We start from the raw sequence: 115,343 nt of genomic DNA, 5'->3' as shown, positions 1-115,343 counted from the left end.
AATGATTGCTTCGGAAGTCGCATCGGTCGGTCCTGTGGGAAGACGGGTTCCAGCCTTGGAGAGCCGGTCCGCGCGGAAATGATGCACGAGGCACGGCGTCCCCTGTGCATCATGACAGGACCATGACCATGAAATGGGGCTCGCATGGCCCTGGTCCGTCAAGGCCAAGCGTCGGCCTTGCCAGAGCGGCAGCGCTCGCCGGCGCCGTAGTTCGGAAGAGGGGCCCACGGCTGCATCGCATTGGTCCGCTGTCGCGCTCCGGGCGCTTCTCTTCCGATTCGGTCGCTCGCCCAGCACCCTCGCGCGCCGTATCCGTGAACGCGGTCAGCGCGAGCGACGTCCACCGCCCCTCGTTCCATGCAAGGTGCATCGTGACGTCGAGGTCCCACCGTCCCGTGGGAGCTCGACGAGCTGGCCGGATGCGAACGCGTTGGCTGCGGCCGCCGCCGATAGCGTCGCCACTCCGAGCCCGGCGGCCACATCGCGCTTGATGGCCTCGATGCTCTGGAGCGCATAGGGCGAATAGGAGGCCGGTTGGGGGGGAGCGCTGGAGCACAGGAGCCGAGGAGGGTCGCTGACGGGTGGAGCCTGGGCTGAATGCCAGGTCGGTGGACGGACCGTGCAGCCCCTTGGCGCACACCCTTGGCCAGGCGGTCCTCCCAGGAGGGGATGGCAGGGGGGCGGGCCTGTGAGCACCTGTTGCTTGGGGCTCTGACACCACGCCAACCGCGGTGCTCCCTGTGCCGGGCCCGCTTCGCGGGCCGCCATGACAACTCCAAGTGCTCCACAATGGCACGTACCCTACCGGGAACCGTCAGGTACGACGGTACTCGCCGCCTGACCCAATCCTGGCGAACGCGAACACGTCCAGAGCGAACGTCCTGCGCAGCAGCCCGGCCCCATCCCCTTGCGGCATCCGTTCCTTCATCGGGGATGGAAGCTGGCACGCAGGTCTCGGTTCATGCCTCGGGGCTCGGTTTCCATTCCATGGGAACGTCAGGGATGGAAGGGGGCGCATTTTGGAGTTTGGACCGCCTACCCGGAAGAGGCTCCAGGGACAAGAGACACGGTCCATGAAGAGATGTATGTTCTATCCTAGGCGGTTGTCGAGGCCAAAGGACTGACAAGGCACTTCATGGAGACTGCCGAGTTGCTCATTCCTTGCGTGCCGGCGCTTCTGGTGCGCCGCGCGGTGCTCCAGCCGGTTCCCCCAAGCCGCCCCGAGTCAGAATGCTTTCCTGCCGCCGTGCTGCTAGCGGACGTGTCTGGCTTCACTCCTCTCACTGAGCGCCTGTCCCAGCAGGGCTCCGCGGGCGCGGAGGAGTTGTCGCGGCTGCTTGAAAAGCTGTTCGCCCCCCTGGTGGAGGTCGTCGCAGCCCACGGTGGGGATCTCCTCCACTTTCCCGGGGATGCCCTGCTGGCGCTGTGGCCTGCCCGGGAGGACGAGGCATCGCTCGGGGTGAGCGTGCGGCGCGCGGCCGAGTGCGGCCTTGCGTTGCAACAGGCGATGCGTGTCCCTGCCCTCCAGAAGCTTGCGCTCTCGCTGCGCGTCGCGGTGGGCGCGGGCGAGGTGCAGGCGGTGGTGGTGGGCGGTGTGCACGGACGGTGGCAGGTACTGGTGCGGGGCGAACCCTTCACCCAGTTGCGCGACGTGGAGCGCATCACCGCGCCGGGGGACGTAGTGCTATCCGCGTCTGCTTGGCTCCACGTGGGAGCGAACCTCGTAGGCGATGCCCTGTCCGCAGGCGGTGTCCGTCTAGCGTCGGTCCAGGCGCGTGTGCCGGTCATCCCTCTGGCCCCACCGCCGCTGCCGGCAGGGGCTGAGGCGGCGCTGCGGCCCTTTGTGTCCAGGGCGATGCGGGCAGCGCAGGAGGTGGGGGAGCGGTGGCTCGCGGAACTGCGCCGGGCCACGGTGCTCTTCCTTCGGCTGGACGGCCTGCCTGAGGCGGCCTCGGAAGGACTGCTGCCTCGGCTCGCGGACGCGGTGTGCGCGATGCAGGAGGCCATTTATGCCTTCGGAGGGAGTGTCAACCAGTTGCTGGTGGACGACAAGGGACTGGTGCTGGTGGCGGCCTTCGGACTGCCCACGTGCGCGCACGTGGATGATGCGGCGCGGGCGGTGAAGGCGGCGCTCCGGGCGCGCGAGGCGCTGCGGTCTCTAGGACTGCGTACGTCCACGGGCATCGCTACCGGACGGGTTTGTTGCGGTCTGCGCGGGGGTGTCCTCCGGCATGAGTACGCGGTGATGGGGCGCACGGTGAACCTCGCCGCCCGGCTGATGCAGGAGGCTCGGGATGGCATCCTGTTCGACGAGGCCACCGCTCAATCCATGGGCGAGCGCATCCGCGCCGAACGCCTCCCTCCCGTGAAGGTCAAAGGGGTGACAGAGCCGCTCGCCCTCTTCCGGCCCGGGGGCACCACGGAGACTCGCGCTGACCGCATGGCGGAGTCCCTGGTGGGACGGGCCGAGGAGCGCGCTGTCGTGGATGCGGCGCTGGACGGCTTCTGTCGGGGGCAGGGATGCACCCTGGTCGTGGAGGGCGAGGCAGGCATCGGCAAGTCTCGGCTCCTCTCGTACGTGGCGGAGGGTGCGCGCACGCGTGGGCTTCGCTTGCTGTCAGGCAGAGGAGACGCGGCGGAGAGCGCCACCGTCTACTACGCTTGGCGTTCCGTTTTCACTGCGTGGCTTGGCCTCGCCCCCTCCACGCCTCCAGATGTGCGCCGCGCTGCGTTGCTGGCCCGACTGGCCGAGACTCCAGATGCGTTGGAACTCGCGCCGCTGCTGAACCCCGTCTTCCTGCTGTCGTTGCAGGAGTCGGAGCGCACCGCCCAACTGCGTGACGAGGCGCGCGCGTCCACCACGATGTCGCTGATGGCGCGGTTGCTCGGCGCGGCGGGGCCCTCGGTGCTGCTTCTCGAGGATGGCCACTGGTTCGATTCGTCCTCGTGGGAGTTGCTCCGGCGCCTGGCGCGCGACGTTCCGGGATGGTTGCTGGTGCTGTCCACACGGCCCCTCCAGGATGGCCCGTCGCCAAGCTTCGAGGCCTTCTGTCGACTGCCCTCCACGCGTCGGCTGCGGCTGTCGGCGATGTCGCGCGAAGACGTCCTCGCGCTGGTGTGCGCGAGGCTCGGGGTGACTCGGTTACAGGAGGACGTGGCCGCCTTCATCCAGCAGAAAGCCGAGGGCCACCCTTTCTACTGCGAGGAACTCGCGCACGCGCTGCGTGACAACGGGTTGCTCCTGATGGAGCGCGGTGAGTGTCGTCTGGCATCCGGCGCCGGGAGTCTGGAGGCGCTGGGGTTGCCCGCGACGCTGGAAGGCCTCATTACCAGTCGCATCGACCGGTTGACGACGGTGCAACAACTCACCTTGAAGGCGGCGAGTGTCATTGGCCGCACCTTCGGCCGGGGCCTGCTCGAGGGCGTCCACCCGCTGCCCGAGGAACGGAACCGGTTGGAGGCGCACCTGCTGCGCTTGCACGCTCAGGATCTGGCCCTGCCGCTGGGGACCACGCCCGAGCAGAGCTACCTCTTCAAACACGTCATCACGCAGGAGGTGGCGTACAACCTGCTGCTCTTCTCCCAGCGTCGGCAACTCCATGAAGAGGTCGCACGCTGGTACGAGCGCACCCATGGGGAGGATCTGACGGCCTTCCATCCGCTGCTGGCCTATCACTGGATTCGCGCCAACGTGCGGCTCAAGGCGTTGGAGGCGCTGGAGAAGGCGGGGGACCATGCCCTGGCGGTGCAGGCGTCACGCGAAGCAGTGGGCTTCTTCTCCAAGGCGCTGGAGTTGGAAGCGGAGGGCCCGGAACGGGTGGAACCCCTGCGGCTTGCTCGCTGGGAGCGGAAGTTGGGGCGTGCGCTGCGGTGCTTGGGCAGACGGGACGAGGCGCAGTGCCACTTGTCTCGGGCAATGAGTTTGATGGGTTTCCCGGTGGCCGTGGGCCGAGGAGCGCTGGTCCTGGGGACGCTGCTCGGAGTGGTGCGACAGTTCGTGGGATGGCTGCCAGGACTGCGGAACCGCAGATCGAGGCGCGGGGGCTCCGAGTCCCTGGTAGATGCTGCGGAGGCGTGCTCGGATCTGGCACTGCTTGCGTACTACGCGCTGGACATGCCGATGCTAGGCTTTCTCCTGTTCCAAATGGCCAACCTTGCGGATCGGTCGGGCGTGGCCAGCCTCCGGGCTCGGGCCTACTCCGCGCTGACGGTGGTGGTGGGCTCGGTGCCACTGCACGGTGTGGCCAATGCCTACCACGAGGCCAGTCTGGCGCTCGCGCGGGAGGCTGACGATCAGGAGGGGCTGTTCGAGGCCCGGTTGTCATTTTCGCTCTACCTGCTGGGGGCGGGCCGCTTCATCGAGGCGGAGCCCACGCTGATGGAGGGGATCGCGGGCTTTGGTGGCCTAGGGCACCTGCGGCTGGCCGATGAGACGCGCTTCCTGTTGCTCAACCTGTTCATCTTCCAGCGGCGATTGGCGGAGGCAATGACGTTGGTGGAGTCGCTGGCGGTCTCGGCACGTCAGCGCGAAGACGAGCAGATGATTCGGTGGGCGAAGGAGGACATGGGGCGAGTGCTCATCCGCAAGGGGTGCGTCGCCGAAGCGGTGGACCTTCTGGGCTCGTTGCCCCGGGACATGGATGCACTGGCTGACACGTCGCTCGCAGGCTCGCTGTCCCTGGCATGGCTGCGGCGGGGCAATCTCGTACAGGCGCGGGGGATTGCCGAAGCGCAGGCGGAGCAGGTGCTGCGGATGCCCCTCAGCATCACGGTGTTGGATGGCTACACGGGCATGGCGGAAACGTTCCTTGAACTGTGGCTTGCGACCAGGGCGAGGGGGGAACCGAACGCCGCGAGTCTAGAGCGCTTTGCCCAACGCTTCTGCCAGGCTCTGGAGCGCGGTGCGGGAGCCTGTGCGGTGGCGCTGCCGACGGCGCGTCTGCTCCGGGGCCGGCTGCTTCTGGCTGCCGGACGACCTCGGGCCGCGCGTCGGAAATTCGAGGCCGCCGTGCGGGCGGCCAATGCCCTAGGGATGCCGCTGGAAGCGGCGACCGCCCACCGCCTGCTCGCCGGGTTGGGGGCCTCGGACCGGGACTGGCACCTGGCCGAGGCGCGGCGACTCGTGCCTGACGCCGAGGAATCGCCCCCGGGAAGAGAGCCCGCGTCCTTTGCCGAGAGCATCTGAACGCCAACGTGCCGAGAGCATCTGAACGCCAACGCGGTCATCGCCACACTGCCCCGCCCGGGCCTGCGCACCGGGCGGGCACCCTGTCTCAACCTACGCTTGGCCGCCCTGCAGCTTGAGTCTGGAGAAGATGACGCGGCCGGCCAGCCACGGAGGTGGAGGGAGTCCCACCGAGCCCTGGATTGCCGCGGCAGAACAAGACGTGAGTGTTCGCCGTGCCCCGTCGTGACGGGTGCTGTCTGATGTGAAACAAACGCTACCGGAGTCGCTTCGCTCGGCCCTGGGTCCGAAGAAGGCGTGGCTTCGGTGGAGCTGACGGCCTCGGAATTGGTGCTCTTCCTGGAGGGTTGCGTGCTGGCGGGGCGGCGGACGCTGCTCCACGGGCATCACCGGAGCCGGTGCGCACCCGCCATCAGGCCTGGGCGCCCCGCGCCGCGATGGGCTTCGTCGCGGGCTGCTCCGGGAGCTCGATGATGAAGCGGGCGCCCACTCCGCTCTGCCCTTCGGCCCGGATGCTCCCACCGTGCCGCTGGATGACGTTGAACACCGTCGCGAGCCCCAACCCGGTGCCGGCATAGCCCGAGGCCGAGGGGAGCCGGACGAAGGGCTCGAAGAGCTTCGGCGCGGTATGGGGGTCGAAGCCGATGCCATTGTCCTCGACGACGAGCGAGGTTGGCGTCGGGCCACGCGTCACGGTGATGCGAGCACCAGGGCGGCCCGCGACGAACTTCCACGCGTTCTCGAGCAGGTTCGTCAACGCGACGCGCATCAGCCCTTCGTCGGCGGTGAAGACCAGCCCCGGCTCGACGTAGGTCTCCACGGGAGACGCGGCATGCCGCGCCCGGAGGGAACGGATGATGTCTTCGCTGACGGCGGACAGGTTGGTCGGGCGCGGAGCGAGCCCTCCCATCTTGGCGAAATGGAGGCGGATGAGGCTCTCCGTGATGTCGTTCATGCGGTCAGCAGCGCCCCGGATGTCCTGGGCGGCCTCGCTGTGCGCGTCGGGAAGCGGCTCGCTGACCAGCCAGTTCGCGCTGCTCCGCACGACCTGGATGAGGTTTCGAAGGTCGTGGGCCACCGTCGCGGCAAAGGCCTGGAGCTGGGTATTGGCCGCGCGCAGCTCGACGGTGCGCTCCGCCACCTGGCGCTCTAGCGAGCGGCGCAGGGCGATGTTCTGGAGGCAGGAGGCGACCACGGTGGCGAGCGAGTCGAGCCGGGCGAGCTGGTCGGACGTGGGCTCGAAGCGCAGCTGCCAGTAGGCGCCGATGGCCGCCGACACCTCTCCCTGTCCTACCGGCACCATCGCCATGCTCTTCACGAAGGTCGGGGCGTAGGCCTCCACGGGCACGCGCGGGTCGTCGAACACGTCGGGGATGACGGTCCGCTTGCCATTCAGCATGCACCAGCCGCTGACGCACGACGTCAGTGGAAAGCGGCGTCCCTTGAACAGCGGACCAATCGCATCCTCGTCGACGTAGAAGCACTCATTGCCGTCCCGAATGACGAAGGTGACGCCGTCGCAGCCCACCCACTTCCGGGCGGCGCGCCGGATGACAGCGATGACGTCCGCGTCGGTCTCGGCGTCGCCCAGCTCACGTGCGATATGCGCAAACTCCATACACTCCCTCGCGTGCCAGGGATTCTGGCATCAGGGCTCTCGGGTGTCATGCCAGATGCCTGCTAGGTGTAGCGCGGATGTATCCGGAATGACTCGGGGTGCGTGCCCGAGAAGCGGAACGCCGAGACTCCCTCGGGACGGGAGGGCCGGGGGTAGGACTTACCCCACCCTTCCGACGGGCAATCGCGCACGCGCTCGAAGCGGGAGCACACCGCGATGGACGAGGGGTTGTGCGCCTACTTCCACAGCAGTGTACCCGCGAAGAAGAATGCGAGGCACGCGGCGAGAATCAGCCACGTTCACAGTGGCACAACCGGCTTGTCCGCTTCCCCGCCGGACGCCTTCACCATGTCCTCACCAAAGTACGCGCCCGGCCCCGCCACCAGCGAGCCGTTCGGCTGGGAAGGAAGTAGACCGCATCGGCGAGTTCCACCAGCGGTACTTCCGCAAGCTCTTAAAAGTGTGGCGGTACTCTCTCTGTCGACACGCCCCACGCTGAACATACCCAGGCCTTCGAGCTCGGCGCGGAAGTGCTTCGGATACACAAGAACGAGATATAGAGGGGGAAGAGCCTGCCCTGTCCCTTCAGCGCCGGAATCGGCCCTCCGGGCGCGAGCATTCGAGTGTCACGCAATCCAGTTGCTGCCAAAGCGAGTCACTGCCGAACCTGTCAATCGCCTCGTCCAGTCTCCCTCCACTGAGAAGAAAGAGCCCGTGGCGCCGCAGGGTAGCACGGGGTTCTTCTTATGCGGCCGAGCGCGTCCGTGTCCTTCACCAGCCCTTTGTAGGATTGGTGAGCGGTCCGCATCCCGCCGAACGCCGTGCAGGGACCACGGTGTGGCGGCCGGGCCGCGGCCCATCATCGCGGCCACGCCCACTCCACACCTCCTGACATGAGAACTCTCTCTAGAAGGCTATTTACTTGTCAGCCATCTCACGCATCCGCCCGGGACCCCGCACCACTAGGTTCTTCCCGTTGACCCCGACAGATACAGGGTGAAATGGTGGCGCGGTTGCTTGGGGTTGACCTGCCTGCGATTACATGCGCCGGGCCACTGCCGGCGACTCGCCTTTGGCGGCTGTTCTTCGGGAGCTTCCCGCCCTGATGCTCGCGGTCTTTCAATGAAGATTGGGAGTTCGCCTGAGAAGGGAGTCCAATCTACCGGACACGCCCTTGCTGTATCGCGCAGCAACGCTTACACGCAGCACTGCACAGGGGGGTACGAAGATGTTTCGAAAGCCTATCGAGTCCATCCAGCAGGACACTGAGCTGCATCAAGAGATTGGTAACCGAATCCGGTCTGGACGTAACCTGCCACGCGCGAGGGAGAACCTCGTGCTGCCCGAGAGCGTGTCGAAAATGCTCGCCCACTCCGGTCGCGGAGCGGACCGGTTTGTTTCCGAGGCATTCACCGAGGCCATTGTCTTGGTCTTCGGGCGGCCGGCGCTCTTGGTGAAAAACGGGTGGGTGGAGTTGTCTGACTCGGACACCTGGAACGACCGACTTGTCGCAGCCCGCGGTGTGCTTCAACCCCTCATCCGTGCCGTCGGGCGGATCGAACTCCAGCACCATCCCACCTACGACTGGGTGGGGACTGGATGGTTGGTCGATGAGGACATTCTCGTCACCAATCGTCACGTCGCGCTGGAGTTCGCAGAGCGGCGGGATAGCAAATTCCTCTTCAAGAAGGATCCGCTCGGCACCCACTCCATGCAGGTGAGCGTCGACTTCCAAGAGGAGTTCGGCACTTCCGGAGAGCAGACGGTACGGGTCGAGCAGGTTCTCTTCATCGAGGAGGATCGCAGCGACCGTCCGGATATCGCTCTGCTCAGGATCTCCCGTGACCGTCCACGGAGCATGGTGCCCCTCCAGTTGTCCTCGCGTCCCGCGCGGCTGAATGAGCGCATCGCAACCATCGGCTACCCCGCTCGCGACAGCCGTAACAGTCGTGACGCCATGTTCAACGTGTTCGGGGACATCTTCGACGTGAAACGTCTCGCTCCAGGTGAGGTCACCGGGGTCATAGACAACCACGTTTTCGCCCATGACTGCTCGACCATGGGCGGATGCTCGGGCTCCCCGGTGGTAAGCCTGGAGTCAGGGGATGCGCTGGGCTTGCATTTCGCTGGAGTCTTCCGGAAGGCCAACTATGCCGTCCAATCAGCGGCCATCCAGGACGCCCTGCGGAAGGTCCGGCCAGTGTTCCCAATGCGCGGCCCTCGTCGGGAAGAAGCCGAACCGAATGCGGCGAGGGGGCGTGCCCAGGTCCGCCAGATGGATGCCTCGCAGACCTGGGAAGACGAGACCAGGCCGAGCAGCAACTACGAGGAGCGCAAGGGCTATGACTCCCAATTCCTTCCCGCGGAGGAAGTCGCTCTGCCGACCCTCGGTGGCAAGCTGCGCTCGGACGCGGCCACGCTCCAGGGAAGCGATAACTGCATCCTGAACTACACCCACTTTTCCGTGGTCATGTCCCGCTCCCGCCGCATCGCGCTCTACACGGCGGTCAACATCGATGGCTCTTCGCTGCGGCGCATCCGTCGGAGCGGGCAGGATCGGTGGTGGTTCGATCCGCGCATCGACAAGCACGCCCAGATTGGCAATGAACTCTACAGCGGCAACAAGCTGGATCGCGGTCACCTGGTGCGCCGGCTCGACCCGGCTTGGGGGAGCCCACAGGAAGCCACCCAGGCCGAGCAGGATACGTTCCACTTCACCAATTGCAGTCCACAGCACGCGGCGCTCAACCAGCAGACTTGGCTTTCGCTGGAGGACTACATCCTCGATAGCGCGGAGGCGCATGATCTCCGGGTCTCTGTATTCACGGGCCCTATCTTCCGCGACGGCGATCCAGAGTACCGAGGCGTACAACTCCCCCGCGAATTCTGGAAGGTCGTCGTCATGGTGAAGGAGAACGGGCAGTTGTCCGCGACCGGCTACATGCTGAGCCAGACCGACCTGCTCGATGAGTTGGAGTTCGCCTTCGGCCCGTTCCGCACCTACCAGGTTCCGCTCAGCCGTATCGAGACGCTCACGCAGCTTGGCTTTGGGGAGTTGGGCAACTTCGATCCACTCTCCCGGAACGAAGGCAGGGCAGTCCGACGCATTGATGGTCGTGACGACATCCTGCTCTGAGCGTCGTCCACCCGCAGGGCCCCGGCAAATCAGGTGCCGGGGCCTCACGGGAGCGGAAGTTGGATGGGGCCACCCCGAGCCGCTCGCATCCGGCCTTCAGGCGCACGCCCCTTTATCCGAACTCGCCGGAGTAGCAGTCCTGCATGGCTGCACGTATGAAGCACCCGGGTGCGCCCGACTTCGCTACTTCCGCAGCAGTGTGCCCTCGAAGAAGAACGCGAGGCACGCGGCGAGAATCAGCCACGTCCACAGCGGCACGGCCGGCTTGTCCGCGTCCCCGCTCGACGCCTTCACCGTGTCCTCGCCGAAGTACGCGGTGAGCGTGTCCTGCGGCACGCGGCCCAAGTCACTCTCCGACGGGTCCAGCGTCGCGGCGAAGGACAGGGCCGGCATCATCTTGCCGTCCGCGCCCAGCACCGAGTACGCGCCCGGCTCCGTCACCGGCCCCGCCACCAGCGAGCCGTCCGGCTGCTCCTTCACCGGGACTTCACTGCCGTCCGGCGCGCGCACGGCGGACACCTTCTGCGTCCCTTCCGGCCGCAGCGTCGCGCCCTCGCCCACGCGCACGCGAATCTCCTCGCGCTCCTCCAGCGAGCCGGTGAGGTACGCGGCGAAGCGCTGCATCAGCGGCAGGAACGAGGTGCGAATCGCGAAGTCACTCCAGTCGCGGTCCACCGTGCTGGTGAGCAGCGCCACGCGCCCCTTGCCCTTGCGCATCACCGCCACCGCCGGAGCGCCGTCCTCGTACGTGGCCAGCACCTGGCTGGCGCCCGGCGAGCCCGGGTTGTCCGCCTCCAGCAGCATGTACTTGAAGAAGCGCGCCCCGATGAGGCCCTCCTCCGCGCGCCCCGTGAAGGGCGAGAAGAGGACGTGCTCCACGGACACCTTCGCCAGCCGCGCCGTCTTCGTGTCCGCTTCCGGGTCCTCGCGCTCGGCACTGGTGCGGACGAGGCGCAGCGGGCGCGGCAGCACGCTGCTCAGCCGCTCGTTGTACTCCTCCGTGTTCACCCGGTCGCCCATGCTGATGAAGAGGCCACCGCCGTTCTCCACGAAGTCCGCCAGCCGCTTCGCATCGTCCGCACTCGGAGCCGCCACGTTGAGCAGCAGCACCAGGTCATACGTGGAGAAGTCCTCGCGCAGCCCCACCTCCGCGTCGCGCGTGGCCACCTCCACCGGCGAGCCCGGCGCGGTGAGCGCCGCGTCCACGAAGAAGGCCTCGTCGCGGTAGCGCGTCGCATGCGGCGCCCCGTTCACCACCAGCGCCTTCAGCGCGCGCGGCACCGGCAGCACGAAGGCCCGCTTGTCATCCTCCGCCAGCGCGTCCGGCGCCAGCGACACCTGTCCCACCACCGTCCCGCCCTGAGGGAAGCGCACCGTCAGCGCCTTCTGCGTGGTGCCGCCCGCGGGCACGTCCACGAAGCCCTTGGCCAGCGTCGTCTCGCCCACGCGTACCGTGGCCTCCAGGTCCTTCACCGCCTCCGCGCCGTAGTTGCGCACCGTGAAGGTGAACTGGAACGAGCGCGGCCCCGCCTGCAGCGCGGGCTCCACCTTGAGGTCCACAATCGCGCGGTTGTTCAGCACGTCCCGGCCGCCGGCCGCGTCGCGCAGCACCACCTCGGGCTTCACCGGCGTCCCCGCGGGGCCCTTCACCGTGGGCGGCGGCGCTTCCAGCCGGAACGCGCCCACCGTCATGTCGGAGACCACCACCAGCCGCTTGGCCGGCATGGGGTTCTCCTCCAGCGCCCGCGCCGCCATGTCCATGCAGCGCGACAGGTCCGCCGTCCCGTAGGTCGGCTTCGCCTCGTCCACCAGCCCGCGCAGCCGGCCCCGGTCGAAGCCGGGCGGCGGCGGCGCGGCCGGAGACTCCGTGCACACCAGCACCGTGGCGGGCTCCTCCGCGAGCAGGTCCTTCAGCGCGTCGCGCGCCTCGTCCCGGCCACGCTCGAACAGCGACGTGCCGTCCGACCAGCGCATGGACAGCGACGCGTCCAGGATGATGGCCGTGGCGGCGGGGCCCTTCACCACCTCCGCGGCCGCCGCGTCCGAGCGCAATTCCGGCCGGGCCAGCGCCACGGGAATGGCCAGGAGGATGAGCGTGCGCAGCACGTACAGGAGCAGGCGCTTGAGCTTGAGGCGGCTGGCGGTGCGCTTCTGGCTGCGCAGCACGAAGGCCAGCGGACCGAAGGGATGCGGCCGGGGACGGCGCCGGTCGAACAGGTGCACCAGCAGGGGGATGAGGGCACCGAGCGCGCCCAACAGCATCCACGGATTGCCGAACGTCACCCACGCCTCCCGCGCCGCGCGAGGTAGCGCAGCAGCACGTCGTCCAGCTTCTCGTCGGTGCGCACCAGCTCGTAGTCCACGTCCGCCTCGGCGCACGCGGCCTTCGTGCTGGCGAGGAAGGCGTTGAACTCCTCCAGGTAGCTCTCCTTGATTTCGCGCGGATTCACCTCGATGCGGCCCTCGCCCTCCATGTCGAGGAACAGCGTGGGGTCATCGAAGGGGAACGTCAGCTCCGCCGGGTCCACCAGGTGGAACACGGAGACGTCATTCTTGCGCTGCCGCAGCGCGAGGATGCGCTTGAGCGCGTCCTGGTTCTCATCCAGCAGGTCGGACAGGACGATGACGGTGGAGCGGCGCGGCAGCACCTCCACCAGGTGGTCCGCGGCGCTGCCCAGGTCCGTGGCGCCTTGGGCTTGAGTGGACTCCAGCGTGTCGAGCAGCACGTTGAGGTGGCCCGCGGACGCGCGCGGCGGCACGTCCCGCCACTTGCCGCCCGTCATCAGCGCGAGCCCCGCCGCGTCCTGCTGGCGCACCAGCAGGTAGCAGAGCGCGCCGGCCAGCGTGTTGGCCACGTCCAGCTTGCTCAGCGCGCCGCTGCGGTAGCCCATGGAGGCGGACGCATCCACCACCATGACGGCGCGCAGGTTCGTCTCATGCTCGAAGCGCTTGACGTAGTACTTGTCGAACTTGCCGTACGCCTTCCAGTCCAGGTGGCGCAGCTCGTCGCCGGGGGCGTACTCCTTGTGCTCGGCGAACTCCACGCTCTGCCCCTGATGGGGGCTCTTGTGGAGGCCGGACAGCACGCCCTCCATCACCGCGCGGGCGCGCAGCTTCACACCGCGGAGGCGGGCCAGCGTCTGGGCGTCGAGCAGCATGCGTGGGCGCGCCTAGCCCTTCACCACCGCGAGGAGCTGGTCGATGAGCTTCACCGAGGTGATGCCCTCGCTCTCCGCGGTGAAGTTGGGCAGCACGCGGTGGCGCAGCACGGGCCGCGCCAGCGCGCGCACGTCCTCGACGGTGGCCACGAAGCGGCCGTTGAGGATGGCGCGCGCCTTGGCGGCGACCACCAGGTACTGGCTCGCGCGAGGCCCCGCGCCCCAGGACGCGTTCTTCGCGATGAAGTCCGGTGCGCCCGGCTCCTTGGGGCGCGTGTGGCGCACCAGGTCCACCGCGTAGCGCACCACGTGGTCCGGCACGGGCACCCGGCGCACCAATTCCTGCAGGGCGAGGATGCGCTCGGGCGACAGAATCTTCTCCAGCTTCGGCTGCGGGCCGCCGGTGGTGCTCTTCACAATCTGCACCTCCTCCTCGGCGGTGGGGTAGCCCACGTCCACCAGGAACATGAACCGGTCCAGCTGCGCCTCGGGCAGCGGGTACGTGCCCTCCTGCTCGATGGGGTTCTGCGTGGCGAAGACGAGGAAGGGCAGGTCGAGCGGGTAGGTGCGGCCGCCGGCGGTGACGCGGTACTCCTGCATGGCCTGGAGCAGCGCGGCCTGCGTCTTGGGCGGGGTGCGGTTCACCTCGTCCGCGAGGATGATGTTCGCGAACAGGGGCCCCTGGAGGAAGCGGAAGGTGCGCCGGCCGGTGGTGCGGTCCTCTTCGAGGATGTCCGTGCCGGTGATGTCCGACGGCATCAGGTCCGGGGTGAACTGGATGCGGTTGAAGGAGAGGTTGAGGACGTCCGCCAGGGTGGAGATGAGCAGCGTCTTGGCGAGGCCGGGCACGCCCACGAAGAGGCAGTGGCCGCGGCTGAAGAGCGAGATGAGCAGGTGCTCCACCACTTCGCGCTGGCCGACGACGCGCTTCTCGATTTGAGCGACGATTTCGTTCCGGGCCTGGGAGAGCTCCTCGACGGCGCGGAGGTCGTCGCTCGAGGCGTCGGGCACGGGGCGTGGGGCAGGGGCGGCGCTTTCCATGGAAGGGTTCTCTTAATTCGCGGGCGGCGCAGGGACCAACGGTTTCCGTCACGAGAGCGGCCGAGGCGTGCGCTGGCAACCGTTGGGGCGCAGACCTATTCCGCTGCCGTACATTCCGGCACGTCCGGGTACAGGAGGGCGCCGGCTCCGGCCGCCTGCATGCCCCCCGGCCATGTCCGGCCCTACCCGGGGGCGGGGGAATGCCGTCCCCAGGACACGCTGCTTACGTTCCCGAGGCCCTGCTGCCAGTGACGGCAGCGCGGGTTCCTTGGAGCGCGCATGCGGTCAGAGCGAGTTGGCAACCGTTGGCTGGGACTGCTTCCCGTCGCCCTGCTGTGGCTGGGCTCGGGGTGCGGCGGGAGCGCGGAGGCGACCCCCTCGGACGACGGGCCGCCGGCCTCGGACGCGCTGGCGCCCTCGCTTCCGGAGGGGGCCGGTGAGTCCACGCAGACGCCCCCGGAGCGGCCCGCGCCGTCCCCGGAGTTGGCGTGGAGCCAGGTCGTGGGCGGTCCCCAGGACGACAGCGCCACCGGGGTGGCGGTGGGGCGGGATGGGGACGTGCTGGTCGTGGTGTCGAGCACCCCGCGCTCGGACGAGGACCGCGAGTCGGTGGAGGGGGAGAAGCTGGCGCTGACGCTGGCGCGGCATGCGCCGGATGGGACGGTGCGCTGGTCTCGCGAGTTCGTCCGCAACCGCCTGTCCGGGACGCGCGTGGCGGCGTCCACGGGGAGGGAGGGGGCGGTGTTCCTCACGGGCAATGCGTTCCTGTACACGGCGGACTTCGGGCTGGGCGAGGCGCAGGACGGCTTCCTGGTGAAGTTCTCCTCTGAAGGCACGGCGGTGTGGCAGCAGCGCGTGGGGCAGAAGGCGCACGCGGTGGCGGCGGACGCGGCGGGCGGCGTGCTGGCGGCGGGGGAGGAATGGACGGCACAGGCGCATGACCCGGTGCTCACGCGCTACGGGGCGGACGGCGCCGTGCGGTGGACTCGGCGCTTCGCGGGGGCGGGGGAGGGCACGTTGCTGGATGCGGTGGCGGTGACGCCGGCCGGACTGTCGGTGCTCGCGGGGCAGCTCGTGGGCACGCTGGAGGTGGAGGGCCGGACGTTCGGGACGGCGAATGTGCGGAGCCTGGTGGTGCTCGCGTTCGACGCGGACGGGCGGCTGGTGTGGGGGCGCGAGGTGCCGGGAGCGAAGGGGCGTGTCACGTCGGTGGCGGTGGGGCCGGATGGCGCGGTGGCGGTGGTGGGGGACTTCACGGGGCTGATGGTGTGGGGCGAGGCGTCGCTGGGCACCTCGGGGACGTATGTGTTCACCATGGGGGCGGACGGGAGCGAGCGCTGGCTGAAGCAGCCGGCGTGTGGTGCGGTGACGGAGGTGGGGCCGGCGGTCGCGGTGGACGGTGAGGGCACGGTGGCGGTGGCGTGCGGCGACGTGCTCACGCGGTACGGCGCGGACGGGGCGTGGCGGGACGAGCAGCGGCTGACCGTGGCTCCGTGCCGGAGCGGCGAGTGCTCGCTCGCGGCGGCGGGGATGGCGGTGGTGCCCGGGAAGGGGCTCGCCGTCACGGGGTGGCAGCGCGATGGCGCGGGCAACGCGTGGAACCAGGATGCGTTCCTGCGGGTCGTGGTGCCGTAGTCGAGCACGGGCCGCTACAGTGCGCGCCCATGTCCGCTCCTGCCGCTGCCGCCGACGTCCTGCTCGAGGTGGAGGGTGCCATCGCCACCCTCACGCTGAATGACACCGCCCGCCGCAACGTGATGACCCCCGAGCTGGGAGCCGCGCTGCGCTCCCACGTGGAATCGCTGCGCGGGCGCACCGACGTGCGCGCCGTCATCCTCACCGGCGCGGGGGGCGCGTTCTCCGCGGGCGGCGACTTGAAGATGCTGGAGCGGTTGCGCAAGGCCTCCTTCGAGGAGGCTCGCGTCTTCATGCTCGACTTCTACGCGCGCTACCTGAGCGTGCTCGATTTGCCCATGCCCACCGTGGCCGCGGTGGAGGGGCCGGCCATCGGCGCGGGCCTGTGCGTGGCGCTCGCGTGTGACGTGTGCATCGTGGGCGAGGACGCGAAGCTCGCGCTCAACTTCGTGCAGCTCGGCCTGCACCCCGGCATGGGCGCGACGTACTTCGTGCCCCGGCGCGCAGGAGCCCAGGCCGCGGCGGAGTTGCTCCTCACCGGCCGCCGCTTCGACGGGAAGGAGGCGGCGCGCCTCGGGCTCGCGCTGGAGGCCGCGCCCCCGGGTACCGCGCTCTCGCGCGCCCGGGCCCTGGCGATGCAACTGGCCGGCAATGCGCCCCTGGCCATGCGCGCCCTCAAGCAGCGGCTGGCTCCGGACCGTGCGGCGCTGCGGGTCGCGCTGGAGGAGGAGGCGCGCTTCCAGGCGGAGAGCTACGGCAGCGCGGACCTGGGCGAGGGGCTCGCGGCCGCGGCGGCGCGCAGGCCCCCTCTGTTCGAGGGGCGCTGACTCCCGCCGCGTGGGGCCGCGCCTCGAATCAGTACACGTTGTACTTGCGGCGGAGCGCCTCGTGCTCGTCCGCGTTGCGCGACGGGTGCAGCTTCCGCTGGGCGTCGTGCAGGTAGTACCAGAAGTCGCTCGGCTTCGGCGCCATGGCCGCCTGGAGTGACGCGACGGTGGGCGCGCCGATGGGGCTGGGCGGCAGGCCCTTGCGGTGCCGGGTGTTGTACGGGTCCTGCGTGTCGCGCAGGCGCTTGAGGAAGGCGACGCGGTCATTCCACTGCGCCAGCTCGTAGCGAGACGTCGCGTCCACGCCGAGCGGGAAGCCCTTGTCCACGCGCTTCCAGAGGATGCCGGCCACCAGCGGGCGCTGCTCGGGGAGGGGCTCCTCGCGCTCCAGCATGGAGGCCATGATGACCACCTCGTGCAGCGTGCGGCCGCTCTTGGCGAGCGCGTCGCGGTTGGGCGCGAAGAAGCGCGCGGCGAACATGTCGAGCTGGCGCTGGATGAGCCCGTGCACGTCCAGCTTGCCCGGGATGATTCCGTAGGTCTCCGGGTAGAGGTAGCCCTCCAGCGTGCCCGTGGTGGGCAGGGGGAACGAGGCGGTGAACTTGCCGGGGTTGCTGGCCTCGGCGATGTACGCGCCGGCGGTGATGAGGCCCGCCGCGGTGAGCGCCGCGTCGGTGTCGCGCAGGCGCCAGCCCTCCACGACGACGAAGGGAACGTCCTCGGGGATGGGGTTGCCCTCCAGCGCGGTGGCCAGCTCCGCCACCGTCATCGAGGGGCTGACCTCATGGCGCCCGGCCTTGGGCGAGAAGGCGCCTCGGCGGAACAGGTGCCAGCGCCAGATGCGCGCGTCGCGGATGAGTCCCTGGTCGGCGAGCAGCGCGCCCAGGCCGCGCCCGGACGTGCCCTTGGGGACGGTGAACTCCACGGGGGCTGCCCCGGGGGCGGCCATGGTGCTCCGCACCTGACCTTCGGCCCACAGGAAGGCACCGGTGCCACCCATGGCCAGCAGTACGACGACCACGCACAGGAAGAGGACGAAACGCTTCATCGCGGCGCAGGGTAGCACCGGACTTCCGCTTCGCATCGGTTCGTGTCGCGGGATGTCCGGTCCCGGGCGCTGGCCTGGCGGGAGGGCAGGCGGTGTGCGGCCTACGCCTTCGCGGGCGTGCCGAGCTTCAGGTCCTTGTTCAGCCCCGCGTCCCGGCTCACGCGCCAGATTCTCTGGTCCAGGTAGTAGTGGTGGAGGGCGAAGCCCCAGATGAAGGCCCCCATCAAGTCCCGCAGGGTCAGCCCCGCCGCCAGCGGCACCCGCAGGTCGAACCCGCCGCAGCCCGGGTGCGCGCCGAAGCCGCATCCCAGTCCCCGGTACAGCAGCGTGAAGACCACGCCGCACACCGCGTAGATGGCGAAGCGCCGGCTCACCTTCGGCGCCCAGCCGAACGCCTTCGGGTCCACTCCGGCCGAGTGGTAGCGGTTGCGGTGATAGAACCAGACCACGCCGTGGTACTGCACGTTGTGGAACGCCGTCACGGCCACGGCGAACATGATGAAGTCCATCCGCGCCGACACCGACGGCCAGAACACCACCGCCGTCAGCCCCAGCGCCGCGCCCATCATCAGCATCTTCGGCCCGTTCACCCGCTGGCCCGCCTGCCACCGCAGCACCTGGCGCACGGCGTAGAGCACCACCAGCGCCCCCACCAGCGCGAAGCACGCCCCCGCGACCATCGGCTCCCAGGTGGGCTCGCCCGTCAGCCCCAGCTGCTTGCGTGCCGTCGGGTGCGTCACCGCGAAGGCGACGAAGGGCGCCAAAAGCCCCGTGTACAGCGTCACGCTGTCCAGCTTCCGGTCCACCGGCGACGACTCGCCGCCCTTGCGCTGGTACAGCACCATGATGCCGTAGTGCTGCCGCACCACGTGCCAGTACGCCCACAGCGACGCGAGCGTCAGGAACACCACGAACGGCACCTTCGTCCCCAGCAGCGCCGACGCCCCGAAGCACAGCGGCCCCGACGCGAACCACCCCAGGCTGCCCAGCAAGAGCCCGCGCCGCGTCTGCCACTCGCGCGCGTCCAGGTACGTGCGCGACACCGTGGCGAACAGGTGCGGCCCGTCCAGCGCCAGCACCCACGCCCACCACAGCACCAGGCTGCTGACGCCACCCCAGACATGCAGCCCGACCAACGCGAAGCTCGCGGCGGCCCCGCCCACCGTGGAAATCAGGTCGTGCCGCCGGTCCACGAGCCAGCCCGAGCGGACCGGCGCGGAGGTGGGGAGGGTGACGGCGCTCATGAAAGGCTCCTCGAAGAGGTCATCAAGATACAGGAAGGTGCAGGTAGGAAACTGCGCACCTGTTGTCGTCCAATCGCCGGGCGGCCAGCCGAGGGGTCAAAACCCTCTTGAGCGCGGCGTCATGTACCGCGATTGTCGGGCGCTATGGATCAAGGCAGGCGCACCACGGACCGCAAAGCAGTGGGTCTGCTGGTGAAGCTCAAGCATGAAACGGTGGGGAGCTTCGCGGAGGAGTTCGCCACCAACCTGAGCCCGGGTGGGATGTTCATCCGCTCGCGCACCCCACAGTCCGTGGGGACACCCGTCAAGTTCGAGGTGCAGATCGCCGGAGGCGTGCGCGTGCTGCGCGGCGCCGCCGTGGTGCGCTGGGTCCGCGACGTCGGAGACCCGGCCGGGCCTCCCGGCATGGGACTCCAGTTCGAGGAGCTCGACACCGCCAGCCGCGCGCTCGTGGACATGATGCTCCAGCGGAAGCCGGACGCGTCCGCCGTCACGCCGCTGCCCACCATCGCACCCTCGGTGGCGCCCGCCGTTGCCCCCGCGGTGGCGCCCGCCGTGGCCCCCCGCGCCGCCCCCGTGCAGGCGCGGCCCGCCCCCGCGCCCGTGCCTCCCGCTCCCGTGCGTCCACCGGCGCCGGCCCCGGCGCCTGCTTCGCGCGCCTCGGGGGGCATGGCGCTCGACTCGCTCTTCGATGACCTGGAGTCGTCGGACGGGCCCGCCGCGTCCATGGCGGACGAGACGTTCGACTTCTCGCCCCCGCCGGCCGCGCCGGCCCCCGTCGCGTACACGCCTCCGCCCGTCGCGGAGGATGACGTGGACATCCCGCTCGACGAGCTCATCGCGAGCACGCCGCCGCCGCCCGTGCCGCTGGATGGCGACGAGCCGCTGCCCGGGTTCGAATTCGAGATGGATGCCCCCGTCATGGGCACGCCCGTGGCCATGGGCCTGCCGCTCGACGAGCCGCCCATCGAGGTCGGCATCACGATGGAGCTCGAGCCGTCCTCCACCGGCCCTTCGCCTTCGAGCGGCGCCCTGGAGTTCGAGCTGGACCTCGGTGATGCCGTGGAAGAGGCGCCCCGTGCCGCGCCGCCTCCGCCGCGCCGCGCCGCGCCGCCGCCTCCGCCGCCCCCCGCTCAGACGTCGCCCAGCGCCGGCATCGAGTTCGAGCTGGATTTCGGCGACGCCGTGGAAGAGGCGCCGCCGCCTCGCGCCGCGCCTCCGCCCCCTCGCGCGGCGGCCGCTCCGCCTCCGCAGCCTCGCGCCGCACCGGCGCCCGTGGCACCGCCTCCGCCGCCCGCGGCAGCCCGCTCGTCGGGTGGCAGCTTCGAGTTCGACCTGGACCTGTCCGACGCCATGGAGGAGGCCCCTGCCGTGGCGCCTCCGCCTCCGCCCCGCGCGGCCATGTCGGCTCCGGCTCCGGTGACGCCGCCTCCGGCCCCTGCGGCGGCCCGCTCCACGGGCGGCAGCATCGAGTTCGACCTGGACCTGTCGGACGGCGACGGCTTCGGGCCCGCCAGCTCTACGCCCGCTCCCGTCGCGAAGGCCGCTCCGGCGCCTGCCCGGCCCGTGGCGCCTCCGCCCGCGCCCCAGGTGGCCGCCCCGGCGGTCCGGCCTCCGCCTCCACCCGTGGCGGCTCCGCCACCCGCGCCGTCGCTGCCCAACGTGCGCCGCGAGGCCCCGCGCGCCCCCGAGGTCGTGGGCACGCCCACGCTGCTCTCTCCCGCCGCGGCGAAGCAGGCGCCCGTCGCGCCCGCGCTGGACGAGCGCGGCCTGCCGAAGACCCTCTTCCTGCCGCCGCCTCCGCAGCTCAGCGGCACGGGCCCGGTCATCGGCATCGACCTGGGCACCACCAACTCGTGCGTGGCGCTGCTCACCAACGGCCGGCCGCTCGTGCTGCGCTCGCGCGAGGGCTACAACACGATTCCGTCGGTCATCTCGCTCAACGCGCAGAACAAGCTGCTCGTCAGCCACCGCGCGAAGAACCAGCTCGTGCTGCGCCCGCAGCAGACCATCTACGGCGCGAAGCGACTGGTGGGCCGTCCCTACGACAGCGCCGTGGTGAACCAGGTCCGCGAGCGCTTCCACTACGAAATCGTCCCCGACGCCGCGGGCCGCGCCGCCGTGCGCCTGGGCGACAACGTGCTGTCGCTCGAGGAGGTGCAGGCCATCATCCTCCGCGAGTGCAAGGAGATGGCGGAGGCCCACCTCAACCAGAAGGTGGAGCGCGCGGTGGTGACGGTGCCCGCGTACTACTCCGAGCCGCAGCGTGAGGCCGTCCGCAAGTCCGGCATCCTCGCCGGGCTCAAGGTGGAGCGCATCCTCAACGAGCCCACCTCCGCGGCGCTCGCCTACGGCCTCAACCGCGAGCTGAACAAGAAGGTCCTCGTCTACGACCTGGGCGGCGGTACCTTCGACGCCACCATCCTCAAAATCGAGAAGAACGTCTTCGAGGTGCTCGGCACCGGCGGCGACATCTTCCTGGGCGGTATCGACTTCGACAACCTCATCGTCGACTTCCTCCTGGCGCGCTTCCAGGAGAAGGAGGGCATCGCCTTCTCGGGTGACGGCATCGCCCTGTCTCGCGTGAGTGACGCGGCCGAGCGCGCGAAGATGGCCCTCTCCGAGCGCGCCACCTTCGAGGTCCACATCCCCATGTTGATGATGGACGACGCGGGGCGGCCCCGGGATTTGCGCGTCGTGATGACGCGGCAGGAGCTGGAGAAGATCTGCGACCCGCTGCTCAGCCGCACCGTGGACGTGGTGCGGGACGTGCTGCTGGACGCGAAGCTCAAGGCCTCCGAGGTGGACGACATCATCCTCGTGGGCGGCATGAGCCGCATGCCCCTGGTGCGCGAAAAGCTCAAGGGGCTGTTCGGCAAGGGGCCGCAGGCCAGCGTCAACGCCGACGAGGCGGTGGCCCTGGGCGCGGCGCTCTACTCGGGCTCGGTGGACAAGGTGAGCAGCGTGGTGCTCATCGACGTGCTGCCCATGACGGTGGGCGTGGCCATGCCCGGCGGCGCCTTCAAGCGCGTCATCGAGCGCAACAGCCCGCTGCCGGCGCAGCGCTCCTTCGCCATCAACACGACGAAGGACAACGAGGAGTTCCTCGAGCTGTCCATCTTCCAGGGCGAGGACAACCACATCTCCGCCAACGAGTACCTGGGCACGGTGCGAATCGAGGGCCTGCCGAAGGGGCCCAAGGGCGCGGTGCGCGTCGCCGTCACCATCAAGCTCGACTCCGAGTGCGTGCTGCACGTGGAGGCGCGCGAGTACTCCACGCGCAAGGAAGTGAAGGCCACGCTGGCCACGCGCTACACGCCGGAGGAGCTGCAGAAGCAGCTCCAGGTGACCAAGGAGTCGGTGAAGGCGGCGGAGGACCGGCGCGGCGCCGACCTCAAGGAGCGCGCGGGCGGCTTCTGGGGCTTCGTGAAGAAGGCGCTGGGCCGCAAGTAGCGCTGCTGCCATGACGGCCACCGCGCCCCGGTACATGTCGCGGTTCAGGTGCCTCGCGGATGCGTGCGAGGACACCTGCTGCGCGGGGCTCGTCGTCACCGTGAGCGAGGCGCGCTGGAAGCGCCTGCGCGACGCGGTGGCGGGCGGCCCGGACGCGGCGCGGGTGGAGGCGTTCATCCGGCCGGACGAAGGCAGCGGCCCCGGCGCGGAGGCCGCGGTCATCGCCAAGCGCGAGGACGGGCACTGCGTGTTCCTGGATGAGCGCAAGCTGTGCTCGCTGCACCGGGCGCATGGTGAGGCGGTGCTGCCGGACGCGTGCGCCACGTTCCCCCGCGTGGCCACGCGCTGGGGCGAGCGGCTGGAGGTGGCTGGCTCGCTCGCGTGCCCGGAGGTGGCGCGGCTGTGCCTGCTCGCGGAGGACGGCGTGGAGCCCGTGCCCGTGTCCGACGACGTGGCCGGGCGTCCGGAGATTGCACGGCGGCTCGGGGGGGATGCATGGACGGGGCACGCGGAGGCCGTGCGGGCGGTGGCGGTGCGGTTGCTCCAGCGGCGGGAGGTGCCGTTCGCCTCGCGGCTGTTCGCGCTGGGACAGCTGGCGCTCCGGCTGGATGGGTTCTACTTCCGGGGGACGGAGGCATTCAGCGGCGGAGGGGAATCGCAACCGACGCGCCAGCATGCCGAGGCGGCCCTTGGCGAGGTGCGAACCGGAGCGGCGGCTCCGCCGACACGCCAGCACTCGGAGACGGAGCGTGACGAGCGGAGGGCTGACGCGGAGGCGCTTCTCGCAGGGCAGCATCCGGCGGCGGTGCGCAGTGGCGCCGACGCGCTCCTCATGGACGTGCTCCGCTCCTTCGACGCGCCGGAGACGCTGGCGGAGCTTCATGCCGGCTTCTCCGCCATCGCGCTGCCAGGAGGCCCGTGGGCGGCCATCTGCGCCACCGTGCTCAAGGCCCGCGTCGGTTCGGTACGCAGCGAGCGGTTCGCCGTGCTCGCGCGCGCGGTGCTCGCGTCCTACGGCGGCGCGGAAGTGCCGGACGAGGTCTGGCGCATCCACTCGGAGCGGCGCGAGCGGCTGGCGCCGGGCCTGTCCGGGCGCATGGAGCAGTACTTCCGCCACCACGCGGTGAACCACTGGCTGCGCCACCCGTTCACCGACGCGCCCACGCTGCTGGACTACGTGTTCCGCCTGACGCTGCGCGCGGCGGTGCTGCGCTGGACGCTCTTCGGCCACCCGGCGGTGGTGTCCCTGTGCGAGGGCGGAGTCGAGGACTCGGCCGAAGCGCGGGCCCGGCTGGACGCCGCCGCGGTGGAGTGCTTCCAGCTCCTCGCGAAGCACGTGGAGCAGGCGCCGGAGCTGCACTCGCTCGCGCAGGGGCTGGCGGGGAAGGGCGGCGCGGAGACGCTGGGCCGCATGCTGGTGCTGCTGAAGGGGCTGTGAGCCCCTCACTCAGCCCGTGATGCCGAGCAGCTCACGCAGCTGCCGCAGCATCTCGATTTCCTCGCCATGCACGTGGCTGTCACTGGCCATGAGTCCCCGGGCCGCCTGGATGACCGCGTCCGGGTTGGCGCGCAGCACGCCCAGGTTGGGCGCGGGCAGCGGCTCGCCGTTCTTCAGGCACCGCGTAATCGCGGCCAGCTCCTCCAGGGGCACGCTCATGCCGCGCGCGGCCTCCACGAGGTGCTGGATTTCCTCATGGGTGATGCGGTCGTCGCTGGTGGCGACCTGGAGCAGCAGCTTGACGACCTCGATGTTGAAGGACTCGGGGCTCGGAGGGGTGGTCATCGCACCCCTCCTCCTAAGTCACTCCCGGGGCACAGGAAAGCCCCTCAGGGCTCCGAGCGGGGCTTCGCGCCCAGCCGCTGCATCGCCTGCTTGAAGACGGAGTAGTCCTGCGCGCCCTGAAGCCCGAACTGGTCCCCGAGGATGAAGGTGGGCACCGCGTTGATGCCCAGCTCATGGGCCTGCTTCACGGAGTCCTCCACGGCCGCCTTGTAGCGGCCCTCCTCGACGGCGCGCTGCACCTCGTCCGGATTCAGCCCGGCCTCCACGGCCGCGCCCCGGAGCGTGTCCCACTGCCACAAGTCCTGCCCCTCGCTCCAGTAGCGCCGGAGGATGGCCGCGTTGAAGGGCTCCAGCTTCCCCTGCTCGCGGGCGTACTCCGCGGCCTGGTGGGCGCGCCGGGTGGAGGGAATGACGTCCCGCTCCACCATGGTCAGCCCGGCCGCGGCCGCGCGGCGCTTCAGCGGGTTGTTGGGGTCCTTCATCCGCTCGCGCACGTAGGCCGGCAGGGGCAGCCCCTCTGGCGGGGTCTCCGGGCGCAGGAAGAATGGACGCCAGTCCACCTGGACGTCGTATTCCTTCTTCAGCTTCTCGACCTCCACGAGGCCGACGTAACACCAGGGTCAGACGAAGTCGGACCAGACGCGGACGATGATGGGCTCGCTCATGCCCATGCCTCTAACACCCTCGCGCCGCGGCGTCATGGTGACGTGAAGGCCGCGGCGCGTCACGCGCACTCCAGGTGACGCGTGGTGGACAGCGCCCGGCCGAGCGGGCAGCGTCCACCTCCGAAAGCACGCCCGCGCCCATCCCCCGACGGACGCGGCCCACCCAGGAGGACTCACCTTGCCGCTGTCGCTACTCGCGGCCCTGGCCCTTGGCGCCACCCCGGCGCCGGCCCGGCCCCAGCCGTACACCATCCAGGACCAGGTCACGATGCGCCGGCTCAACGGCCCGCGCGTCTCGCCGGACGGGCAGCAGATTGCCTACGTCCTGCGCTCCACCGACATGGAGGCCAACCGCGGGCGCAATGACTTGTGGCTCGTCAGCCTCGACGCCAAGGGCCCTGCGCGCCAGCTCACCTCGCACCCGGACTCGGACTCGGAGCCCACCTGGGCGCCGGACGGCAAGAGCCTCTTCTTCCTCTCCTCGCGCGGCGGCTCCTCGCAGGTGTGGCGCCTGCCCGTGGACGGCGGCGAGCCCCAGCAGGTGACGAAGCTCCCCCTCGACGTGGGCGCCTTCCGCCTGTCCGCCGACGGCAGCCAGCTCGCCGTGGCCATGGACGTGTTCCCCGACTGCGCCAACCTGGAGTGCAACACCCAGCGCGACACGGAGCGCTCCAACAAGAAGAAGGCCTCCGGCCGCACCTACGACAAGCTCTTCGTGCGTCACTGGGACGCGTGGAAGGACGGCAAGCGCTCCCACATCTTCGTCGTCCCCGTGGCCGGCGGCACGCCCGTGGACGTGATGAAGGGCATGGACGCGGACGCCCCCTCCAAGCCCTTCGGCGGCTCGGAGGAGTTCACCTTCACCCCGGACGGCAAGGGCGTCGTCTTCACCGCCCGCGACGTGGGCCGCTCCGAGTCCTGGTCCACGGACCTGGACCTCTTCCTCGCCCCGGTGGACGGCAAGGCGAAGCCGCGCAAGCTCACCGAGAAGAACCGCGCCACCGACACCAGCCCCGTCTTCAGCCCGGACGGCAAGACGCTGGCCTACCTCGCCATGTCCCGCCCCGGCTACGAGGCGGACCGCTTCCGCGTCATCCTGCGCACGTGGCCCGGCGGCCAGGAGCGCGTGCTCGCCAACGAGTGGGACCGCTCCGCCGGCGCCCTCGCGTGGAGCGCGGACGGCAAGACGCTCTACGCGACGGCCAACCACCTCGGCATCCAGCCCGTCTTCGCGCTGGACGTGGCCAGCGGCAAGGTGAGCCAGCTCACCAAGGACGGCACCGACGACTCGCCGCAGCCCGCCGGCGGCGGCCGCATCGTCTACGTGCATGACGACCTGGACTCGCCCGCGGACCTGTTCGTGATGAACGCGGACGGCACCGGGACGCGCCAGCTCACGCAGGTGAATCAGGACGCGCTGGCCCGCATCCGCTTCGGCGCCTTCGAGCAGTTCGAGTTCCCCGGCTGGAACAACGAGACGGTGCGCGCCTGGGTGGTGAAGCCGGTGGACTTCGATGCGAAGCGCCAGTACCCGCTGGCCTTCCTCATCCACGGAGGGCCCCAGGGCTCCTTCGGCAACCACTTCCACTACCGGTGGAACCCCCAGGTGTACGCCGCCCGCGGCTACGTGGCCGTCATGGTCGACTTCCACGGCTCCACCGGCTACGGCCAGGCCTTCACCGACGCCATCCGCGATGACTGGGGGGGCAAGCCGCTGGAGGACTTGAAGAAGGGCCTCGCCGCCGCGCTGGAGCGCTACCCGTTCATCCACAAGCAGCGCCGCTGCGCGCTGGGGGCCAGCTACGGCGGGTACATGATCAACTGGATTGCCGGCAACTGGGCGGACGGCTTCCAGTGCCTCGTCAACCACGACGGCATCCTCGACGAGCGCATGGGCTACTTCGACACCGAGGAGCTGTGGTTCCCCGAGTGGGAGCACAACGGCACGCCCTGGGACAACCCCGAGGGCTACCGCAAGCACAGCCCGATTGAGCACGTGGCGAAGTGGAAGACGCCGATGATGGTGGTGCACGGCGGCCAGGACTTCCGCGTGGTGGAGACGCAGGGGCTCGGCACCTTCACCGCGCTGCAGCGGCGGGGCATCCCCTCCAAGCTGCTCTACTTCCCGGATGAGAACCACTGGGTGGTGAAGCCGGCCAACAGCGTGCAGTGGCACGAAGAGGTGCTGGCCTGGCTGGACCAGTGGACGCGCAAGTAGCGGCGTGAGTCACGCTGTCGCCGTCCGGGGTCCGCCTTCGCACGCGGGCCCCGGCGGCTGCGGCCTCACCTCAAGAGGGAATGTCGTAGCATTCGTCGATGCAGCTCTCGAGGACCTCCGCGCAGGAGCGGTCGTCGATGCAGCTCGCGCACTCCTCCACGCGCTCCCGGCGCTCGTCCTCGTCCTTGTCCTCGACCCACGCGTCGATTTTCTCGGCGCACTCCCCGGTGTCGAGGTCGTCGTTGAAGCAGCTCTGCCGCTTCTCGCAGATGGAGTCCGCGTTGTTGGAGCAGCCCGCCAGCAGCGAGCCGAAGGCGAGAACCGTGGTCAGCGTCAAAGTCCGAAGCGTCATGGCGCGGCATCATGCAATGAAGCCGCGCCTCCCGGAACGCCCAGGAGGCGCGGTGCGTCATGGGTGCGAAATTGCGCCCTGGCTGCGGCTGTGACGGGGACTACTGCTTCGGGGCCGGCGTGGTGGGGGCAGTGGTGCCGCCCTGGGTGGCGCCGTGGCCCATGGAGCCGTGGTCCATCTTGCCCATGGTGCCGCCGGAGCCGCCCGTGGCCAGGCCGTCATCCAGCTTGCCGAGGATGGTCCAGGCCTGCTCGCGGTGCTGCGGCACCTTCGTGGTGAGCTCCTGCATCATCCCCGTCATGGTCGGGTCCATGGCCGTCATGGCCTGCTTGGCGGCCATCACCTTGCCGAGCGTGGCGTCATGGTCCCCCACCTGGCCGGCCATGTAACACGAGTCGAAGGCGGCGCCCTTGAGCACCTGGAGCTCCTCCATGGTGGCCTTGTCCTGGGCCATCATCTTCTTCTCCATGTCGTTCATGGCCTTGGGCATGTCGGCCAGCTTCAGGCCCTTGCCCTTCGCATAGTCCATGAGCTTCTGGTCCATGGCGGTGTGGTCCTTCACCATCATGCTGGCAAAGGACTTCACGTCGGCGTTCGTCGCGTTCTTCTCGGCGAGCTGGCCGAGCTTGATTTCCTGCTGGTTGGCGTAGTGCAGCCGCTCCAGCAGCGCCTTCTCGTCCGTGGGGGCCATGAAGCCCTGGAACTCGGCCATGCCCTTCTCGGCCTTCATGGCCTTGCCCTGCTGGCCGGGAGGGCTGCCCGCCATGCTGCTCGGGGCCTGGGCGAGCGCGAAGCCGCCGGTGAGGAGCGAGGCCGTGACGATGATTCCCTGAATGGTGTGCTTCATGTCGTGCTTCTCCTTTCGTGCTTCTTGATTCTGGAAAGCCGTGCCTTTGGGAGCGCACCTTGGACAGGTGGCGAGACGGCGCGCGCGGGTGAGGGCGGGCGTTCGTGCGCCATCACACGCTCCGCGGGGGTGGAGGTGCGCCGGCCAACGATGTCCCTGTCCAGGAGTCGGGGTGAATCGCTCGGCGGCATGGCGTCCACACCCGCGGCTTCTCCGCGGGGGACGGCCAACGCCATGTGCGAGTCGAGCTCCATCAGTCCTCCCCGCGCGTGAAGCTACGCACGGGGGGGAGGGCAGCCATGGAGGGGCGGGCGCCCGGCTGGCCGGACGCCCTGCCGGTGGGCGTCAGCGCCCGGCGTCGGGCTTCGCCGCCGGCGGCGGCGCGGGCTGCTGCGGCGCGGGCTGCTGCGGCGCGGCGGGGTTGCCGCCGACGTTCATCTCCGACAGCTCCTCCTCCTCTTTGAGGAAGGTCTGGGCCACGTGGTCCACCTGCTCGGGCTTGAGGTCGGTGAGCTGCACGGTGGCCGCGCGGGCGCGGGCGGCCAGCGCCGTCTCGCCCAGCGCGCCGTGGATGCGCGTGAGGGCCAGGTGGATTTCCGGGTCGAACGGGTCCGACGCCAGGGCCTCCAGGTAGGCCACCTTCGCCTTCGGGTAGTCCTTGCGGAACAGGAGGATGCGGCCCAGGTGCACGTTGGTGGAGGGCGAGCCCGGGTACACGCGCAGGCTGCCGCGCAGCACGCTCTCCGCCTCGTCCAGCCGCCGCAACTCCAGCAGCGCCAGCGCGTACTTGTTGGACACGGACTCGTACTTGTCGCCCACCAGCTTGTGGGCCTTGGCGTACTCCTCCGCCGCGGCCTTCACGCGGTTGCGCTCGCGCAGGAGCTCACCCAGGTGCGCGAAGCGGCGCGCCGGAATCTCCTCCACGTTGTCGAAGTCGCCGAAGGAGATTTCGCGGCCCTTCTTCTCGCTCTCGTCCTTCACCTTGCCCTTGGCGTCCTCCTTCAGCACCACGCGCTCCTCGCGCGGCAGGAATTCCTGGGGGAAGGGCTGCTTCTTGATGTGGGCCAGCCAGGACTTCTCGAAGAGGGCGAAGGGCATGCCCATGGCCGCCTCCACCGCCTTGCGGTCCTTCTGCCCGGCCTTCAGCTCGTGGATGATGGTGCGCAGGCCCGCCGAGCCCTTCGTCTGGTGCACGTAGTCGATGGCGTAGAACACCTCGGCGAACGCGGTGGCCGCGTCCTCGGCGGTGGGCAGCAGCGCAATGGACGGGTGCATCTTCTCGAAGGGGATGAGCGTGTCCGCCTTCACGCGCCGGCCCAGCAGGGCCAGCGTGGAGGGCGTCATCGCCATGCCGCCCTTGCCGCGCCAGCGCGACTCGAGGAACTTGGCCATGCCCTCGTGCAGCCAGATGGGGACGGAGTTGCGGCTCGACTGGCTGATGACGAGGTGGATGTACTCGTGCGCCAGCGTGTCCTGCCAGTCGTAGCCCTGGGCCACGGCCTTGGGACTGGTCACCATCAGCTTGTTGAACTTGCAGATGGCGATGGTGCCGGTGGTGCGAATCTGCTTCTCGGTGAGCGTGCTCACCTTGGACAGCTCGCGCGCGTTGTTCACCACCTCGACGCGAATCTTCCCGTTCGGCGGCGACCAGCCCAGGTCCTCCGACATGGCGCGGTGGATGGACTCCAGCGTCTCCAGCGCGTAGGGCACCAGCACCTCCTCCTTCCCCCTCGGGTAGAAGAAGATGAAGTGCTCGCTCTCCGCGCGCTGGTGGTTCTTGGTGATGTCGCGCGTGTCCTTGGCCAGCCGCAGGTAGCTGCCCGGCCTGTCCTCGATGTTGGCGCCCTCCAGCAGGGACACCGCGTCGGCGTAGCGTCCCTCCTCGAAGGCCACGCGGCCCTGGTAGTACTTGAGCGGCTCCAGCTCCTCGGGGACGAGCGGCTCCACCTCGGACAGCTCGCGCTTGGCGCCGGGGACGTCCCAGTCCTCCAGGTTCTGCTCCACGCGGCCCAGCCGCTCCTTCACCTCGTCCTTGAGCGAGGCGTCCTGCGCCAGCGCCGCGGGCGACACGCAGAAGAGCGTCACCGCCAGCAGCGCGAGAGGGGCTCGGACGAGGGGGCGCACGGGCGCGGGGTGCTTCATCACGGGGCTCACTTCACCAGCTCCTCGTAGTAGCGCTTCACCTGCTCGCGGTACTTCTCCGGCGCGCCCTGCTTCATCGCGTCGAGCAAGTCCTTGCGGAACTCCTTCGGCGCCTGGAAGGCGTCCTCATCCGGCAGCTCCACCTGGTTGCGCGGGTCCTTCCCGTTACCCTCCTGCCGGCGCGCGCCCGCGCCCATGGGCAGGGGCAGGCCACCCTTGCCGCCCTTCTGGCCCTCCTGCATCTGCCGCTGGAACTGGCGCAGGCCCTCGAGCGCCGCCTGCTGCTCGCCGTAGCCGCGGCCCGGGTCCTTGCCCTGCATCCGCTGGGAGGCCTCGCCCATGCGCTGGCCCACGCCCTCCATCTGCTGCGTGGCCTCTTCACCGAAGAGGGGCGCCATCTGCTGCATCTCCTCCATCTGCTGGCGCAGCCCCTGCGCGCGCTGCTCCAGCTGGCCCTGCTGCTGCGCGAGCTGCTGGAGCTGCTGCTTCTCCTGCTGCGACAGCTGCGAGCCCGGCGGCGGGAAGAGGGACTGGAGCTGCTTGTTGACCTCCTCCACGTTGCGCGCGTCGCGCTCCAGCCGCTGCGCGAGGTTGGCGGACTGCTGGCGCACCTCGGGCGGGTTGCCGAACATCTCGTCCAGCTGCCGCTGCTGCTCACCCATCATGGACAGCTGCCGGGCCGCGTCCTCGGCGCGCGCGGCGGCCTCGGCCGCGAGGTCGAAGTCGTTCACCTTCAGCGCGTTCTCCACGTTCTGCAGCTCGGACTGGGCCTCCTCCAGCGGGCGCGCGGCGCGGCTGTTGAGCTGCTCGGGCTGCAGCTTCTTGTAGTCCTCCTGCGCCTGCTGGACCTTGCGCATCAGCTCGTCCTTGGCGGCCTTGCCCTTCTCCGCCAGCCGCTCCCGGTTCTGCGAGCGGGCCTGGTCCCTGAGCTGGCGCGTCTGGTCCGCGACCTTCTGCTGCTCCTGCACGGTGCTCTGCAGCTCCTCCATGAACTTGCCGAACTTCTCGGTCAGCTCGGGGAACTGCTCGGAGCCGAGCTCACCGTTCTGCTTGTCCAGGTTCTGGAGCATCTCGTCCATCTGCATGCCGAGCTGCTGGAGCTTCGCCAGGGCCTCGTCCGTCTTGCCCTCGCGCATGAGCTTCTCCACCTCGTCCATGGCGCTCTGCAGGTCCTGCTCCTTCATCATCTCGGAGAGGGCCTCGGCGTTGTAGTGCTCGTCGCGGATGCCCTTGCGCATCTCCGCCATGCGCTGCATCAGCTCGTTGATGCGGTTCTTGAGCTGCGCAATCTGCTCCATCACCAGCTGCCGCGCGTCTTCGTCGGGGTTGTTCTTGTACTGCTCGACGAGGTTGGCCAGCTCGCGCCGCTCGTTGGCGAGCTGCTTGGCCAGTTCCTGCAGCGCCTCCAGCTTCTGCCGGTCCAGCAGCGACTCCAGGTAGAGGATGTCCTTCTCCGCCTCGTCCACCTCCTCGTTGACGACGGCGGTGAGGCGGTTGCCGGTGCCCCAGTCCTCGCCCCGCGCGCGCTGGGTGCGCAGGTAGAGGCGGCGGAAGTCGGCGGTGCCGGAGATGTGGCTGCCCAGCGACTGGGAGATGTGGCTCAGCGCGGAGACCAGCTCGCTGGGGACGTCGCGCTCGCGCGCCAGTTCCTGGGCGAGCGTGCGCATGTCCGTCATCAGTTGCTGGCCGCTGGTGTCCACGGAGGCCGCGGCGGCGACGGCCTGCGGGTCCTTCTGCTTCGCGCGGTCCGGGCCCTCCAGGCGGTCGGCGAGGTGGTCCACCATGCGGCCCCACAGCTGCTCGGCCTTCTCCAGCGCGGCGCGGCGGTGCTCGGCGGCGGAGTACACGCGCAGCACCTGCGTGCGGCTGACGCCCTTCTTGGGGCCCTCCACCGCGTCGTTGTCCTGCGCCTCCACGTAGTAGGTAATCCGGTCGCCCGGCTGGATTTTCAGCGTGCCCAAGTCCCACGTGAAGGTGGCGCGGTTGCGGCGGCCGTCCTCGCGCGGCAGCGGCACGCGCGTCTCCTTCGCCGTGCCGGGCGTGCGGAAGACGAGCGCGAGGCCGGACAGGCCATAGTCGTCGGTGGCCTCGTACTTGAGCGTCACCTTCTCGCCGGGGTCCACCTCCAGCTCCGTGGCGGGCGTCATCAGCGACACCTGCGGCGCCTTGTCCGCCTCCACGTTGAGGGCGATTTCAGGCCCGGTGACGAGCAGCTTGTCGCGCGGCCCGTAGAAGACGAAGCGGTAGTGGCCGGGCTGCTTCGCGACGAAGGCGCCCTCGAGGTCCCGCCCTTCCGTCACCTTGAGGGGCTGCGGCTGGCCGTTGACCACCACGTCCGCGCGCTCCACGGCGCGGTCCGAGCGCGTCTTGAGGAGCACCTCGGTGCCCGAGGGCGCGCTCACCTCGCCGTTGGTGCCGGGCACGGTGCGCTGCGCCAGGCCCGTGTACGCGGGGTAGCGGTACGTCAGCTCGATGTCGCCCGTAATCGGCTCGGCCTGCGCCTGGGCCTGGGGGCTCTTGCCCAGCTCGCGGATGCGGGCCATGCCCGCGCTCCACCGTCCGCCCCAGAGCCCCATCAGCACCGCGAGCGCCAGCAGCACGCCTCCGGACGCGAGCGCGGCGCGGCGCACGGGGCGGCCGTCCACCACGGAGCGCACGTCCACGGTGCGCACCCGGGTGTCCATCTGCTGGAGGAAGGCGCCGGCCAGCTCCGAGGACCAGCCGGCCTGGGGGCCGCGCTCGTGCTTCAACTCCACGGCGGCCAGCACGTCCAGCGACAGCTCCGGGCGCCGCAACCCCACCAGCCGCGCGGTGCGGGCGTCGTCGCCCACCTGCTTCTTCGCGAGCCACAGGCCGAAGACACACGCCACGGCCACGCCCACCGGAAGGGCCAGCCACAGCAACGGGCCGCCCAGGCGCGGGGCAACGAGCCCGAGGAAGCCCCCGGCCGCGAAGAGCACCAGCGCCGCCGAGGCGCCCAGCATGCCGCCCTGCGCCCAGAGGTGCCGGCGCTGGCGGGTGCGCACCGCGGTGAGGAGGGCCTCCACCCCCGGCGAGCCCCGCCGGGTGGCCCGGGAGGCCGGCGCCGACGGGGGCGGGGGAGGCGGGGGCGGCAGCTCGGGGCCTGGGGTCTGCGGGGTGTCGAGGTTCACGCTGTCCTGTCCGCTCAGTGACGAGCCAACCCGTGCCAGGGCGGCCTATTTCCCGATTCTCTAGCAGCCTCACGTCCGGCGCGAGGTACCCGCGGCCCGGGGGCTCACGGGAGGGTGCCCACGGTGTCGGGCTTCGGAAGGAGGCGAAAGGGGGAGGGTCCGGGAGGCAACGCGAGAGGGGACCCGGCCCTTCCAGGGCGCCCCCTCCCAGGGGTGGGGGAGGGGGGCGGGCGGCCGGTCAGCGCGCGGCGGGCTTCCGGGCGCCGGTGTCGGCGGACTCGTCTTCCGGCATGGGGACGCCGCCCAGCTCCTGCGCGAGCGCGGTGAGCACGTCCTGGGTGCAGAGGATGCGCGTGCGCGACATGCGCGACAGGACGCGCTGCACGGCGGACTCCACCGTGCCCTCGGAGGGGATGTCGAGCGCGCGGCCCGCCTCGGTGAGGGCGAACAGCGCCTTGCGCCCGTCGAGCGGGTCCGACTTGCGCTCCAGCAGGCCCCGCTTCTCCAGGCGCTTGAGGACGCCGGTGAGGGTGCTGGGGTGGACGTGGAGAATCTGCGCGAGCGTGCCGGCGGTGATGCCTGGGAAGCGGCCCACCAGACGCACGACCAGCCGCTGCGGGCCGGTGAGCCCCAGGGTGGACTCCATGCGCTTGGAGGTGGATTGGAGCCCGTGGTCCACGGCCCAGAGCAGGCGCATGAACTCGAGCACCTCTCCGAGCGGGGGGCCCTTGGGTCGCTCGCCTTCTTGCGGTGCCGGCTCGTCGCTGGCCGTGTCCTTCATGGGTACATCATCCTTCACCTGCCGCCTCCCTGTCTCTCCAGTCGTTGGTGTTCCACGAGGTCTATCGCTTCGCGGCGTCCCCTGCTGAGCAAAATCCGTTGCCTGTTGGTCACCAGCAAGCGACGGGCCGCTCTTCCGCCTGCCCTGGGAGCCCCCGGGCGTGCCTTCCGCAGGGCTCCAGAAACAAAAAAGGCCCTCCCCGGTGGTCCGGGAAGGGCCTGGGGCCGAATCCGGGAGGCGGACTACGGCGCCGGGGCCACGACGGGCTTCGCCGCGGGCTTCGGGGCGGGCGCGGCCGGGGCGGCCACGGGGGCCGGCTCCTCCTTCTTCGGCTCGGGCGGCATCTCCAGGGCCTTGCCCTTCTCCTTCACGATGCGGCGGTACCACTCTTCCGGGTACTTCGGGTGGTTCACCTTGCCCTGCTCGTCGCGGACGTTGCCGTCGATGTACTTCACGAGCAGCGTCTCACCGAGCTTGCGCCAGCGGTTGTGGACCTTCTCGCCCTGCTTGACGGAGTAGTCCGTGAGGTAGCGGCGCGCCTCCTCGGGGCTGCGCTTGTACAGCTCCACGGCGGCCTGCTCGATGGCGCCCTGGTCCGCGAGGAACTGGCCCTCCAGCGCGCCCTGCTCGCGCCGCACGTCCACGGACATGTCGCTCCAGCGCGCGTAGGCCTGGTTCGACACCCAGTTGAACACCCAGAAGGACGAGTCCCAGGAGAACTGGCCGCGGCTGGCCACGCCCTGGGCGAAGTTGTGCGGCACCTCGCGGATGCCCGCGTACATCGGCGTGTAGACCGTCATGGCCGTGTCATCCACGCCGAACCAGAGCACCCCGCCAATGGGGGACGGCAGCGACGAGCGCATCTGCGCGACGAGCGAGAAGCCCGTCTGCTGCGTGGAGATGGCGCGCTCGTGGACATACTTCTTGCCGTCCACCTCCCACGTCATCGGCCGCCAGCGGTAGGGCGCCGCGTACGGGCCCGCGCCCACGTCCTTCGTCATGTCCAGCGGCGTGCCCTCGAAGTGGTCCCTCATCAGCGCCATGGCGTCCTGCACGGACACTTCCTTGTCCGGCTTCACCCATAGCGGCAGCCGCTTGCCCGGCGCCGAGCCGTCCGCGTACTCCGCGCCCAGCTTCAGGGACGGCGCCGCGCGGCGGAAGATGCTCCACACGCGCCCCTCGGAGAAGCGCTGCCCGCCGAAGTCGATGGGGTGGTACGCGTCCGCGAAGCTGAAGTCCTTGTCCGCGCCCTTGAACCAGCCCTTCTCGCGCGCGAAGGAGATGACGTCCGGCGAGTAGAGCGTGTCCGCCTTCTCGTTGAGCGGGAACTTCGTGATTCGCGCCTGGTTGGCGTGAGCGGTGAGGTAGCCCTCGGGGAGCTTGCGGGCAACCCACACGGCGCCCTTCTGGCCCTTGCCCTTGCCAATCATCTCCATCAGCCAGGCCTCCTTCGGGTCGGCGATGGAGAACGTCTCACCCGTGGAGGCGTAGCCGTGCTCGGCCACGAGGCTCGTCATCACCTGGATGGCCTCGCGCGCCGTCTTCGAGCGCTCCAGGGCGATGTAGATGAGCGAGCCGTAGTCGATGATGCCCGCCGGCCCCTCCAGCTCCTCGCGGCCCGTGAAGGTGGACTCGCCGATGGAGACCTGGTGCTCGTTCATGTTGCCGACCACCGAGTACGTCTGGGCCGGCTGGGGAATCCGGCCGAGGAACTTCCCGGTGTCCCACTCGATGATGTCGCGCATGGCGCCCGTCGCGTGCTGGCGCGCGGGCGTGTAGTACAGCTCGCCGTACAGCTCGTGCGCGTCCGCGGAGTAGGTCATCAGGGTGGCGCCATTGGCCGCGGCGCCCTTGGACACCAGCATGCTGGTGCACGCGAGCACGGGCTGGGCGACCAGCGCGGCCGTGACGGGCAGCGCGGTGAGCAGATTCGCAATGCGTCGGTTCATGGCGGCGCAGAGTACCAAGATGCCCCGGGTTGGCTACGGCTCCCGGAGGTCGCCTCCCTGGCTGCTTCGCATTGACGCGGTGTTGCACGACAGGGCCGCCGCTCCAGACCACGAGAGGAGCAGATGTCCGGAGCGGCGGCCCCTCATGCCGGGGTTTCCATCCAGGTTCTCAGTTGTTCGTGGCGACCACCTCCTTTCCCTCGGGAGGGGCGGGCACCTGCTCCACCCTCAGGGTGGTGGGCCCCGCGAGCGCCAGGTGCGCCTTGAGCTTGAGGAACTTCTTCTTCCCGAAGCCCTTCACCCGAACCAGCTCCTCCACGCGCTGGAAGGGCCGCTTCTTGCGATGCTCGATGATGCGCTGTGCCGCCTTCTCACCGACGCCCGGCAGCAAATCCAGCTGCTCCGCCGTGGCCTCGTTCAGGTTCACCGTGCCGGTGTACTGGGTGCGCAGCTTGCCGGCCTCCGCCACGCCGGGGCCGCACAGCAGCAGACCCAGCACCAGCGCCCCCAGCGCCCTCACGAGTGGCCTCCCACCGGCATCGAATCCAGGCCCGGCTCGCCCGCGTACCGGCTGCCCGCCGCCGCCGTGTCCCGCTTCTCCGCCGCCTCGCGCACGTGCAGCTTCCCGTCCAGCGGCAGCACATCCAGCAACACGTTCAGCGAGCCGTCCTTGTTCACGAAGGCGCTCCCCGCCCGCACCCAGATGCTCCCGCCCTTGCCCTCGCGAATGGAGAACACCGCCAACCGCTTCCCCGCCGTCAGCATCAACCACCTCCGCACTCCGCTCCGCGCCACCACGGCGCGGCCGCCTCGTCAGCTCGACCGCCTGAGGTCGCTCGCACCATGAGCAGCCGGCGTGCCAGCGCGGCCCTCCTCGGAAGGGCGCGCCATGCACCGTGCACGCTCGCGAAAACCGTCCCACCGCGAGGACGGGCGCGGATGCTCCAGTGGCCTCTCAGGGGGCAAGAGCGCGCCTTCAGCCCCTGCGCTGCGTGGACCCCGTGGGCCTGGGCTCGGACTTCGACGGCATCCACTCCACGCGAAGAGGGCATCGACTCCGTGGCCGACCTGCCCCGCATCACCGAGGCCCTCATGGCCCGGGGCCATACCCGCGAGCAGCTCCACGAGCTTCTCGGCGGCAACCTGCTGCGCGTCTTCCGCGAGCTGCGCGCGGCCGCGAGCGTCCAGCGATGAGCGCCGGACATGGGCACTTCCGGCACGTCATCGTGGGGCTTCCCCGCTCCGCCCGCGAGCGTTAGCGTCCGCGCCATGGCATCGGGCACCGGGTGGCTTCGGCTCATATGGATGGTGGCGCTCCTCGTCGGCTCCGGCTCGCGGGCGGAGGAGACTCCGCCGCCTCCCGTGAAAGACGCCCCCACGGCTCCGGAGGCCGCGCCGAAGGGCTCGTCCGTGCAGTGGCAGCTCATGGTGGGAGCCCAGGCCGCGCTGGATGGGTACTCCTCGACGGGCCACCAGGGCCTGCTGCTCGGCTCCGGCTGGGAGGGCGAGTTGCTGCGCCTGCGCTTCCAGTTCCTCGCGGGCGTGCCGGACAACCTCTACGACGAGCGGACCCATGTGCGGCTGGAGCAGTACACCTTCGGCTTCTGGCTGGACACGCCGGTGCTGCGCTCCGGGCCGCTGCGGTGGGGCGTGGGCGTGGGGGCGGGCGTGCTCGTCTTCGCGCGGACCACCTTCGCCCTGTTCCGGGGCGTCGAGGCCACCAGCCCGCGCTTCATCCCCGCGCTCCTCACCGGCCCCGATACCTCCGTGCGCTGGCGCCTGTCGCGGCGCTTCGCGGTGGAGGGCTCCGCCGCCATGGACATCGTCCTGGGGCGGCCCGTCCTGGGCTACGTGGACAGGAACCGGGAGAACTTCGTCCCGCTGCACGAGGGCTGGGCGGTGCAGCCGCGGCTGTCGGTCGCGTTCATGATTCTTCCGTGAGTGGCGCTCCCTTCCCGGCTGCGCGAGAGTGAGAAGCGATGAACCGGACCTCCAACGTGCCGAGCTTCTGTTTCCGCTGGTGCCCCTCCCTCAGCCCCCGCGGCCTGCTCCTCGCGGGGCTCCTGGCGTGCGCGGGGGGCTGTTCCGTGGAGGACCCGGTGGCCCGCATCATCGTCCTGGACGCGGGCTCCGGCCCCCTGTTCATCGGGGACGAGGCGCCCGAGGCGGCATGGCTTCCCGTCGAAGCGGCCATGCTCCCGGACTGCGTCCCGGGAGCACCGGACGCGGGCGTGCCGTGTGCCGACGCGGGAGCAGGTGAGCAGTAGCCGCGCTCTGGAAGGTGCCACACCGCGTCGAGCCGCCCCTTCGCCCGGCTCCGAGCGGGTGGGTGCGAGTCCCACGGGGCGGGCCGGCGCGTCAGGGCCCTTGTGTCCTACGAAAATGAACGCGAGGGGGTGTCCGGATGGAACCCCCATGCACAGGTTCGCTCCGCCTTTGTTCGCGCTGGAGGAACGTGCCGGTGCTCCATCGCCTGTCCACCCTGTCCTCCCAGCTGCAGGCCGACCGCGAGGCCCTGCTGCGCACCCTCCACTGGCCCGTGCTGGTGTGGGAGTCCGTGCCCGCGCTGCCAACGTCCGTGGTGCGCACGGAGGGACTGACGCAGACGGGGCGGCGGCCCCAGGCACGCTCCATGGAGCCGCTCGTCTTCGAGGTGCGCCCGCGTCCGCGCGCCGACGCCTCCGAGGTGACGGTGGGCCGGAGCCCCGAGTGCGACATCGTCCTGTCGGAGCCCACCGTGTCGCGCATGCACGCGCGTTTCCGGCGCGAGCCGCACACCGGCATGTGGAGCGTCACGGACCTGGAGAGCCACAACGGGACGTTCCAGGGGGGTGTGTTGATCGTCCCCGGCCGGCCGGCGCTGCTCTTCCAGCGGGACGCGCTGCGGCTGGGCGGAGTGGAGCTGGTGTTCCTCCAGGCGTGCGCCTTCGAGCACTACGTGCGCACGTCGGGGCTGCGCTCCCCGGCTCGCTTGACGCGAGGGGGGTGACCCCCTAGAAGGGGTGCGCCCTTGGGTGCCCATGTCGGGCTTTCAAGAGGGAAGCCGGTGCGAATCCGGCGCGGTCCCGCCACTGTGAACGGGCAGCCCTGAGGTCAGGGCCGGGGACTTCGGTCAGTCGCCACTCCGGCAGCGGCCTCGCGGCGCTCCGGGGGAAGGCGGAAGGCCCCTTCCGGAACGGCGCGGCGTGCGCCGGACTCCGGAGCCCGTCAGCCAGGAGACCTGCCCAGGGGTTCGACCGTGCCCTTCACCGGACGCGGGCGGGTGGCCTTCTCTCTTCGATGGAGAGAGCGGAAGGCGGAGCATGCGGTGGACCTTCCTCGCCGGGCCCGTGGCGTGCCTGGCGCTCAACATCCCGCTCCTTGCGCGCGCGCAGGCCGGTGGCGAGGTGCCGCCTCGCGACGTGGCGGCACCCGTGGTGGCGCCAGGCTCCGAAGCGAGCTCCGAGCCTGGAGCGAATCCTCGGGCTGATGTGCCTGCGTCGGGCTCAGCGTCTGGAGCGAATCCACGGGCCGATGCGCCTGTGTCGGGCCCGGAGGAAGGCGCGGGCTCCAGCGCGCCCGAGTCGGACGTGGCTTCCGCCCCGCGCACCACCGTCGTCCGGGGGAAGACACCGCCGCCTCCGGAGTCGCCAGAGCGGCGAGACCCTACCGGCGCCATCACCATCATCGACGCTCGCGAGCATGCGGGCGAGGCGCGTGACACGGCGGAGCTGCTCGTGGGCTCCGTGGGCCTCGCGGTGCAGGACTCCGGCGGCTACGGGCAGAGCAAGAGCCTGGTGGTGCGCGGCGCCGCGGCCAACGGCGTGCTCGTGTTCCTGGACGGCATCCCCCTCAACGGCGCGGGCGGCATGGCGGACCTGTCGCAGATTCCCGCCGCACTGGTGGAGCGCTTCGAGGTGCTGCGCGGCGGCGCGGGCGCACGCTACGGCTCGGGAGGGCTGGGCGGGGCGGTGAACATCATCACCCGCGCGCCCGGCCCGAATCTGCGCGCCAGCGGCGAGGTGACGTACGGGAGCTGGGACACGGCGCTGGGTCATGTGGCCGCCACCGGTCCACTTCTCGGGGGGCAGGCGCTGCTGCTGCTCCACGCGGGGCGCTCGGACGGGGACTTCGCCTACGAGGTGGATGAGCTGCCCGCCGTGGACGACAACCCGCTCACCCCGCAGGCGCGTGCGCGCAACGACGCTCAGGGCGGCGGCGGGCTGCTGCGCTACCGGCGACGGCTGCCCGGCGGTTCGCGGCTGGATGCGCTCGCGGAGCTGGCGCTGGAGGACCGCGCCATCCCCGGCACGGTGCAGAACCCCCAGTCCTCCGGCAACCAGGAGCTGGGACGGCTGGCGCTGGGACTGCGTTGGTCGGGCCTCCTCGGCTCGGTGGGGCAGGGGAGCGCGCGAGGCTTCTTCCGCCGCGACGGGCTGGAGGTGACGGGGGAGCTGCCGGGAGCGGGCGGTGTGCAGCGGCACTCGGTGGGCGGCGTGGAGCTGGAGGGGCGCCGGACGCTCGGAGCGCGGCAGTCGCTCACCGTCACGGTGGCCACCTCCGGCGAGGGAGTCACCGAGGCGCAGGATGCGCAGTCCGCGTCCTGGTGGCGCGCGAGCGTCATGGCCATGGACGAGGTGCGGCTGCTGGGCGGCACGGTGAATGTGGTGCCCTCGCTGCGGGTGGAGCGGGTGGGGCCGTACTGGCTGCTGGCGCCGAAGCTGGGGGCGTCCGTGGCCTTGGGCGGTGGCTTCGGCCTGCGCGCGAATGTCGGCCAGTCCCACCGCGCGCCGTCCTTCCTGGAGCTCTACATCCGCCAGGGCACGCTGCTGCCCAACCCGGGGCTCAAGCCCGAGCGCGCCCTGTACGCGGACGCGGCGGTGTCGTGGCACTCCGAGTCCAGCGTCGATGCGGAGCCCCTGTGGAGCGCCACCGTCGGCGGCTTCGGCGCGCTGTACGAGAACCTCATTGCCTACGAGCTGTATCCACCGCTGCTCGCTCGGCCGTACAACTTCGACGCCGCGCGCGTGTGGGGCGTGGAGCTGGAGGGCGAGGCCCGTCCGCTCCCGTGGCTGTCCGCCAGTGCGAGCTATACGTGGCTGCGCACGCAGAACCGCTTCGGGGACCCGCGCTTCTTCGGCATGGACCTGCCGTATCGCCCGCGACAGAAGTGGGTGGGGCGCGTGCGCGCGGGGCCGGAGTGGCTCAACGCGCGTACCGAGGTGCTCTACCAGTCCTCGCAGCTCGTCAACCGCACGGGCTCACGCAGCCTGCCTTCTCGCACGCTGCTGAGCGCGGGCGCATCCAGCACCTTCCTGCACGGGCCGGACGTCACCCTGTCCGTGGAGGTGAAGAACCTCATCGACGTGCGGGCCTATGACTTCACCGGCTTCCCGCTGCCGGGTCGTGCCGCGTACGTGACGCTCGCGGTGGCGCTCGACCGGGACGCCTCTTCCGCCTCTGCCTCTTCTTCCGAGGAACAGCATGCCTCGCCTCCCTGACGCAGGACGCGGTAGCCCTCCACCCCCGCGGGCAGAGGACTCGCGGAATGAACGTTCCTTCCGGCGCGGCCGTTCGCCGGAGGAGCCCACTGCCCCCCTCCGGGCGGAGGACTCGCGGAATGAACGTTCCTTCCGCAGCCCCCGTCAGCCGGGGGGCGCCTCGCTCGGTGCGGGCCGCCCCCGCGTCCCGGATGTGTCGTTTCTCCCCGCCCTGCTCGTGGCCGTGATGGCCCTGTCGCTCACCGGCTGCCCGGAAGAGGGCGTGGTGTGCACCTCCGGCCTCACCGTCTGCGGCAACGCCTGCGTGGACCTGGGCGGTGACACCGCGAACTGCGGCGCCTGTGGCAACGCGTGCGGCGATGGCCAGTCCTGCCAGGAGGGCACCTGTGCCTGCCGCCCGGGAACGGAGTCCTGCGGTGGCGCGTGCGTGGCCACGGCGACGGACGTGGCCCACTGCGGCGCCTGTGGCAACGCGTGCCCCTCCGGGCTCGTGTGCGAGTCGGGCACGTGCCGCGAGGGCTGCTCCGCGGGCACGGCGCGCTGCGGCGACTCGTGCATCGACTTGAGGGCGGACGCGCTGAACTGTGGCGCGTGCGGCAATGCGTGCCCGGACGTGCAGACGTGCCACGCGGGCCGCTGCGCGTACGACGTGGTGACGGCCTGCTACACCAACGGGCAGCTCGTGGGCATCCAGGCGGGGACGGACGGGCTCGGGCCCCGGCGGCAGTTCGGTGGGGGCGTGCAGTCGCTCGCGGCGTGGGACGGCTTCGTGCTCGCCGCGGACGCGACGAACTCCCGGTTGCTCCAGGCCGCGGGTGGCGAGCTGGGCACGGTGGCGGAGGAGGACTCGCTGGGCTCGGTGGCCAGCTCGCCCAACGACGTCTTCGTGGACCCGCCGTACGTCTACATCGCCGACTCGGTGAACAACACGCTCCAGGTGCTCAAGCGCGAGGGCCCCGCCCAGGGCGGCGGACTGGGCCTGCGCACCGTGACGCAAATCAACCTGGGGCCCAACACCAGCCCGCAGGCCATCGCGAAGTGGGGCACGACGCTGTACGTCCCGCTGTTCGGCACCGCCGGCTCCAACTTCCAGCAGGGCAACGCCGTGGCCCGGGTGGACGTCTCCAACCCCGAGCAGCCTCGCAAGCTGGACACGCTCCCCCTCACCGGTCTGGACCTGAAGTCCTTCGACGGCGGCACGGTGATGCCGCTGCCGTACTCGGCGACGGCGACGGACGGCGGCGTCTACGTGGCCCTCACCAACCTCAATCCCTTCAACAACTACCTCCCCAACGGCCCGGGCATGCTCGCGCGCATCGACCCCGTGGATGGCGGCGTGCGCGCCATCGACCTGGGCGCGGACGACTGTCTCAACGCGGGCTATGTGGAAGCGGTGGGCGCGCAGCTCGTGGTGGCCTGCCTGGGCGAGGCCCGGCTGGACCGCGCCAATGGCAGCCGCGCCGACTCCGTGCGTGCCACCGGGCTGGTGCTGGTGAAGGACGACGTGCCGGTGGCGTCGTACGCGCTGAGCCCTGGCTGCGAGCCCGGCACGGAGGGCTGCCGTCTCGCCGTGGCCGGCCGCTTCGCCGTGGCGGGTGGCGCCGTGTATCTCGGAGACACCAACGCGGGCCGCGTCTTCGTGGTGGAGGTGGAGGAGGGGCGCCTCGTGGAGCGGCGTGGCAACACGACGGCCCAGGCGCGAGGCCCCGCGCTCGAGACGTGCCCCGTGGACCCGCGCCGGCCCGTGTCCAACGCCATCGACGTCACCGCGCTGCCATGAAGGTCGCCGTGTCCTCCGCCTGGAAGCGCACCAGGCCGCCGTTCGTTGAAGCCATGAGTACCCGTGTCGAGCCCCTCCCCCGTCGCAGCCGCCGCGCTGAAGGTGAGTCCGCCGTGATGATGAACGTGAGCCCTTCCACCTCGCGCCCCAGGGGCCTCGCCCTGCTGGCCACCGTGCTGTGCTGCCTCGTTGCGGGCACGGCGCAGGCCGCGAGTGTCCCCACGCCCCAGGGGCCGCACAGGCTGGGGCCCCGCGCTCCGGCGCAGGTGCGGCGCGTGGTGACGCTGGCGCCTTCGTTGACGGAGATGGTGCTCACCCTGGGCGCGGGCAGCACGCTGGTGGGCGTGTCGCGCTTCGACGAGGCGAAGGAGGTGGAGAAGCTCCCTCGCGTGGGCGGCTTCGTGGACCCGTCCGTCGAGGCCGTGGTGGCGCTCAAGCCGGACCTCGTCCTGGTGCAGCCGGGGCCGGGCAACCAGCGTCCCGTGGAGAAGATGGCGGAGCTGGGCGTGCCCGTGCTGCTCCTGCCCCTGCACTCCGTGGCGGACGTGCTCGCTGGCATGCGCGAGGTGGGCAGGGCACTCGGCCGTGCGAAGGAGGCGGACGCCGTCATCTCGCGCATCGAGGCCACGCGCACCCGCATCCGCGAGGCCGCCAGCAAGCTCCCCGCGCCGCGCGTGCTGTTCGCCTATGGCTTCGAGCCGCTCGTGGTGGCCGGGCCCGGCTCCTTCGCGAACGAGTTGCTGAAGGATGCGGGTGGCATCAACGTGGCGGCGGATGGGGGCTCCGCGTATCCCGTGTATTCCGTGGAGCGTGCGGTGAGGGCGCGGCCCGACGTGGTGGTGGACGCCGCGGACGTGGACGTGGGCAAGGACAAGGTGCGCGCGCTTCCGGGGCTGTCGGGCGCACGCTGGGTGGAGGTGCCCTCGCTGGCGCTCCTGCAGCCCGGCCCGTCCCTGGGCCGGGGGCTGGAGGAGCTGTTCCGGCTGCTGCACCCGGAAGGGGCCGCGAAGCCGTAGTCCCCGTCCCTGGCGGCGTGTGGCGTCGCGAGTCACAACCGGGGCCCGGTTGTGGCCTGTGGGTCCACACGGGTCGCGATAAGTGCTGGAGATGACAGTGTGCGGGGGGCCTGGGCGCCTCGGTACAGCGCTTGCTCATGGAGAGGGTGTCTCCAACCGCTCCACGGTTGGCGGCACCGGGTGCGTGACGCGCATGGGGGGCCGGTTCGGTTTTGTTTCAGCCCGAGGGGGAGGGGGGCCGCGGTTTTCGGTGCCGGGGGGCGCTTCAAACCGTGGGCGGGTGTCAAACCCGAGGTTCAACGCACCGGAGCGAGCCCATGCGCTCCGGTGCGGTGACTTCGTTGCGGCTCAAGGCGTCCGGGCACTCAGGGACGGCGGGCCCCGAGCCTCGCGGTGCCCTTCCGGACGGGCCCGTGCGCGGAGGGCTTCCGGGGCAGCGGCGGCCGGAGTAGATGCGTGGCCGTCACCCCCTGGAGTGCGCACCCATGCTCCGCAGTCTCCCGTCACTTCTCGTCACCGCGTGCCTCGTGGCTGGAGCCGTGGGTGTCTCGCTGGTTCCGTGCGCCGCCCTGGCGCAGGCCTCGGCTCCCGCGCCCGACACACGCCCCGACGCCTCCACGCCGCCTTCCTCCCAGGGAGAGGCTCCGCCCGCCGCTCCGGCTCCCGCGCGCGTCGCCGTTCCGCCGCCGCGTGCGTCCTCGACCCGCACGGCGACCGCCCCTCGCAAGGCGGCGCCCGCGGAAGCTCCCGCGCCCGTCGCGACGCCTCCGGCGCCCCCTCCCGTGCAGGCCGTGGAGTACACGTTCCTGCGGCGCGAGGACCCGGAGGCGGACCTCGCGCAGTTGCAGCAGCTCGGCGCCGAGGGGTGGCACGTCGTCGCCACCGTCAATGTGGACGGCAGCACGCGGCGCTACGTCCTCATGCGGCCGAAGCGGTGAGTCGGTTGGGCGCTCGCATCCCACGCAGTGAGGGCCATCCGCGCTGCCGCCCGGAGCGGAGTGGGGGGCTCCTCATGAGCGAAGCACGCATCCCACCCAGCGAGGTCATCCGCGCTGCCGCCCGGAGTGGGGCAGGGTGCACCTCGTGAGCGAAGCGCGCACCCCACGCCGTGAGGGCCATCCGTGTCCCACTCCCGCCCGGAGCGGGAAGGGGTGCACCTCATGAGCGAAGCGCGCGCCCCAGGCTTCCGGGCCTCGCGAGTCCTGGGACTCTTCGGTGCCTTCCTCGCGCTGGCCTGCGTCGCCTTCGCCGTGGCCGTGCGCTTCGGCGAGCAGCCCATCTCCCTCACCGCCGCGCTGACGGACCCGACCTCCACCGACGCGGTCATCTTCTGGTCCCTGCGCCTGCCGCGCGCGCTGCTCGGCGCCGTCGTGGGCGCGGGGCTCGCCGTGTCGGGCACCACGCTCCAGGGCCTGCTGCGCAATCCGCTGGCCGACCCCTTCGTGCTCGGTGTCTCCGGCGGTGCCGCGCTCGGCGCCACGGTGGCGCTCGCCGTGGGCCTGGCCACCGTGGGCGAGGTGGCCCCCGGCCTGGGCGGCGCGCTGTCGCGCCTGTCCGCCCCCGCGCTCTTCTCCTTCCTCGGCGCGGGCGCCTCCATCCTCTTCGTCCTCTCCGCCAGCCGCGGCCCCGCTGGCAGCGCGCCCCATGCCGCGCTCCTCACCGGCGTCGTCTTCAACGCCTTCGCCTCCGCCGCCATCACCCTCGTGAAGACGCTGTCCGCCCCGGACCGGCTCGGCGAAATCCTCTACTGGCTCGCCGGCGCCCTCGGCTACGAGCGCGGCGCCACGCTGGCCCTGTCCGCGCTCCTCCAGGCGGGCGCCATCGGCGTCATGTGGGCCCTGTCCGCGCGGCTCAACCTCCTGTCACTCGGAGACGACGACGCGGCCACGCTCGGTGTGCCCGTGCGGGCCACCCGCCGCTGGCTGCTGCTGGCCTCCAGCGCCAGCGTGGCCGGCGCCGTGGCCCTCACCGGCCTCATCGGCTTCGTGGGCCTCATCGTCCCGCACCTGCTCCGGCTCGCCTTCGGTCCGGACCAGCGGCTCCTGGTGCCGCTGTCCGCGCTGGGGGGCGCCGTCTTCCTCATGCTCGCGGACCTGCTGGCGCGGCTGGCCTTCCCCCTCTTCGGCGCGGAGCCTCCCGTGGGCGTCGTCACCGCGCTCCTCGGAGGTCCGCTCTTCCTTGCCTTGCTGCGTCGCAGGGCCCGGCTGGGGCAGGTCTGAGGGTGCGGCACCGGACGGGAGTGCCCTGTCCGAGCATTGACAACGCCCGCCACCCGCCGTACTTCCCGCCCGTCCTCGGTGCCGCCGTGATGCAACGGCGGCTCAAGGGAACCCGGTGTGAATCCGGGACTGCCCCGCAGCGGTGAGCAGGAACGAACGCCGTCGAGAAGCACTGGCCCTGACGGGCTGGGAAGCGACGGCCAGTAGGTGGGCGCCCGTGAGGGCTCCCGCGCCTGCGAGTCCGAAGACCTGCCGAAGGCCCGTGCCCCATGCACGGACATCACCGAAGCCTCCGAGGGGAGGCGACGGAGGCCTCCGCTCCCGTGTGCATGCGCATCGGAGGCAGGCCTTCGTCCCGCTCCTCGCCCTCGAGGCCCAACCCGCCCGTGGGGGCGGAGAGGAAGCAGGACACCGATGAAGACCGCCGACCTGAAGCGCGCCGCACCCTGGACGATGAACGCGGCGCTCGCCGTGGCCACGCTCGCCCTGGCCCTGACTGCCTCCGGCTGCCGCCCCGAGTGCGTGGACGCCTACGACTGCCGCGCCGACAACGGCCAGCCCCCCGCGGGCGAGCGCTGGGTCTGCAACGACGAGCAGTGCGACACCGAGCCCATCGACGAGGAGCAGCCCGCGGTGGACGCCGGGACGGATGCCGGCACCGATGCCGGCACGGACCCGTGTGACACGGCCACCTACGACGCGAAGCTGGGCACGCTGCAGCTCCAGGCGGGCTTCCTGGTGGCCGAGGCCCCCGCGCTTCCGGACGACGTGGACGCCGTGACGTCCACGCCCGGTCCCACGTACACGCTCTATGCGGTGCGCGGCGCCACCGGCAAGGACACCGCATTGTACGCGCTGGGCACGTGGCCCGACCTCCAGCCCTCCGCCACGAAGCTCTACGACGTGGTCACCACCGCGGACCGCGCGGCCGCCGTCGACGTGTACCCCAACGACTTCCTCGCCCATGACGGCAAGCGGCTGTTCGCCGGCTACACCACCGCGGCGTCGGGGGCTCCGGGCTCCATCGTCGCCTACGACGTCGCCACGCCCGGCGACTCGACGTACGTCTCCGCGCCGAAGAACTACACCGCCGCGACCTTCTCCTCCGACGACACCACCGCGCTGCTGGTCAATGGCGGCGGGGTGGGCTCGGCCTCGGACGGCCTGGGCGTCTACGCCCTGGTGACCTCCGCGAAGCCCTTCACCGCGACGAAGGTGGCCACCCTGCCGGCGAACGCGGGCGCGAGCGGCTACACCGCCGTGGCGAACAACGGCATCACCGTGCTGGGTTATGCGGCGACCCCGGACTATGTGAATCAGGTGCACGCGGTGGCACCGTCGAAGATGGCGCAGGCCATCTCCTCGGGCACGCCGGTGGACCTGGGCGCGCAGCCGAAGTTCGACGTGGGCAGCAACTTCAGCGGAGTGGCCGCCTTCGGTGACGGCGTGGCCCTCAACCGCGGCGACTTCAACACGAGCTTCGAGTTCGTCTCCACGAACGTGTCGCGCTACGCGCTCAACATCGGCATCAGCAACGACGTCGCCATCAGCTCCGCCGTGCCGGTGCTCGTCTACGCGGACCAGTGCACCTCCGTGAACCTGCTGTCGTCGCTCGGCCCTGACCTGCTCGTGGGGCTGAAGGACAAGAACGGCCGCCGCCTCGTGCGCATCCAGCAGGCGCCGTGAGCTCGCGCATTTCCATGTCATGCCGCGGGGGCGCGGTGCTCGCCGCGCTCCTGGTCCTCGCCGCCTGCGGTGACGGGGACGGCACCGCCACGCCGGACGCGGGCCTGCCGGACAGCGGCACCGACGCGGGCTCCGACGCCGGAGTCCGCCCGGCGGACCCATACGCCGACGAGGTCGTCGAGTACGTGCCCGGCGACGGTGCCGGCTTCGGACAGGACCGCTTCCCCGCGGTGGTGCTCGGGCCTCCCGCCGGCGTGGGCCCGGACAACGGCTCGCTCGACGTGCTCTCGCTGGGCCGCGCGGGCCACATCACCCTGCGCTTCACCGACGTGGCCGTCATCGACGGGCCCGGCGTGGACCTGCTCGTCTTCGAGAACGCCTTCGCCACCCCAGGCGGAGGCTCCTACGCGGAGACGGGCGTGGTGGAGGTGAGCGACGACGGCGTCACGTTCAAGGCCTTCCCCTGCGCCTTCCGGGACGCCGCCGCGCGCTACCCGGGTTGTGCCGGTGTCCACCCCGTGCAGGCCAACCCCGCCAACGGCGTCAGTGCCACGGACCCAGCCGTGGCGGGCGGTGACGGGTTCGACCTGTTCACCGTCGGCCTTCGCCGCGCCCGCTACGTGCGCATCACCGACAGCGGCGCCAACGGCTACGGCGACACGGCCGGAGGCTTCGACCTGGACGCCGTCGCCGTCGTGAATGGCGAGCCCCTCCAGGGGACCTCGCCGTGAGCCGCGCTCCGCCTCCTCCCCCTATAGAGGAGGTGGACCGCCGCTCCGCGCTGCGCACCCTGCTGCGTTGCACCTGTGCCCTGGCCGCCGCCGGGGCCGGGTGCGGCGGCGAGTGGCGCGAGGCGGTGGTGCTCGACGCTCCGGCACCGGACGTCCCGGAGGGCGGAGCCTGCCCGGAGGCGCCCACGCCGGGCACCGCCGGGGAGGGCTGGGTGGAGGTGAAGCTCGCGGACTTCCCCGCGCTCCGCGAGCCGGGCGGGGCCGCCGAGGTGCGCGTCCCCCAGGCGCTGCTGGACGTGGTGGTGGTGCACACCTCGCCTGGTTGCTACGCGGCGCTCTGGCGCATCTGCACCCACGGGGACTGCGCCGTCGGCTGGAAGCCCTCGGAGGGGCTGCTGGAGTGCCCCTGCCATGGCTCGCGCTTCGGCCAGGACGGCCGCGTCCTCACCGGGCCCGCCACCCGCCCGCTCACCACCTTTCCGGCCGTGAGGGTGGGCGAGGCCGTCTTCATCCACCGGCCGCGATGACGTGGGGGGCCCCCTCTCCCAGGGCCCACACTGCCAGTCATGACGCGGCGCGGAGTTCCTCGCCAGGAGTCCGGGTCCACCCCTGGGTGGGCCCGGTATTCACCTCCTTCTCTCAAGAGTCGGGAGAGTCGTGTAATGTCGGGCATTCGATGTGGCAGATCATCATCAACGGGCCCGGCTACTTCGATACGTCCTACGATCTGCCCGAGGGCGTGACGAGCCTCGGCCGCGCGGACGAGAACGACATCGTCCTGGGCGGCGACCTCGTGTCGCGCCGTCACGCTCGGCTGTACGTCGAGGGTGACATGCTGCGCATCGAGGACCTGGGCAGCCGCAACGGCAGCCGGGTCAACGGCGCGCCGCTGCAGGGCTCGCGTCCCCTCATCCCCGGCGACACGGTGGCGCTGGGGGAGAACACGCTCTCCGTCCGCCAGCCCAACACGGTGGAGAGCGCGGCCACGGAGATGGTGGACCTGGGCGCGGGCGGGGTGGTGCGCTTCGGCCACGGGCAGGACGTGGGCCCCGGCGTCCTCCTCGCCAAGAATGTGAAGGACGCGGACGTCCTGCGCCTCCTCGACAACGTGGGCTCGCTGCCCTTCGACGACACCTTCTCCGCGTCGTCGCCACTGCCTGCCACCGCCAGCCCGCGCGTGGGGCAGGAGACACTGGTGCTGCTGTTCCGCACCGCGGAGGCGCTGGCCACCGCCACCACGCTGTCCACCTTCCTCGACACCACCATGGACCGGCTGCTGGAGCGTACCGGCGCCACCACCGCCGTGGTGCTGCTCAAGCACTCCTCGGGCGCCCTCGTCCCCGCGGCCGTGCGCCACCGGGGCAAGCTGGCCAAGGGCGAGGTGCCCGTGTCGGACGCCATCGTCGAGGAGGCGCTGCGCCAGGGCCGCGCGCTCGCGGTGGACGACGTGCGCGACGACCGCCGCTTCGCCGGCCGCGAGAGCGTCATGCTCTACGGCGTGGACCGGGTGCTGTGCATCCCCGTCGGCTCCGAGCCGCCCTACGCCGGCGTCCTCTACGTCAACACCGCCGCCAAGGGCGACACCAGCGTGGAGGTGATGCTGGACGCGTGCACCGCGGTGGCGCACCTGGTCGCCACCGGCGTGCAGAAGTTCGGCCCGCGCGACGGCTCGCCCGCGTCGGAGCGGCTGAAGCGGACGCTGGAGCGCTTCCACCCGCCGGACATCGCCGAGCGCCGCGCCGCCGAGGCCCAGCGCCAGGGCGGCCGGCTCCCCGGCCTGGAGGAGCGCAACGTCACCTTGCTGCACGTGGAGCTGGTGGGCTTCGCCACCGTGGCTACGAAGCTGGGCGCGCAGCGGGCCACGCAGATGCTCAACGACTTCCACTCGCGCATGAGTGGCATCGTCTTCAGCTTCGAGGCCACCGTGGAGGGCTTCCAGGGCGACTCCATGCGCGCCCTCTTCGGCGTGCCGTACGCCAAGGGCGAGGACTCGGTGCGCGCCGTGCGCGCCGCCCTCGCGGTGCGCGCCGACTGGGAGCGGGCCATGTTCCGCCGCCCCCAGGACGAGCGCTGCGAGCTGCGCATCGCCCTGCACACCACCCGCGCGCTGGTGGGGATGATCGGCAACGAGGTGCGCTCGGACTACACGGTGGTGGGGGAGGGGGTGGGAGTGGCCGGCTGGCTGGCTGCTACCGGCAGCCCCGGGCAGGTCCTGATTACCGGAAAGGTTCTGGCCTCCGTCGGCGCCCGCTTCGACGTGCAACCCCTGGGAGAGAGGCTGCTTCGCCCTCCCAAGGACAGGATGGCCGCCTTCGAGGTGATTGAAGAGGATGTAGGCCAGCTCACCAACCCCGGCCTGCGCTGAAAACCCCCCGCGTCCGGTTGACGGGTTGATGGAACGGGCCAGACCGGGGTTCAATGCGGTCCCCGCCCAAGTGGTGCCTCCCCACACCGCATGAACGCCTCGACCCAACCCGCCCGGCTGAGACCCTTCCGGCCCCAGCCCTTTGGCCGGTACACGCTGCTGTCGCACCTGGCGACGGGCGGCATGGGGGAAATCTATCTCGCGAGGCTGGAGGGCGCGCAGGGCTTCGAGAAGCTCTGCGTCATCAAGAAGATCCTCCCCCAGCTCGCGGAGGACCAGGAGTTCGTCGAGCGCTTCGTGGGCGAGGCACGCACGCTGGTGCGGCTCAGCCACGGCTCCATCGCCCAGGTACTGGACATGGGGCTGCACGAGGGCGAGGCCTACATGGCCCTCGAGCACGTGGACGGCAAGGACCTGCGCAAGGTGGGCGCGCGGGTGCGGGACAGGCAGGTGCCGCTGCCGCTCACGTTCATCCTCTACACCATGGGCCGGGTGCTGGACGCGCTCGCCTACGCGCACCGCAAGAAGGACGACGACGGGGAGGACCTGAAGCTCGTCCACCGGGACATCTCGCCGCAGAACATCCTCATCTCCTACGAGGGGGAGGTGAAGGTCATCGACTTCGGCCTGGCCAAGAGCCGGCTGTCGGCGGCGAAGACGAACCCGAGCATCATCCTGGGCAAGTTCCTCTACATGTCGCCGGAGCAGGCGCGGCACCAGCCGGTGGACCGCCGCAGCGACCTGTACGCGGTGGGGCTGTGCCTCTACGAGCTCATCTGCGGGAAGAACCCCTTCGACGGCGTGCACCCCGGCGAGCTGATGACGGTGGTGGCGCAGCCGAAGATTCCGCCGCTGGACGAGGTGGAGCCGCTCACCCCGCGCGCGGTGACGGCGCTGGTGGCCAAGGCGCTGGCGGTGGACCCGTCGCAGCGCTTCCAGACGGCGGAGGAGTTCCGCGGGCGGCTGCAGACCTGCCTGATGGAAATCGACGCGAGCGCCGGCCCGGAGAGCGTCAGCCGCTTCATGCGCGAGCTGTTCGCCGCGGACTTCCAGTCCGAGCGCCGGCTGCTGGCGACCCTCAAGGAGGTGCCGCGCGTGGCCCCCGGCGAGGCGTGGCCGGAGGAGGGCGGCGCGGCGTCGCGCCCGGCGATGCAGGCCCTGCTGCCGCCGAAGACCATCCGCCTGGACGGGCCGGTGCAGCCGCTGTCCTTCCAGCCCACCCCGCGCAGCCGCGACGGCAGCGGCCCGGTGACGGACGGCGAGACGCGTCCCGGCGTCATGGTGGACGAGTCCACCCGGCCCGCCTTCCCGCTGGAGGCGCTGGAGGAGGAGGCCCGCGCCCGCGCCGCGCGCCAGGAGTCGCCGGAGTCGGCGTCCTCGTCCTCGGTGGAGGTGCAGCCGGAGGCCTTCGAGCGCCAGGGCGCCGCCGAGCCCACCGCCGTCGCCCCCGTGCCCGCCGCTCCCCCCGCCGCCCGCCCGGCCACGCTGACGCGCGAAGTCCCCATGGCGGTGCTGCCGCCCGAGGCGCTTCCGCCCGTGCCCGCGCCGCGGCCCCTGCCGCACGACCTCCGCCCCACCGAGCTGGCGCTGCCCAGCGTTGGCTCCCGCGCGTCTCCGGAGATGCCCTGGGACGATGCGGCCGAGGCACCCGCCGCCACCGCGGAGTCGACCGACCCCCGCGCCGAGCCGCTCTCCTTCTCGGTGCCGCCCCCGCCGCCGCCGTCGCGCACCGGCATGCCGCCCGTGGTCTCCGCGCTCCCCTCGGTGGGCGCGCCGGTTCCGGCTCCCCGCCCGCCAATCGCGCCCGCTCAGGCGCAGGCGGTGGGCCCCCGCCCCGGTGTGCCCGCGGCCGCCGCTCCGGTGCCGGCTCCCGGGGCGTCCGCGCAGGCTCTCCGCCCCGGTGCGCCCGCGGCTGCTCCGGTGCCGGCTCCCATGGCCCCCGCGCAGGCCCCGCGCCCCGGTGCGCCCGCGGCCGTCGCTTCGGCGCCCCCTCCCGCGGGGGCGCCCGCTCGTCCGGCGATGGGCGCCACGCCTCCGCCGCCTCCTCCGGCGGCCGCCGCCGAGCCACCCCCGCGTCCGCAGGTGAGCGCCGGGCCTCCGCCTCCGCCTCCGTCAGTGGCCCCCATGCGTCCGGGCGCGCCCATGGCGCCGTCCCCCGCACCCGTGGCCGCGCCCCCGCGCACGGGGGTGGTGATGATGCCCGCGGTGACGCTGGTGACCGCGCCGCCTCCGCCGCCGCGCACCGCGTCCCTCACGGCGATGCCCATGGTGGTGCCGCCGCCCACGGGCGCCACACCGTCCAGGGGCTCGCCCTCTGTCGCCCCCACCGCCGAGCTGGACGTGGTGCCCGGAGTCGCCGAGGACGATGACGCCGGGCTCGCCGCGTCCGTGGACGGCGAGGGACGCGCGGGCGAGTCGGAGATGCCCGTCCTCACGCCCGAGGAGATGGGCCACGCCGAGGACGCGCCCCGGCCCGGTGATGGGGACACGCACCCGCGCATCCCCCGTCCCTCGCGCACCGAGCGGCATGAGGACACGCAGCCCCGCGTCGCGCGCGACGCCGACACGGACCCGCGCGTCCAGCAGCAGCGCCACGACGACACGCAGCCTCGCGTAGTGCTGGACGAGGCGCTCCTGCGCGACGTGGAGGGCGCCGACCCGGGGGCGGAGGAGAAGTCCGGGCCGAACCGTCCGCGCGCCTCTCCGCGCCGCGCGCGTGCCTCCTCCGTGGCGATTCCCGCCCAGGGCGCCGTCCGCCGCACGGGCTCGACTCCGGCCGTCCGCTCCGCGCCCGCGCCCGCGCCGTCGCGGGTGGACGACGAGGAGGACGACGACGTCCGCGTGTCCCTCACGTCGCACGAGGAGACGCGCCGCACGCCCATTCCCGTCCGCCCGGGCTCCGAGGCCGTCACCGCGCGCCACCCGGGTGAGAACACCCGCCGCACGTCGGTGCCCGAGCGCCCCGCGCGCAAGGGGAATGGGTTGATTGCGGTGGGGCTGGTGGTCGTCCTGCTGGCCGGCGCCATCCTGATGCTCGCGCTCAGTCCCGCGCTCCGCGTGTCCATGGGGCTGGGGGCGTTGCCCGGGGACGGGCCTCCGTCTCCGCAGCCCGTCGTGGCGCCGGAGCGCAAGGCGTCCGCCAGCAAGACCCCCAGCGCCCCCACCGCGCGCGCCGACGCGGCCGAGGCCGGCGCCGGGGGCGTCGCGAAGGCTCCGGCGGAAGCCCCCGTGGTACTGGCCGCCGCCCCCGCCGAGGCGGCTCGCGTCGAAGCGGCCGTCGGCACGGAGACCGCTCCCATCGAGGCGCCCGCCGCCGCGAAGGACGGCGAGGAGGCCGTCGAAGCCCCCGTCGCCGCGAAGCAGGCCGCCGAGGACCCCGCTGCCGCGAAGCAGGCCGCCGAGGCGCCAGGCACCGTGCCGACCCCGGAGGCGCCCGCGGCCGTGGCCGCGGAGGACGTGGACATGCTCGCGCCGCTGCCGGCCCCGCCGAAGGCCGCCGAGCAGGTGAAGAAGGCGCCGCCTCCGAAGAAGGCGCCGCGTCCCGTCATCATCCGGGGAAGTGGCCGTCAGACCACGGAGCTGCAGCGCGAGTGGCGCGAAACGAACGCGCTCTTCAACCGGCTCAAGAAGCAGTACTCGTGCGTCCCGCTGGGGCTCTGGTGTACGCGCCACCCGAGCATCAGCAACGAGGTGGAGGCCGCAGGCGACGTCAACGACCCGGAGACGCTGGACAAGGTGCGGGTCATGAGGCGCGACCTCCTCTTCCTGCGCAAGAGCCTGGAGTAGTCCCGTGACGTCGCTGCTCGTCACCCGGGGGCTGCAGGCGGGCTACGGCCCACGCCCCGTGCTGCACGGCGTGGACTGCGAGGTGCGCCCCGGCGAGCTGTGGGCGGTGCTCGGGCCCAACGGCACGGGGAAGAGCACGCTGCTGCGCGCGGTGCTCGGGGTGGTGCCCTGGGTGCGCGGCGAGGTGCGGCTGCTCGGCCGGGAGCGCGCGGAGTGGGAGCCCCGCGCGCTGGCGCGCAGGGTGGCGTGGGTGCCGCAGACCTTCGAGCCGGCCGAGGGCTTCAGCGGGCTGGAGCTGGTGCTGATGGGCCGGGGCCCGCACCTGGGCCTGTGGGGCCTGCCCTCCGCGAAGGACGTGGCGCTGGCGCGCACCGTGCTGGAGGAGCTGGACGTCGCGTACCTCGCGGACCGGCCCGGCGAGGCGCTCTCCGGCGGCGAGCGGCGCATGCTGCTGCTGGCCCGGGGCCTGGTGCAGGCGCCGGAGTTGCTGCTGCTGGACGAGCCCACCGCCTTCCTCGACGTGGCCCACCAGGTGGGGACGCTCGCCCGGGTGCGCGCGCGCGTGGACGCGGGGCTGGGCGCGGTGGCGGTGCTCCATGACGTGAACCTCGCCGCCGCCTTCGCCACCCACGTGCTGCTGCTGCGCGACGGGAAGGTGCTCACGCAGGGGCCGGCGGACACGGTGCTGGAGCAGGGCGCGCTGGAGTCCCTCTACGGCCTCCCCATGGAGACGGCGCTGGCCCCCTCGGGAGCGCGCCTCTTCGCGCCCCGCGCGCCCTCGCGCTGACGCGCCCTACTCGCGGCCCTCCTGTCCGCCTTGGGGGACACCGCCCGCGGAGCCCGTGCCCCCCGTGCCCTTCGCCGCGCCTTCCCCAGCGGCAGGGCCCCCCTCCTGGCCGGAGCCACCGGTGGCGCTCTCCCCGCCGGGCGCGCTGACCTTGTAGGCGTCGGCCAGGCTGGTCCCCAGCCCGGCCACGACACTCCGGGGCAGGCCTCCCGCGGCCTCCCCCCGCCGCAGGTGGCTGGGGCCCGCGGTGCCGCCACCCAGGTGCGCTCCCCGGGGAAGCTGCCCGGAGACGTACTCCTCGTCCTGCGCGGCCGGAGGCTCGTTCGAGACGCCGAGCGGCCGGGCCGCGTCCTGCTTCTTCGGCCGGTCCTCCCGGTGCTGGGGCGTCTCGAAGGCGCGGCCCTCCCGGTCCCTCTCGTTTCCCTCGCCGCCTCCGCACCCGGCCGCCGCGAGCGCACCCCCCGCGAGCAGTCCCACCAGCCATCGCCTCGCGCCTTGCTTCATGTCGTCGCTCTCCTGGCTTTCGACAAAGCTAGGGACGCCAGGGGCGGCTCCGGGCACGGAATCCGCCGGGGGGCCGGCAGTCCGCCCGGCGAACCGGGAAGTCGTGGTTTTGACAAGAGGCCTGAGGGCGGGAAAGCCTGGGGGTCCCCCATGCTCCGCTACGCCCTGGCCATCTTCACCAGCGCCTTCCTGTTGTTCGGGGTGCAGCCGCTCGCGGGGCGCTACGCGCTGCCGTGGTACGGCGGCACGCCCGGCGTGTGGACGGCGTGCATGCTCTTCTTCCAGGCGGCGCTGCTGGGCGGCTACGCGTACGCGCACGGGGTGGCGTCGCGGCTGGCTCCGCGCACGCAGGCGTGGGTGCACCTGGGGCTGCTCACGGTGGCGGTGGCGGTGCTGGGCGCGCGGGCCTTGTGGGAGGGCTCACCGGTGGCGCCGGGACCCGGGTGGCGCCCCTCGGGCACGGACCTGCCCGTGCTGCGGCTGGTGGTGATGCTGGCGGCCACCATCGGCCTGCCCTTCTTCGTGCTGAGCACCACCGGGCCGCTCCTCCAGTCGTGGTTCGCCCGCGCTCGGCCGGGCCGCTCGCCCTATCCGCTGTATGCGCTGTCCAACGTGGGCTCGCTGCTGGCGCTGCTCGGCTATCCCTTCCTGGTGGAGCCGTGGGTGGGACGCGGCACGCAGGCGTGGGGCTGGGGCGCGGGCTTCGTCGTCTTCGCCGTGGCGTGCGCGGTGTGCGCCGTGGACGTGCTGCGCCGCGCGGACGTGGGCCAGGGAAGTGCCAGCCCCGCACCGGCGCAAGCACCCGCCCGGCTGGACGAGGGCGGCGCGCTGGCCGCTCACCCGACGGCCTCGCCCGGGGCCGTCCCCGCCGCCCCGGCGTCCGCGAGCAGCCCTGGCGGCGCGAGCCACGAGGAGCCCCGCCCGGGCGCCCGCCGCACGCTGGCGTGGCTGGGGCTGAGCGCGTGCGCGTCGGTGCTGCTGCTCGCGACGACGAACCTGCTCTCCCAGGACGTGGCCGCCGGCCCCTTCCTCTGGGTGCTGCCGCTGGCCCTCTACCTCATCACCTTCATCCTCGCCTTCGCGCGCGAGTCCTTCTACTCGCGCGCGCTCTGCACGGTGCTGCTCATCGGCTCGGGGGCGGGCATCGCGCACGTGCAGACGGCCGGGCCGCACGCACCGCTCGCGGTGCAGCTCGCCTCGTACGCGACGGCCCTCTTCGCCGGCTGCATGGTGTGTCACGGCGAGCTGTACCGGCTGCGGCCCGCGCCGCGTCACCTGAGCGCCTTCTACCTGTGGGTCTCCGCGGGCGGGGTGCTTGGCGGCCTCTTCGTCAGCGTGGTGGCCCCGGTCCTCTTCCGCGCCTACTGGGAGTACCCGCTGTCGCTCGTCGCCTGCTTCCTCCTGGCGCTCGCGGGCATGGCGAGCCAGCCCCCCGCGGAGACGCGGAGCCTGCGGCTGCGGCGCACGTTGCGCGGCGCCATGCTGGTCATCGTCGCGGGCAACCTCGTCTACACCATGGCCCGGGAGATGGGCCGCGCCCTCTTCAGCGCGCGCAACTTCTTCGGCGTGGTGCGGGTGATGGAGCAGAACCAGGACGACCCGGAGGCGCACTTCTTCAGCCTGCGCCACGGCTCCATCACCCACGGCTGGCAGTTCGTCGCCCCCGAGCGCCGCTCCATCCCGACCACCTACTTCACGCGCGAGTCCGGCCTGGGCCTCGCCATCGCCGAGCAGCGCCGGCTGCGCGAGGCGGTGGGCCTGCCCCCGGGCCTGCGCGTGGGCATGCTGGGGCTGGGCGTGGGCACGAGCGCGGCGCTCCTCGAGGCGGAGGACGTCATGCGCTTCTACGAAATCAACCCGGTGGTCATCTCACTGGCGCAGGGCGAGGGCGGCTTCTTCTCCTACCTGGCTGACACCCCCGGGACGGTGGAGATGGTGGAGGGCGACGCGCGCATCTCCCTGGAGCAGGAGCTGGAGCGCGGCGAGCCCCAGCGCTTCGACGTGCTCGCGCTGGACACCTTCTCCTCGGACTCCGTCCCGGTGCACCTGCTCACCCAGGAGGCGGTGGCGCTCTACGTCCGGCACCTGACGCCGCACGGCGTGCTCGCGCTGCACATCAGCAACGTGCACCTAGACCTGCTGCCCCTGACGCTGGCGCACGCGCGGGCGCTGGGCCTGCGGGCCACCTTCGTGTTCCACGAGACGAAGGGCGCCGCGCTGCGCAGCAACTGGATGCTGCTGAGCCCGGACCGCGAGTTCTCCTGGGGCCCCACCTTCGTCCAGGCCGACGCGCGGGTGCGCCGCCTGGGCCTGCGCGGCGAGCCGGACTTCACGTGGACGGACGAGCTGAGCAGCGTGCTGCGGGTGCTGCGCAAGCCCGTCGCCGCGCCGAGCGTGATGGACGTGGAGCCGTCCTCCGGCGCGACGGGCCCGGCCTCCGTGTCCCAGCCCGAGCCGGAGTGACGCTAGGCGCGCGGCGCGGGCTGGGGGCTCGCGGCGGTGCTCAGGTCCAGCACCACCACCAGCAGCAGCACCGCGCACGGCAGCGCCAGGGTGGCCGGGCCGTACTGGAGGAAGAGCATCGGCCCGCTGGTGCAGCCGAAGAGGAAGGCGCTCCCCAGGCCCAGGTGCAGCCGGGTGCGCTCGAACTGGATGGCGGAGGGCACCTCACGCAGCTGGCGCAGGAGCCCCCGTACTCCCTGGCCCCGGGCGCCCTCGCGCACCCACGTCACCAGCTGCACCAGCTGGATGCCGATGTCGGTGATGACGCCCGTCATGTGCGTGGTGCGCACCACCGCGCCGGACACGCGGGTGACGAGCGCGTTCTGCAGGCCCATGGCGAAGGCCAGGCCCCACATGAGGGTGGGCTCGCGCGTGCCGGGCACGGACGAGAGCCAGACACCGATGCCGCCCAGCAGGGACACCTCGACCAGCAGCGGCGCCGCGTGCCGGCCGCGCGCGCGGTGGCGCGAGGCCTCCAGCAGCGCCGTCGCGGCCACCGCCCCCAGCAGGAAGGACAGCAGCAGCTGCCCCGCCAGCCCGGCCCCGCGCCAGTTGCCCATGGCGAGCGACTCGCCCAGCGTGGCCACGTTCCCGGACATGTGGGACGTGTGCATGCCGAGCGCCACGAAGCCCGTGGCATTCACCGCGCCCGCCACGCCCGCGAGCAGCACGGAGAGCAGCGTGTACGCGCGGCGGTTGCTCGGCGGCGATTGGGGACTGAAGGGCATGCGGCGGGAAGGACCCTGAAGGCTCTCGAACGCTAACACGCGGTCCGAGGCCCTGCGGGGCGCGGTGCACCCGCCGCGCCCGGCTGCCCGGCGGGGCAGGAGCCCGGCCGCACGGGAGCGCTCAGCCCGGCGGCCACAGCAGGGGCCGGCCCGCCAGCAGGTGCAGGTGGATGTGGAACACCGTCTGCCCCGCGTCGCGCTGGGTGTTCATCACCACCCGGTAGCCGTTGTCGGCGTGGCCCCGCTCACGGGCCACCTTGGCGGCGGCGGTGAAGAGGTGGCCCACCGTCTCACGGTCTTCCAGGGCGATGTCGTTCACCGTGGCGATGTGCTTCAGGGGGACGAACAGCACGTGCGTGGGGGCCTGGGGATTGATGTCCTCGAACGCCAGGCACACCTCGTCGCGGTAGACCACGCGGGCGGGAATGAGGCCGTCTCGGATTTTGCAGAAGAGGCAGTCGGACATGACTCGCGGCTTAGCAACGCGCGGGCCCCGGGGGAATGGCCTCGACGGGCTTCCGTTGGCTCACGGAAGTCGCCACGAGTAGCCCGGGTCCGGCACACAGCCCTCGCGCAGGCGCGCCAGCACCAGCGGCCCGGAGCGGGCCACCACCTCGCCGGGGGCATGCTGGGCCGGGGTGATGACGTGGCTGTAGCGGCCCGAGCCCCGCGGCGGCCCGTTGTGCGGGTACAGCGGCACCGCCTGGTGGAAGTAGCTGTAGCCGCCCGTCCACGCCAGGTGCGTGGCCTCGATTTTCAGCCCGCACACCTCGCGCAGCCCGCTGGCCGCGAGCAGCAGCCGGTTGACGTCCCCCGCGTCGTCCCAGGCGCTCGCCTTCGGCCGCGAGTCCTCGTACTGCCCCACGTCGCCGAACGTCAGCCGCCCCGCGCGCAGGCCGGACACCGCGGCCACCGCCACCACGCCCAGCGCCGCCATGCTCGCCAGCCGCGAGCCCAGCCCCGTGAGCACCGTGTCCAGCCCCACGCCCGCCAGCGCGGCGAACAGCGGCAGCACGGGCACCAGGAAGCGCAACTCCTTGTGCGGCTGGAGCGCGTGCAGCAGGAAGAAGCCGGCCGCGACGGCCGTAAGCCCCGGCGCCCGGCGCGCGGCCAGCAGCACCAGCGCGCCCGTGAGCAGCGTCACCGTCGGCATGCCCTGGAAGAGGACGCGGCCGTAGTAGCTGAAGGGCGCCGTGCCCCAGCCGGCCGCGCCGTCGCGCAGGATGTTGAAGTCCAGGTACACGAGCGCCGAGTGGAACCAGCGGCCCCACGTCACCCAGTCCAGAAGCCCATAGGCGAAGGCCCACCCGGCGAGCACCGCCAGTGACTCGCCCGCCGCGCGCCACCGCCGCTGCGCCGCGAGGACGCCCAGCAGCCCCACGCAGAAGAGGCCGTTCTGCAGGCGCAGCAGCACCGCCACCCCCAGCAGACACGCCCCGGCCAGCACCGCCCGCCGCGTGCTCGCCCTCGGCAGGGCCAGCGCCAGCCCCAGCACCACCGGCAGCGCGGAGGCGTTCTCGCTCAGCGCCCGCGGCGCGAAGTACACGGGCACCGCCGCCAGCGCGAACAGGGACGCCCCCGCTGCCGCCGCCAGCTCCGAAGCGCCCTGGGAGCGCGCCAGCCGGTAGCTCCCCCAGGCGGTCGCCACCCCCACCAGGCCGAAGAAGCCCTTGATGACGTCCAGGTACGCGCCCGGCGTCGTCACACCGAGCAGCCGGGCGAGCCCCAGCACTCCCGCCACCAGCCCCGGGAGCACCCAGTTGCGCGCGCCCTCGACGAACTCCCAGGCCACCAGGCCATACCCGTAGACGAGCCGGTGCGCCGGCTCCAGGCTCTGGTACACCTCGTCCGGCCAGTACAGCCCGTCATCGTTGAGGGCCCAATGAATCCGGAAGGCGGCGCCCACGGCCAGCAGGCCCACCAGCAGGACCCGGCCGAGATGGCGCTCGGAGAGGGCGTCCGAGGGGGCTCCAGGGGAGGCTTCGGAGGAAGCGCTGGAGGTGGGAGCGGGTGGCTGGGCAGGGGGCACGGTCAGCGGACACCTCAAAAGGGCGCTCCGGTGATATCCACGTCCTGACGATGAAATCCATCCGCATTTCCCAGCTGCTGGAGGACCGCGACTACGACCTGCGCCTGACGCTGGTCGCCGGCTCGGGCGGCCTGGCGCGCACCGTCGACTCGTCGCGCATCCAGAAGCCGGGCCTGGCCCTGGCGGGCTTCACCGAGCACCTCCACCCCCGCCGCGTCCAGGTCTTCGGCAACACGGAGATTTCCTACCTGCGCACGCTGCCGGAGGACAAGCAGCACGAGTCGCTCGCCAAGCTCTTCGGCGAGGAGGACCTGGCCTGCGTGGTGGTGACCAAGGAGCTGGAGATTCCGGACGCGCTCGTCGCCGCGTGCGAGAAGGCGGGCCTCGCCCTGATGAAGACGCCGCTGCTCTCCAGCGACTTCATCATGCGCGTGCAGACCTTCCTGGACGAGGCCCTCACCGAGTCCAGCAGCCTCCACGGCGTGCTCATGGACGTCTTCGGCGTGGGCATCCTCCTGCTCGGCAAGAGCGGCATCGGCAAGAGCGAGATTGCCCTCGATTTGGTGATGCGCGCCCACCGCCTGGTGGCGGACGACATCGTCGACGTCACCCGCCGCAAGGGGGCCGTCTACGGCGCCGGCAACCCCGTCATCAAGCACCACATGGAGATTCGCGGCCTGGGCATCATCAACATCAAGGACCTGTTCGGGGTTGCCGCCGTTCGCGAGCAGAAGAAGATTGAACTCGTCATCGAGTTGCAGGAGTGGGACCCCCATCAGGAGTACGACCGTTTGGGAGTGGACGACAGGCACCTGCAGATTGTCGGCGTCGACATCCCGCTGTCCGTGGTGCCGGTCCGTCCGGGCCGTAACATGGCAACCATCATCGAAGTGGCCGCGCGCAACCAGTTGCTGAAGCTGCAGGGCCACCACTCCGCGCGGGAGTTCGCCGAGCGGCTCAACCGTGCCATCGCCGAAGGGGCGATGCGCCGCACCCTGGGAGAAGAGGTCGAGTGACCGCCCCCTCTAAGCAGATTGTCGTCATCACCGGTATGTCGGGCTCCGGAAAGTCCACGGCCATCCGGGCGCTGGAGGATGCGGGCTTCTTCTGCATCGACAACCTCCCGGTGCTGCTGTTGCCCAAGCTCACGGAGCTGGCGGGCGGCGGCCACTTCGAGCGCATGGCCCTGGTGATAGACGTGCGCGAGGGCGTCTTCCTCAAGGACGCCCCCCGCATGCTGGCCGAGGTGCGTCGCGCCGGACACCAGGTGGAGGTGCTCTTCCTGGACTCCAGCGATGACAGCCTCATCCGCCGCTTCAGCGAGACGCGCCGCCGCCACCCGCTGGCCCCCAACGGCACCGTCGCCGAGGGCATCAAGGCCGAGCGCGAGGAGCTGCGCGACTTGCGCGAGCTGGCGGACCAGGTCATCGACTCGTCCGCGCTGAACGTCCATGACCTGAAGCGCATGGTGCAGGCGCGCTTCAGCCCGGAGCCGGCGGCGGGCCCCAGCCTGTCCATCATGTCCTTCGGCTACCGGTACGGCGTGCCGCCACAGGCGGACCTCGTCCTGGACGTGCGCTTCTTGCCCAACCCGTACTTCGTCCCGGAGCTGAAGGGGCTGACGGGCAAGGTCCCCAAGGTGTCCGCCTACGTGCTGGACCGCGAGGAGACGCAGCAGTTCCTCGAGAAGGTGGTGGACCTCTGCCGCTTCCTCTTCCCCCGCTACCAGAAGGAGGGGAAGGCCTACCTCACCGTGGCGCTCGGGTGCACGGGCGGCAAACACCGCTCGGTGGCGATTGCAGCCGAATTGACGCGGCGCCTCCAGGACGCCAACACCCGCGTCCAGCTCTGGGACCGCGACATCGAGAAGGAATAGGCAACGCCTGAAGCAGCCCTGTTTGGTTTTGAACAGGGTTTCGCCTAAAGTCCGGAACTCCCCGCAACCGGAGTTCCGCTCATGCAATTGCTCGAGCGCGCTGTCTGGCTTTGTGCCGCCCTCTCCCTGTCCGCCTGTGGAGGGCCGGAGGAGGCCTCGCAGCCTTCCGACGGGTCCGAGCCCGTCGGGACGTACGAGGGCACGCTGCTTACCGGCACGTCGAATGGGTGCACCTTCAGCATCGACAAGTTCAACGTGCCGCTGTCGCCGCCCTACTACAACATCTACCTGCGGCGGTCGGCCTCCGCGACGTGCGCCCATCCCGCGTCCAGCATCGTGATTGGCACGTCGTACACCAACCCGCCCATCTCGCTGGCGGCGAACAACCTGGGCGTCGTCACGGGCTACTCGTACAAGGGTTCGCCGAGCGGCTCGGCCAACATCCAGTGCCGGGTGCGCCACTACGACCCGGCCACCATGACGGTGGTGCGCGAGTCCGACATCGTGGTGCTGTACGGCGCGGGCAACGTCACCGGCTGCAACGTGGCCATCTCCAGCAACGGCACCACGGTGACGGTGGGCGGCACCAAGACGGGCCCCCTCCAGGGCCAGACGGGCAGTGCCACCGGCACCAACTACGTGGCCACCTACCTCGACTTCTTCACCAGCACGACGGCGCCCACCTACTACTCCTACTGAGGCGCGAGGCCCGCGGGGCCCGGGGGCGCGTCCGGTGTCGAGGAGGCGCATTCCTTCCGGGCCCCGTGGGGCTGGAATGAGAAGCCCCCGCGCTCCAGAAGGAGGGCGGGGGCCGGAAGACGCGGGAGGCCGCGCCGCGCGCGCTAGCTGGACTCGCCCACGCTGAGGCGCCGGCTGCCGCGGCCGTTGCCCTTTCCCAGGCCGTGCGTGCGGTGGCGGTTGCTCTCGGCGAGCGACTCGCGCTTCTCACGCGTGTCCACGTCCTTGCGCTTCTCCACCGCGAGCACGCCGCCGCCGCCGTGGCTCTGCTTGCCCTGCTCGATGGCCTTCTCCAAATCTTTCGCCTTCACCCAGTACTCGCCGTTGACGGGGTCCTTCACGCGGTACATGTCGTCCGACGCGTCCTTCTTGTTCCGGCCGCTGTTGAACCCGTCGATGGTCACCCAGTGCAGCTCGCCGGGCCCCTTGCGCTGCTTGTGGGCGGGCAGGGCGGAGTTGAGGATGGCGTTGGAGTCCACCAGGGCCAGGCCGAACTCGCCCCGCTTCAGGGCCTCGCTGATGGCGTTGGCGTCGTACTTCTCGAAGCCCTCCGTGACGTCGATGCCCATCTCCCCGAGCACCACGCCCATCTCCTCCGCCGTGGCGCCGTCCTTCAGGTTGACGTCCACCTTCTTCTCGGTGGTCTTCGGCTGGTTGATTTCCGAGGCCTTGTTGCGGACCTCCTTGAGCTCCTGGTCCGCCGAGCGGCGCGGCTCGTCCTTGCGGCTCGCCTTGCTCACGTAGGCCAGGCTCGCCTCGCCGCAGCCCGCCTCGGTCTGCTGGGCCACGGCCTCTTCGTCCGTCTCCCAGCCCTTCTCCGCCTGGGCCTCGGCCGCCTCGTTCACCGGGGCCGCGTCCGGGTCCTCCATTCGCGGGAGCACCGCCGCGCCTGGCGCGTCCGGCACGATGAGCTTGGGCAGGTCATCCCGCTTCACGGGCGCCGCCTCGAAGGTGTCCTGGACCCGCCGGGCCACCACGGCTGCCGGCACGGTCCGCCCCGGGCGCTCCCGCTCCACGACGGCGGGCAGTTGCTGCTGGATGGGCCCCTGGACGGCGGACGGCTCTCTGGCTCGTGCGGTGAAAACATTGAAAGCAACGCCCATGGCGGACCCTCCCAGACGCTCTTCGCCTGACTCATTATCCGAACCGGAATTCGCAAGTTGCCGAAGAAATCCGGACTGCGGGTGGGGTGCCGGGCCCGGGGCGTGGGAAATCACACGTTTGCGGGCGGACCTGACACATGTAGGGGGTGGAAGCAGGCACACCCTGACTTCACCGCTAGACTGGTCCCCATGGTCGACCGAGATGACACGGGCGCCGAGCCTGGAACCGGACCGGAGCTGCCGACGCAGGTGACGTCGGACGACGGTGCATCCCCGCCGCCGCGCAGCGTGGCGCCGATATCGCGGCCGGATACAGGGCGCGACGGGCCGCTACCGCCCGCGCGGGCACGCTCGCTGGGCGCGCGCGTGGGGCGCTTCATTCCGCTGAAGGTGCTGGGGCAGGGCGGCATGGGCGTGGTGTACGCGGCCTATGACCCGGACCTGGACCGGAAGGTGGCGCTCAAGCTGCTGCGGGTGACGAGCGCGGGCACGGACCTGGAGGCGGGGCGCACGCGCCTTTTGCGCGAGGCGCAGGCCATGGCGCGCGTCTCCCATCCCAACGTCATCCCCGTCTTCGACGTGGGCGAGTGGGACGAGCAGGTCTTCGTCACCATGGAACTGGTGGAGGGCGGCACGCTGCGCGACTGGCAGCAGGCGAAGCCGCGCTCCTGGCGCGAGACGCTGCAGACGTACCTGTCCGCGGGCCGGGGGCTGGAGGCCGCGCACGCGGTGGGGCTGGTGCACCGCGACTTCAAGCCCACCAACGTGCTGGTGGGGCGCGACGGCCGCGTCTTCGTCACCGACTTCGGGCTGGCGCGGCCGGTGGGCAACCCCGGGCGCGAGGACGGGCCGCCGGAGCTGCCGTCGCCCGTCTCCGAGGGCTCGGGGCGGCTGTTCGAGCCGCTCACCCAGGCAGGCGTGGTGCTGGGCACGCCGCCCTTCATGTCGCCCGAGCAGTTCCGGGGCGACGCGGTGGACGCGCGCAGCGACCAGTTCAGCTTCTGCGCGGCGCTGTACCGCGCGCTCTATGGCGCTCGCCCGTTCGACCCCGACCAGCTCTCGCGGGCCGCGAAGTCCAAGCGCCTCATGCCGGGCGCGCCGGGGGAGACGGCGGCCCTCGGGCGCCCCGTGGTGCTGCCTCCGGACCTCATCCAGGAGCCGCCGCGTGACACGAAGGTGCCCGCGTGGGTGCGGCGCGCGGTGATGCGCGGGCTGGCGCTGGAGGCGGACGGCCGCTTCGCCTCCATGGGCGAGCTGCTGGAGGCGCTGTCACAGGAGCAGCACCTGGCGCGGCGGCGCAGGCTGGGCGGCGGCGCGGTGGCGGCGGCGGCGCTGGTGACCGCGGTGGGCGGGGTGGCGTGGTGGCAGTCGCGCGTGTGCGCGGGCGCGGAAGGGCTGCTCGCGGACGCCTGGGGCCCTGAGGCCCGGCAGCGCGTGACGGCGGCCTTCCAGGCCACGGGCAGCCCCATGGCGGCGGACATGGCGACGCGCGTGGGCGGCGTGCTGGACGCGTACGCGAGCGCCTGGGCGCGGCAGCACACCGAGGCCTGCGAGGCCACGCGCGTGCACGCGGTGCAGACGGAGGCGCTGCTGTCCCAGCGTGTGGTGTGCCTGGAGCGGCGGCACAAGGACTTGCGCGCGCTGGTGGGCGCGCTGGCGAGCGTGGAGAAGCCCGGCGTGGAGAAGGCGCTGGACGCGGCGTACGCGCTGCCGTCGCCCCAGGACTGCGCGGACGTGGAGGCGCTCAGCGAGCAGCAGCCGCGCCCGGCGGACCCGACGAAGCGCGCGGAGCTGGAGGCGCTGGAGGGCCGGCTGTCGGAGGTGAAGGCGCTGCTGGACACGAGCCGTCAGCCGCAGGCGCTGGAGAAGGCGCGCGTGCTGGAGCCGCTGGTGGTGGCCACGGGGTACCTGCCGCTGATGGCGGAGCTGCGCTTCCACCTCGGGTGGCTCCAGTCGCTGCAGGGACAGAAGGAGCAGGGCGCGAGCCTCCTGGAGCAGGCCGTCTTCGACGCGGAGGCGGGGCGGGCGGACCGGCTGGAGGTCTCCGTGCTCAACAAGCTGCTCTTCGTGGAGGGCGAGCGGGAGCGCTTCGACCACGCCACCCGGTGGGCGCGGCTGGGGAAGGCGACGCTCCAGCGGCTCGGGGGCGACGCGGTGCTGGAGAGCGATTTGCTCGTGAATGGGGCCAACCTCTCGCTGATGCAGGACAAGCCCGAGGAGGCGCGCGCGCAGCTGCGGGAGGCCTCCGCGCTGCTGGCGAAGACGCTGGAGCCGGGCCACCCCAAGCGGGCGCGAGTCACCTTCACGCTGGGCCGCACGCTGCTGGAGTCGGGCGCGTACGCGGAGGCCGCGAAGGTGCTGGAAGAAGCGCTGCGCCAGACGGAGGCGGCGGTGGGCCCCAGGCACCTGGACGTGGCGCGGCGACACCAGGCGCTGTCCATGGCGCTGCGCGAGCAGGGCGACTTCACGAAGGCGCTGGAGCACGCGAAGGCGTCGGTGGCCATCCACCGCGAGCTGCTCGGCAATGCGCACCTGAAGGTGGCGGAGGCGCTCGACGAGGAGGGGATGAGCCTGCTCGGGCTGAAGCGCTACGAGGAGGCGCTGAAGGACTACCAGGAGGCGCTGGCGGTGAAGCGCCAGCACCTGGAGCCCGGGGACGAGGAGCTGCACTACTCCTACGACGGCGTCGGGCAGGCGCTGCTGGGGCTGGGCCGCACGAGCGAGGCGGTGGAGCCGCTGCGCCAGGCGGTGACCTTCGCCAGCGCCCAGGAGGACTCGCTGGGGGAGGCCGGCTTCGCGCTGGCGCAGGCGCTCTACAAGGAAGGCCAGCCCGGCGAGGCGCGGACCGAGGCGACGCGGGCCGGGGACCACTTCAAGGCCTCTGGCCGGGAGCTTCGCGCGGAGGCGGTGCGGACGTGGCTGGAGTCACTGCCGCCGGAAGCGAAGGCGAAGCCCTCGAAGGCGGCGAAGAAGCCCGCGCGCGCGGAGCGCAAGCGGCGCAAGTAAGGGTGCCGCGAGGAACAACACCCCACGGAGTCCTGGATGGACCCCGTGGGGTGTCGGGTCAACGCTCAGTAGAGGTAGTTCAGCGCGGTGCGGTCGGAGCTGCTCCACTCGCCGCTCTCGTTCGAGCGGAAGCAGGAGTTCATGACCGAGCCGCCCGAGGTGGCCGTGGTCGGCGTGCCGGGGATGTGGTTGGCGCCGATGTTGGAGGCGCCTTCGTTGGCGGCGGCGCCGCCGCAGCTGATGCTCCGGTCGTAGTAGTCCGAGTGGCGGAAGCCGATGGTGTGGCCGAGCTCGTGGGTGATGACGTGCTCGTTCACGTCCACGCTGTAGCTCTGCAGCCCGGTGCCGATGTTGATGGTTCCGTAGGGCTTGCCGCCCTTGGGGAATCCAGCAGAGCCGCCGACACCCGACGTGGTCCTCGCGGAGATGGTCGCGGTGCAGCCCGTGCCGCCACGCTGGAAGGTGAGGCGCAGGCCCATGCTGTTGTAGTTCTCGATGGCCAGGTCGAGCCCCTCGCTGAGCCGGCTGTAGCTGTTGAACTGGGCGGTGGGATTGATGCAGATCTTCGTCACGCCGGTGCCGACGAGATTGTCCGTGCTGTACTGCTCCTCGCTGCCCGCGGTCTGGAGCATCTCGCGCGAGGACTCGAGGGTGACGTGCGCGTCACGCCCCACGTACACGGCGCCGTCGACGACCTGGATATCGTTCTCCGGGAAGCCGGCCTCGACCAGGTTGGAGACAATCTCCTCGTTCTCGCTCAGCGGCTCGGTCCCGCAGCCCATCAACATCGCGCCACAGCTCGCCACGAGGATTGCCGTTCTCTTGAACATGTTCGTTGTCCCTCTGGGTCTGGATGGGTCCTCCCCTCGCGCCCTCACGGGAGCGGCGAGGAGGACTGTGGATGTTTTAAAACACCCTGCCTGTAAAATCCAATGAATTGAGAAATCACAATTTCTAAGACTTAACAGGAGAGAGCCGGAAATCCCGGCTCAAGTGTCTAGACCCGCGGGGACGGCCTACGAGCACTTCCTGTTGATGCAGGCGCCGCTGCAGCAGTCCTCCGCGCCGAAGCAGCTGCCTCCCTTGGGTGCACAGCAGTTCTTGGTGCCCTCGTAGGAGCCCGGCACGAAAGCGCACACCGTCTTCCCGGAGGCCGAAGCGGCGCACTCCGCGGAGTCGTTGCAGCCGCAGGTGCCGCCACTCCAGCCGCCGCTGGCAGTCAATGGCAGGCACTGGTCGCCGGCCCCGAAGCGCGCGGAGCACGAGGTGCAGGCGCCATTGTTGTCCGCCCAGAAGCCGCAGGCCGAGGGCTCGGAGCCCGGGGCGCACTGGCCGCCGCTGCAGCAGCCGCCATGGCAGAGCTGGCTCGAGGAGCAGCTCGTCGTGCACTTCTTCGTGGTCGCGCCGCAGGCGAACCCCACCGGGCAGCTCGACTCGCTGAAGCACCCGCACTGGTACCTCCCCGACACGCTCACGCAGGAGGGGCCATCCTGTGAGTCCGCGCAGCTGGCGCACATCCCGGACGAGCCGCACGCGGTCGTCGATGAGCCGCCCTGGCAGGTGGTGCCGTTGCAGCAGCCGCCGTTGCAGAGCTGGGTGGCCGAGCACGACTTCGTGCACTGGCCCGTGGAGCCGTCACACGCCATGCCCGTGGGGCAGTCCGCCTCCGTCGCGCAGCCACACCCCTTCGCCGTGCACGCCTTGCCCAGGGTGGACTTCGAGCAGTCCATGCACTGGCCCGACGCGCCACACGCCGCGGGTGTGGTGCCCGAGGCACAGAAGCCGTCCGCCTTGCAGCAGCCGGAGGCGCAGCCCGTCTGCGAGCAGCTGGGCACGCAGACGGAGGCCGCCGTGTCACACACCGAGCCGGAGCCACAGTCGGCGTTCGAGCGGCACCCGCACCGGCCCGTCACACACGCACGTCCGTCACTGGCGGAAGCGCAGCTGGAGCACACCGCGCCGGCGGTGCCGCAGCTCGCGCTTGTCGGCGTCACACAGGTATCTCCCTGGCAGCAGCCCGAGGGACAGCTCTGCGGCGTACAGCGAGCTCCCGCATCCGGGGTGCCCGCATCTCCCGAGACGCCTCCATCGGTGCCTGCATCCGAGGTGCTGCCCCCATCCTGCCCGGCATCGGAAGTGCCGGAGCCCGAGTCGGCGGGCCCGGGGCCGGCGCCGCCATCACCTGTCGGTTCGCCGGGAGGGTCGTCGGGCTCGGACGAGCTATCGCCGCAACCCGAGAGGGTGAGCGTGGCCACCAGGCACGCCAGCATGACGGAGAGGAGCGGGCGCATCGGCCAGGCTCCGGGGAAACGTTTCTCGAACCGCATCTGCTTGAAGCTCCTCGAGGACGACACGCGTCCTCCAATGGGGGGTGTTTCCGGGACAGCGCGGCCGGGAATGCAAGCGGGCAGCCATTCCCCCTGGCCCTGTGCTGCCGTGGCCCGGAGGACGCGGCGCCTCGCGTGTGCATGTGGTCACACAGCCGCATGCAGGGCCCTGCACAGTCACGCCCTTCCCGATGGCTTTCAGGAACGACCCAGCAGATTGCCGCCGCGCTCAAGCGCGACTTTGCGCACCAGCCCCAGATGCACGTCTCCCACGAAACCATTTACCGCAGCCTCTACGTGCAGACGCGAGGCAGCCTGCGCAAGGAACTCGCCGCGAGCCTGCGCACGGGCCGCCTCCAGCGCCGGCCCTGCGGCCGCGCCAGCGTCCTGTCCGGCCAGCTGCCGGGCCGGGTGATGCTCAGTGAGCGCCCGCCTGAAGCCGAAAGCCGCGCCGTGCCAGGCCACTGGGAGGGCGATTTGCTGATGGGCAAGCAGGGCAAGCGCGCCATCGGCACGCTGGTGGCGCGCCGCAGCCGCTATGTCATGCTGTTGCATCTGCCCGAGGGGCGTACCGCCCCCCCACGTGTGCGAGGCTCTCACCCAGCACATTGGCCAGCTGCCGCAGGCCCTGCGCCGCAGCCTCACCGACGTCCAAGTCTACTTCTGTGACCCCCACAGCCCGTGGCAACGCGGCAGCAACGAGAACACCAACGGACTGCTGCGCCAGTACTTCCCCAAGGGCCTGGACTTGAGCGGCCTGTCGCGCGCCCAACTCGACGCCGTCGCACATCAACTCAACACCCCCCCCGCCAGGCGCTCGACTGGCGTACCTCCGCCGAGGTATTCGCTCAAAGTGTTGTGATGACCGGCTGAAATCGCCCCATGAATCACTCGCGGACAGCGCACGGCGTGAGTGACCCGGCTGGGTAGTCAGACACCCAGTCCGGCCCTGTCTGGCCAAGCGCTATTCCAGGCTCACACGCACGTCCCGGGACGCGTATGCTTCGAGCCACGCTTCTCGGAGGGGGACCCTATTGAAGTGCCTGGAATTGATTGCAGGCCAGCCACACCTTCCCACGCGGCTGGCCGTCCGCAGGGTCGGGCGCGAACTGGAGTACTCGCTCGTCACCCAAGACGTCCCCAAGGATGCGGCCGTCATCCGGAACTTCAAGCCGCGGCTGTTGAAGCCCGACGACAAATTCTGGGTCTCCCTACCCCTTGCCCAGGGCGGCTTCGTGGAGGAGCCCATCACCGGGCGCGCCTGCTGCGAGGCGTTCTTCCGGGAGATTGCGCGGCTGCTCAAGGCCCAGGGCCGCAAGGTGACGCGCGAGACGGCCTTGCGAATCTCGGAGCCGCCCTTCTCCAACGCCACGGAGCGCAAGGCATTCCAGGAGACCCTTCGCAAGGCGGTGAAGGAAGCCGGGCTGGGGGCCATCACCTTCTTCCGCGAGCCCGACGCCGTCTTCGAGTACTTCCGCCTGCTCCATCGGGAAGTTCCCGCCCAGGGCAAGGCCCTCAACTTCCTCGTCCTCGACTTCGGCGGCGGTACCTGCAACGTCAGCGTCGTCTCCACCACACGGCAGGGCAGCCTGTGGCAGCGCTACATCGCCGCGCCCGTGGCGGCGGAGGCCCCGAAGGCTGGCGGTCTCTACATCGACCAGGAGCTGCTGACCCAGGCGCTCATTGCCGCCAACATCAGGCACCACACCGCAGGCAGCCATACCGAGGAGCGCAAGGCCTACGACGCGTGGCTCGAGCGCCACATGGCCGAGGCGGAGCACCTCAAGCAACAGGTCAGCAAGACGGGCATTGCCCACCAGCTCCCGGTGCGCCTGGACGGCAGGCTTGCGGAGCTGTCCGGCGGTGAGCGCACGTTCGACATCCAGCTCGACCCCGAGCGGCTGCGCGCCATCGTCGAGAAGCACTGGCAGGGGCGCGATATCCGCAAGGCCGTCGACAACGTGCTGATGAAGCTGCACAACAAGCTCACCCGGACGGCCCAGCGCAAGGAAGTCCCCGCGGATCCCCGCGCCCTGGTGACCCAGGTGCTCATCGCGGGCGGCTCGTCTCAGCTGCCCGACTTCATCGACCACGTGAAGAACCACTTCGCGCCCTACAAACCGAAGTTCACGCAGGTCGGCTCGGACTACGGCTACTCGGTGGCCGTGGGTATGGGGCTGAACGCCCTGGTCATGGACAACGCGCTCGTCGATGAGCGCCCTGCGCTTCCCGTGCAGCCCACGGAAGTGAAGACCCCCGAGGACGCCCCGCCCGTAAAGGCCACGGACTCGACGTTCATGGCGACGTTCCCGGACGACCTGTGCCTGTTCTGGCAGCCCTCGAAAGGCCTCGAGCCGCAGCTGCTCTTCCCAGAGGACACCAGTCCCTTCGACCTGCTGGAGATGCCGCAGCTCAAGATGATCAACGTGCCCAGCCGCTCAGGCCCCAACTATCAGCACAACAAGTCCAAGACGCACAGCCTCGGCTACCAGGTCGCCTATCGCAGTGACGAGGAAGCCCACGTGGGCCTCAGCTCGAGGAGGCTCAACGTCAGTCAGCACCAACTGCAGGTGCCCAACGACCTCAAGCACAATGTGAAGCTCAAGACCGCCATCAAGGGAGTGCCAGGCCGCGCCCTGGACCTGTCCCTGGAGGTCATCGATCCCAAGCGCAGCCAGGTCCTGGACACGCAGACGATTCCACTGCTCGCCGACAAGCCGCCGACGAAGACGCCACCGGCGCCCGCCACGACGTCCACTCCGCCCACGGCCGCCAAGGCACAGACCGCCCCGGTGTCAGAGCCCAAGGGTAGCCTGCTGTCACTGAAGCGCGATGCGCTCTGCATCGACTTCGGGACGACCAGCACCACCGTCATCGACCTGGACAGCGACTCGGAGATTTCAATCGGGCAGTTCACCGGCTCCGCCCATCCCCTCACCCTGGCAGAGGTCCGTGCAACACCCCTGCCCACATCCCGGGACCTCCCGCCCACCTCGAAGTCCTCCATGGCCGCCGCGCCTACCTCGCCGCCACCTGTGGCTGAAGTGCCCCGCGCGAAGCCCGAGGCCGCCCCTCTTCCCCTGGAAGCGCTCATCCCCCAGGATGAACCCCGCGCGACACCTACCACCCAGCAACTGGCCGCCACCGTGCAGAACCTCATGAGCCCCAAAGCCGAGGCGCGCCCGGAGACGACACGGCTGGCGGAGGCCATGCCGCGCAAGCGCCCTCCGCTCAACGGCAAGCCCTTCCAGGGCACCGAGAAGGACTTCATCCAGCACCTCGACACCACGTGCCGCGCCGCCGGCTTCGAGTTCGGCCGCGAGCTACTGGAAACGCTCTACCTGTCGCTCAAGGTCCGTCCCTTCGTCGTGCTGGCGGGCCCGTCTGGCGTGGGCAAGTCCGCGCTCGCCCAGCTCATGGCCGAGGCGTGCGGCGGCGCGCTCGACTCCAGGGACCTGCTGCGCGTCGCGGTGGAGGCGCACTGGACGGACAGTCGCTTCATCCTCGGCCGGCGGGATACGCAGGGCTTCCGGCCCACCGACTTCTACCGCCTGCTGCGCGACGCAGCCCCGGACCGGCTGCACCATGTCCTGCTGGACGAGATGAACCTGGCACACGTCGAGTACTACTTCGCCCAGCTGCTCTCCGCGATGGAGAGCGACGGCGTGCTGACGGTCCCGGACGACGACGACGGCAGCCCGCCCCTGCGCATCCCCAACCTGGGCGCCCAGCTCCCGCTGCTGCGGCTCTACGGCACCATCAACGTCGACGAGAGCACCCAGGTGCTCAGCGACAAGGTCATCGACCGCGTCAACGTCATCGAGGTGGAAGCCCAGGCGCCGAAGGCGGTCATCCCCGCCGAAATCAAGCGGCTGCGGAAGGTGCCGGAGCACCACCTCACGGTCGAGCAGCTCCAGGACTGGCACAAACTGCCCGAGAAGGATCTGCCCGTCCCCGAGCCCCTCCGGGAAATCTGGGCGCTGATGGCCCGGCGCGAGCCCGCGGACCAGGCCGCCACGGGCCAGGGCGATGGCTCCCGGTACCGGCAGCCCATCCCCATCGGCCAGCGCGTCATCCGGGACATCGCCCTGTTCATCCACTACGCCGAGCGCCTGGACAGCACACTCACGGGCCGGGACGCGCTGGACTTGCAGGTCAAGCAGCGCATCCTCCCGAAGATTCGTGGCGACCTGCGCCTGGAGGAGATGCTCAAGGAACTCGCCGACGTGCTGGAGAAGCACAAGCTCACGCGGTCCGCGAATCGACTGGAGTACATGCGCCAGCAGCTCGGGTTCGACCAGTTCGTCACGTTCTGGGCGTGAGCCAGCCATGAGCGAACTGCTCCTGATGGTGCGCAGGGACAGCGATCCGGAGACGCAGTGGACACCGCTGTCCCCCAACACCTTCACAATCCAGGTCCCAGAGAACGAGAGCCTCACCCTCGAGTTTCGGGGCCCCAATGCGCAGCTGCTGGGGAAGAAGCACCTGGAATACCTCGGAGACCTCCAGCAGCTGGAGGGCGGCTGGCCCAGGTTCAGCTGGCGTCCCTTCGAGGATGGACGGACGGTGGCCTATGCGCTGCAGCGCCTGCGCGTCCACCCACCTCAAGCCCGCTCGCCTGTGGACTTCTTCGTCCGCGTCATCCCGAGCCTGCTGAACTTCGAGCAGTGGCAGTCCCTGTTCGAGGACGTCCGGAGCGTGGCGGATGCGCTCGTGACCAAGTGGCTGAGCAACCAGCACTCGCGCCTGGGCGGAGTGGCCCTGCGCGCGTCCAAGTTCTCCCCAGCCACCGCGATGGCGGAGATGCAAGAGGAGTGGAAGGAGTTCGCCGCGAGCCTCGGCCGCATCACCCGAGCTCCGCGCACTGAGTTCCGTCCGCCCCGGCCCGGGGTACCGCGCGCGAGCGAAGACACCCTGCCGGAGCCCGTCCGCGACGCCAACACCTACGAGAATGCCCTGGTGGCGCTGACCGTAGAGCGGCTCGGCGGGACGCTCCGGCACATCGAGCGCCGGGCGAAGGCCACCATGGCGGATGCCGTGCGGACGCGCGAAGTCTACAAGGATGTCTTCTCCTACAGCGGCAAGGGCGCGCAGAAGGTCAAGCTGCCCCACCCGGCCATGCAGGAGGCACAGCACATCTACGACAACAGCCAGGGCATGGCGGCCACCGCTCGTGAGCGAGCCCAGTTGCTCCAGCGCGCCCGGCGCAAGCTTCCCGGCAGCCCGAGCGTGGCGGCGGCCCGGGGGCGAATTCCCCACGTCACCCCACGCATCCGCCACCATCCCGACTACAACCGTGTCATCCAGTGGTACCGCGCTTTCGGGCACCAGCAACTCGCCTTCTCCACCCAGCAGTTCCTGAGCGCTCTGGGGCCCCAGCGCGCGTCGACGCTCTATGAGTACTGGTGCCTCCTCGCGATGTTCTCCGCTCTTGAGAGGCTGGGCTTCACGCCCCAGTTCGACGAGCTCGCGGAACTTGTCCGGGAGGACGTCGTCGACCTCAAGCTGTGGAGCGACAGGCCGGTCACCTTCACGCGGGACCATCCCTCGGAGACACTGTCCATCTGGTACGAGCGCCAGGCGCGCTTCTTGCCGGAGCGGACCCAGGCGGGCAGTCCGAAGACCTGGGAGAAAGACGTCAGGGCCTGTGCGACCCAGACGCCCGAGGGGCTCTACTCGCGCCCGGGGCCGAGGGAGCCGGACTTCTGGTTCGAGCTCCGCCAGGGAGACCGGATCGCCATCGCGGTGGGTGACGCCATCTTCTCGGAAGGGGTGGATACAGGTGCCCACTCCATCTCCGAGTTCATGACGAAGAAGATGGTGAAGGTGTCCGAGTACGTGAAGGACCTCGCGCTCATCGACGCCAAAGGCCGGCCCTGGTTCCCCATGAAGCAGGGGCTGGTCGTCTTCTGCGGGCTGCCCACCAGCCTCGACCTGCTCAACGCGAGCAACTCCGCTGGCCACACCCTGCTGCCGCTCAGACCCAGGGCCGCCGCTCCAGAGGATGCTTCCAAGCCCGCTATTCCCCTGGACTCGCAGAGCATCGACATCTTCGCGAGCTTCCTGCAGGAGCTTCGCGATGCGCTTGGCCCTGAAGAGGCCTGAGCGTCAGGGGCGTCGTGGTGTCTCCGGCCACAAGGCTCCGAGGGCAACTCCAAGGCCTCGAAGGAGTCTGCACGAACGCGCGCACGACCTGAGTACGTGCCGCGCTCCACCCACTCCGCACCTCTCCGCTGGAGCACCTCCAGCGTCCGAGCTACCGAGCCCACTGGCCACAGGTGCCCCACACCTTCCCGCGCGTAGAAGTCCTTCTTCCGGCCACGGTCCAGTGACGAGGTGGAGGGTGAGCGTCACCCGCTTCGGTGCCCAGGTTGACTACGCTGCCTGCCTCTGTACCTCGGCTGCGGCCAAATGCTGCGTTTCTGGGGGCACAAGCCCCGCGACCCCTTGAGATTGCCAGTCATCCCGATAGTCCAGCCGCGCGAACCCTAGCCCGGTGCCAGCGCCCTCAAGAACGCCAGCAGCGCGGTGTTCACCTCCGCCGCGCGCTCCTGCTGAATCCAGTGGCCCGCACCCGGAATGACGTGCACCTCCTTGAGCTGCGGCACCAGCGGCTTCATCAAATCCACCGGAGCGATGGCGCGCCCCGGGTCCTTCTCTCCGATGATGAACAGCGCGGGCTGCTCGATTCTCGCCGTCGCGAGCTCGGGCAATTCCTCCCAGTCGCGGTCCATGTTGCGGTAGCGGTTGAGCCCACCCCGGAAGCCGCTGCCGGCGAACTCCTTCGCGAGGTATGCGAGGTCTTCTTCCGTGAGCCAGCCGGGCGGCGTGTCAGGCACGTCGAGGCCCGTGAGGAAGCCGTCGCCCTGTTTCCTGTTCCGCACGGCCTCGGCCGTCGTATCGAAGCCGGCGACACCAGCGAGCGTCGTGCGCAGCGTCCTCGGGATGTCCGCTTCCAGCTCCGCCTCGGCGACGCCGGGCTCCTGGAAGTAGAGGATGTAGAACCACTTCTCCCCGAGCATGGCCTTGAACAGCTGCGTCGGCGGCATGGGCGTGCGGCCGAGGTGTGGAACGCTCATCCCGACGACGGCGCGATAGCGGTCGGGGTGGAGCGCGGCGCTGGTCCACGCCATCGCCGCGCCCCAGTCGTGGCCGACGATGACGGCGGTCTTCTCTCCCAGGGCATCGAGCAGCCCCGTGAAGTCGGCGACCAGCTGCTTCATGCTGTACGCCTCGACGGCCCACGGCTTGTCGCTCTGGCCATAGCCCCGGACGTCGGGCGCCACGGCGTGGTAGCCGGCGGCGGCCAGCGCGGTGAGCTGGTGGCGCCACGAGTACCAGGACTCCGGCCAGCCGTGCAGGAGCAGCACCAGCGGACCTTCACCGGCCTCGGCGATGTGGAGGTGGATGCCGTTCGTCCTGACGGTGCGGTGGGTAATGGCAGACATGGAGTCACGGCCCTCCGAAGCTGGAGGTGGCCGACCCGGCGTTGCCTCCCGCGAGGGGTTTGTAGGGGAAGTAGAGGTTGCGCACGAAGCGGGTGAAGAGGTGCTCCTCGTTCCAGCGCTGGCGTGCCATGCCGTACACGCCGGGAGCGCGCAGGTCATGGGCCGAGACACCCGTGATGAACTCCCGCTCGCTGTAGATGGCGAAGACCTCGTCGATGGCGGCGCGGTTGCGGTAGGTGCGCAGCATCGTGCGGTAGACGAGCTCGCTCTCCTCCTGCGTGAAGGCCAGCCCCTGGATGGCGTGCGCCATCTCGTGGAAGACGAGGTACTGCTCCGTCTCCAGCTTGTCCTGCCGGAGCGCGATGCGCGCCCGGGGCCAGTCCGGGTGGTCCCAGAACAGCCCCGCGGCCTGCGGCGACACCGCCCTGGGATAGCCATACTTCACCAGGGACTGGCCGGGCGGGATGAGCTCCAGCGTGAGCGGGCGCGCGGCCTCCAGCCGGGCGATGAGCTGCAGGTTGCCGGAGAGCTGCCGCACGATTTCGTCCTGCACCCGCTGCACCTGCGCGGCGGGGGCGCCGTACGTCTTGAGCTCCAGCTTCGCCTTCACATACGCGCGGGCATGGACAGGCCCCTCCGCGGGAGGACGGCCGCCGCGCACCTCGAAGACATCGCCTCCGGCCAGGAGGGTGAAGGCGCTCAGCGGCTGCTTGCGGCCCACGTCCGCCGCGAGCGGAGTGACGTCCGGTGTCGAGCCGTCCAGGAGTTCGTAACGCTCGGGGTGCATGGCGCTCCTGCGCCGCAGGGTAGCACCAGCAACACCGTGACGGTGCCCTGAGCTGCGCCAGGGCGTCCCGTGGAGGACGCGGGCCGCCTGTCGGATTTTCGCCGCTGGAATTGTCGAAAGCCCGACAGGAATTACCGTCCCGGGTCAGAATCGCCCCAGTCTCCTGGTGAATCCCAGACTTTGAAGCTAATCCCAGACGTGCGGTTTCCAAGGAGGTATTGCCATGAAAATGAATGTGACCTGCATGTGCTTCGGTCTGCTGGCCGTTGCCATGGGATGTGGAAACACTCCGCAGGACGATTCACCGGCGCAGCCGCCCTCCCATGTCCAGGCTTCACCCGCCCAGGACAGGCCCTCCGCGCAGGAATTGGCTGCCACGGCCACGTCGGCGCCCGTGACGGCGGTGCCGGTGCGGTACGTGGTCGACCCCTCGACGACGACGCAGCTCTCCGTCTCCGCGGGCGCGGAGCGGGTGAGTCCCTCCGCGTCTTCCGAAACCCAGGCTCCCGGCGCCATGCGGCGCCTCCTCGAGTAGTGCACCCCGTCCGAGATTGAGGAGACCCCATGACGACGAGAAAGCTTGCGATGGCAGTCGCGGTGGCCGCCGGGCTCGGTATTGCCGGGCCGGCCCACGCCTGGGTGCAGTTCTGCAATGGGACCAGCGTCACCATCTGGACCGCCTATTCCTGGTACAACCCCGGCTGCGTTGCCGAGGATGGCAGCAGCTGGAGCAAGGCGGGCTGGTGGGAACTGACGCCAGGGCAGTGCAAGATTGTCTATGGCCCCGCCATCACCAACAGCATCTCCTATTACTACGCCGAGGGCGGAGGACTGACCTGGGCGGGCCCCTACTTCACGTGCACCCCGTGGAGCGGCTTCAGCTGGTGTGACAACACCTGCAATACCAACTCCCGCAACCTGGGCTGGCGGGAGCTCAATACCGGCGGCGCGTCGAACTACACGCTGACCTTCACGCCCTGACCTTCCGTCAAGCCGTCGGTGGGCGGCACCTCGCCCACCGACGGACGCTCCGGCTCACGGCGTCCGGAGCAGGAAGAAGTCGTATTCAACCCATGCGTCCGAGGGCAGTATGTGGATGAAACCCGGAGCCTCCATGCCAGCCCTCGCGGTCCAGATTCGACGCTTCGTTGATGACTCCCAGCCGGGCTGGGTTGAATGCGTCCTCGTCGATGCCCACGGGCATGAGCACGTGCTCGTGGAGAAGGCTCCCGTGGTGAGCGCCGCCTGGCTGGATACGAACAGCCGCTACCCCCAGCCAGGTTTCATCGCATGCACCCAGGTCGGGAAGCGCACCGGTGACGATGGCCGCGAGCTCCTGACGGTCGACACGCAGGCCCCCTGGGGCGTCGAGTCCACACAGGGGAGGAGCCAGTTCGAGGTGCTTCCGCGACAACTGGCCCCATAGGTTGCAGAGGTGGCTGGTTCGATTCCCGCCGCCACCAAATTCAGAAGCCCAGCAATCTCACTGGATTGCTGGGCTTTTCTTGGCCCGTGCGTCCTCATGTGCCCCCAACGTGACCCTCCGGCGCGAGGTGGGCGTACCGCAGGGGCATCTCGATGGGCGCGTGGCCCATCAGCTCCTGGACGACCTTGAGCGGGACGCCCTCATGGCGAGGTGGCTGCCTTGGGGATGGCGCAGGTCAGCGCGCTCCTGGAGGGAGGCGCCTTCTTGCGTCCCCCCCGACATGGAGCTAGCAGGAATAACAAGTCGTCTCGTGATAGGGACTGGTGGTGCCCGTCAGGATGCGGTTGCCGAAGCAGGTGAGGGTGTCCTCCCCCACCACGTCCCAGTAGTCGGGGCCCGAGTAGTACACCGTGGTGCAGGTCTCGGGAGGCATCGCTTCGGCCTCCGGCGCATACGCGAAGCTCGCGATGCCGGCGAGGGCGGAAACCGACAGCACACAGCTCAGGATCAGCTTTCTCATGAACTCCTCCCAGGGCTTCGTTTGTGCTCATTCCCGGGAGCGCGTGTGTCGCTCCTGGTCCTCGAGGGGGCTTCGCCCTCTCGGAACGTGATGAGCCGGCGTGCAGGGAAATGATGCAGAGAAAGTACTCAGCGGCTTCTGGCCCCTCTGGAATGCAGGGCCTCCGTGGGCGTGAGGCGCTGCGCATGCGCGCGCTCGTTCATGCCAGGATTTCCACGTACCCGTCGGTTCCATGCACGCGGATGCGCTGCCCGTCCTTTATCAACCGGGTCGCGTTCACCACGCCGATGACCGCGGGCAGGCCGTACTCCCGGGCAATCACCGCGCCATGGGTCATCAGCCCACCGACCTCGGTCACCAGGCCCTTGATGGACACGAACAAGGGCGTCCAGCTCGGGTCCGTGAAGGCGGTGACCAGGATGTCCCCCGCTTCCAGCGCGGCTTCGGCCATGTCCGAGAGGACGCGGGCCCGTCCCTCGACGACGCCCGCGGAGACGGGGAGACCGACAAGGGCGTTGGCGGGGAGATGGGCTCGCTTGTACGCACCTGCGACGATTTCCCCATCGGACGTGAGGACCCGCGGCGGCGCCAGCTTCTGGTGGCGCTCGTGCTCGGCCTTCCGCTTGCTGACGAGCGGGGCATCCAGCGTGTGCGTGCGCACGACCTCGCGCAGCTCCTGGAACGTGAGGAAGTAGATGTCCTCTGGCTCGTGGAGCACGTTGGCTCGCACGAGCCGCCCGGCTTCCTCCAGCAGGGCCTGCTTGTAGACGAAGTAGCGATTGACGATGCCGTACTTCGGATACTCACGGTAGCCGCAGAAGGTCCGGAGCCGGCGGATCATCCGTTGTGTTTCCCCGGCCTTCTGCTCCCCATCCGGCAACTGCTTCAGGCGTTCCAGCAGCTCCTGTTCCTTCTTCGAGGCCTCCTGTCGCCCTTGCTCGAACTTCCGGCTGCCGGCTCCTGGCTCGAAGTTCTTGATGTTGCTGAGGAGCAACGGAACCAGGGTCGTGGGTGCTTCGCGCCAACGCGTCCGCGTCACGTCGATTTCCCCGGCGCAGCGCATGCCGTACTTGTCGAGATACGCGCGGAGGGCGTCATGGGCTTCCCGTCCCCCATCCAACGGGAGCAGGCCCTCCAGGAAGCCCTCATCCTTCGCATGTTGGAGGTAGGCGACCACCTCCGGATGCGGACGGAGCACGTCCGCGACGTCCAGGAGCGCCAGCCCCATTTCCGAGGTGACGTTGTCCGGTACGGACTGCGAGAGCGTGTCCGCGGCGTTCTTCTCGCCCAACCACGCCATCATCTGCGCGTTGAGCCAGGTGGCGGCGTTCATGCCGGCCATGAGTGCGCCGAAGCTCCGTGGCTCGGTCAGGCTCTGCTTCAGGAGCTGGAGGTCTTCCTGGATGAAATCCAGGAGCTCCGTTCCGGATTTCGTCCGGATGTCCCGCTTCAGCGCTTCGACGGACGCCTGGCTGCGCGCAATCAGGTCCGCGACGATTGCCGGATCGTCCTCGATTGGCGCCTGGACGCCCGCGGGCGACATCCCAGACTTGCCTTGACCGGCACCCGGAGCCTTCGAATCATCGGGCGACGATTCGATGAAATCCCCCCGCTCGAGGAGGGTCGTCAGGGCGTCCTTCATCAGTGGATCGGAGCGGCCCATGACCTCCAGGAGCACGTTCCGGCTGACAGGCGAAGCCAGCTCCTTCGTGACGTCGACGAACAACCTGCCACCCGCTGCATGCATGGGTCTCGCCGCGGTCAACTGGAACAAGGACAGCCCCAGGGGCTTCATGGGGTCGGTCATCATCTGCCCATGGCCGACGGAGACATAGACACGGTTGCCTTGGGCACCCCCTTCAGGGATGGGGTACAGGGTGGTGATGGGCCGGCTCTGGACGATGTGGAACGCGTCCTCGACGAGGCACCATTCGATGTCCTGGGGCTGACCGAAATGCCCTTCAATCTGCCGGCCCAGGCGCGCGAGCCGCAAGAGCTGCGCATCCGTCAGCACCTGCCGGTCCATCCGCTCGGGCTCGAGCGCCCGTTCCTGCGTACCGCCGTCCTCCAGGGCCCACGTCGCCAGCTGCTTGGTGGCGATGGCCTTCTCGATGACCTGCCCGTCCCGCACCTTGTAGCCATCGGCGTTCACCCGGCCGGAGACCAGGGCCTCGCCCAGGCCGAAGCTCGCCTCGATTGATGCCACCTTCCGGTTCGCGGTGACGGCATCTGCCGTGAACAGGATGCCCGCCGCCTGCGGGAAGAGCATCTTCTGCACCACCACCGCCATGTGGACCTTGCGGTGGTCGAAGCCGTGTTGGAGGCGGTAGGCCACCGCCCGCTCGGTGAAGAGCGAGGCCCAGCACCGGCGGATGTGCTTCAGGATGGCCGACGTGCCGATGACGTTCAGGTACGTATCCTGCTGGCCCGCGAAGGAAGCCGCCGGCAGGTCCTCCGCCGTCGCGCTGGACCGCACGGCGTAGGCCTCTTTCTCCCCGAGCCTGGCGAGGAAGTGGGTGACCGCTTCCTGGACGTCTTCAGGAATGGCGAGCCCTTCGATGACCCCGCGGATTGCCGCGGCCAGCTCCCGGAGCGCCTCGCCGTCTTCCGCCTTCAGCAGCGCCAACCGCTCGAGCAGGTCGCCAATCGCAGGCGCCGCGCCCATGACCCGCTTGAAGGCTTCGGTCGAAACGCAGAAGCCATCCGGAACGCGGACTCCTTCGAGCTTGGAAAGCTCCCCCAGGCTCGCGCCTTTTCCTCCGACCCTTCCGATATCGGTCCGGTCGACCTCCTGGATGCCAATTACATACGCACGCATCGGGTCATCTCGCTCATCCGTTCATGGTCGCGAGGATGGGCGCCATGAAGGGAGCGAGGATAACACGCGGAGCGCGTCGGTCTGGCCGGCTTCGAGCGTGAACCAAGACCCGCGGCTTCAATCTCAGCAGCCTCTACACCCCATCGAACTCCGGGGACGGGACGCCGAACTGGACGGACGTCCTAGTTCACGTCCCCGAACACGATGCCGTAGCCCACGGCGTTGGGCGCCCCGCCATCCACCACGCCGGTCCCCGGCGTCATGCAGGTGAAGGTGCTGGTGACGTCGTCGTAGGCATACGTATAGGCCGTGGGGCAGGCCTGCTTGAGGAAGGCGAGCCAGGGCTGGACGCTCTGGGCCCACACCGTGTTGTTGTTGACGCACTGCCCGGCGTCCGCCTGGGCCGGGTTGTTGCCGGCCTCCAGCGTGGTGGGCCAGAAGCTCCCCGCCGTGTTGCCCGGGAAGGTCGCGCAGCCACAGCAGGCCGGGGTGTTTCCGGCGGTCGCGTTGTAGCAGGAGCTGGAGAACTGCCCGGCGCACCCGAAGAGGTGGGTCAGCGTGTCCTGCACCGTGCCCACCGTCATCTGCTGCGAGCAGTTGAGGGGGCCATAGCTGTAGCCGGGCAGCGCCGAGCACAAATCCTCGTAGGTCCACCAGCCGATGGACTGGCCACACGCCTGGACGAGCGGAGTCATGTCGCCGATGCCCGGCAGGAACGTGGTGCCGCACGTCGGCGTCCCCGCGTCAGCGGAGCAGTCGCTGTCCGCCTGGCAGGTGCTGCAATAGCCGGCGGCGGGGTTGTTGGGGTTGCTGCACACCGCGTTGCCCGCGCAGTAGGGCTGCGTGGTGTTGCACTTCGTCAGCGTCGGCTGGCACAGGTTGTTGACGCAGCTCGCACCTGAAGCGCAGTCGCTGCTGCTCGTGCAGACCGGCAGCGCGACGGCGCGCAGCAGCACGCTGTAGTCGGCGGGGAGCCCGGTGCTCGTGTCCGGGGTGAACTTCCAGGAGCAGGCCTCCAGCATGCCCGCGTCCGCATTGCCCTGGGCGCTCGTGCTGCCGGCGGTTCCACAGGAGTAGGGCGAGGGCGGAGAGGCAGGCGCGAAGCCGCCGTCGCCGCGCGGCCCCATCTGGATGCTGACGTTCGCCCCGTTGATGATGGTGACGTCATAGAAGTCGAGGGCGTTGGGCTGAAGGGTGAACTCGGCGGAGGAGAACGGGTTGGTGCCGCCCTTGCCGAGCGGGCAGGGCTGGCCGGGGGCATTGCCGCAGTCCGCGCTCTGGCACTTCGTGCCGTCGGCCTGGCAGCCCAGGCGCCCGAAGATGCCGCCGCTCCACCCCACGACGGACCGGCACAGGCACGTGCCACCGTCCGGGCAGGCCGTCGGCGGGTTGGAGATGGCACCCCCGCTGGCCTGGAGACACCGGTTGCTCTGGCACTGCGAGTCCTGGGTGCACGCGGTGTCTTCGGGCTGGAGGCTGGAGAAGGCGGCGGGAAGCGAAGAAGGCATGCACAGCGTGGCCGTCTCGCCGGTCGTCAGCTCCAGCGCGTCCAGGGGGACGCCGCCGTCGGTGGCCGGGTACTGGCACAGCCCCAGGGCCACGTCGCAGCTCTGCCCGGACGGGCAGGCGGGGCTCTGCGTGCTGCACCCCTGGTTCTCGCCGGGGATGACCTGCTGGAAGTAGCAGGTGCCTCCGTTGGCGAGGCTGCACTCCTGCACCGTGCTGGAGCAGGTCGTCCCGGAGGGACACGCGCTCTGACCTCCGTTGGCGCACATGCACAGGCCCGTCGCCGTGTCACAGTTTCCGGAGCTGCACCCCGTACAGGGGGCCACCTGCTTCGCCCCCGTGCACAGCGGCGTGGGGAGGTCGACGGTGACAGTCTGCGCGGTGCCGTTGCACTGCGTGCCGGGAGCCACCATGCACTGCCCCGTGCGGGTATCGCACATGTTGCCCGAGTTGCAGTCCGCGCTGCTGGTACAGCCCGGATTGCTGCACTGCTGGTTGGGGCCACAGTCGCTGTCGTCCGTGCAGTTGAAGGGAGGCGGCGCCGCCCCCGCCGTCTGGCCAATCCATACCGTCTGGTTCGCCTGGTTCGTCAGGGTGAAGGTGCGGAACCCCTGCGGGCAGGTCACCGGGGTGGACAGCGGGGCGGACGTGGCCAGGAGCTCGGGGCGGGTGCTGGTGCCCAGGCCCTTGCAGCCATGTGCCACCGCGAGCATCACCAATGCCGCGGACAGGCCCAGCGACAGGATGGGGGCAATCAACCGACGTGACGTCATGGGCGAGTCTCCCGGCGAGGCAGCGGCAACAGCGCGAGTGCGAGCAGCATCCGTCCGCCGAACATCCATCGCAGCCGTCAGGTCGTGGCGGGGCGCCACCCCCTACGGAGACCCTGGAGGCGGCTCGAGGAAGTCCGACGATTCGAGAGACGGGGAAGCCCCCCACCTTGTGATTGGCACGCACGGTGGGCTTGCCCACGGCATGGGGGAGGTGGGCCCCGGCGCGCGGGCCACCACGGGCCGCGGGGGCGTTGAGGCTCGAGAGGGCCAGGAGCCCGCGCATCCGGCCTTCGACGCGTTCGCACGCGCGCTGACGCGCCTTCAGCTCCGGGTGACGCGGAACTGCGTCACCCGGCCCTGGGCGTCGTAGTCGATGACGAAGTACTCGTAGGAGACGCCGACGGGCGACACGCCCAGCTCGTACACCTCGCTGCTCCCTCGCCGCTGCTCCGGCTCGCCGAGCAGCGTGTGCACGTCGGCGCGGCTCATGCCCTCGCGCAGGTGTTTCTGCTTGAGCTCGACCACCATGCCGACGCGCGGATTCTTGTCCGCGCCACTGCCCCGCTGCGCCTTCCACTGCTCCGAGTCGAAGCCACCCTTCTGCGATGTGGACACCAGGTAGACTCCCAGACCTGCGAGTAGGAACAGCACGGCGCCAAGCCACGCCCGGCGCCGCATGTTCCCCATCCTCCGAGCGCCTGTCACCTGTCAGTACTGGTCGGGGTACGCGTCGCCGGCAGGCACCGGCTGGCCGCCGGTGCCGGGGGCGAGGTTCGACAGGCCGTGCTGGTTGACCGCGACGCGGTCGCTCCACTGGAGCTGGCCCCCCTGGTCGAACAGCACCATCCTGCCGTCCGTCACGGCCTGCTGGACCAGCGTGGCCAGCTCCTCGGGGGACGCGTTGGGGTTCTCCAGGGCAATCTGCCGGCCGACCTGGTTGTTGTAGAGGTCCATCGCCTCGCGGTCCGCCGGGTTGCCGGGCATGCCCTCGTGGGCGGTGGCGAACTGCTGCGTCCACTCGGCGCCGAACTCACGCGTCATCAGCGCGTTCCAGTAGGCGTGGCGGAAGGCGTCGCGGTGGCCGTCCTGGCCCCGCCACTCGCCCACGCGGTCTTCTGGCACATGCCCCGGCGGAGTGCCCGTGGTCGGATAGAGGCGCGAGGACGTCTCGAGGGCCTGGTCCTTGATGTTGTTGAAGGTGTTCAGGCCCACCAGCCCGCGCGAGGCCGCGAGCCCGTCCAGCATCCGCCCCTCGGTGGCGGTGACCTCGTACTCGGGCGTGAAGGGGATGGGGATGAGGCCGCCCGCCTTCGGGCTCCACTTCACCACCGAGTCGTCCGCCGTCTGGAAGTCGCGCTGAATCTGGGCGAGGTCCGGACGCGTCGGGCCGCCGGGCTCCGGCGTCGCCGTCTCGGCCGTCCGGGAGGCTTCGAACGTGTCCCTGCCATCCCACCCCGGAACCTGGGCGCGCGGCGCGGGAGCGGATGCAGTCGGGGACGCCGTCTCGGTCGTCGCGCGCGTCTGCTCGGCACCCCCCACCCCGAGACGCCGGGTGATGCCACTGATGAGGTCTCGGCCGATGGACGTAATGGACATGGTGCGCTCCCCCTGGAGAAAGGACTTTTCCAATTATCGGGAGGTGTGGGAACAGGTTGCGTCAGGCGCGAATGTAGTCCCGCCCGCGCCAGGATGCGGTCATGCCCAAGCGCTTCACCTGTCGTGAAATCGACGCGGCCCTCCGCACGCCGTACCACGAACTCGCCGTGCTGGCCGCCGACGCGAAGTAAGCGCGCCCAGCTGGAGCGCTGGCTGCGCGGCGGATAGCCCCCCGCCATGTGGGAGCAGTGCCGCGCTACAGCTCCGGCGCTGGCCTCGGGCCGCGTCCCCTCGCGGCTCGTGCCGTGCAGCGACGGGCTCACCCTGTACGTGTGGGCCGTGCAGCGTGCCGGGTGACTGCTGCCTTGGAGCCGTGGGGCGCCTCAAGCGCCGCGGGTGCTCTTGGGCCGGCTGCGCTTCTTCGTCGCGCGGGGCGTGGGCTTGGACACAGGCCCGCGCGTGAAGAGCTCCTGGATGGACTGTGCCGTAGCCGCCCTGCGCAGCCAGCGCTTGAGCTGGGCGGGCTGGGTGCACTCCTGGATTCGCTGGCGCGTCACGGCATCCACCTTCAGGCCCCGGGCGCCAAGCACCTCCAGCAGGGCCACCTTCTCGCCCTCCTCCCGTCCCTGGGCCACGTACTTGCGGGCGAACTCGCTCTGGTACTCGTAGTTGCCAATTCGCATCAGTTCCTCCAGGGCATGTCGCGCTGCCTCACCCAGCGAGGACATCACCAGGTCAACGTAGAGGCGCACACGCTCGCCTTCAAGCCCCTCCACCGCTGCAATCACCGCCAGGGCGATGGTCTGCCCCACTTCTCGGCGTCCGTGTGCCATGGCCGACAGCACCGCCAATTCCGGCTCCCTGCGGGCCTCCTTCGCGTCCGTCAGTACGGGGATGGCGTCCGGCCCCGCCACCAGGGGCTGCAGCACGAAGCCGGGATGTCCCATTTCGATGGGCTGGGCGCACCAGCGTGCCACTGCCGCGTCTGGCGCCACCACGAGCAAGGCGGTGGGACAGCCCACTCTTGAGCGAAGGCTGGCCAGGTACAGGGGCCACGTCTTTCGCTTGTCCTCGTCCCGCGACAGCTGCACCTCCACGACAATGGCGAAGACGGGCTGGCCCTCCAACAGCAGCACCACCAGGTCTGCCCGGTACTCGGTAGGCACCACCTCCGTCAGCTCGGCGGACTCCACCCTCGCTTCGGACCATGCAGGCAGGGAGACACCGAGCGCGTCGCGCAACAGCTCCGGCGCCAGCGCGGGATGGTTGCGGAACAGCAGCAGGAGCCCTTCGTGCCGCATGGATGACATGACGTCACCCTACCCAGCAGGTCTGACGCTTGCCTCGCCTGAGGGGGGCGCCCACGCTCAACCGCACCACGGCACGAAGAAGCCCGGCCCACTCAAAGGCGTGCCGGGCGGATGACTCCGTGCCTGCTCCAGCACCAGGGCCTCCGGCTGGGAGAAGGTTCTCTTCATGGGCGCCGTCGGTCCGCCGTCCAGCACGCAATGGCCCCTGCCGGGCCTGCTCCAATCTTCTGGTGGAGATGGGCCTGCGGAAGTTCTGGGATGCCTTCCCGCGACTGATGATTTCTCAGTGGAGCTACGGCCAGTTCAACGACACCGCCGGCTTCGTCCGCGTCCACGGCGTCTACGCGCCCGGGATGCCGCTTGCCAACCATTACGGGTACGCGGTCCAGTAGTACATCCGCTACGACAACGGCAAGTGGTGGGTCTGGTTCAACGATGCCTGGATCGGCTACTTCCCCAGCTCGCTCTGGAGCGGCCAGTTCTCCTCTGGCGACATGGCGCACTTCTACGCCGAGGTCTACTCGGCGCAGGGCGGGTCCCGCTGCTTACCGATATGGGCACGGGACGGTTCTCCGGGACCTGCGGCCCCGCCTTCGCGCTACGCCGGCACCCGCGTGCGCTGGGCCGAGGCGTCTTCACGGCGCATCGGCTGGGCCGTTCCATACGTCAGTGACCGCCACACCCACTCCGCGGGGCCGAAGCGGAACCGCGACAGCCACAGGTGGCTCCACACCACCTGGACAGAGAAGACGGCCAGGCAGTACGCCACGCACGCCGCGGGGCCCAGCTTCGTGATGAAGCCCAGTCCGTACCCGTAGAAGAACAGCGCGCTGATGATGGACTGTGACAGGTAGTTCGTCAGTGCCATGCGCCCCACCGGCGCGAGCAGGCCCAACACCCGCTGCCAGGTGGCTCGCTGGAAGAGCAGGGTGAGGCCGGACACGTAGACGGCCGCGAAGCCCAGCTCGCCCAGGTGCCGCAGCGGCGCGGTGGCGAAGGGCACCCACGTCGGCAGCGTCTCCGGGGTGAAGACCTTCTTCAGCATGAGCTGCTGCAGCACCAGGCCGCTGCTGCTGCCAATCACCCCGGCCACGAGCCCCCACCCGAGGAGCCGGCGGAACAGCCGCAGGTGCTGGGGCACGTCGTGGAAGATGCGGCGCCGCCCCGCCAGCAGGCCCAGCAAGAACCGGCCAAACGTCGAAATCGTGATGGCGAGAAGCAGCGGCAGGTAGTCGCGGAAGAAGAAGTCGAAGGTCGCCTTCGTCACGTCCAGCCAGCTCCCGCTCGTGTAGGCCGCCAGCGTCTGCGCCCTGATGGCCTCGGAGGTCTCGCTGGCCGCCTTGGCGATGGCCGCGCCGGCCTCCGGCGTGTCCGCCATCAACTGTGGGAACTTGAGGATGACCACGCCGACGAAGGACCACCCCAGGGCGAACAGCAGGGCGCTGATGAGCAGCGTTCGGTCCGAGCGCCCCCGGAACAGGAGCAGGCCGAACCCCAGCACCGCGTACGTGCTGAGGATGTCGCCGTACCAGATGAGGAACAGGTGGGCGAGCCCCATCACCAGCATCACCCCCAGCCGCCGGACATAGAGCGGGGTGATGGAGGTCCCTCGCGCCTCGGCGCGGCCCATCTGCACCGCGAAGCCGAGGCCGAAGAGGAACGAGAAGAGGGTGATGAACTTCCCGGCCACCAGCAGCGAGAACGCCTGCCAGGTGACGGTGTCGGCGAGCGACGCGTTGTTCATCGCCGCGAGGGTCTGCTCTCGCGGCAGGAACACCCTGCCGCTGAACCACACCATCACATTGGAGATGAACACGCCGCACAGGGCGAAGCCACGCAGCGTGTCAAGGAGCGTCAGTCGCTCGCTGGAATCCACGGGACGAGCCTCGGAGCTGGGGGCCGAGACCTCGGAAGGGGCAGGGGTCATGCTCGGAGAGGAGGTGGTCAACGTGAGCCCACCTGTCCGTATTCCCCGCGAGCCCACATGCCTGCCACGGGCGCCATTCCCGCCAGCCTGAAGCATGGACTGCACCGCGGAATGCGCTCGGGCCTGATAGAACTCCTCCAGATTCAGCGAGGCCTCCATGTCCCAGACTGGCGCTCCGGCGAAGAAGTCTCCCCTGTCCCTGATGAACCCGAAGGGGCTCTTCGACCCGGCTCCCTATGGTTTCTCCCACGTGGCCCAGGTCGCCCCTGGCAGCCGGCTCGTCTTCATCGCGGGGCAGGGCGGTGAGAGCGAATCCGGCGCCCTGGCACCCGACTTCCCGTCGCAGGTGCGACAGGCGATGAACAACCTGCTCACGGCGCTGGAGGCCGCGGGAGCTGGCGCCGGCGACGTCGCCAAGCTCACCGTCCTCGTGGTGGACCACTCCGAGGACAAGCTGAAGGTCCTCGGCTCCGAGCTGGAGCGGGCGTGGAACGGCCGCATGAAGCCGACCTGCACCCTGATTCCCGTGCCGCGCCTGGCGCTCGACGGAATGCTGTTCGAAGTCGAGGCCGTCGCCGTCCTTCCCGCGTGAGCCTACTTCGTCGGCGTGCCCCGTGCCGGCAGCGGGCCGCGCACGAAGTCCGCGAACACCGCCTGGCGCAGCAGGTCCGGCGGCAGCAGGCCCTGGGCGAGCACGAAGTCGTGGAAGCGCTGCGCGTCGAAGCGCTTGCCCATGGCCTTCTCCACCTCCGTGCGCAGCTCGTTGAGGCGGGTGAAGCCGTAGAAGTAGCTGGTGGCCTGGCCCGGTAGGCGGAAGGTGTAGCGCTCCACCTCCAGGGTGGCCATGGCTTCGGACAGCACCACGTCCGTCATCAGCAACTGCTTCACCTGCTCCGGCGTGGTGCGGCCCAGCTGCAGCTCCGGGTCGCAGAAGGCGCGCGCGGCGCGCATCAGCCGGTGCTGCAGGCTGATGAGCTTCCCCTCCGGCGGGAGGAAGGGCAGGGTGATGCGCTCGGCGTACAGCCCCCAGCCCTCCACGTTGGTGCTGTTGAAGGCGAAGAAGGCGCGGGCGCTGGACACGCCGGCCTCCAGCATGCGCGCGAACTGCAGCTCGTGGCCGGGGCGCACCTCGTGCGCGGTGAGCGTCCAGCTCGCGGCGGCGAAGGTGAAGTCGTCGAGCTTCTTCGCCCCACCGGGCGCCTTGGACGGCAGGTTGAGCGGGAGCACGAACTCTCCCTGCTCCCCCGTGTTGCCCAGCAGCCGGGGAGGGAGCATGTGCGGCCCCGAGGACTGGGCGCTCTCCGCCTCGCTGGCGAGCCGGATGCGCGCGGGGCGGCTGGGCAGGGTGAGCAGGCGCTCACGGCGGATGATGGCCTCCAGCTGCTTCAGCCGTGACTGGTAGTGGGGGAGGATGGCCTCGCCCACCAGCTGCTCCTTCTTCAGCGCGCGGATGACGGCGCGGTAGTCGGCATCCTTCCAGCCGCGCGCGCGGGCCACCTGCGCGGCCACCTGCTGCATCTCCCCCTGCAGCTCGCCGAAGGCCGTGCGCGCCATCGCGGCCAGTTCGGCGGGCGGCACGTCCACGCCCAGCTCCACCAGGTTGTGTGCGTAGACCTCCGGCGGCAGCTGGAAGTCCGTGCGCGCGCGTGGCAGCAGCTCCGTGCGCACGAAGGTGTCGTAGTCCAGCAGCTGCTTCTTCAGCGTGGCGAGCGGCTCCTCGTAGCCCTGGAGGCCGTACTTCTGGAAGAGCGGCGCGAGCCCGTCGAGCAGGAAGGTGTTGTTCTCGAGGTGGCGCTCCAGCTCGGCCTTCATGGGAAGGAGCAGCCCGGGCTTCGCCAGGTGCGCGCGCGTGTCCGCCAGGGCCAGCTCGGCGATGGGCGCGTAGCCCTTCTCCAGCCCCGCGTACCTGCGCAGGCGCACCAGCGCCGCCTGACGCCGCTGCGGAGCCACCTGCTCATCCAGCAGCATGCGCACGCCGTTGAACACCCCCTGCGCCATGTTCGTGTAGGGCACGAAGTACTTCTGCTCGAGCGCGGCGGCCTTCAGCGCGCGCTCCTGCGCGTCGATGAGGATGTGCAGGTCCTGGCGCACCCGGAGGTCCTGCTCCGCGGCCAGCCGGGTGCGCAGCTCCGCCAGCACGGCCTCCCTCGCCTGGCGCCTGCGGTCGCGGTAGCCGGGGGTGCGGTCCAGGATGGCCTCGTCCAGGCCCTCCACGCCCGCCCTGGCCGAGCCCTCGGGGGCGAACTTCGACAGCGCGTCCAGCACGTACTTCGTGTGGACGTTGCTCTGCTGCACCCACGCGGGCGGCTGCCGAGGCTTCGCCTGTACCTGGCCCTTCGTGCGGGGCGTGGACTGCGCCAGCGCCGCCGCGGGCGAGGCGAGGGCAAGGGAGACGGCCAGGGCCAGGGACCTGCTGCGCATGTGCACTCCAGGGGACGGGACGGCGGCGTGAACCCGCGGGGTGGTAGGGCATTCCGGACGTCCGCCTTCCTCGCAGAGGCGGCTCGCCACTTCGGAGTGAGCGAAGCGGAGCTTCCACCGTTTCCTGAACGGCCGCTCGCGATGTTCGCACGACCTCAGGCGGTGCGCCTGAGGTCACCTCGGCGCAGGCTTGGACTTGCAGAGCGCTGGGCGTTGCGTCCGGCGAGGTACGCATGCACCCGTTCCATGAGCCCGGCCACCGCGCAAGCCTGGCCGGGGCACCGGGTTGCACCGAGGCTCCGGGGCATCTACTCGTATTTCCTTCCCCCGAAGCCGAGCGTAGGTTCGGTCCATGGACCTCCTGCAACGGATTCCCGTGACGTCTTTCGAAGAGCCATGGCTGCCGTTACCGGGGACGGCGGAGTGGCGGCTGCATCTACCGTCCATGCCGCGCGGCTCCGCCGGTGCGGCGTGAGGAGCGTCGAGGAGTGGAAGAGCGTGTTGCGCGTGGCGCTGCGAGAAGCACTTCGCGCCCGGCAGGCGCACGTGGTGGCGGTGATGCGCGAGACACTGGCGGCCATCGACAACGCCGAGGCGGTGGATGCGAGCGCGGCTCCGCCGTTGCAGCTCGGTGAGATCGCCGGCAGCGTCGCGGGCCTCGGCGCTGGAGAGGTCCCGCGGCGCCTGTTGAGTCCCGAGGCGGTGACCGAGGTTGTCGAGCGCGAAATCCAGGAGCGAAAGCACGCGGCGGACACGTACTCCGCGCTGGGCCGGCATGACGAAGCCAGCACGCTGAGGCTCCAGCTCGAGGCGCTCGCCTCCCTGCGCTGACTTCGGCAAGCCCACGAAGTGGCGGCGGGTTCCCAAGGCAGCCCCTGCGTTCTCCGCGGTGGTCTGCGGGTCATCATCCTGGGTCACCGCCTGCGTGCGGTGGTGCTGGCGTAGCGGATGCTCACGGAGGGTGACAGGCCACCGACACCCGGAGGAACCTGGATGGGGATGGAGGTCACCGGCTCTCGGTTTTGGGACGCACATGAGATGACGTCGGAGCGGGGAGCCTCCCTCAGGCCCGGTGGCGGATTCTTCCAGCCAGCGGGGCGCATAACCTGGGGTGACACGGAGTGCGTACCAGCCGACGTGTCATGACCCGGGTCAGGCGCTCCGCGACGCGATGAGCGCGAGGTTGCGCGGAGACAGGCGCGGGTCGAAGAGCTGGAGGAGCTCGACCTGGAAGCCCAGCTCCTCCAGGAGGAGCGCGCGATCCAGCAGGAGCACGACCTCCAAGGCCCTCGCGAAGCGGTCCCTCAGCAGATGGCAGAGCAAGAGGTCCCGCGTCTCGGCGCGAACGGACACCTCGAAGGCCTCCAGCTCGGCGTCCGTCATGCCGGCATCGAGGCCCAGGCGCGCCAGGCGGTCGCGCGCGTAGACGGCGAAGCTTCCGGCATAGAGCGTCCGGGGCGCGTCTCCTGCCCTCACGAAGCCGCGCTCGGGAAAGTGCCGCCTCGATAGGAGGTCGAACGCGAAGCGCCACGCGTACACCCGCTTCATCCGCGCGAACTCCTCCTCGGTCTTGTGATGACGTCCCCGCGTCGTCAGCGCCAGGGCATGCGGGGTGAAGGGCAGCGGATGCGCGCCCCCGAAGCGGGAGACGGGGTAGTCGCGTGGGGTCTCCAGCTTGTCGTAGCAGCAGCCGATGTTCAGGACGAAGCCCGCCTCCTGGCTCTTGCGGAGCTGCGTGAGGGCGAGCGGCCCGCAGGTGTGCAGACCGATGGAGGCCCGGTCCCGGCCGGAGAAGAGCGAATCGAGCCGCGGTTGGAGCCCGTCCTCGACGGAGGCCTGGATGAAACACAGGGTGCCCCTGCCCGGGGAGGGGGTTCTCGCCAACCACCGCCGACCCTTGTCCTGCAGCGCGGCGTCCCGGTCGATGCTGTGGAAGGTCCATCCGAACGTCCGCGCACAGAGGCGGGCGAGATGTCCCATGCCGCCGCCGATATCGACCGCCTGGTGGATGAAGCGCGTTCTCGGCGCGAGCAGGGCGAGCACCCGCTCGAGCTCGTGGGTCTTCTTGGCGCTGAGTCCCTGCGTCTCCGAGACTGTCAGCGCGTGAAGGCCCTCGTGCCAGGGCAGCGCCGTCAGTTCCTGGAGCGCGCCCAGGAGCGCGCCCAGGGACGGAGGCGGGACGCCCACGAGCGCCCCCTGGTCCAGCTGTCGCTCGCCTGCTTCATCGAGCGACCGGGCATAGGCCAGCCAGTCCTCGGGATAGGCGGCGACGGACCCGGGCCAGCCCTGGAGGATGGAGTGGGACCAGAGCGGGGACCAGGGCCGGAGCTGGTGCGTGAGCGCCTCGAGCCGCGCCTGGAAGTCCATGCCGGCGCATCCTATGCGCCGCCGCTCCGCCCCGTCTTAGGCTCGGGTGATTCCTCGCCTGGATTCAGTCCTGGGAAGCCGGGACAACAATGCGCGGAGCCGGGAGGACGTGAGGATTCCGAACGGACGAGGTACCTTGTTGAGGCACAGCTCATCTCGGAAAGTCTCACCGGCCCGGGTTGAGGTACCTGTCTCGAGTGGGGCGCCCCGAGCCCGACGGTGGAGGCTTCATGCAGACGTCCAGCCTGGCAGCGAGACCCATCCGGATGAACCCGCTCATCGGGCTGATCCTGGTCATCTACCACGGGCTGGCGCTCGCGGCGTTCGTGCTCCCATGGCGCCTGGACTGGGTGCTCGCGGGCTTCGGCGTCTTCATGCTGGTCGGGCTGGGGACGACCCTGGGGCTCCACCGGAAGCTGACCCATCGCTCCTTCGATTGCCCCCGCTGGCTGGAGTACGCGCTGGTCACCGCGGCCATGCTGACCCTGCAGAGCAGCCCACTCGAGTGGGTGGCGAACCACCGCATCCACCACGCGCACGCCGACAAGGAGCGGGATCCGCACACGCCGCGGAGGGGCTTCTGGTACAGCTACCTCGGCTGGGTGGTGGATGATTTGTCGACGGACCGGGAGGCCTACAAGACCTTCTGCCGCGACCTCGCCCAGGACCGCTACTACCTCTGGCTCCTGCGGTACCGGTGGGTTCCGCACGCGCTCCTCCTGGCGCTCATCGTCGCGGTGTGGGGCTGGCAGGCGGCGCCGTGCGTGCTGTACCTGCCGCTCAAGCTCTGGATGCACGCCCAGTACGCGGTGAACTCGGTGTGCCACGCGGGCAGGCTCGGGTTCCGCTCGTACGACTCGCCCGATGAGAGCCGCAACGTGTGGTGGGTGGGGCTGTGGGCGCTGGGCGAGGGCTGGCACAACAACCACCACGCCCACCCGCGCTCGCCGCTGCTCGGGCGCGGGCGGTGGCAGCTCGACGTGGGCGGGCTGGTGCTGCGGCTGCTGGTCAAGCTGGGACTGGCCAGGCTGCCGCCCGCCGCCGCGGCGCAGGTGCCCGCGGTGGAGGCTCCTGCCTCCCCTCGTTGAGTGGCATCATGTCGGCATGAGCGCCCGAGCCAGCCCGCCTGAATCCGTCACCCGCATCTACACGCTGGTGCGTGGCGAGGATTGGCGGGCGGCCGAAGCAGTGGGCGAGTACCGCGGCAGCGCGCATGATCAGCGTGACGGCTTCCTGCATTTCTCCACCGCCGCGCAGGTGCGCGCCAGCGCCGCCAGACATCGCGCCGGAGAGCCGGACCTGTTCCTGGTCGAGGTGGACGTCGCCGCGCTCGGAGACGCCCTGCGCTGGGAACCGGCTGCCAGCGGCTCCCGCCCCGGCCTGTTCCCGCACCTCTATGGCCCGCTCCCCCTCGGAGCGGTGCGGAGCGTCACGAAGCTGGAGCTGAACCCGGATGGGACGCACGCCTTTCCGGTCTCCATCGCCTGAATTTGAAGAAGGAACGCCTCACCTCCTCCGCACCTGCCTGGAGGACCGGGCAGCGAGAGGTCAGTGCGAAGCCTGAGCCGGAAGAGGGAGAGCACCCCTTGCCGGAACGGTGGAGGAGGCTGGGAAGAAGTCCGGGGACACCGCCCCCGCCCGGCCACGGCGGGTGGAAGCGGTGTCCTCGTGTCTCAGGGCTACAGACGGAAGCGCGGCTCCGTGCTGCGCTCCGCGTCCAGCTCGGCATCGAGCGTCAGGGCGCGGGCACCCGCGGCCGACACGTTCAGCCCCATCCACCGGTAGAGGTGCTCCACGGCCTGGGTGCGCTCGGGCTCGGGCAGGCGGCTGATGCGCGAGCCGTGCTCTCCGCCCGGGACGATGAAGCGGAAGGAGTCATTGCGCTCGCGCACGGAGAAGGCGCCGGAGGACCAGGGGTCATTCTCTCCGTAGATGAAGAGCATCCGCTCCCCCTGGCTGCGCACCCAGTGCTCCACGTGGTGCATGAGGCCGTGGTCGAACCGCTCCCTCACCGGGAAGGCCAGGTACGCCTGGGGCTCGTCCTCGCCCGGGTAGCGCAGCAGCCCGTGCAGGTGCCGCGTGGAGAAGCGCGTGAAGCCCAGCTCCGTCGCCGCCTGGTAGTAGTAGGCCGCGTAGTAGTCGAGCCACGTGTCGCCGTAGGTGAAGCCGATGCTGACGATGCCCTCCAGGAAGCCGAATAGCTCCGCCGCTGACGCATCGGGCGCGGGGACAAACTCGCAGTAGGGCGTGCCCCAGTACTGCCAGAAGTAGAAGGACACCTCGACGACGGCGAACTCCAGGGCGCGGTCCCTTCCGCCAATCACGTGGAAGTCCGTGCCCCCGAGGACCACCAGCTCCTCCATGAAGGGCATCATCTCCGCGCGCTTCAACAGCACGGCCTGCTGGAAGGCCTGGAGCTTCGCGCGGCAGTCGGCGTCCCCCACCTGCTCGACGAAGCGGGCATAGCGCCCGTCACTCAGCCCGTGGCTGTTGGGCGTGACGTACGGCACGGTGACGTCCACGTCGTCCGGGTAGAAGTAGCGGTGGTACACGGCCGCCATGCCGCCCTTGCTGCTGCCGGTGGTCAGCCAGCGCCCGGAGTACAGCGGCTTGAAGGCTTCGACGATGCGGTGGTAGTCGCCCGCGGCCTGCCGGATGTCGAGCAGCTTCCAGTCATTCGAGGCCGGCCGCGAGGTGCCGAAGAATCGGTGCTCCAGCGAGAGCTGGTTGGCGCCGAGCAGCGCGGTGGGCTCGGCCCGCGAAGGGGTATCCCCCAGGCCATAGCCACCTGCGGAGAGCACCATGGGCGCGTCCACCGAGCGGTGCAGCAGATTCACCCGGAGCTGGAAGCGCTCACCCAGGGGACGCCGGTGGTCCGCGGGCTGCTCGAACACCATCCGGAAGAAGCGTGTGCCCGCGTAGGGCGAGGGCCGCTCGTCGAGGACGGTGAGCCCGGGGATGGACTGCAGCTGGGTGAGGATGTCCTCCGAGTCCGCCACCGCCTCCAGCGCGCCCACGGACCGCGCGGGAAGCTCCGCCCCCGAGGACTCCGCGAGGGTGGTGTCCCCGCAGGCCTGCAGCAACACGACAACAGCGAGCCACCATGCACCCTTGAAAACGCCAACGGCTTCTGTCCGCTTCATTCAAGCTCCCGGGAGTTGGTACTTCGCGCGCGAGCGCCCCTGCGTGGAAGAGCCGCTCCAGCGCGGCGCATCCCACATTTTTGGCGCACGGACTGAACGGCGAAGTCCTGGTTTTATTGCACCTGCAACGGCGCTACGACGTTACGCGCCGCGGCGGAAGCGCGGCCGCGTCACCCGCGCCCCGGTACTCACTTCAAGCGCGTGCCTGCCCCGCCCGGGGCCGCACCGTGCACGGCACAGGCTCCAGCGGCCACGACGGGCCCGGCCCTCACGCTCAGCAGGCCTTTCTATCCGCCCGATGCGTCTCCGGAGGTTGGTGCGGGTGTATCCGTCATGCTGTAGTCGCGCGGCATGCGGACATTCCTCCGGAGGCACCCGGTCGCCATGCTGGCGATGGGGCTGAGCCTCCTCCTCCTCCTCGGAGGCGTCATCGTGAGCACCCAGGGTTCGAAGACTTCCGGCAGTCTCACCGAGCAGACACACCGCATGGAGTCCGCCGTCGAGGCGGCGCTCATCCTCGCCATGCTCGGGCCGGCGCAGGGGCTCGATGAAGACCTCGTGGCCCGGCACCGGCTGGAGTCGCAATACGGCCAGCTCACGCTCCTGCGCCGCTACACGCTGGGGGGCGAGGGCCCCGCGGGCATCTCGGAGGAGGAGGCCGGCAGGTTGCTGGGATTGGAGGGCCTCGAGCCGGGCGAGCCTGTCGAGCTCATCGTCGACTTCGCGCGCCTGCCGACGCTGCTCGTGCGCTTCGTGGACCCGGAGGCCCGGGTGCTGTCGCGCGCGGCCGCGTACGCGGGCGTGGACGAGGCCGAGCTGCGCGAGGTCCTCCGGCGCTCGGGCCTGGACCTGGAGGCGCGCACGCTGAATCGCCACCCGTGGACCCGGATGCCCCTGTCCCGGAACGGGCCGTGGTCGGTCGTGCAGGTGGTGGAGACCGTCACCGACCCATACCTCCAGCTGTCCCTGGAGGAGGCGCGGCTGCTGGACCCGTCGCTCGCGGTGGGGGCCAAGGTGGAGGCTCCTCCGCCGGGAGAGGTGCTCACCTACGTCCTGGATGAGTTGCGTCCCCGGGCGCTGCAGCCCCGCCAGCACCACCCCGACCTGGATGCCGCGAGCTTCGAGGCCCTGCGCAAGCTGGTTCCGGAGGTGCCCACGCCCGCGTCGCTCCAGGGATTGGGGCTGGGGTCGCTGCATGCGCTCTACCCGGAGGGCTACGGCGTCCTCTACGTGGACGTGCCCGGCGAGAAGGCGGAGCGGCTGTGGCACACGCTGGATGCCCAGGCGTCCCGTACCGGCTACCGCCCCGTGCTCCTCGGCGGCGATGAGCGTGAGCTGTTGGCGATGCCGCTCGCGTGGCAGCAGTACCGCGACGAGCTGCCGAGGGAGGTCTCCCCGAACTACATCGGGCTGCCCAGGCACGAGGACCCGATGGATGACCCCGCGACGGTGCTGGCGCATGCCGAGCGCCTGGACGTGGAGGCCCTGCTCGCGAAGGCCCGAGCCTCCGCGTCCGACGGTGACGAGGAGGGGGAGCCGAGCCGGGTCGGCACGTCGCTGGCGGCCGTGCTCGAGCCGCTGTCCCGCAAGCCCTACGCGCGTGTGCGCCTGGCGCTGGTGCCCACCGATGCCGCGTGGAAGGCGCTGGCCCATCTGCCCGTCCTCATGCAGGCGGGAGAGTCCACGCCGTCCCTGGTGAAGGTGACGGCCCTGTCGCGCCGCTGGGAGGAGCGCCATGGCGCCCGCGTCGCCTCCGTCCGCCCGGGCATCGTCGAGTGGGTGATGGACCGGCCCGCGAAGGACCGGGACGCTGCCCTGGCGCTCGCGCGGGAGCAACTGGCGCTGGTGCCTTCCGAGATGGGCACGGCCGCGCAGGAGGCCACCGCCCTGATGCAGTCCACCACGTGGTACCTCTGGTGGGACTGAAGGCCGCCTGGCGGTCCGCGCAGGCGCGCCGCGGAGGGCAGGTCCGCCAGGCGGCGGACGTCACTGCTGTGGCTACCCGTGTGGCAGCAGGTTGGCGGGCAGCACTCTCTTGATGACGTCTTCCGCGCGCAGATTCTTCATCCGCTGCTGGAAGAGCTGGCCATCCCTCTCCCACTCATCCTTGACCTCGATGGTGACGGCGGGCCACGTCTCGCAGTTGAGATAGCGAACGTGGATCTCGCCAAGATAGACAGCCTTTCCCTCGTCCGCGGTGAAGGGGACGCGCAAGCCCTTCGAGCCCTGCTGGGCGGAGTTGATGTGGAGGTACCGGAAGTCATGCTCCCCGGCCTTGAGCTCGCGTACGACCAGGTAGCCGGGAGGGTCCTGGAAGTCTCTCTCGGACACCGGACCGGTCAGGGGAAGCTCTCCCCACCTGTCATAGGCGTCCCAGTCATTGACGTAGGCGAGGCTCACCGACGGCGAGGCTCCTCCCTGGCAGTCACTCGAGAACCGGGTGGAGGCGATGAGCAGCCCATGCCCCGGCTTCCCGGGGAAGCGGAAGCCGTCGTCGACCGTGTCGATGACCTGGATGGGCTCACGCATGCTGGCGCAGCCCGCACCGAGCCATAGGGACATCACTGCAAGGAAGAAACGCGTGCTCATTTCTTCTCCGTCTGGGAGGGGGGATTTGGGTGGGAGGCTGGTGAGATTCGCGTAGATGGCCTGCAGGAGGAAGGCTCGCTCAGCGCGTGGGCATCTCGCGGAAGAGGATGCCGGGACGATCCATGCGCCGCACCGCATCCATGAACCGCTCGGTGCCAATGACCATCGTGGCGAAGGTGCCCACCCGGAAAAGGTCCAGGTCCGAGGGAAGGGACGCCGCGTCTAGAACGGGCTCATCGGGCCGCGTGAGCCCGAGCCGCCCACAGGTGGAACACGGCGGCGGCAGGTCCGGGGGCAGGCAGTCGGGGTGCAGCCGGCCGTGGGGCTCAATCTGGAGCTCCAGCAGCTCTGGCGGGTCCTTCTGACGAAACCGCAGCGCCGTCGGGAAGCCCTGCAGCCCGCGGACTCCTTCCGCTTGCAGGCGCTCCAGCGCGTCCCGGCGTACCACCCATGTGATGTTGCCCTGCGACGTGAACGGGCCGAACTTCCCGGTAGCTCGGCCCGACAGCGGGCCAAAGTCCGTACCGGGAGGCAGCTTCGCGCCTGAGGGCGCGAGGGGACGCACCAACTCTCGCAGTCGCGCGAACTCGGCGAAGGGCTCGGGCCTGGCCGTTTCGAACTCTCGCCTCTCGGAGAGCCGCGACAGGTCCACGCCGGGATATTGATGCCCTGCCCCTCCCCATGTGGTTCCGCAGGTGTGGCACTGCACACCGGGCAGGCCCCACGTGTGTGCGGCATCAATGCTCGCCGTATAGGGCTCCTCTTCTCGCAACCAGAAGTACCGGGTCATCCGTCCTCACGTGCCGGGGCGCGAATAGTATGGCTGGATGGGACCGCCCAGCAGTTGGAAGCGGTAGATGAGCTCCCCCGCGTGCTTGAAGATTTCCGGAGGGGAGGCATCCCCATTCCGTTCCTTGAACTCGCGCCAGGCCTGGTTCCACGGCCCTCCACGCCCGTCATTCCCGTGAATCCTCCGGTGGAGGTCTCGCGGAATCGGCATGGTGTAGTCGTGGATCTTGACGCCCTGGCGCGCGAACCACCGCGCGAGTTCTTCGGCCTGCGGGAAGATGTGGTGCTTCTCCCATTGGCCAGGTGGGAGCTGGCGTGACGGGGGGATGACCTGCTCCCGTTTGCCGCCCCAGTTGGGGAACACCATGACGGCTCCCGGCGGCAGCTTCTGCGCACCGCCCCAGTTCCGCCGGGGGCCACTGCCCGGTGCTGCGGTTGCTGCAGGAGGACGCATCGGAGGGAAGCGCGCCAGCTCGACTTCGCCAGGCACATCCTCGCAGCGGTAGATCCCGCAGGCGTCACCCAGGCATAGGAGGGTAACGCACGGGTCCTCATGGGGCGCGTCGCACTCCACCTCCGCTGCCTCGTCCCAGGCCTGCTGCTGGGGAGGAGTGACGGTGGAGCAGCCCAGCCAGTACACAGCAACCAGTGAAAGCCAGGAGGCATGGACTCGCATCTACAGCGGCTCTTAGCATGACGGCTACACTTCCAGAGGCGCCCAAGCCGGCGCGGCGGGCAGGAAGCCTGAACTCCATGCGTCTGCCTAATCCGCCATCAAGGCCTTGGCTCGACTGACGAACTCGCTCTTCGAGGTCACATCGGCAGAAGAATGCTTTCCGTCCGCGAGCCCGAGTACGGGTTCTGATTTGTTCTGAGCGCCATCAGCACCTTGTCCAGCTTCTCGTTCGTCTCCTGCAGTAGAGGCTCGACGCTTTCCAGCCAGAAGATACCGAGTGGAGGCGGCGGGAATCGAAGCCGCCGCCTTCATTCGTCGGCGCGGCCCGACGGCGGAGTGACACCTGACTAAAGGGCGGGGCGCCCCGAGAAGAGCACCGGAATCGAGTAGGGCGCCCACCGGTCCTTCCATGGGCGCGCCTCTTCGAGCTGGTACGCGAGGCCAAGGAGCAGCGAGTCCTCGCCCGCTGCCGCGGCGAAGTGCATGCCGATGGGGAGCCCACCCTCCGGGAAACACAGCGGCACGGACATCGCGGGGCAGCCCGCGATGTTCTGGATGGGCGTGTACCCGACGGAGCGTCCCGTGCGCTCGAGCAACTCCTCACGTTTCAGCACCGGCGACAGGTGCCCGATGCGCCACGGCTCGGTGGCGAGCGTTGGCGTGAGCACCACGTCGTACCCCTGCGTCGCCGCGCCATACACCTGCACGCCCCTGGCGAAGGCGGCGCGCGACCAGGGCAGTGCCTCGGGCCCGTACGCCTGCACCTTCTCCACCAGCTCCCAGGTGAACGGCTCCAGTTCCTCCGTCTGCACGGGCACGCCCCGCACCTTGTCCATCGTCTCGACGACGCCCGCGATGGCCGCACCCGCGACGAGGAAGAACGCATCTTTGAGCGCGGGCCCGTCGAGGTCAGGAGGCGCAATCGGCTCGACGTGGTGGCCCAGCTCCGTGAGCAGTGCCACCGCCTCGTCGTAGGCCCGCCGCACGGAGGGCTCTGGCTCCCCGCCCATCATCGTCCGCGTCCACGTGGCGATGCGCAGCTTGCGTCGAAGCGGCTCGCGCACGAAGCCGACGGGCCGGGTGGCCGAGCGGTCCTCGGTGAGCGACAGGAACAGCGCGCTGTCCCGCACCGAGCGGCTGAGACAGTGGTCGCTCGTCATGTCGAGGAAGTCCGACGTGGCGAAGGCCGCGGGCACCGTGCGGCCCCGGCTCGGCTTGAACCCGAAGACGCCGCACGCCGACGCGGGGATGCGGATGGAGCCACCCCCATCATTCGCATGCGCGAGCGGCACGAGCCCCGCCGCGACGGCCGCCGCGCTGCCACCGGACGAGCCCGTGGCCGAGCAGGACAAGTCCCACGGGTTGTGCGTCACGCCCTCCAGCAGCGTCTCGGTGCTGCCGAGCAGGCCGAACTCGGACAGCGCGCTCTTGCCCACGCAGACCAGCCCCGCCTCTTCGAGCCGCCGGCCATACGGCGTCTGCTGCGGCACGACGTTGTTCGCGAACAACCGCGAGCCCATCGACCACCGCATCCCCGGCCACGGTGTCGCGTCCTTGACCAGGAACGGCACCCCGGACAATGGCCCCTGTCTTGGGGCACCGGGCCGCTCGCGAGCGACGGTGACCACCGCGCGCAACAGCGGGTTCAGCGCGTCGATGCGCGCCAGGCACGCCTCGAACAGCTCCTCCGCGGAGACCTCTCTCCGCGCACACAGCTCCGCCTGGGCCATGCCGTCGAGGCGGGCAAGCGACACCAAATCGGTCATGGGCCCTGCTTGCCTGAAGCCGGAGCCGGCCTCAAGGCGCCGCCCACTCCACGCGCAGCCGGTGTCCACCCACGAGCAACGCCAGCCCCTGTCCCTCGCACAGCGCCGTCCACAGCGCCTTCGAGGATGCCGCCGAGAGGCTCCAGATGAAGCCGTCCTCGTGCAGCCGCGCCTCCTCCTGCTCCATCCCCGGAAGCACGAGGAGGAAGCACCCGCTGATGCGCTCGCCCCGGCCTCCCGGCGGGGTGATGGCCACCGGCCCCGTCTGTCCCGGCTCCCAGGCGAGACACCCGTCCGAGCCGTCATCAATCCCGGTGAGCAGCGCGAAGGGCTGCGTCTCCTCGCGCATCTGGTCGAACAGCTGGCGGAACTGCGTGTGCTGCCCGGGAGCGATGCGCAGGACGATGTCCGAGTCCTGCTTCACCACGCGCGCGCTCCACACGCGGGAATGGCTGACCCGGGGCAGCAGGCTCTGCTCCAGCATCGCCGCCACGGGCAGTTCGGGCCGGTGGATGTCCGACCAGGAGGGGCAGGGGTAGTGGCTGTACGCCTTGCCCAGCGCCGTCATCATCCGCGCGGGCCCGCAGCGCTGCACCAGCTCCAGCTCGCGGTCGGTGATGAGCAGGAGCGAGAGCGCGCGGGACGGCACGGGCAGTCCCGGAATGGGAGCGGCGGGCGTGTAGAGCACGTGTTTCCCCGGGAACAGCCGGTGCTCACCGAAGATGGTGACGTCACCCACGTCCACCGTGCGGCCCTCCTCCGCCAATTGCCGGAAGCGGGCGAAGAGCGCGGCCAGCTTCCGGAGGAGGGCGTCCTCCGGCACGCCGCTGTTCTCCCGCAGCGTGAACACCATCTCCAGCTGGCCGTGCGCCACCAGCCCCTGCGTCACGTACGAGCGGCAGGCGATGGGCGCTCCCTGCACCTGGAGCGTGTGGCGCGTCGTCAGCACCACGAGGCCGCCGGGCTCCACCTCGAAGCGGTCCACCCGTCCGGAGGACCGGGGCGCTCCGAAGAGGTGTTTCCGCAGTGAACCCCACAGCGACATGGTTGCTCCCGGCGGGTGGACGCGGCGCCCACCCGCCGGAGCATTCTTCCACGGTGCTCCGTGTTACGCCTCAGGAGTCGTAGCCGTGGTTCCCCTGCAACACGATGACCTTGCGGCTGCTCGGGTAGAACAGCACCGCGTAGTCATTGAAGTCGTGGCAGTTGTGGCAGGGGACCTCCTCGCCGGCCACCCACGCCTGGATGGCGCCGCCACCCGCGTACGCGTCCATGGCGGACAGCAGCGCGGCCCCGTCCGTCCCGGAGAAGAAGTGCGTCTGCGCCAGGCCGGCGCGGTCGGTGAAGGTGCCGTACTCCGCGAGCGGCAGCGACTGGCTCTGCGCGTTGAGCTGCGCCAGCACCGCCTGGATGGTGACGGGCGAGGCCGGGCACTGCGGCGTGCTGTAGGCCTCAATCGTGTTCAGGGTGTTCCACGCCAGGGGCGAGGAGTCGGCGTTCCACGCCGCCCGCGCGGGCTCGAGCGACGACGCGTCGATGCCGGTGAGGGACAGGGGCTGCGGCGGAGTCACGTCGCAGGCGGTGGCGTACATGCAGCGCGACACCTGGCGGTAGGTGCCGCACGAGGAGAAGTCCGTCGTGCCCGTGGGCTTCGCGTGGACGCAGTTGTACACGTCGAGCAGGCACTCCTGGGACGGCCACACCTCGTACGGGTCGCCGGCGGTGAGCGACAGCTCCGTCACGCGCGCGACGAGGCGCGCCGTCTTCTGGTAGGCCACACCGTTGTCGCTGCCCGCGCTGAAGGTGAGCGGGACGGTGTGCGGGTCGATGGCCTGGTGCAGCAACGGGTACGTCCAGTCGAGGCGGTAGGCGGGCCCCTGGACGTGGGGGATGCCGTCGGGCGCCGTGACGGTGAGCCAGTCCGTGTACCCGGGCACCGAGGCGTGGCCACGGTAGAGGAGGTTGCTGTTGCCCTGGACGACGTAGACGGGGTTCACCTCCTCGTCAATCCAGATGCCGGTGGAGCCGCGGAAGTCGAAGAAGCGCGGGGCCACGACGATGCGCGCGAAGTACCGCTCGGGCGAGCCCGTGAAGGTGTCGACGGAGATGAAGAGCGGCAGGCCGGAGAGCACCGTGTTCAGCTCGTGGCCCTCGCGCAGCACCACCTCCAGGCGGCGCTCGCTGATGATGTTCGTCTCACCGAAGATGTCGTCGGGGACGAAGCTGAACACGCTCTCCAGGTAGCGGTTCGACGTGGCGTGGAGGACGAGGACGCGCTCGCCGTTGCGCGTCTCGAAGGTGCCCATCGTCTCGAAGCTGAGCTCGTTGTTGCCCTCCGTCGCGTACAGCCGCGTGACGGCCGCGGCGGCGGTGGTGGTGCCGGTCTCCTCGACCGGCTCGGGCAGCTGGGTGTCATTGCAGGCCGTGGCCCCGAGGGCGAACAGACTGGCCAGGGCGAGACGAAGTGGCTTCATGTGGAGTCTCCAGGTGGAAGGCCCGCATTAGCACAGCCACCTGACGGCCTCACACGGGGCCCCTGTATCAGTCATGTGACAGCGGGCGGACCCGACGTCTCACGGTGGGTATCAACAGGAGCAGCAGCCACCACGCCAGGGCGGGGCTCGCCGAGTCACAGCCGCACCCGGAGCTCTCCTCCGGTGGGGCCGTGTTGGGGCCCGTTCCCGGAGCATGGACGTTGATGCCGAAGCTGCACGTGGCGGTGTTGTTCGCGGCATCCGTGGCGGTGACTTCCACCTTCGTATCCCCGCGCGGAAACCGGCCCCCGGAAGGATGGCTGTAGGTCACCTCCACCGGGGACACGGCGTCCGACACGCTCGCGGGCGGGTACTCCACCGTGGCGCCCTCTTCGTCGGTGGCCTCCACCACCTTGGTGGACGGGCACGTGAGCGAGGGTGGGGTGGTGTCCGAGACGGTGACGACGAAGGCGCAGCTGCGCACCCGGAAGCCGGGGGCCTCGGCGGTGGCCTGCACCGTCGTGCTCCCCAGCGGGAAGACGCTCCCGGAGGGGTGGCTGTAATGGATGGACGTGGACGCGGGGACGCCATCCGCCAGGAGCGCGGGGGGATAGCTGTAGCTGGCGCCCGCGCCGCTCGTGGCCTCCTGCCGGGGAGGGACGGGGCACGTCACCGAAGAGGGCACCAGGACGCGCGGCTCGAAGCCGACGGCCTCGTCGCTCGCGGCGACCATCAGACCGTCTCCGAAGGACGCGACGACGCGGGGGCTGGAGCCTCCCGTGCCTGGCACCAGGTCCGCGACTCGCACCGTGCCCCCGGCCGTGCCGTCACTCCGCCAGAGCTCCTCGCCGCTCACTCCGTCATTCACGGCGAAGTAGAGCAGGCCGTCCACCACGGTGAGCGCCGTGGGCTCGTAGCCCACCTCCTGCCCCGAGGGGAGCCGGAGCTGGATGTCCTTCACCAGGCGGGTGCCCGCGGGCGTCCCGTCCGTCCGCCAGAGCTCCCGGCCCTCCACGCTGTTGGCGACGAAGAAGACCTGCGAGCCCACTCCCGTCAGGCTCCCGTAGTTGATGTTGTCGTAGGTGCCTTCCGGCGGCGCATGGAGCCTCACCGTGCCCTCGGACGTGCCATCCGACTTCCACAGCGAGATGGGCCCCCCGGGAGGGAGGCTCACGTAGATGACCGAGTCCCCCAGCGCGACGAGTGGCTTCCCCGATACATGGAGATGGATGTCCCTGACGGGCGAGGCCTGCGTCGTCCCCGCCTCGGTGCCATCGCTCTTCCAGAGGGAGGTCTTCCCGTTCGAGTAATCCGTGACGGTGAAGAAGAGCGTGTGGCCCGCGCCCGTGAGGTTTCTGATGTCGTTGTAGCTGCTTCCCGGAAGCAGGTCCTTGAGGAGGTGGGTGCCAGTGGCCGTGCCGTCCATCCTCCACACCTCGAAGCCATGAGCCTTCGAGGTCGCCTGGGCATAGAGGGCGTCGCCGACCTTCACGGGAGGCTCGTAGGAGGAGTCATTCGCGGCGGTGCGGCCCGTCTCGTCCGTCTGTGCGTAGCGGACCGTGCCTCCAGGCATCCCGTCCGTCTTCCAGAAGCCGGAGTAGTCCTCCATGAACAGGAGTGACCCGCCGACCTCCGTCAGGCCATGGAGGGAGTAGGCCCGGCCCATGCCGTCGAGCCGCACCGTGCCCTGCGTGGAGCCATCCGTCTTCCACAGCTCCTGGGTGCCCTCCGCGTTGTCCACGACGAAGAAGAGCGCGTCCTTGTACACCGTGAAGCGGCGGGGGTTCGCGCCCCGCGCGCCCGGAACGAGGTCCACGAGCATCCGGGTGCCCTCTGCCGTTCCGTCCGTCACCCACAGCTCCCGGCCGCTGAGCCCGTCGTCCGCGGTGAAGAAGGCCTTCGCGCCCAGCGCCGTGAAGCCCGTCACGCCGGAGCCCGCGGGGCGGCTGGCGATGTCCCGCGTCAGGGTGGTGCCTTCCGGCGTCCCGTCCGTCTTCCACAGCTCCCGGCCGTGCACGCCGTCGGTGGCCACGAAGAAGAGCGTCTGGCCGTCGGCCGTGGCCACCGTGCGCTCCGGCACGGCGTCGAAGGCGCCGGGGGCGATGTCGTGGAAGGGCACGGGCTCCAGGCCGGTGGTGCGCCACAGCTCCCGGCCCCGGGTGGGCTCCCGCGCGCTGAAGTAGAGCACGCCATTGACCACCACCAGGGAGGACGGGGCCGAGCCTTCCGCGCCGGGCATGAGGTCCGCGAGCAGCCGCGTCCCCGCCGCGGTGCCATTGCTCGTCCACAGCTCCATGCCCGTCGTCCCGTCGTCGGCGACGAAGTAGAGCTGACTCCCCGTGGCTGCATGCGGATTGGAAGCAGGGAGCCTTCCGTTGAAGCGCTTCAGGAGGACGGTGCCCGCCTCCGTGCCGTCACTCGTCCAGAAGTCTCCGTTGCCGCGGAAGAAGTAGAGCCTGTTGCCGACGACGGTGGGCCAGGCGACGGAGGCGTTGTCCTCGGGCCACAGCTGCTTGATGAGCGTCAGGCCGTCGGCCGTCCCGTCGCTCCTCCAGAGCTCCCGGAACGTCCCGTTGGGATGCCGCACGACGCGAGTCAGGAGGAGCGACGTCCCGACGACCTGGAAGGGGATGTCTTCGACGTCACTGACCCGCACGGTGCCTGCTTCCGTGCCATCGCTCCGCCACAAGTCATACGAGGTGCCGCTCCCCGGGTAGAAGGCGAAGAAGAGGACGCCCTCCACGTCCACGAGGTTGAACGGATGGGACGAGTCGCGGCCCGGGCGCAGGTCCTTCACCCGCACCGTCCCCTGCGCCGTCCCGTCCGTCTTCCACAGCTCGTTTCCCGCCTCGTTGTCGTAGCCGTCGAAGAAGAGCAGGCCTCCGCTGCGGACGAGCCTCGGGGCAAAGGGAATGCCCCGGAGCTCAAGGAGCCGCGTCGTGCCGGCCTCCGTGCCGTCCGTCTTCCACAGCCCCACGTATCCAAACCCGGTATTGGGCTCGTCGTTGGTCGTCGCGGAGAAGTAGACGTGCTCGCCGAGCGTGACCAGCCCGGTGGGATTGGAGCTCATCCGCCCGGGGAAGAGGTCCTTCACGCGCACCGTCCCCGCGGACGTGCCGTCGCTCACGTACAGCTCGCGGCCCGTCACCCCGTCATCCGCCGTGAAGAAGACGCGCTTGCCCACGACGAGCAGCTCGTCGGGCGCCGAGGACTCAGTCGAACGGTTGATGTCGAGCGTGGCGGCTGCGCCAAGGCTCGTCAGCGGCTGTGTGCTCGTGCGGAGCGGCAGCGCCTCCCCGTCATCACCCGGGGGGCTGGCACAGGCCAGGGAAAGCATCAGCCCGAGCATGGGCGCCGTGTGCCACCGCGAGACTGCCGACATGGTGCTCCTCCTCCAGAAGTCGAAGGAAGAAGATGGCGGAAGGGGCCCGCGAGGGCCGTACCACCAAAGTGGTACGGCCCCCGGTGGGCGTGCTGGCTTCAGTCCGCCGTGAAGTACAGGTTGTCCATCAGCAGCTTGTCCGCGGCCGCGCCCTGTCCGGCGATGAAGACGAAGGGCGCGTTGATGGCGTTGAGCTTCACGCCATTGTTCGCCACGAAGTCCGCCACCGGGATGGCCAGGTGGTGCCACTCGCCGTCGTTCTTGTAGCCGTACTTCGCCACGTCGAGCTGCACGCTCTTGGTGGCGTCGTTCATCCCCACCTTCACGCTGGAGAAGCCGGGGTCCTCGGACTTGAAGCTGACGTGCAGCGTCTTCCACGCGTCCATGTTGCGAGGCGTGTCCCAGTGGATGCCGAAGCCCAGCCACGCCTTGCCCGCGTGCACCACCAGGTCCGCCGCGCGCCCCTCCACGTGGTCCTCGGAGGGCTCCATCGTGACGGTGCTCTCGTACAGGTAGACGTGCGTGGTGGTGTTGTCGATGGCGATGTCGTCGGAGCGGCCGCCCTCGTAGAAGCCCACGCCCAGCCGGCGCTGCCCCTCCTGGAAGGGGAAGGGCCCGGGCAGTCCACCCGCGTTCGGGTCGGTTCCCCCGTCCGGTCGGGAGGACTGCCCCTGGTTCTCGTAGTCCGAGTCCCCGGGCTCCGGCCGGCACGCGGCCACCAGCAGCAACAGCGCGAATACGGACTGCTTCATGGCTTCACCGCCCTTTGTTGGCCATCGGCCGTCTGCACCAGCACCCAGCCGCCCTGCACCGTCCCACCCATCTCGACGATGCCCTTGTAAGAGGGCGTCACCAGCTCGTAGGCAATCGTCCCCGTCGCGTCGTACGTCACCGCGTCGGGGAAGTTGTCGAGCACGGACTGATACGCGCGGATGGCCTGCGCCCGGATTTTCGGCAGCTCCTCCTGGCTCGCCTCACCGTTCTGGTAGACGGAGAGCAGGTCCGTGCCCACGTAGAACTGGGCCTCGCCGTACGGCCCGCGAGCCAGCAGCGTGGCCCACGCGTAGAACGCGGCCACGTGGTCCCCGCTGCCCTGAATCTGCCACTTCGTCTCCGCGCCGGGCGAGTTGAGGCGGAAGGGGTTGTTCGGGTCCTCCAGCACGGACTGGTCCGGGTGGATGCCCACGTTCTCGCTGTGCAACTGGAGCGTGAGCCCGTCCAGTGACTCGCCATACACGTAGCTGGCGCGGTCGTAGCACCCGCAGATGCCCACCGCCGCGGCCAGCAAGAGCCAGGTCTTCATACGGCTTCCCTCAGAGCGAAAGGATTGCATACGCCCCCACCTCGTACTCGCGGCCCTTCAGCCCCTCTTCGAGGGCCGCCGCGCTGAGCCCCTCCGAGTACTCGTTCAGGTAGCGCACCAGCCCCCGCAGGCCGAAGCGCGTCGTCACCGCGCCCAGCACCGGGCGCTTGAGGCCGTACGACACGTCGCCTCCCAGCTGGATGGGGTAGGTGAGGTTGAAGACGCGGTGGTAGTCGTACGGACCCCAGTTGTTGAAGTGCGCCTGCGCCGTGAAGAGCAGCGTGTCCAGCAGCACGGAGCCGTCCAGGCCGAAGCGGTGAATCTGCCGCGCGTCCTCGCCCGGGGACTGGTTGCTGCCCACGAAGGCGGTGCCGTACAGCTTCAGGCGCGGGCTGGGGTTGCCCACCAGCCGCAGCGTCGTCTCCCACTCGTCGCGGGCGGGCGGCGCGGCGCCGAAGGCCACAGTGCTGCCGTCCGCGAGAATCGCGATGCCCGCGTCACGCGACGTCGGCTGCCGGCGGTACACCAGGTCCAGGCCCGCGGCGAAGGGCGCGTCCTCGCGCATCTCCCTATCCCACGACCAGAACCACGTGCCGGGCGTCGGGTCGAAGGTGAGCAGCAGCTCGGCGCCCAGCGTCTCGCGGTTGTCGAGCACCGTGAAGGCGTCCGTCAGCACGTTGCGCGGCCGCACGCCCGGGGAGTACTGCCCCGACACCGCGTCGTACGAGTCGCCGATGGTGGGGTTCGGCCCGATGAGGGGCTTCTGATAGAGCAGGTTGGGGGACACCTGGAAGGTGCTGCCCACCTGCACCGTCATGCCGGCCTGACCCGCGAAGTGGTTGCCGCGGCCGCTCTCGCGCAGGCTCCAGCCCGTCAGCACCGTGGTCTGCTCCGGACCGCCGTCCGCCACGAGCCCCCGGAAGGAGGACTGGACGAACCAGCGCACCGCGCCCATGTCGTAGGTGAGCCGCGCCTTGGCGCCGAGCGTGTCCAGGAACTGCACCTTGTCCTGGAGCACCTCGTAGCCGGTGCCCAGGTAGCTGGGCCCGTCGGTGCGGCGCGTCCAGGTGAACTCCTCGCCGATGCGCTGGGGCGCGGCGAGGATGCCGCCGAACTCCAGCTCCATGGGGCCGCGCGTCCAGTCGAAGCTCAGCGCCGTGCGGCGCGCCACGCGCTCGCGGATGACGGAGCTGGTCTGCTGCGACGAGCCCCGGGCGATGTCCTCCTGGTGCATCAGGGTGATGGCCACCGGGCCCACGCTCTTCTGGTACTTGGCGACGATGGACGGGTTGGCGCCCCAGTACAGCTCCGGCCCTACCGCGACCTTGAGGCCTTCCAGGGTCTTCTTGCCGGCGAACACGACGCCGAAGGGCGCGTTGCCGTGGTAGATGTCGATGTTCGGCCCGTAGTTGGCCTCGCGGTAGAGGTTGAAGAAGTCACCTTCCTCGCCCCAGTGGTAGTGGCCGGTGCGGTAGAAGCCCTCGAGCGCGAAGTCCTGCCGGTCCAGCTTGAACTCGGCCTGGTACAGCGCGAAGCGCTCCAGGCCCAGCGGCTGGCCCACGGCCCCGCCCGGCGCCGGCGGAATGGCGCCGCCCACGCCCTGCGTGGGCACGGGCTGCGTGCCCCGGTTCTCGTAGAAGAGGTTGTTGAGCCGGTTCTGCGCCACGTTGCCCACGACGTTGAACGAGGCGCGCCCGTACACGCCGGACGCCGGCTGGAGCGCCAGGTCGAAGAAGATGGACTCGGTGTGGTCCGCGGCCGTCGCGTTCGCCCGCGTCGTCGCCAGGCTGCCGCGTGACAGCGAGCTGTCCAGCAAGAGGCGCAGGTTGGACACGCGCACCGCGGAGAGCTCCTCCGCGCGCGCCAGCGCCACGGAGGACTCGTAGCCCCGGGACATCTCCGTGGGACGGATGCCCGCGAAGTGCTCGCGGATGGTGTCCAGGTTGGTGGTGGGCGCGTACGGGTCCAGGCGGAAGGCGGCCTGGAGGACGTAGTAGGCGGTGCGCGGCTGCACCCGGGCGATGCCGGCCTCGTCCTCGGGGCCGAGCGCGCAGATGCCGAACCACTCCTCGTTCATGTTGTTCTGGCCGTCCACGAAGTCGGCCGGGTAGCCGCCGTTGGGCCACGAGGCGGTGGTGTCGTGGATGGAGAGGTTGGCCTCCTGGCCGTGCTTCCACCAGCCATCCACCCACTGGAACACGAAGCCGCCAATCGCGTTCTGCGCGCGGCCCTGTCCGTAGCCCTGCGTGTAGATTTCCTCCCACTGCTTGCGCAGGTACTCCGCCTGCGCCAGGTGGTCCTCACGGCCGGCCTTCGCGTCGTACGCGTCCGCGCCGAACTCGGTGAACATCACCGGCTTGTCCAGCTTGCGAGACACCTCGTCGAACAAGTCACGGGCGGAGGGGCCGCGGTAGACGTTGGAGCCGAAGATGTCCAGGTCCGGGGCCAGCCGCGCGATGAGGTCGATGTACTGGAGGTCGCCGTTGGCGATGGACACCGGGTGGCGCGGGTCGCGGGCCTTGATGGTCCGCGCCGCCTCGCCCATCAGCGTGTAGAGCGACTCCGCGCGGGCGGCGTCCTCCTGGCCGGGCAGCGGCTGGATTTCGAACCCCGTCCAGTGCAGGCCGTAGTTGTTCTCGTTGCCCAGCATCCACATCAGCACGCCGGGCGTGTTGCCGTACTTCTCCGCCTTCTGCACCAGGTCCGTGAGCAGCGCCTTGCGGTGCGTGGGGTTGGAGTAGTCCGTGTTCGGCACCATGACGCCGTTGACGTTGGTGCCGTAGCGGCCCATCAGTGGGTTGACCACCGTGTAGATGCCGTAGTTCCGGTAGATGTATTCCACCCAGCGCGGGGGGATGTCATCGAACTGGCGGATGGCGTTGACGCCCATGTCGCGCAAGAGCGTCATCTCCCGCGCCAGCACCGCGCGGATGAAGTCGTCCTGCTGGTTCCACAGCGAGTAGCGGTAGTTCTCGCCAATGGGCGTGTAGCCCCAGTTCATGCCGTGGACGGGGAAGTCGCGCCCGTCCACCTGGAGCTTGAAGCCGCGCTCGTCGCGGTGGACGCGCACGGTGGACACCGCGCTCGCGGAGACCTGCACCTCGCTGGGCCGCACGGTGGGCGCGGGCTGGGCCGCCACCGGCGCGTCGGCCGGAGGCGCCGCGGTGGGCGGTGCCGGCGGCGCGGGCTCGGTGGCCTTCGGCTCGGTGGGCGCGGGCCCGGCCGCCGTGGGGTTGGTGGATTGGGGGCCCGTCGTCGCCGGGGCGGCGGGGGCCGGCGTCTGGGACAACGACGCCGCCAGACACGTCACGAGGATGAGTGAATTCATGCCGCCAGCTCCACGTCCAGGCCGTTGCGCGCCACCACGGCGCGGTAGAGGTGAGCGCTGTCCTTGGGAATGCGCTTCTGGGTGGCGTAGTCGACGA

General features: G+C 70.3%; 85 protein-coding genes, 3 pseudogenes and 2 riboswitches (2 of these 90 cut by a window edge). Of the genes and pseudogenes, 40 read left to right on the top strand and 48 right to left on the bottom strand.

Translation table 11 applies throughout. The features are described from left to right. Positions 1-23: the start of a serine hydrolase domain-containing protein gene (locus ACX9TP_RS42340; RefSeq protein ID WP_482976370.1), read on the bottom strand. 1,483 nt of this gene lie to the left of the window's left edge; the window shows 23 of its 1,506 coding nt (coding positions 1-23); its start codon is at positions 21-23; the stop codon falls past the left edge of the window. A 1,112-nt stretch (positions 24-1,135) separates the two neighbouring features. Between ACX9TP_RS42340 and ACX9TP_RS42335 the strand changes: the two genes are divergently transcribed. Then, entirely contained in the window at positions 1,136-5,185 is a 4,050-nt protein-coding gene (locus ACX9TP_RS42335) for an AAA family ATPase (RefSeq protein WP_482976369.1), read from the top strand. Positions 5,186-5,597: 412 nt separating this feature from the next. Here the strand turns inward: ACX9TP_RS42335 and ACX9TP_RS42330 are convergent, their stop codons facing one another. After that, positions 5,598-6,803: a sensor histidine kinase gene (locus ACX9TP_RS42330; protein ID WP_482976368.1), complete on the bottom strand. Its 1,206-nt coding sequence runs from the start codon at positions 6,801-6,803 to the stop codon at positions 5,598-5,600. A 1,336-nt stretch (positions 6,804-8,139) separates the two neighbouring features. Here ACX9TP_RS42330 and ACX9TP_RS42325 point away from each other — a divergent pair. Then, the gene (locus ACX9TP_RS42325; RefSeq protein ID WP_482976367.1) at positions 8,140-9,939 is read left to right on the top strand and encodes a DNA/RNA non-specific endonuclease; all 1,800 of its coding nucleotides are present in this window, start codon (positions 8,140-8,142) and stop codon (positions 9,937-9,939) included. A gap of 183 nt (positions 9,940-10,122) precedes the next feature. On the opposite strand, the gene ACX9TP_RS42320 is transcribed toward ACX9TP_RS42325, so the two are convergent. Genes ACX9TP_RS42320 through ACX9TP_RS42310 form a run of 3 tightly spaced genes read right to left on the bottom strand, consistent with a single transcriptional unit; the run spans position 10,123 to position 14,138 of the window. After that, positions 10,123-12,222 (bottom strand): BatA domain-containing protein, encoded by a 2,100-nt coding sequence (locus ACX9TP_RS42320; protein WP_482976366.1) that lies wholly within the window; start codon positions 12,220-12,222, stop codon positions 10,123-10,125. After that, positions 12,219-13,097, bottom strand: a complete 879-nt coding sequence (locus tag ACX9TP_RS42315; protein ID WP_482976365.1) for a DUF58 domain-containing protein — start codon at positions 13,095-13,097, stop codon at positions 12,219-12,221. The genes ACX9TP_RS42320 and ACX9TP_RS42315 overlap by 4 nt, the downstream gene beginning before the upstream one ends. Before the next feature lie 12 nt (positions 13,098-13,109). Continuing rightward, positions 13,110-14,138 (bottom strand): AAA family ATPase, encoded by a 1,029-nt coding sequence (locus ACX9TP_RS42310; protein WP_163994881.1) that lies wholly within the window; start codon positions 14,136-14,138, stop codon positions 13,110-13,112. A gap of 279 nt (positions 14,139-14,417) precedes the next feature. On the opposite strand from ACX9TP_RS42310, the gene ACX9TP_RS42305 reads away from it, so the two are divergent. Then, positions 14,418-15,773, top strand: a complete 1,356-nt coding sequence (locus tag ACX9TP_RS42305) for a hypothetical protein (RefSeq protein WP_482976364.1) — start codon at positions 14,418-14,420, stop codon at positions 15,771-15,773. A gap of 29 nt (positions 15,774-15,802) precedes the next feature. After that, a complete protein-coding gene (locus tag ACX9TP_RS42300; RefSeq protein WP_482976363.1) occupies positions 15,803-16,600 on the top strand; it encodes an enoyl-CoA hydratase/isomerase family protein in 798 nt (265 codons plus the stop codon). Positions 16,601-16,628: 28 nt separating this feature from the next. On the opposite strand, the gene mltG is transcribed toward ACX9TP_RS42300, so the two are convergent. Both mltG and ACX9TP_RS42290 read right to left on the bottom strand, forming a co-directional pair. Continuing rightward, on the bottom strand, positions 16,629-17,648 hold the full coding sequence (gene mltG / locus ACX9TP_RS42295) for an endolytic transglycosylase MltG (RefSeq protein WP_482976362.1): 1,020 nt from the start codon (positions 17,646-17,648) through the stop codon (positions 16,629-16,631). Positions 17,649-17,749: 101 nt separating this feature from the next. Then, on the bottom strand, positions 17,750-18,892 hold the full coding sequence (locus ACX9TP_RS42290) for a hypothetical protein (RefSeq protein ID WP_482976361.1): 1,143 nt from the start codon (positions 18,890-18,892) through the stop codon (positions 17,750-17,752). Between the two features lie 192 nt (positions 18,893-19,084). On the opposite strand from ACX9TP_RS42290, the gene ACX9TP_RS42285 reads away from it, so the two are divergent. Together ACX9TP_RS42285 and fliB are read left to right on the top strand one after the other, a co-directional pair. Next, positions 19,085-22,345 carry a TIGR02266 family protein gene (locus tag ACX9TP_RS42285; protein ID WP_482976360.1) on the top strand — a complete coding sequence of 1,087 codons (3,261 nt, stop codon included), beginning with the start codon at positions 19,085-19,087 and terminating at the stop codon, positions 22,343-22,345. A 10-nt stretch (positions 22,346-22,355) separates the two neighbouring features. Next, positions 22,356-23,783, top strand: a complete 1,428-nt coding sequence (gene fliB / locus ACX9TP_RS42280) for a flagellin lysine-N-methylase (protein ID WP_482976359.1) — start codon at positions 22,356-22,358, stop codon at positions 23,781-23,783. Between the two features lie 9 nt (positions 23,784-23,792). Here the strand turns inward: fliB and ACX9TP_RS42275 are convergent, their stop codons facing one another. Then, a complete protein-coding gene (locus tag ACX9TP_RS42275; protein WP_482976358.1) occupies positions 23,793-24,128 on the bottom strand; it encodes a TerB family tellurite resistance protein in 336 nt (111 codons plus the stop codon). Between the two features lie 44 nt (positions 24,129-24,172). Further along, a complete protein-coding gene (locus tag ACX9TP_RS42270; RefSeq protein WP_482976357.1) occupies positions 24,173-24,727 on the bottom strand; it encodes a DsbA family oxidoreductase in 555 nt (184 codons plus the stop codon). 244 nt (positions 24,728-24,971) lie between these two features. Here ACX9TP_RS42270 and ACX9TP_RS42265 point away from each other — a divergent pair, with 244 nt between their 5' ends. Next, complete coding sequence (locus ACX9TP_RS42265) at positions 24,972-27,011, top strand: S9 family peptidase (RefSeq protein WP_482976356.1); 2,040 nt, start codon at positions 24,972-24,974, stop codon at positions 27,009-27,011. A 70-nt stretch (positions 27,012-27,081) separates the two neighbouring features. On the opposite strand, the gene ACX9TP_RS42260 is transcribed toward ACX9TP_RS42265, so the two are convergent. From ACX9TP_RS42260 to ACX9TP_RS42225, 8 genes are all read right to left on the bottom strand, one after another. Further along, on the bottom strand, positions 27,082-27,363 hold the full coding sequence (locus tag ACX9TP_RS42260) for a hypothetical protein (RefSeq protein ID WP_482976355.1): 282 nt from the start codon (positions 27,361-27,363) through the stop codon (positions 27,082-27,084). A 100-nt stretch (positions 27,364-27,463) separates the two neighbouring features. Continuing rightward, positions 27,464-28,210 (bottom strand): DUF4142 domain-containing protein, encoded by a 747-nt coding sequence (locus ACX9TP_RS42255; protein WP_482976354.1) that lies wholly within the window; start codon positions 28,208-28,210, stop codon positions 27,464-27,466. 345 nt (positions 28,211-28,555) lie between these two features. Next, positions 28,556-30,352 carry a peptidase MA family metallohydrolase gene (locus ACX9TP_RS42250; RefSeq protein ID WP_482982310.1) on the bottom strand — a complete coding sequence of 599 codons (1,797 nt, stop codon included), beginning with the start codon at positions 30,350-30,352 and terminating at the stop codon, positions 28,556-28,558. Between the two features lie 8 nt (positions 30,353-30,360). Beyond that, positions 30,361-33,504 (bottom strand): DUF4175 family protein, encoded by a 3,144-nt coding sequence (locus ACX9TP_RS42245; RefSeq protein WP_482976353.1) that lies wholly within the window; start codon positions 33,502-33,504, stop codon positions 30,361-30,363. A 238-nt stretch (positions 33,505-33,742) separates the two neighbouring features. Then, the gene (locus tag ACX9TP_RS42240) at positions 33,743-34,285 is read right to left on the bottom strand and encodes a MarR family winged helix-turn-helix transcriptional regulator (protein ID WP_482976352.1); all 543 of its coding nucleotides are present in this window, start codon (positions 34,283-34,285) and stop codon (positions 33,743-33,745) included. Positions 34,286-34,527: 242 nt separating this feature from the next. Continuing rightward, entirely contained in the window at positions 34,528-36,234 is a 1,707-nt protein-coding gene (locus tag ACX9TP_RS42235; protein WP_482976351.1) for a dipeptidase, read from the bottom strand. Between the two features lie 169 nt (positions 36,235-36,403). Next, the gene (locus ACX9TP_RS42230; RefSeq protein WP_482976350.1) at positions 36,404-36,754 is read right to left on the bottom strand and encodes a ComEA family DNA-binding protein; all 351 of its coding nucleotides are present in this window, start codon (positions 36,752-36,754) and stop codon (positions 36,404-36,406) included. Continuing rightward, positions 36,751-36,999: a hypothetical protein gene (locus tag ACX9TP_RS42225; RefSeq protein ID WP_267859234.1), complete on the bottom strand. Its 249-nt coding sequence runs from the start codon at positions 36,997-36,999 to the stop codon at positions 36,751-36,753. The genes ACX9TP_RS42230 and ACX9TP_RS42225 overlap by 4 nt, the downstream gene beginning before the upstream one ends. 294 nt (positions 37,000-37,293) lie before the next feature. Between ACX9TP_RS42225 and ACX9TP_RS42220 the strand changes: the two genes are divergently transcribed. The 15 genes from ACX9TP_RS42220 (at position 37,294) to ACX9TP_RS42150 (ending at position 56,084) form a co-directional block, all read left to right on the top strand. Continuing rightward, entirely contained in the window at positions 37,294-37,428 is a 135-nt protein-coding gene (locus ACX9TP_RS42220) for a hypothetical protein (RefSeq protein ID WP_482976349.1), read from the top strand. A gap of 168 nt (positions 37,429-37,596) precedes the next feature. After that, positions 37,597-38,175, top strand: a complete 579-nt coding sequence (locus ACX9TP_RS42215; RefSeq protein ID WP_482976348.1) for a hypothetical protein — start codon at positions 37,597-37,599, stop codon at positions 38,173-38,175. Positions 38,176-38,213: 38 nt separating this feature from the next. Further along, complete coding sequence (locus ACX9TP_RS42210) at positions 38,214-38,501, top strand: hypothetical protein (RefSeq protein WP_482976347.1); 288 nt, start codon at positions 38,214-38,216, stop codon at positions 38,499-38,501. A gap of 188 nt (positions 38,502-38,689) precedes the next feature. After that, the gene (locus ACX9TP_RS42205) at positions 38,690-39,223 is read left to right on the top strand and encodes an FHA domain-containing protein (protein WP_482976346.1); all 534 of its coding nucleotides are present in this window, start codon (positions 38,690-38,692) and stop codon (positions 39,221-39,223) included. A gap of 6 nt (positions 39,224-39,229) precedes the next feature. Next, positions 39,230-39,476: riboswitch (cobalamin riboswitch) on the top strand. A 60-nt stretch (positions 39,477-39,536) separates the two neighbouring features. Then, positions 39,537-41,714 carry a TonB-dependent receptor plug domain-containing protein gene (locus ACX9TP_RS42200; protein WP_482976345.1) on the top strand — a complete coding sequence of 726 codons (2,178 nt, stop codon included), beginning with the start codon at positions 39,537-39,539 and terminating at the stop codon, positions 41,712-41,714. Positions 41,715-41,940: 226 nt separating this feature from the next. Beyond that, entirely contained in the window at positions 41,941-43,494 is a 1,554-nt protein-coding gene (locus ACX9TP_RS42195) for an MXAN_6577-like cysteine-rich protein (RefSeq protein ID WP_482982309.1), read from the top strand. Positions 43,495-43,610: 116 nt separating this feature from the next. After that, positions 43,611-44,510 (top strand): ABC transporter substrate-binding protein, encoded by a 900-nt coding sequence (locus ACX9TP_RS42190; protein ID WP_482976344.1) that lies wholly within the window; start codon positions 43,611-43,613, stop codon positions 44,508-44,510. A gap of 485 nt (positions 44,511-44,995) precedes the next feature. Then, positions 44,996-45,448 (top strand): hypothetical protein, encoded by a 453-nt coding sequence (locus tag ACX9TP_RS42185; RefSeq protein ID WP_482976343.1) that lies wholly within the window; start codon positions 44,996-44,998, stop codon positions 45,446-45,448. 222 nt (positions 45,449-45,670) lie between these two features. Then, the gene (locus tag ACX9TP_RS42180; RefSeq protein WP_482976342.1) at positions 45,671-46,729 is read left to right on the top strand and encodes a FecCD family ABC transporter permease; all 1,059 of its coding nucleotides are present in this window, start codon (positions 45,671-45,673) and stop codon (positions 46,727-46,729) included. Positions 46,730-46,788: 59 nt separating this feature from the next. After that, a riboswitch (cobalamin riboswitch) is annotated at positions 46,789-47,000 on the top strand. Between the two features lie 143 nt (positions 47,001-47,143). Then, positions 47,144-48,415 (top strand): hypothetical protein, encoded by a 1,272-nt coding sequence (locus ACX9TP_RS42175; RefSeq protein ID WP_482976341.1) that lies wholly within the window; start codon positions 47,144-47,146, stop codon positions 48,413-48,415. 14 nt (positions 48,416-48,429) lie between these two features. Further along, positions 48,430-49,146 carry a cell surface protein gene (locus ACX9TP_RS42170; RefSeq protein WP_482976340.1) on the top strand — a complete coding sequence of 239 codons (717 nt, stop codon included), beginning with the start codon at positions 48,430-48,432 and terminating at the stop codon, positions 49,144-49,146. A 32-nt stretch (positions 49,147-49,178) separates the two neighbouring features. Then, the gene (locus ACX9TP_RS42165) at positions 49,179-49,673 is read left to right on the top strand and encodes a QcrA and Rieske domain-containing protein (protein ID WP_482976339.1); all 495 of its coding nucleotides are present in this window, start codon (positions 49,179-49,181) and stop codon (positions 49,671-49,673) included. Positions 49,674-49,822: 149 nt separating this feature from the next. Beyond that, positions 49,823-51,511 carry an FHA domain-containing protein gene (locus ACX9TP_RS42160; protein ID WP_482976338.1) on the top strand — a complete coding sequence of 563 codons (1,689 nt, stop codon included), beginning with the start codon at positions 49,823-49,825 and terminating at the stop codon, positions 51,509-51,511. A 90-nt stretch (positions 51,512-51,601) separates the two neighbouring features. Continuing rightward, the gene (locus ACX9TP_RS42155; RefSeq protein WP_482976337.1) at positions 51,602-55,297 is read left to right on the top strand and encodes a serine/threonine-protein kinase; all 3,696 of its coding nucleotides are present in this window, start codon (positions 51,602-51,604) and stop codon (positions 55,295-55,297) included. Positions 55,298-55,301: 4 nt separating this feature from the next. After that, positions 55,302-56,084, top strand: a complete 783-nt coding sequence (locus ACX9TP_RS42150) for an ABC transporter ATP-binding protein (protein WP_482976336.1) — start codon at positions 55,302-55,304, stop codon at positions 56,082-56,084. Positions 56,085-56,090: 6 nt separating this feature from the next. Here the strand turns inward: ACX9TP_RS42150 and ACX9TP_RS42145 are convergent, their stop codons facing one another. Next, positions 56,091-56,588 (bottom strand): hypothetical protein, encoded by a 498-nt coding sequence (locus ACX9TP_RS42145; protein ID WP_482976335.1) that lies wholly within the window; start codon positions 56,586-56,588, stop codon positions 56,091-56,093. Positions 56,589-56,738: 150 nt separating this feature from the next. On the opposite strand from ACX9TP_RS42145, the gene ACX9TP_RS42140 reads away from it, so the two are divergent. Further along, a complete protein-coding gene (locus ACX9TP_RS42140; RefSeq protein ID WP_482976334.1) occupies positions 56,739-59,051 on the top strand; it encodes a ferrichrome ABC transporter permease in 2,313 nt (770 codons plus the stop codon). Positions 59,052-59,053: 2 nt separating this feature from the next. On the opposite strand, the gene ACX9TP_RS42135 is transcribed toward ACX9TP_RS42140, so the two are convergent. The 3 genes from ACX9TP_RS42135 to ACX9TP_RS42125 all read right to left on the bottom strand — a co-directional run bounded on the left by ACX9TP_RS42135 (position 59,054) and on the right by ACX9TP_RS42125 (position 61,847). After that, on the bottom strand, positions 59,054-59,818 hold the full coding sequence (locus ACX9TP_RS42135; protein ID WP_482976333.1) for a YoaK family protein: 765 nt from the start codon (positions 59,816-59,818) through the stop codon (positions 59,054-59,056). 121 nt (positions 59,819-59,939) lie between these two features. After that, the gene (locus tag ACX9TP_RS42130) at positions 59,940-60,284 is read right to left on the bottom strand and encodes a histidine triad nucleotide-binding protein (protein WP_482976332.1); all 345 of its coding nucleotides are present in this window, start codon (positions 60,282-60,284) and stop codon (positions 59,940-59,942) included. 60 nt (positions 60,285-60,344) lie between these two features. Continuing rightward, positions 60,345-61,847 carry a glycosyltransferase family protein gene (locus ACX9TP_RS42125; RefSeq protein WP_482976331.1) on the bottom strand — a complete coding sequence of 501 codons (1,503 nt, stop codon included), beginning with the start codon at positions 61,845-61,847 and terminating at the stop codon, positions 60,345-60,347. Positions 61,848-61,897: 50 nt separating this feature from the next. On the opposite strand from ACX9TP_RS42125, the gene hprK reads away from it, so the two are divergent. From hprK to ACX9TP_RS42110, 3 genes are all read left to right on the top strand, one after another. After that, positions 61,898-62,863: an HPr(Ser) kinase/phosphatase gene (gene hprK / locus ACX9TP_RS42120; RefSeq protein ID WP_482976330.1), complete on the top strand. Its 966-nt coding sequence runs from the start codon at positions 61,898-61,900 to the stop codon at positions 62,861-62,863. A gap of 35 nt (positions 62,864-62,898) precedes the next feature. Next, positions 62,899-63,723 carry an RNase adapter RapZ gene (rapZ, locus tag ACX9TP_RS42115; RefSeq protein WP_482982308.1) on the top strand — a complete coding sequence of 275 codons (825 nt, stop codon included), beginning with the start codon at positions 62,899-62,901 and terminating at the stop codon, positions 63,721-63,723. An 81-nt stretch (positions 63,724-63,804) separates the two neighbouring features. Then, positions 63,805-64,422: a hypothetical protein gene (locus tag ACX9TP_RS42110; RefSeq protein WP_482976329.1), complete on the top strand. Its 618-nt coding sequence runs from the start codon at positions 63,805-63,807 to the stop codon at positions 64,420-64,422. 143 nt (positions 64,423-64,565) lie between these two features. On the opposite strand, the gene ACX9TP_RS42105 is transcribed toward ACX9TP_RS42110, so the two are convergent. Next, the gene (locus ACX9TP_RS42105) at positions 64,566-65,564 is read right to left on the bottom strand and encodes a hypothetical protein (RefSeq protein WP_482976328.1); all 999 of its coding nucleotides are present in this window, start codon (positions 65,562-65,564) and stop codon (positions 64,566-64,568) included. Between the two features lie 189 nt (positions 65,565-65,753). Here ACX9TP_RS42105 and ACX9TP_RS42100 point away from each other — a divergent pair, with 189 nt between their 5' ends. Next, positions 65,754-68,570: a protein kinase domain-containing protein gene (locus ACX9TP_RS42100; protein ID WP_482976327.1), complete on the top strand. Its 2,817-nt coding sequence runs from the start codon at positions 65,754-65,756 to the stop codon at positions 68,568-68,570. A gap of 65 nt (positions 68,571-68,635) precedes the next feature. On the opposite strand, the gene ACX9TP_RS42095 is transcribed toward ACX9TP_RS42100, so the two are convergent. Both ACX9TP_RS42095 and ACX9TP_RS42090 read right to left on the bottom strand, forming a co-directional pair. Continuing rightward, positions 68,636-69,400 carry a zinc-dependent metalloprotease gene (locus ACX9TP_RS42095; protein ID WP_482976326.1) on the bottom strand — a complete coding sequence of 255 codons (765 nt, stop codon included), beginning with the start codon at positions 69,398-69,400 and terminating at the stop codon, positions 68,636-68,638. A 186-nt stretch (positions 69,401-69,586) separates the two neighbouring features. Further along, on the bottom strand, positions 69,587-70,924 hold the full coding sequence (locus ACX9TP_RS42090) for a hypothetical protein (RefSeq protein ID WP_482976325.1): 1,338 nt from the start codon (positions 70,922-70,924) through the stop codon (positions 69,587-69,589). 183 nt (positions 70,925-71,107) lie between these two features. Here ACX9TP_RS42090 and ACX9TP_RS42085 point away from each other — a divergent pair. The 3 genes and pseudogenes from ACX9TP_RS42085 to ACX9TP_RS42075 form a co-directional block, all read left to right on the top strand. Beyond that, positions 71,108-71,770: pseudogene (locus ACX9TP_RS42085) on the top strand (IS30 family transposase); the annotation flags it as partial. A gap of 161 nt (positions 71,771-71,931) precedes the next feature. After that, positions 71,932-75,219, top strand: a complete 3,288-nt coding sequence (locus ACX9TP_RS42080) for an AAA family ATPase (protein ID WP_482976324.1) — start codon at positions 71,932-71,934, stop codon at positions 75,217-75,219. A gap of 7 nt (positions 75,220-75,226) precedes the next feature. Beyond that, entirely contained in the window at positions 75,227-77,002 is a 1,776-nt protein-coding gene (locus ACX9TP_RS42075; RefSeq protein ID WP_482976323.1) for a nuclease domain-containing protein, read from the top strand. Between the two features lie 383 nt (positions 77,003-77,385). Here ACX9TP_RS42075 and ACX9TP_RS42070 read toward each other — a convergent pair whose 3' ends face one another. Both ACX9TP_RS42070 and ACX9TP_RS42065 read right to left on the bottom strand, forming a co-directional pair. Next, positions 77,386-78,345 (bottom strand): alpha/beta fold hydrolase, encoded by a 960-nt coding sequence (locus ACX9TP_RS42070; RefSeq protein WP_482976322.1) that lies wholly within the window; start codon positions 78,343-78,345, stop codon positions 77,386-77,388. Positions 78,346-78,349: 4 nt separating this feature from the next. Then, entirely contained in the window at positions 78,350-79,132 is a 783-nt protein-coding gene (locus ACX9TP_RS42065; RefSeq protein WP_482976321.1) for a hypothetical protein, read from the bottom strand. Between the two features lie 223 nt (positions 79,133-79,355). Between ACX9TP_RS42065 and ACX9TP_RS42060 the strand changes: the two genes are divergently transcribed. The 3 genes from ACX9TP_RS42060 to ACX9TP_RS42050 all read left to right on the top strand — a co-directional run bounded on the left by ACX9TP_RS42060 (position 79,356) and on the right by ACX9TP_RS42050 (position 80,558). After that, on the top strand, positions 79,356-79,667 hold the full coding sequence (locus ACX9TP_RS42060) for a hypothetical protein (protein ID WP_482976320.1): 312 nt from the start codon (positions 79,356-79,358) through the stop codon (positions 79,665-79,667). A 29-nt stretch (positions 79,668-79,696) separates the two neighbouring features. Then, positions 79,697-80,113, top strand: a complete 417-nt coding sequence (locus ACX9TP_RS42055; protein ID WP_482976319.1) for a DUF1036 domain-containing protein — start codon at positions 79,697-79,699, stop codon at positions 80,111-80,113. A gap of 133 nt (positions 80,114-80,246) precedes the next feature. Then, positions 80,247-80,558: a hypothetical protein gene (locus tag ACX9TP_RS42050; RefSeq protein WP_482976318.1), complete on the top strand. Its 312-nt coding sequence runs from the start codon at positions 80,247-80,249 to the stop codon at positions 80,556-80,558. 115 nt (positions 80,559-80,673) lie between these two features. Here the strand turns inward: ACX9TP_RS42050 and ACX9TP_RS42045 are convergent. From ACX9TP_RS42045 to ACX9TP_RS42015, 7 genes and pseudogenes are all read right to left on the bottom strand, one after another. Next, positions 80,674-80,795, bottom strand: a pseudogene (locus ACX9TP_RS42045) (tyrosine-type recombinase/integrase); the annotation flags it as partial. 49 nt (positions 80,796-80,844) lie between these two features. Beyond that, entirely contained in the window at positions 80,845-81,078 is a 234-nt protein-coding gene (locus ACX9TP_RS42040; RefSeq protein WP_482976317.1) for a hypothetical protein, read from the bottom strand. A 199-nt stretch (positions 81,079-81,277) separates the two neighbouring features. Beyond that, complete coding sequence (gene rph, locus ACX9TP_RS42035; RefSeq protein ID WP_482976316.1) at positions 81,278-83,896, bottom strand: rifamycin-inactivating phosphotransferase; 2,619 nt, start codon at positions 83,894-83,896, stop codon at positions 81,278-81,280. A gap of 182 nt (positions 83,897-84,078) precedes the next feature. After that, positions 84,079-86,175, bottom strand: a complete 2,097-nt coding sequence (locus ACX9TP_RS42030) for a thaumatin family protein (RefSeq protein WP_482976315.1) — start codon at positions 86,173-86,175, stop codon at positions 84,079-84,081. 321 nt (positions 86,176-86,496) lie between these two features. Beyond that, positions 86,497-86,790 carry a hypothetical protein gene (locus tag ACX9TP_RS42025; protein WP_482976314.1) on the bottom strand — a complete coding sequence of 98 codons (294 nt, stop codon included), beginning with the start codon at positions 86,788-86,790 and terminating at the stop codon, positions 86,497-86,499. A 93-nt stretch (positions 86,791-86,883) separates the two neighbouring features. Continuing rightward, the gene (locus ACX9TP_RS42020; protein ID WP_482976313.1) at positions 86,884-87,771 is read right to left on the bottom strand and encodes a DUF6973 domain-containing protein; all 888 of its coding nucleotides are present in this window, start codon (positions 87,769-87,771) and stop codon (positions 86,884-86,886) included. 383 nt (positions 87,772-88,154) lie between these two features. Next, positions 88,155-89,081, bottom strand: coding sequence for a hypothetical protein (locus ACX9TP_RS42015; protein WP_482976312.1), 927 nt, complete (start codon positions 89,079-89,081; stop codon positions 88,155-88,157). A gap of 236 nt (positions 89,082-89,317) precedes the next feature. Here ACX9TP_RS42015 and ACX9TP_RS42010 point away from each other — a divergent pair, with 236 nt between their 5' ends. Together ACX9TP_RS42010 and ACX9TP_RS42005 are read left to right on the top strand one after the other, a co-directional pair. Further along, complete coding sequence (locus ACX9TP_RS42010) at positions 89,318-89,473, top strand: hypothetical protein (RefSeq protein ID WP_482976311.1); 156 nt, start codon at positions 89,318-89,320, stop codon at positions 89,471-89,473. Between the two features lie 3 nt (positions 89,474-89,476). Continuing rightward, a pseudogene (locus ACX9TP_RS42005) lies at positions 89,477-89,554 on the top strand (hypothetical protein); the annotation flags it as partial. A gap of 125 nt (positions 89,555-89,679) precedes the next feature. On the opposite strand, the gene ACX9TP_RS42000 reads toward ACX9TP_RS42005, so the two are convergent. Further along, positions 89,680-91,008 (bottom strand): DUF418 domain-containing protein, encoded by a 1,329-nt coding sequence (locus ACX9TP_RS42000; protein WP_482982307.1) that lies wholly within the window; start codon positions 91,006-91,008, stop codon positions 89,680-89,682. Between the two features lie 157 nt (positions 91,009-91,165). Between ACX9TP_RS42000 and ACX9TP_RS41995 the strand changes: the two genes are divergently transcribed. After that, complete coding sequence (locus tag ACX9TP_RS41995; RefSeq protein ID WP_482976310.1) at positions 91,166-91,600, top strand: RidA family protein; 435 nt, start codon at positions 91,166-91,168, stop codon at positions 91,598-91,600. A gap of 2 nt (positions 91,601-91,602) precedes the next feature. Here the strand turns inward: ACX9TP_RS41995 and ACX9TP_RS41990 are convergent, their stop codons facing one another. After that, a complete protein-coding gene (locus ACX9TP_RS41990; RefSeq protein ID WP_482976309.1) occupies positions 91,603-93,429 on the bottom strand; it encodes a DUF885 domain-containing protein in 1,827 nt (608 codons plus the stop codon). Between the two features lie 396 nt (positions 93,430-93,825). Between ACX9TP_RS41990 and ACX9TP_RS41985 the strand changes: the two genes are divergently transcribed. Continuing rightward, the gene (locus tag ACX9TP_RS41985; RefSeq protein ID WP_482976308.1) at positions 93,826-94,260 is read left to right on the top strand and encodes a hypothetical protein; all 435 of its coding nucleotides are present in this window, start codon (positions 93,826-93,828) and stop codon (positions 94,258-94,260) included. A 321-nt stretch (positions 94,261-94,581) separates the two neighbouring features. Here ACX9TP_RS41985 and ACX9TP_RS41980 read toward each other — a convergent pair whose 3' ends face one another. Continuing rightward, a complete protein-coding gene (locus ACX9TP_RS41980) occupies positions 94,582-95,796 on the bottom strand; it encodes a methyltransferase (protein WP_482976307.1) in 1,215 nt (404 codons plus the stop codon). A gap of 230 nt (positions 95,797-96,026) precedes the next feature. Here ACX9TP_RS41980 and ACX9TP_RS41975 point away from each other — a divergent pair, with 230 nt between their 5' ends. Together ACX9TP_RS41975 and ACX9TP_RS41970 are read left to right on the top strand one after the other, a co-directional pair. Next, complete coding sequence (locus tag ACX9TP_RS41975; RefSeq protein ID WP_482976306.1) at positions 96,027-96,884, top strand: acyl-CoA desaturase; 858 nt, start codon at positions 96,027-96,029, stop codon at positions 96,882-96,884. Between the two features lie 16 nt (positions 96,885-96,900). Further along, on the top strand, positions 96,901-97,284 hold the full coding sequence (locus tag ACX9TP_RS41970) for a DUF952 domain-containing protein (RefSeq protein WP_482976305.1): 384 nt from the start codon (positions 96,901-96,903) through the stop codon (positions 97,282-97,284). Between the two features lie 191 nt (positions 97,285-97,475). On the opposite strand, the gene ACX9TP_RS41965 is transcribed toward ACX9TP_RS41970, so the two are convergent. Next, complete coding sequence (locus ACX9TP_RS41965; RefSeq protein ID WP_482976304.1) at positions 97,476-98,939, bottom strand: S28 family serine protease; 1,464 nt, start codon at positions 98,937-98,939, stop codon at positions 97,476-97,478. 351 nt (positions 98,940-99,290) lie between these two features. On the opposite strand from ACX9TP_RS41965, the gene ACX9TP_RS41960 reads away from it, so the two are divergent. Then, positions 99,291-100,865: a DUF4253 domain-containing protein gene (locus tag ACX9TP_RS41960; protein WP_482976303.1), complete on the top strand. Its 1,575-nt coding sequence runs from the start codon at positions 99,291-99,293 to the stop codon at positions 100,863-100,865. A 72-nt stretch (positions 100,866-100,937) separates the two neighbouring features. On the opposite strand, the gene ACX9TP_RS41955 is transcribed toward ACX9TP_RS41960, so the two are convergent. The 11 genes from ACX9TP_RS41955 to ACX9TP_RS41905 all read right to left on the bottom strand — a co-directional run. Next, the gene (locus tag ACX9TP_RS41955; RefSeq protein ID WP_482976302.1) at positions 100,938-101,528 is read right to left on the bottom strand and encodes a hypothetical protein; all 591 of its coding nucleotides are present in this window, start codon (positions 101,526-101,528) and stop codon (positions 100,938-100,940) included. A 79-nt stretch (positions 101,529-101,607) separates the two neighbouring features. Further along, positions 101,608-102,318, bottom strand: coding sequence for a SitI6 family double-CXXCG motif immunity protein (gene sitI6, locus ACX9TP_RS41950; protein ID WP_482976301.1), 711 nt, complete (start codon positions 102,316-102,318; stop codon positions 101,608-101,610). Positions 102,319-102,324: 6 nt separating this feature from the next. Continuing rightward, positions 102,325-102,993, bottom strand: a complete 669-nt coding sequence (gene sitA6 / locus ACX9TP_RS41945) for a SitA6 family polymorphic toxin lipoprotein (protein WP_482976300.1) — start codon at positions 102,991-102,993, stop codon at positions 102,325-102,327. 347 nt (positions 102,994-103,340) lie between these two features. Then, positions 103,341-104,759, bottom strand: coding sequence for an amidase (locus tag ACX9TP_RS41940; protein WP_482976299.1), 1,419 nt, complete (start codon positions 104,757-104,759; stop codon positions 103,341-103,343). 31 nt (positions 104,760-104,790) lie between these two features. Beyond that, positions 104,791-105,804 (bottom strand): hypothetical protein, encoded by a 1,014-nt coding sequence (locus ACX9TP_RS41935; protein ID WP_482976298.1) that lies wholly within the window; start codon positions 105,802-105,804, stop codon positions 104,791-104,793. Positions 105,805-105,874: 70 nt separating this feature from the next. Then, positions 105,875-107,233, bottom strand: coding sequence for a hypothetical protein (locus ACX9TP_RS41930; RefSeq protein WP_482976297.1), 1,359 nt, complete (start codon positions 107,231-107,233; stop codon positions 105,875-105,877). A gap of 67 nt (positions 107,234-107,300) precedes the next feature. Continuing rightward, positions 107,301-110,615 (bottom strand): ELWxxDGT repeat protein, encoded by a 3,315-nt coding sequence (locus ACX9TP_RS41925; protein ID WP_482976296.1) that lies wholly within the window; start codon positions 110,613-110,615, stop codon positions 107,301-107,303. A 98-nt stretch (positions 110,616-110,713) separates the two neighbouring features. Further along, positions 110,714-111,367 (bottom strand): hypothetical protein, encoded by a 654-nt coding sequence (locus tag ACX9TP_RS41920; RefSeq protein ID WP_482976295.1) that lies wholly within the window; start codon positions 111,365-111,367, stop codon positions 110,714-110,716. Continuing rightward, a complete protein-coding gene (locus ACX9TP_RS41915) occupies positions 111,364-111,918 on the bottom strand; it encodes a hypothetical protein (protein ID WP_482976294.1) in 555 nt (184 codons plus the stop codon). Before ACX9TP_RS41915 ends, ACX9TP_RS41920 begins: the two co-directional genes overlap by 4 nt. A 10-nt stretch (positions 111,919-111,928) precedes the next feature. Next, complete coding sequence (locus ACX9TP_RS41910) at positions 111,929-115,246, bottom strand: glycoside hydrolase family 2 TIM barrel-domain containing protein (RefSeq protein ID WP_482976293.1); 3,318 nt, start codon at positions 115,244-115,246, stop codon at positions 111,929-111,931. Continuing rightward, positions 115,243-115,343, bottom strand: partial view of a GH1 family beta-glucosidase gene (locus tag ACX9TP_RS41905; RefSeq protein ID WP_482976292.1) — the end only. 1,270 nt of this gene lie beyond the right edge of the window; the window shows 101 of its 1,371 coding nt (coding positions 1,271-1,371); the start codon falls outside the window, past its right edge; its stop codon occupies positions 115,243-115,245. The genes ACX9TP_RS41910 and ACX9TP_RS41905 overlap by 4 nt, the downstream gene beginning before the upstream one ends.

The organism is Pyxidicoccus sp. M15 (assembly GCF_056858435.1).
The sequence above is the reverse complement of the archived record's forward strand: the minus strand, read 5'-3'. Positions and strand labels throughout refer to the sequence as shown.

Coding starts and splice junctions, on each gene's coding strand:
- ACX9TP_RS42175 (WP_482976341.1), top strand. CDS start 47,144: ATGAAGACCGCCGACCTGAAGCGCGCCGCACCCTGGACGATGAACGCG.
- ACX9TP_RS41940 (WP_482976299.1), bottom strand. CDS start 104,759: ATGACCGATTTGGTGTCGCTTGCCCGCCTCGACGGCATGGCCCAGGCG.
- ACX9TP_RS42250 (WP_482982310.1), bottom strand. CDS start 30,352: ATGAAGCACCCCGCGCCCGTGCGCCCCCTCGTCCGAGCCCCTCTCGCG.
- ACX9TP_RS41915 (WP_482976294.1), bottom strand. CDS start 111,918: ATGAAGACCTGGCTCTTGCTGGCCGCGGCGGTGGGCATCTGCGGGTGC.
- ACX9TP_RS42260 (WP_482976355.1), bottom strand. CDS start 27,363: ATGACGCTTCGGACTTTGACGCTGACCACGGTTCTCGCCTTCGGCTCG.
- ACX9TP_RS42140 (WP_482976334.1), top strand. CDS start 56,739: ATGCTCCGCTACGCCCTGGCCATCTTCACCAGCGCCTTCCTGTTGTTC.
- ACX9TP_RS41910 (WP_482976293.1), bottom strand. CDS start 115,246: ATGAATTCACTCATCCTCGTGACGTGTCTGGCGGCGTCGTTGTCCCAG.
- mltG (WP_482976362.1), bottom strand. CDS start 17,648: ATGAAGCGTTTCGTCCTCTTCCTGTGCGTGGTCGTCGTACTGCTGGCC.
- ACX9TP_RS41925 (WP_482976296.1), bottom strand. CDS start 110,615: ATGTCGGCAGTCTCGCGGTGGCACACGGCGCCCATGCTCGGGCTGATG.
- ACX9TP_RS41970 (WP_482976305.1), top strand. CDS start 96,901: ATGAGCGCCCGAGCCAGCCCGCCTGAATCCGTCACCCGCATCTACACG.
- ACX9TP_RS42055 (WP_482976319.1), top strand. CDS start 79,697: ATGACGACGAGAAAGCTTGCGATGGCAGTCGCGGTGGCCGCCGGGCTC.
- ACX9TP_RS42040 (WP_482976317.1), bottom strand. CDS start 81,078: ATGAGAAAGCTGATCCTGAGCTGTGTGCTGTCGGTTTCCGCCCTCGCC.
- ACX9TP_RS42315 (WP_482976365.1), bottom strand. CDS start 13,097: ATGCTGCTCGACGCCCAGACGCTGGCCCGCCTCCGCGGTGTGAAGCTG.
- ACX9TP_RS42310 (WP_163994881.1), bottom strand. CDS start 14,138: ATGGAAAGCGCCGCCCCTGCCCCACGCCCCGTGCCCGACGCCTCGAGC.
- ACX9TP_RS42095 (WP_482976326.1), bottom strand. CDS start 69,400: ATGTTCAAGAGAACGGCAATCCTCGTGGCGAGCTGTGGCGCGATGTTG.
- ACX9TP_RS42335 (WP_482976369.1), top strand. CDS start 1,136: ATGGAGACTGCCGAGTTGCTCATTCCTTGCGTGCCGGCGCTTCTGGTG.
- rph (WP_482976316.1), bottom strand. CDS start 83,896: ATGCGTGCGTATGTAATTGGCATCCAGGAGGTCGACCGGACCGATATC.
- ACX9TP_RS42330 (WP_482976368.1), bottom strand. CDS start 6,803: ATGGAGTTTGCGCATATCGCACGTGAGCTGGGCGACGCCGAGACCGAC.
- ACX9TP_RS42060 (WP_482976320.1), top strand. CDS start 79,356: ATGAAAATGAATGTGACCTGCATGTGCTTCGGTCTGCTGGCCGTTGCC.
- ACX9TP_RS42255 (WP_482976354.1), bottom strand. CDS start 28,210: ATGAAGCACACCATTCAGGGAATCATCGTCACGGCCTCGCTCCTCACC.
- ACX9TP_RS42195 (WP_482982309.1), top strand. CDS start 41,941: ATGGCCCTGTCGCTCACCGGCTGCCCGGAAGAGGGCGTGGTGTGCACC.
- ACX9TP_RS42065 (WP_482976321.1), bottom strand. CDS start 79,132: ATGCACCCCGAGCGTTACGAACTCCTGGACGGCTCGACACCGGACGTC.
- ACX9TP_RS41935 (WP_482976298.1), bottom strand. CDS start 105,804: ATGTCGCTGTGGGGTTCACTGCGGAAACACCTCTTCGGAGCGCCCCGG.
- ACX9TP_RS42135 (WP_482976333.1), bottom strand. CDS start 59,818: ATGCCCTTCAGTCCCCAATCGCCGCCGAGCAACCGCCGCGCGTACACG.
- ACX9TP_RS42190 (WP_482976344.1), top strand. CDS start 43,611: ATGATGAACGTGAGCCCTTCCACCTCGCGCCCCAGGGGCCTCGCCCTG.
- ACX9TP_RS42170 (WP_482976340.1), top strand. CDS start 48,430: ATGTCATGCCGCGGGGGCGCGGTGCTCGCCGCGCTCCTGGTCCTCGCC.
- ACX9TP_RS42275 (WP_482976358.1), bottom strand. CDS start 24,128: ATGACCACCCCTCCGAGCCCCGAGTCCTTCAACATCGAGGTCGTCAAG.
- sitA6 (WP_482976300.1), bottom strand. CDS start 102,993: ATGCGAGTCCATGCCTCCTGGCTTTCACTGGTTGCTGTGTACTGGCTG.
- ACX9TP_RS41965 (WP_482976304.1), bottom strand. CDS start 98,939: ATGAAGCGGACAGAAGCCGTTGGCGTTTTCAAGGGTGCATGGTGGCTC.
- ACX9TP_RS42305 (WP_482976364.1), top strand. CDS start 14,418: ATGCGGTCAGAGCGAGTTGGCAACCGTTGGCTGGGACTGCTTCCCGTC.
- ACX9TP_RS42110 (WP_482976329.1), top strand. CDS start 63,805: ATGCAATTGCTCGAGCGCGCTGTCTGGCTTTGTGCCGCCCTCTCCCTG.
- ACX9TP_RS41985 (WP_482976308.1), top strand. CDS start 93,826: ATGGCTGCCGTTACCGGGGACGGCGGAGTGGCGGCTGCATCTACCGTC.
- ACX9TP_RS42290 (WP_482976361.1), bottom strand. CDS start 18,892: ATGAGCGCCGTCACCCTCCCCACCTCCGCGCCGGTCCGCTCGGGCTGG.
- rapZ (WP_482982308.1), top strand. CDS start 62,899: ATGTCGGGCTCCGGAAAGTCCACGGCCATCCGGGCGCTGGAGGATGCG.
- ACX9TP_RS42000 (WP_482982307.1), bottom strand. CDS start 91,008: ATGACCCCTGCCCCTTCCGAGGTCTCGGCCCCCAGCTCCGAGGCTCGT.
- ACX9TP_RS42155 (WP_482976337.1), top strand. CDS start 51,602: ATGAACGCCTCGACCCAACCCGCCCGGCTGAGACCCTTCCGGCCCCAG.
- ACX9TP_RS42030 (WP_482976315.1), bottom strand. CDS start 86,175: ATGACGTCACGTCGGTTGATTGCCCCCATCCTGTCGCTGGGCCTGTCC.
- ACX9TP_RS41990 (WP_482976309.1), bottom strand. CDS start 93,429: ATGCGCAGCAGGTCCCTGGCCCTGGCCGTCTCCCTTGCCCTCGCCTCG.
- ACX9TP_RS41955 (WP_482976302.1), bottom strand. CDS start 101,528: ATGAGCACGCGTTTCTTCCTTGCAGTGATGTCCCTATGGCTCGGTGCG.
- ACX9TP_RS42070 (WP_482976322.1), bottom strand. CDS start 78,345: ATGTCTGCCATTACCCACCGCACCGTCAGGACGAACGGCATCCACCTC.
- ACX9TP_RS42180 (WP_482976342.1), top strand. CDS start 45,671: ATGAGCGAAGCGCGCGCCCCAGGCTTCCGGGCCTCGCGAGTCCTGGGA.
- ACX9TP_RS42235 (WP_482976351.1), bottom strand. CDS start 36,234: ATGAACCGACGCATTGCGAATCTGCTCACCGCGCTGCCCGTCACGGCC.
- ACX9TP_RS42160 (WP_482976338.1), top strand. CDS start 49,823: ATGTGGCAGATCATCATCAACGGGCCCGGCTACTTCGATACGTCCTAC.
- ACX9TP_RS42210 (WP_482976347.1), top strand. CDS start 38,214: ATGAACCGGACCTCCAACGTGCCGAGCTTCTGTTTCCGCTGGTGCCCC.
- hprK (WP_482976330.1), top strand. CDS start 61,898: ATGAAATCCATCCGCATTTCCCAGCTGCTGGAGGACCGCGACTACGAC.
- ACX9TP_RS41960 (WP_482976303.1), top strand. CDS start 99,291: ATGCGGACATTCCTCCGGAGGCACCCGGTCGCCATGCTGGCGATGGGG.
- sitI6 (WP_482976301.1), bottom strand. CDS start 102,318: ATGACCCGGTACTTCTGGTTGCGAGAAGAGGAGCCCTATACGGCGAGC.
- fliB (WP_482976359.1), top strand. CDS start 22,356: ATGACGGCCACCGCGCCCCGGTACATGTCGCGGTTCAGGTGCCTCGCG.
- ACX9TP_RS41930 (WP_482976297.1), bottom strand. CDS start 107,233: ATGAAGCCACTTCGTCTCGCCCTGGCCAGTCTGTTCGCCCTCGGGGCC.
- ACX9TP_RS42240 (WP_482976352.1), bottom strand. CDS start 34,285: ATGAAGGACACGGCCAGCGACGAGCCGGCACCGCAAGAAGGCGAGCGA.
- ACX9TP_RS42010 (WP_482976311.1), top strand. CDS start 89,318: ATGGGCCTGCGGAAGTTCTGGGATGCCTTCCCGCGACTGATGATTTCT.
- ACX9TP_RS42300 (WP_482976363.1), top strand. CDS start 15,803: ATGTCCGCTCCTGCCGCTGCCGCCGACGTCCTGCTCGAGGTGGAGGGT.
- ACX9TP_RS42105 (WP_482976328.1), bottom strand. CDS start 65,564: ATGGGCGTTGCTTTCAATGTTTTCACCGCACGAGCCAGAGAGCCGTCC.
- ACX9TP_RS41980 (WP_482976307.1), bottom strand. CDS start 95,796: ATGGACTTCCAGGCGCGGCTCGAGGCGCTCACGCACCAGCTCCGGCCC.
- ACX9TP_RS42200 (WP_482976345.1), top strand. CDS start 39,537: ATGCGGTGGACCTTCCTCGCCGGGCCCGTGGCGTGCCTGGCGCTCAAC.
- ACX9TP_RS42015 (WP_482976312.1), bottom strand. CDS start 89,081: ATGTCATCCATGCGGCACGAAGGGCTCCTGCTGCTGTTCCGCAACCAT.
- ACX9TP_RS42145 (WP_482976335.1), bottom strand. CDS start 56,588: ATGAAGCAAGGCGCGAGGCGATGGCTGGTGGGACTGCTCGCGGGGGGT.
- ACX9TP_RS41995 (WP_482976310.1), top strand. CDS start 91,166: ATGTCCCAGACTGGCGCTCCGGCGAAGAAGTCTCCCCTGTCCCTGATG.
- ACX9TP_RS42100 (WP_482976327.1), top strand. CDS start 65,754: ATGGTCGACCGAGATGACACGGGCGCCGAGCCTGGAACCGGACCGGAG.
- ACX9TP_RS42225 (WP_267859234.1), bottom strand. CDS start 36,999: ATGCTGACGGCGGGGAAGCGGTTGGCGGTGTTCTCCATTCGCGAGGGC.
- ACX9TP_RS41975 (WP_482976306.1), top strand. CDS start 96,027: ATGCAGACGTCCAGCCTGGCAGCGAGACCCATCCGGATGAACCCGCTC.
- ACX9TP_RS41920 (WP_482976295.1), bottom strand. CDS start 111,367: ATGAAGCAGTCCGTATTCGCGCTGTTGCTGCTGGTGGCCGCGTGCCGG.
- ACX9TP_RS42075 (WP_482976323.1), top strand. CDS start 75,227: ATGAGCGAACTGCTCCTGATGGTGCGCAGGGACAGCGATCCGGAGACG.
- ACX9TP_RS42185 (WP_482976343.1), top strand. CDS start 44,996: ATGCTCCGCAGTCTCCCGTCACTTCTCGTCACCGCGTGCCTCGTGGCT.
- ACX9TP_RS42020 (WP_482976313.1), bottom strand. CDS start 87,771: ATGTCCATTACGTCCATCGGCCGAGACCTCATCAGTGGCATCACCCGG.
- ACX9TP_RS42130 (WP_482976332.1), bottom strand. CDS start 60,284: ATGTCCGACTGCCTCTTCTGCAAAATCCGAGACGGCCTCATTCCCGCC.
- ACX9TP_RS42050 (WP_482976318.1), top strand. CDS start 80,247: ATGCCAGCCCTCGCGGTCCAGATTCGACGCTTCGTTGATGACTCCCAG.